Source organism: Tardiphaga sp. 37S4, from assembly GCF_021044645.1.
GTDB classification, from domain to species: Bacteria; Pseudomonadota; Alphaproteobacteria; order Rhizobiales; family Xanthobacteraceae; genus Tardiphaga; species Tardiphaga robiniae.
In genome coordinates this window covers 2844435-2959777 of the sequence record NZ_CP088008.1, presented here as the reverse complement: position 1 = coordinate 2959777, position 115343 = coordinate 2844435, and the positions used below count along the sequence as shown (strand labels likewise).

At 61.5% G+C, this 115343-nt stretch carries 105 protein-coding genes and 1 tRNA gene (2 of these 106 cut by a window edge); 64 read left to right on the top strand and 42 right to left on the bottom strand.

Going from position 1 to position 115343, the window contains the following annotated elements:
* The 4 genes from LPB73_RS14420 to LPB73_RS14405 form a co-directional block, all read left to right on the top strand.
* On the top strand, positions 1–704 hold the end of the coding sequence (locus tag LPB73_RS14420; RefSeq protein WP_231080962.1) for an ABC transporter permease. The gene continues 1195 nt to the left of window position 1, outside the view; 704 of the gene's 1899 nt are visible here — the last part of the coding sequence; its start codon lies beyond the left edge, outside the window; the stop codon is at positions 702–704.
* Positions 701–1468, top strand: a complete 768-nt coding sequence (locus LPB73_RS14415; RefSeq protein WP_231080961.1) for an ABC transporter ATP-binding protein — start codon at positions 701–703, stop codon at positions 1466–1468. The genes LPB73_RS14420 and LPB73_RS14415 overlap by 4 nt, the downstream gene beginning before the upstream one ends.
* Positions 1468–2196 (top strand): ABC transporter ATP-binding protein, encoded by a 729-nt coding sequence (locus LPB73_RS14410; protein ID WP_231080960.1) that lies wholly within the window; start codon positions 1468–1470, stop codon positions 2194–2196. The genes LPB73_RS14415 and LPB73_RS14410 overlap by 1 nt, the downstream gene beginning before the upstream one ends.
* 69 nt (positions 2197–2265) lie before the next feature.
* Entirely contained in the window at positions 2266–2727 is a 462-nt protein-coding gene (locus LPB73_RS14405) for a MarR family winged helix-turn-helix transcriptional regulator (protein WP_231080959.1), read from the top strand.
* Here LPB73_RS14405 and LPB73_RS14400 read toward each other — a convergent pair whose 3' ends face one another.
* The 5 genes from LPB73_RS14400 to LPB73_RS14380 form a co-directional block, all read right to left on the bottom strand.
* Positions 2728–5040 carry a xanthine dehydrogenase family protein molybdopterin-binding subunit gene (locus LPB73_RS14400; RefSeq protein ID WP_231080958.1) on the bottom strand — a complete coding sequence of 771 codons (2313 nt, stop codon included), beginning with the start codon at positions 5038–5040 and terminating at the stop codon, positions 2728–2730.
* Entirely contained in the window at positions 5037–5516 is a 480-nt protein-coding gene (locus tag LPB73_RS14395) for a (2Fe-2S)-binding protein (RefSeq protein WP_231080957.1), read from the bottom strand. The genes LPB73_RS14400 and LPB73_RS14395 overlap by 4 nt, the downstream gene beginning before the upstream one ends.
* On the bottom strand, positions 5513–7867 hold the full coding sequence (locus LPB73_RS14390) for a xanthine dehydrogenase family protein molybdopterin-binding subunit (protein ID WP_231080956.1): 2355 nt from the start codon (positions 7865–7867) through the stop codon (positions 5513–5515). Before LPB73_RS14390 ends, LPB73_RS14395 begins: the two co-directional genes overlap by 4 nt.
* Complete coding sequence (locus tag LPB73_RS14385; RefSeq protein ID WP_256461308.1) at positions 7864–8721, bottom strand: FAD binding domain-containing protein; 858 nt, start codon at positions 8719–8721, stop codon at positions 7864–7866. The genes LPB73_RS14390 and LPB73_RS14385 overlap by 4 nt, the downstream gene beginning before the upstream one ends.
* Positions 8722–8878: 157 nt before the next feature.
* Positions 8879–10075, bottom strand: coding sequence for an NAD(P)/FAD-dependent oxidoreductase (locus LPB73_RS14380; RefSeq protein WP_414716909.1), 1197 nt, complete (start codon positions 10073–10075; stop codon positions 8879–8881).
* Positions 10076–10454: 379 nt separating this feature from the next.
* On the opposite strand from LPB73_RS14380, the gene serA reads away from it, so the two are divergent.
* From serA to dusA, 3 genes are all read left to right on the top strand, one after another.
* A complete protein-coding gene (serA, locus tag LPB73_RS14375; protein WP_089267132.1) occupies positions 10455–11717 on the top strand; it encodes a phosphoglycerate dehydrogenase in 1263 nt (420 codons plus the stop codon).
* A 622-nt stretch (positions 11718–12339) separates the two neighbouring features.
* Entirely contained in the window at positions 12340–14694 is a 2355-nt protein-coding gene (locus LPB73_RS14370) for a TonB-dependent receptor (protein ID WP_231080953.1), read from the top strand.
* Between the two features lie 185 nt (positions 14695–14879).
* Entirely contained in the window at positions 14880–15869 is a 990-nt protein-coding gene (dusA, locus tag LPB73_RS14365; RefSeq protein ID WP_256461307.1) for a tRNA dihydrouridine(20/20a) synthase DusA, read from the top strand.
* On the opposite strand, the gene LPB73_RS14360 is transcribed toward dusA, so the two are convergent.
* The 4 genes from LPB73_RS14360 to LPB73_RS14345 all read right to left on the bottom strand — a co-directional run bounded on the left by LPB73_RS14360 (position 15870) and on the right by LPB73_RS14345 (position 19311).
* On the bottom strand, positions 15870–16382 hold the full coding sequence (locus tag LPB73_RS14360) for a TIGR02281 family clan AA aspartic protease (RefSeq protein ID WP_093758931.1): 513 nt from the start codon (positions 16380–16382) through the stop codon (positions 15870–15872). It abuts the gene before it with no gap.
* A 10-nt stretch (positions 16383–16392) separates the two neighbouring features.
* Positions 16393–16611: a DUF1289 domain-containing protein gene (locus LPB73_RS14355; RefSeq protein WP_068730727.1), complete on the bottom strand. Its 219-nt coding sequence runs from the start codon at positions 16609–16611 to the stop codon at positions 16393–16395.
* Positions 16612–16656: 45 nt separating this feature from the next.
* The gene (locus LPB73_RS14350) at positions 16657–18258 is read right to left on the bottom strand and encodes a sensor histidine kinase (protein WP_231080951.1); all 1602 of its coding nucleotides are present in this window, start codon (positions 18256–18258) and stop codon (positions 16657–16659) included.
* Positions 18259–18441: 183 nt separating this feature from the next.
* A complete protein-coding gene (locus LPB73_RS14345) occupies positions 18442–19311 on the bottom strand; it encodes an NAD(P)-dependent oxidoreductase (protein ID WP_231080950.1) in 870 nt (289 codons plus the stop codon).
* A gap of 313 nt (positions 19312–19624) precedes the next feature.
* Here LPB73_RS14345 and LPB73_RS14340 point away from each other — a divergent pair, with 313 nt between their 5' ends.
* The 4 genes from LPB73_RS14340 (at position 19625) to LPB73_RS14325 (ending at position 24237) form a co-directional block, all read left to right on the top strand.
* Positions 19625–20806, top strand: a complete 1182-nt coding sequence (locus LPB73_RS14340; protein WP_089267137.1) for an Mrp/NBP35 family ATP-binding protein — start codon at positions 19625–19627, stop codon at positions 20804–20806.
* Between the two features lie 204 nt (positions 20807–21010).
* Entirely contained in the window at positions 21011–22099 is a 1089-nt protein-coding gene (locus tag LPB73_RS14335) for a TRAP transporter substrate-binding protein (RefSeq protein ID WP_089267138.1), read from the top strand.
* A 165-nt stretch (positions 22100–22264) separates the two neighbouring features.
* Positions 22265–23353: a TRAP transporter substrate-binding protein gene (locus LPB73_RS14330; RefSeq protein WP_231081153.1), complete on the top strand. Its 1089-nt coding sequence runs from the start codon at positions 22265–22267 to the stop codon at positions 23351–23353.
* Positions 23354–23487: 134 nt separating this feature from the next.
* Positions 23488–24237, top strand: a complete 750-nt coding sequence (locus LPB73_RS14325) for a 2-keto-4-pentenoate hydratase (protein ID WP_231080949.1) — start codon at positions 23488–23490, stop codon at positions 24235–24237.
* Between the two features lie 5 nt (positions 24238–24242).
* Here LPB73_RS14325 and LPB73_RS14320 read toward each other — a convergent pair whose 3' ends face one another.
* The 6 genes from LPB73_RS14320 to LPB73_RS14295 all read right to left on the bottom strand — a co-directional run bounded on the left by LPB73_RS14320 (position 24243) and on the right by LPB73_RS14295 (position 29269).
* Positions 24243–24590: a GFA family protein gene (locus tag LPB73_RS14320; protein WP_175367386.1), complete on the bottom strand. Its 348-nt coding sequence runs from the start codon at positions 24588–24590 to the stop codon at positions 24243–24245.
* 42 nt (positions 24591–24632) lie between these two features.
* Positions 24633–26042 (bottom strand): TRAP transporter large permease, encoded by a 1410-nt coding sequence (locus LPB73_RS14315; protein WP_120290994.1) that lies wholly within the window; start codon positions 26040–26042, stop codon positions 24633–24635.
* 75 nt (positions 26043–26117) lie between these two features.
* Positions 26118–26654, bottom strand: coding sequence for a TRAP transporter small permease subunit (locus LPB73_RS14310; protein WP_089267141.1), 537 nt, complete (start codon positions 26652–26654; stop codon positions 26118–26120).
* A gap of 185 nt (positions 26655–26839) precedes the next feature.
* On the bottom strand, positions 26840–27871 hold the full coding sequence (gene moaA, locus LPB73_RS14305; protein WP_231080948.1) for a GTP 3',8-cyclase MoaA: 1032 nt from the start codon (positions 27869–27871) through the stop codon (positions 26840–26842).
* A 112-nt stretch (positions 27872–27983) separates the two neighbouring features.
* Positions 27984–28427 (bottom strand): hypothetical protein, encoded by a 444-nt coding sequence (locus LPB73_RS14300; protein ID WP_068730561.1) that lies wholly within the window; start codon positions 28425–28427, stop codon positions 27984–27986.
* Positions 28428–28576: 149 nt separating this feature from the next.
* Positions 28577–29269, bottom strand: a complete 693-nt coding sequence (locus LPB73_RS14295; protein WP_231080947.1) for an HAD family hydrolase — start codon at positions 29267–29269, stop codon at positions 28577–28579.
* A gap of 192 nt (positions 29270–29461) precedes the next feature.
* On the opposite strand from LPB73_RS14295, the gene rpiA reads away from it, so the two are divergent.
* The 3 genes from rpiA to gor are packed head-to-tail and all read left to right on the top strand — an operon-like array spanning position 29462 to position 32163.
* A complete protein-coding gene (gene rpiA / locus LPB73_RS14290; protein ID WP_231080946.1) occupies positions 29462–30160 on the top strand; it encodes a ribose-5-phosphate isomerase RpiA in 699 nt (232 codons plus the stop codon).
* A 23-nt stretch (positions 30161–30183) separates the two neighbouring features.
* On the top strand, positions 30184–30723 hold the full coding sequence (locus LPB73_RS14285) for a DUF2059 domain-containing protein (protein WP_231080945.1): 540 nt from the start codon (positions 30184–30186) through the stop codon (positions 30721–30723).
* Between the two features lie 54 nt (positions 30724–30777).
* Complete coding sequence (gene gor, locus LPB73_RS14280; RefSeq protein WP_231080944.1) at positions 30778–32163, top strand: glutathione-disulfide reductase; 1386 nt, start codon at positions 30778–30780, stop codon at positions 32161–32163.
* Between the two features lie 156 nt (positions 32164–32319).
* Here the strand turns inward: gor and LPB73_RS14275 are convergent, their stop codons facing one another.
* Positions 32320–33240 (bottom strand): alpha/beta fold hydrolase, encoded by a 921-nt coding sequence (locus LPB73_RS14275; RefSeq protein ID WP_231080943.1) that lies wholly within the window; start codon positions 33238–33240, stop codon positions 32320–32322.
* A gap of 159 nt (positions 33241–33399) precedes the next feature.
* Between LPB73_RS14275 and LPB73_RS14270 the strand changes: the two genes are divergently transcribed.
* The 3 genes from LPB73_RS14270 to LPB73_RS14260 are packed head-to-tail and all read left to right on the top strand — an operon-like array spanning position 33400 to position 36939.
* Entirely contained in the window at positions 33400–34788 is a 1389-nt protein-coding gene (locus LPB73_RS14270) for a class II 3-deoxy-7-phosphoheptulonate synthase (protein ID WP_120291004.1), read from the top strand.
* A 2-nt stretch (positions 34789–34790) separates the two neighbouring features.
* The gene (locus tag LPB73_RS14265) at positions 34791–35144 is read left to right on the top strand and encodes a diacylglycerol kinase (protein ID WP_120291006.1); all 354 of its coding nucleotides are present in this window, start codon (positions 34791–34793) and stop codon (positions 35142–35144) included.
* A 43-nt stretch (positions 35145–35187) separates the two neighbouring features.
* Positions 35188–36939, top strand: a complete 1752-nt coding sequence (locus tag LPB73_RS14260; protein WP_231080942.1) for an NAD+ synthase — start codon at positions 35188–35190, stop codon at positions 36937–36939.
* Positions 36940–36994: 55 nt separating this feature from the next.
* On the opposite strand, the gene LPB73_RS14255 is transcribed toward LPB73_RS14260, so the two are convergent.
* From LPB73_RS14255 to LPB73_RS14245, 3 genes are all read right to left on the bottom strand, one after another.
* Positions 36995–39052, bottom strand: coding sequence for a DUF1217 domain-containing protein (locus LPB73_RS14255; protein ID WP_231080941.1), 2058 nt, complete (start codon positions 39050–39052; stop codon positions 36995–36997).
* A 108-nt stretch (positions 39053–39160) separates the two neighbouring features.
* Positions 39161–40345 (bottom strand): DUF2865 domain-containing protein, encoded by a 1185-nt coding sequence (locus LPB73_RS14250; protein WP_231080940.1) that lies wholly within the window; start codon positions 40343–40345, stop codon positions 39161–39163.
* A 227-nt stretch (positions 40346–40572) separates the two neighbouring features.
* A complete protein-coding gene (locus tag LPB73_RS14245) occupies positions 40573–40878 on the bottom strand; it encodes a hypothetical protein (RefSeq protein WP_089267154.1) in 306 nt (101 codons plus the stop codon).
* 302 nt (positions 40879–41180) lie between these two features.
* Between LPB73_RS14245 and cysS the strand changes: the two genes are divergently transcribed.
* From cysS to LPB73_RS14230, 3 genes are all read left to right on the top strand, one after another.
* Positions 41181–42575, top strand: coding sequence for a cysteine--tRNA ligase (gene cysS, locus LPB73_RS14240; RefSeq protein ID WP_231080939.1), 1395 nt, complete (start codon positions 41181–41183; stop codon positions 42573–42575).
* Positions 42576–42690: 115 nt separating this feature from the next.
* Positions 42691–43185: a GNAT family N-acetyltransferase gene (locus tag LPB73_RS14235; protein WP_231081152.1), complete on the top strand. Its 495-nt coding sequence runs from the start codon at positions 42691–42693 to the stop codon at positions 43183–43185.
* A gap of 25 nt (positions 43186–43210) precedes the next feature.
* Positions 43211–43603: a VOC family protein gene (locus LPB73_RS14230; RefSeq protein WP_231080938.1), complete on the top strand. Its 393-nt coding sequence runs from the start codon at positions 43211–43213 to the stop codon at positions 43601–43603.
* 6 nt (positions 43604–43609) lie between these two features.
* Here the strand turns inward: LPB73_RS14230 and LPB73_RS14225 are convergent, their stop codons facing one another.
* On the bottom strand, positions 43610–44215 hold the full coding sequence (locus LPB73_RS14225) for a TIGR00730 family Rossman fold protein (protein ID WP_089267321.1): 606 nt from the start codon (positions 44213–44215) through the stop codon (positions 43610–43612).
* A 209-nt stretch (positions 44216–44424) separates the two neighbouring features.
* Between LPB73_RS14225 and LPB73_RS14220 the strand changes: the two genes are divergently transcribed.
* The 12 genes from LPB73_RS14220 to LPB73_RS14165 all read left to right on the top strand — a co-directional run bounded on the left by LPB73_RS14220 (position 44425) and on the right by LPB73_RS14165 (position 58647).
* Positions 44425–46380 (top strand): ABCB family ABC transporter ATP-binding protein/permease, encoded by a 1956-nt coding sequence (locus LPB73_RS14220; RefSeq protein WP_231080937.1) that lies wholly within the window; start codon positions 44425–44427, stop codon positions 46378–46380.
* A gap of 51 nt (positions 46381–46431) precedes the next feature.
* Complete coding sequence (locus LPB73_RS14215; protein WP_068730577.1) at positions 46432–47130, top strand: phosphatidylserine decarboxylase; 699 nt, start codon at positions 46432–46434, stop codon at positions 47128–47130.
* 122 nt (positions 47131–47252) lie between these two features.
* Positions 47253–48128: a CDP-diacylglycerol--serine O-phosphatidyltransferase gene (gene pssA, locus LPB73_RS14210; RefSeq protein WP_093758909.1), complete on the top strand. Its 876-nt coding sequence runs from the start codon at positions 47253–47255 to the stop codon at positions 48126–48128.
* Positions 48129–48301: 173 nt separating this feature from the next.
* On the top strand, positions 48302–49021 hold the full coding sequence (locus tag LPB73_RS14205; RefSeq protein ID WP_120291024.1) for an RraA family protein: 720 nt from the start codon (positions 48302–48304) through the stop codon (positions 49019–49021).
* Between the two features lie 132 nt (positions 49022–49153).
* Entirely contained in the window at positions 49154–49900 is a 747-nt protein-coding gene (locus tag LPB73_RS14200; RefSeq protein WP_231080936.1) for a class I SAM-dependent methyltransferase, read from the top strand.
* Between the two features lie 213 nt (positions 49901–50113).
* The gene (locus tag LPB73_RS14195) at positions 50114–50887 is read left to right on the top strand and encodes a motility protein A (RefSeq protein ID WP_068730581.1); all 774 of its coding nucleotides are present in this window, start codon (positions 50114–50116) and stop codon (positions 50885–50887) included.
* A gap of 30 nt (positions 50888–50917) precedes the next feature.
* Entirely contained in the window at positions 50918–51742 is an 825-nt protein-coding gene (locus LPB73_RS14190) for an OmpA/MotB family protein (protein ID WP_068730582.1), read from the top strand.
* Positions 51743–51913: 171 nt separating this feature from the next.
* On the top strand, positions 51914–53815 hold the full coding sequence (locus LPB73_RS14185) for a potassium transporter Kup (RefSeq protein ID WP_089267162.1): 1902 nt from the start codon (positions 51914–51916) through the stop codon (positions 53813–53815).
* Positions 53816–53939: 124 nt separating this feature from the next.
* Positions 53940–55862 carry a potassium transporter Kup gene (locus LPB73_RS14180; RefSeq protein WP_231080935.1) on the top strand — a complete coding sequence of 641 codons (1923 nt, stop codon included), beginning with the start codon at positions 53940–53942 and terminating at the stop codon, positions 55860–55862.
* 168 nt (positions 55863–56030) lie between these two features.
* Positions 56031–56363: a rhodanese-like domain-containing protein gene (locus LPB73_RS14175; protein ID WP_231080934.1), complete on the top strand. Its 333-nt coding sequence runs from the start codon at positions 56031–56033 to the stop codon at positions 56361–56363.
* 7 nt (positions 56364–56370) lie between these two features.
* Complete coding sequence (locus LPB73_RS14170; protein WP_231080933.1) at positions 56371–57525, top strand: aminotransferase; 1155 nt, start codon at positions 56371–56373, stop codon at positions 57523–57525.
* A gap of 9 nt (positions 57526–57534) precedes the next feature.
* Positions 57535–58647 carry a polyamine ABC transporter substrate-binding protein gene (locus LPB73_RS14165; RefSeq protein ID WP_231080932.1) on the top strand — a complete coding sequence of 371 codons (1113 nt, stop codon included), beginning with the start codon at positions 57535–57537 and terminating at the stop codon, positions 58645–58647.
* A 3-nt stretch (positions 58648–58650) separates the two neighbouring features.
* Here the strand turns inward: LPB73_RS14165 and LPB73_RS14160 are convergent, their stop codons facing one another.
* The 7 genes from LPB73_RS14160 to LPB73_RS14130 form a co-directional block, all read right to left on the bottom strand.
* On the bottom strand, positions 58651–59586 hold the full coding sequence (locus LPB73_RS14160) for a lipid A biosynthesis lauroyl acyltransferase (RefSeq protein WP_231080931.1): 936 nt from the start codon (positions 59584–59586) through the stop codon (positions 58651–58653).
* On the bottom strand, positions 59586–60608 hold the full coding sequence (locus LPB73_RS14155; RefSeq protein ID WP_089267166.1) for a zinc-binding dehydrogenase: 1023 nt from the start codon (positions 60606–60608) through the stop codon (positions 59586–59588). Before LPB73_RS14155 ends, LPB73_RS14160 begins: the two co-directional genes overlap by 1 nt.
* A gap of 104 nt (positions 60609–60712) precedes the next feature.
* On the bottom strand, positions 60713–61993 hold the full coding sequence (locus LPB73_RS14150; protein WP_089267167.1) for a beta-ketoacyl-ACP synthase: 1281 nt from the start codon (positions 61991–61993) through the stop codon (positions 60713–60715).
* Between the two features lie 116 nt (positions 61994–62109).
* Positions 62110–63312, bottom strand: coding sequence for a beta-ketoacyl-ACP synthase (locus tag LPB73_RS14145; protein ID WP_231080930.1), 1203 nt, complete (start codon positions 63310–63312; stop codon positions 62110–62112).
* Positions 63305–63778, bottom strand: a complete 474-nt coding sequence (locus LPB73_RS14140) for a 3-hydroxyacyl-ACP dehydratase FabZ family protein (RefSeq protein WP_093758902.1) — start codon at positions 63776–63778, stop codon at positions 63305–63307. The genes LPB73_RS14145 and LPB73_RS14140 overlap by 8 nt, the downstream gene beginning before the upstream one ends.
* A 9-nt stretch (positions 63779–63787) precedes the next feature.
* Complete coding sequence (locus tag LPB73_RS14135) at positions 63788–64069, bottom strand: acyl carrier protein (RefSeq protein WP_002711294.1); 282 nt, start codon at positions 64067–64069, stop codon at positions 63788–63790.
* Positions 64070–64258: 189 nt separating this feature from the next.
* Entirely contained in the window at positions 64259–64606 is a 348-nt protein-coding gene (locus LPB73_RS14130; RefSeq protein WP_175367367.1) for a hypothetical protein, read from the bottom strand.
* 175 nt (positions 64607–64781) lie between these two features.
* Here LPB73_RS14130 and LPB73_RS14125 point away from each other — a divergent pair, with 175 nt between their 5' ends.
* Positions 64782–65408, top strand: coding sequence for a ParB-like protein (locus LPB73_RS14125; protein WP_089267171.1), 627 nt, complete (start codon positions 64782–64784; stop codon positions 65406–65408).
* Here LPB73_RS14125 and LPB73_RS14120 read toward each other — a convergent pair.
* The 3 genes from LPB73_RS14120 to LPB73_RS14110 form a co-directional block, all read right to left on the bottom strand.
* Positions 65369–65878, bottom strand: coding sequence for an MgtC/SapB family protein (locus LPB73_RS14120; RefSeq protein WP_120291040.1), 510 nt, complete (start codon positions 65876–65878; stop codon positions 65369–65371). The two genes, LPB73_RS14125 and LPB73_RS14120, sit on opposite strands and share 40 nt — an antisense overlap.
* 26 nt (positions 65879–65904) lie before the next feature.
* On the bottom strand, positions 65905–66483 hold the full coding sequence (locus LPB73_RS14115; protein WP_116661008.1) for a peroxidase-related enzyme: 579 nt from the start codon (positions 66481–66483) through the stop codon (positions 65905–65907).
* A 90-nt stretch (positions 66484–66573) separates the two neighbouring features.
* On the bottom strand, positions 66574–68334 hold the full coding sequence (locus LPB73_RS14110) for an ATP-binding protein (protein ID WP_089267173.1): 1761 nt from the start codon (positions 68332–68334) through the stop codon (positions 66574–66576).
* A 304-nt stretch (positions 68335–68638) separates the two neighbouring features.
* Here LPB73_RS14110 and LPB73_RS14105 point away from each other — a divergent pair, with 304 nt between their 5' ends.
* From LPB73_RS14105 to LPB73_RS14065, 9 genes are all read left to right on the top strand, one after another.
* Positions 68639–69535 carry a LysR family transcriptional regulator gene (locus LPB73_RS14105; RefSeq protein WP_068730595.1) on the top strand — a complete coding sequence of 299 codons (897 nt, stop codon included), beginning with the start codon at positions 68639–68641 and terminating at the stop codon, positions 69533–69535.
* A 182-nt stretch (positions 69536–69717) separates the two neighbouring features.
* A complete protein-coding gene (locus LPB73_RS14100) occupies positions 69718–70722 on the top strand; it encodes a Bug family tripartite tricarboxylate transporter substrate binding protein (RefSeq protein WP_231080929.1) in 1005 nt (334 codons plus the stop codon).
* Entirely contained in the window at positions 70719–71588 is an 870-nt protein-coding gene (locus LPB73_RS14095) for an amidohydrolase family protein (protein ID WP_231080928.1), read from the top strand. The genes LPB73_RS14100 and LPB73_RS14095 overlap by 4 nt, the downstream gene beginning before the upstream one ends.
* Before the next feature lie 28 nt (positions 71589–71616).
* Positions 71617–72339: a PIG-L deacetylase family protein gene (locus tag LPB73_RS14090; protein ID WP_089267177.1), complete on the top strand. Its 723-nt coding sequence runs from the start codon at positions 71617–71619 to the stop codon at positions 72337–72339.
* The gene (locus LPB73_RS14085) at positions 72336–73028 is read left to right on the top strand and encodes a 4-carboxy-4-hydroxy-2-oxoadipate aldolase/oxaloacetate decarboxylase (RefSeq protein WP_231080927.1); all 693 of its coding nucleotides are present in this window, start codon (positions 72336–72338) and stop codon (positions 73026–73028) included. The genes LPB73_RS14090 and LPB73_RS14085 overlap by 4 nt, the downstream gene beginning before the upstream one ends.
* A 17-nt stretch (positions 73029–73045) precedes the next feature.
* Positions 73046–73894, top strand: a complete 849-nt coding sequence (locus tag LPB73_RS14080) for an ABC transporter substrate-binding protein (protein WP_231080926.1) — start codon at positions 73046–73048, stop codon at positions 73892–73894.
* 152 nt (positions 73895–74046) lie between these two features.
* The gene (locus tag LPB73_RS14075; protein ID WP_231080925.1) at positions 74047–75006 is read left to right on the top strand and encodes a catechol 2,3-dioxygenase; all 960 of its coding nucleotides are present in this window, start codon (positions 74047–74049) and stop codon (positions 75004–75006) included.
* Between the two features lie 72 nt (positions 75007–75078).
* Positions 75079–76500, top strand: a complete 1422-nt coding sequence (locus LPB73_RS14070) for a cytosine permease (protein ID WP_231080924.1) — start codon at positions 75079–75081, stop codon at positions 76498–76500.
* Between the two features lie 184 nt (positions 76501–76684).
* Positions 76685–76758: transfer RNA gene (locus tag LPB73_RS14065), tRNA-Gln, on the top strand.
* A 185-nt stretch (positions 76759–76943) separates the two neighbouring features.
* Here the strand turns inward: LPB73_RS14065 and LPB73_RS14060 are convergent.
* A complete protein-coding gene (locus tag LPB73_RS14060; protein WP_231080923.1) occupies positions 76944–77744 on the bottom strand; it encodes a YdcF family protein in 801 nt (266 codons plus the stop codon).
* 364 nt (positions 77745–78108) lie between these two features.
* Here LPB73_RS14060 and LPB73_RS14055 point away from each other — a divergent pair, with 364 nt between their 5' ends.
* Positions 78109–78804 carry a N5-glutamine methyltransferase family protein gene (locus LPB73_RS14055; RefSeq protein WP_089267325.1) on the top strand — a complete coding sequence of 232 codons (696 nt, stop codon included), beginning with the start codon at positions 78109–78111 and terminating at the stop codon, positions 78802–78804.
* Positions 78805–78852: 48 nt separating this feature from the next.
* Here LPB73_RS14055 and LPB73_RS14050 read toward each other — a convergent pair whose 3' ends face one another.
* The 5 genes from LPB73_RS14050 to LPB73_RS14030 are packed head-to-tail and all read right to left on the bottom strand — an operon-like array spanning position 78853 to position 84905.
* Positions 78853–79119, bottom strand: coding sequence for an acyl carrier protein (locus LPB73_RS14050; protein WP_231080922.1), 267 nt, complete (start codon positions 79117–79119; stop codon positions 78853–78855).
* 38 nt (positions 79120–79157) lie between these two features.
* On the bottom strand, positions 79158–80726 hold the full coding sequence (locus LPB73_RS14045; RefSeq protein ID WP_231080921.1) for a class I adenylate-forming enzyme family protein: 1569 nt from the start codon (positions 80724–80726) through the stop codon (positions 79158–79160).
* Positions 80726–82756 (bottom strand): asparagine synthase (glutamine-hydrolyzing), encoded by a 2031-nt coding sequence (gene asnB / locus LPB73_RS14040; RefSeq protein WP_231080920.1) that lies wholly within the window; start codon positions 82754–82756, stop codon positions 80726–80728. The genes LPB73_RS14045 and asnB overlap by 1 nt, the downstream gene beginning before the upstream one ends.
* A gap of 5 nt (positions 82757–82761) precedes the next feature.
* The gene (gene nadE, locus LPB73_RS14035; protein ID WP_231080919.1) at positions 82762–83769 is read right to left on the bottom strand and encodes an NAD(+) synthase; all 1008 of its coding nucleotides are present in this window, start codon (positions 83767–83769) and stop codon (positions 82762–82764) included.
* Positions 83766–84905 carry a thioesterase domain-containing protein gene (locus LPB73_RS14030; protein WP_231080918.1) on the bottom strand — a complete coding sequence of 380 codons (1140 nt, stop codon included), beginning with the start codon at positions 84903–84905 and terminating at the stop codon, positions 83766–83768. Before LPB73_RS14030 ends, nadE begins: the two co-directional genes overlap by 4 nt.
* A 1222-nt stretch (positions 84906–86127) precedes the next feature.
* Here LPB73_RS14030 and LPB73_RS14025 point away from each other — a divergent pair.
* From LPB73_RS14025 to LPB73_RS14015, 3 genes are all read left to right on the top strand, one after another.
* Positions 86128–87819, top strand: a complete 1692-nt coding sequence (locus LPB73_RS14025; RefSeq protein ID WP_231080917.1) for a methyl-accepting chemotaxis protein — start codon at positions 86128–86130, stop codon at positions 87817–87819.
* A gap of 304 nt (positions 87820–88123) precedes the next feature.
* On the top strand, positions 88124–89005 hold the full coding sequence (locus tag LPB73_RS14020; protein ID WP_231080916.1) for a CheR family methyltransferase: 882 nt from the start codon (positions 88124–88126) through the stop codon (positions 89003–89005).
* Between the two features lie 8 nt (positions 89006–89013).
* Positions 89014–89340: a pilus assembly protein PilZ gene (locus tag LPB73_RS14015; protein ID WP_068730616.1), complete on the top strand. Its 327-nt coding sequence runs from the start codon at positions 89014–89016 to the stop codon at positions 89338–89340.
* On the opposite strand, the gene LPB73_RS14010 is transcribed toward LPB73_RS14015, so the two are convergent.
* Positions 89316–89513, bottom strand: coding sequence for a response regulator (locus LPB73_RS14010; protein WP_231080915.1), 198 nt, complete (start codon positions 89511–89513; stop codon positions 89316–89318). The two genes, LPB73_RS14015 and LPB73_RS14010, sit on opposite strands and share 25 nt — an antisense overlap.
* Before the next feature lie 188 nt (positions 89514–89701).
* Here LPB73_RS14010 and LPB73_RS14005 point away from each other — a divergent pair, with 188 nt between their 5' ends.
* Positions 89702–90427 (top strand): spermidine synthase, encoded by a 726-nt coding sequence (locus LPB73_RS14005; RefSeq protein WP_231080914.1) that lies wholly within the window; start codon positions 89702–89704, stop codon positions 90425–90427.
* Between the two features lie 12 nt (positions 90428–90439).
* Here the strand turns inward: LPB73_RS14005 and LPB73_RS14000 are convergent, their stop codons facing one another.
* Entirely contained in the window at positions 90440–93583 is a 3144-nt protein-coding gene (locus LPB73_RS14000; RefSeq protein WP_231080913.1) for a multidrug efflux RND transporter permease subunit, read from the bottom strand.
* Between the two features lie 2 nt (positions 93584–93585).
* Complete coding sequence (locus LPB73_RS13995; RefSeq protein WP_231080912.1) at positions 93586–94752, bottom strand: efflux RND transporter periplasmic adaptor subunit; 1167 nt, start codon at positions 94750–94752, stop codon at positions 93586–93588.
* Between the two features lie 338 nt (positions 94753–95090).
* Between LPB73_RS13995 and LPB73_RS13990 the strand changes: the two genes are divergently transcribed.
* From LPB73_RS13990 to LPB73_RS13965, 6 genes are all read left to right on the top strand, one after another.
* Positions 95091–95330 (top strand): hypothetical protein, encoded by a 240-nt coding sequence (locus tag LPB73_RS13990; RefSeq protein WP_089267192.1) that lies wholly within the window; start codon positions 95091–95093, stop codon positions 95328–95330.
* Between the two features lie 176 nt (positions 95331–95506).
* A complete protein-coding gene (locus tag LPB73_RS13985; protein ID WP_231080911.1) occupies positions 95507–97951 on the top strand; it encodes a TonB-dependent receptor in 2445 nt (814 codons plus the stop codon).
* 3 nt (positions 97952–97954) lie between these two features.
* Entirely contained in the window at positions 97955–98644 is a 690-nt protein-coding gene (locus tag LPB73_RS13980) for a Fe2+-dependent dioxygenase (RefSeq protein WP_231080910.1), read from the top strand.
* 2 nt (positions 98645–98646) lie between these two features.
* Positions 98647–99576, top strand: a complete 930-nt coding sequence (exbB, locus tag LPB73_RS13975; RefSeq protein ID WP_231080909.1) for a tonB-system energizer ExbB — start codon at positions 98647–98649, stop codon at positions 99574–99576.
* Positions 99577–99578: 2 nt separating this feature from the next.
* The gene (gene exbD, locus LPB73_RS13970) at positions 99579–100061 is read left to right on the top strand and encodes a TonB system transport protein ExbD (protein WP_093758879.1); all 483 of its coding nucleotides are present in this window, start codon (positions 99579–99581) and stop codon (positions 100059–100061) included.
* A gap of 15 nt (positions 100062–100076) precedes the next feature.
* Positions 100077–100865, top strand: coding sequence for an energy transducer TonB family protein (locus tag LPB73_RS13965; RefSeq protein ID WP_231080908.1), 789 nt, complete (start codon positions 100077–100079; stop codon positions 100863–100865).
* A gap of 13 nt (positions 100866–100878) precedes the next feature.
* Here LPB73_RS13965 and LPB73_RS13960 read toward each other — a convergent pair whose 3' ends face one another.
* From LPB73_RS13960 to LPB73_RS13950, 3 genes are all read right to left on the bottom strand, one after another.
* On the bottom strand, positions 100879–101625 hold the full coding sequence (locus tag LPB73_RS13960; RefSeq protein ID WP_089267198.1) for an SDR family NAD(P)-dependent oxidoreductase: 747 nt from the start codon (positions 101623–101625) through the stop codon (positions 100879–100881).
* A 16-nt stretch (positions 101626–101641) separates the two neighbouring features.
* Positions 101642–102376 (bottom strand): SDR family oxidoreductase, encoded by a 735-nt coding sequence (locus LPB73_RS13955; RefSeq protein ID WP_068730627.1) that lies wholly within the window; start codon positions 102374–102376, stop codon positions 101642–101644.
* Positions 102377–102496: 120 nt separating this feature from the next.
* Positions 102497–104335 (bottom strand): IlvD/Edd family dehydratase, encoded by a 1839-nt coding sequence (locus LPB73_RS13950; protein WP_231080907.1) that lies wholly within the window; start codon positions 104333–104335, stop codon positions 102497–102499.
* A 234-nt stretch (positions 104336–104569) separates the two neighbouring features.
* On the opposite strand from LPB73_RS13950, the gene LPB73_RS13945 reads away from it, so the two are divergent.
* The 11 genes from LPB73_RS13945 to LPB73_RS13895 all read left to right on the top strand — a co-directional run.
* Complete coding sequence (locus LPB73_RS13945) at positions 104570–105637, top strand: ABC transporter ATP-binding protein (protein ID WP_089267200.1); 1068 nt, start codon at positions 104570–104572, stop codon at positions 105635–105637.
* Positions 105638–105710: 73 nt separating this feature from the next.
* Positions 105711–107036 carry an ABC transporter substrate-binding protein gene (locus tag LPB73_RS13940; protein WP_175367345.1) on the top strand — a complete coding sequence of 442 codons (1326 nt, stop codon included), beginning with the start codon at positions 105711–105713 and terminating at the stop codon, positions 107034–107036.
* Positions 107037–107134: 98 nt separating this feature from the next.
* On the top strand, positions 107135–107548 hold the full coding sequence (locus tag LPB73_RS13935) for a RidA family protein (RefSeq protein ID WP_231080906.1): 414 nt from the start codon (positions 107135–107137) through the stop codon (positions 107546–107548).
* Positions 107549–107618: 70 nt separating this feature from the next.
* Positions 107619–108578, top strand: coding sequence for a carbohydrate ABC transporter permease (locus tag LPB73_RS13930; RefSeq protein ID WP_231080905.1), 960 nt, complete (start codon positions 107619–107621; stop codon positions 108576–108578).
* The gene (locus LPB73_RS13925) at positions 108571–109488 is read left to right on the top strand and encodes a carbohydrate ABC transporter permease (RefSeq protein ID WP_089267203.1); all 918 of its coding nucleotides are present in this window, start codon (positions 108571–108573) and stop codon (positions 109486–109488) included. The genes LPB73_RS13930 and LPB73_RS13925 overlap by 8 nt, the downstream gene beginning before the upstream one ends.
* 164 nt (positions 109489–109652) lie before the next feature.
* On the top strand, positions 109653–110639 hold the full coding sequence (gene denD / locus LPB73_RS13920; protein WP_231080904.1) for a D-erythronate dehydrogenase: 987 nt from the start codon (positions 109653–109655) through the stop codon (positions 110637–110639).
* A 7-nt stretch (positions 110640–110646) separates the two neighbouring features.
* Positions 110647–111570: a sugar kinase gene (locus LPB73_RS13915; RefSeq protein WP_231080903.1), complete on the top strand. Its 924-nt coding sequence runs from the start codon at positions 110647–110649 to the stop codon at positions 111568–111570.
* A 13-nt stretch (positions 111571–111583) separates the two neighbouring features.
* Complete coding sequence (eda, locus tag LPB73_RS13910; protein WP_231080902.1) at positions 111584–112246, top strand: bifunctional 4-hydroxy-2-oxoglutarate aldolase/2-dehydro-3-deoxy-phosphogluconate aldolase; 663 nt, start codon at positions 111584–111586, stop codon at positions 112244–112246.
* Between the two features lie 49 nt (positions 112247–112295).
* Positions 112296–113465: an acetyl-CoA acetyltransferase gene (locus LPB73_RS13905; protein WP_231080901.1), complete on the top strand. Its 1170-nt coding sequence runs from the start codon at positions 112296–112298 to the stop codon at positions 113463–113465.
* Between the two features lie 21 nt (positions 113466–113486).
* Positions 113487–115040, top strand: coding sequence for a class I adenylate-forming enzyme family protein (locus tag LPB73_RS13900; RefSeq protein ID WP_231080900.1), 1554 nt, complete (start codon positions 113487–113489; stop codon positions 115038–115040).
* Between the two features lie 142 nt (positions 115041–115182).
* A protein-coding gene (locus LPB73_RS13895; protein ID WP_256461306.1) for a CaiB/BaiF CoA transferase family protein crosses the window boundary here: on the top strand, positions 115183–115343 show its 5' end (the start). It continues 1063 nt past the right edge of the window; the window shows 161 of its 1224 coding nt (coding positions 1–161); the start codon lies at positions 115183–115185; the stop codon falls past the right edge of the window.

Here is a 115343-nt window from a genome sequence, read left to right as displayed (position 1 = left end):
TGGGACTCGCACTGGCAGCCGCGCCAGTGCTGGCGCTGGTCGGCGCATTGCTGTTCGGCTGGTTCGCGGTGCGGCTGTCCGGTGTCTATTTGGCGATGCTCACGCTGGCTTTCGCCCAGATCGTATGGGCGGCCGTGTTCCAATGGGAAACACTCACAGGTGGCTCCAACGGCGTGCTCGGGGTGTGGCCGTCGGCGCCATTCGACAGCCGTGGAGCATTCTATTTCCTGGCACTCGCACTGGCTGCGCTCGGGGTGTTGCTGCTCCGCAAATTCCTGTTCGCGCCATTTGGTTACGCGATGCGGGCAGGGCGTGACTCTCCCTTGCGCGCCGAAGCGATCGGTCTCGACGTCAAGCGCGTGCACTGGCTGGCCTTCGCCATTGCTGGCGGCATCTGCGGCATCGCCGGTGGATTGTTCGCCTTCGCCAAGGGCTCGATCTCGCCGGAGACCATCGGCGTCAGTCGTTCGATCGACGGTCTGGTGATGGTGCTGCTGGGCGGCATCCAGACGCTGACCGGCCCAATCGTCGGTGCGTCGGTCTATGCGGTGCTGCAGGATTTCATGATGCGTTCGACGGAATACTGGCGGGCCTTGCTCGGCGGCATCATTCTGTTGCTGGTGCTTGCGTTCCCGAGTGGCATCGTCGGCGGCTTCGTCAAGCTGATCTCGCGACGAAAGACAATATCGAAGGCCGCATCATGAGCGACCTCGCCATTCGTTCGCTCTCGAAATCCTTCGGTGGTGTGCGTGCCGTCAACGAGGTTTCGTTTGACATCAAGCGCGGCGAGTTTCTTGCGCTGATCGGCCCGAATGGCGCCGGCAAGTCGACCTGCTTCAACATGATCAACGGCCAGCTGCCGCCGGATTCCGGCGAGATCTGGTTCGAGGGGGCGAAGCTCAACGGCAGGAAACCGCGCGATATCTGGCGCCTTGGTATTGGTCGTACCTTTCAGGTCGCCGCCACCTTCAACTCGATGACGGTCGTCGAGAATGTGCAGATGGCGCTGATCTCCCACGCCAATCAGGTCTACCGGCTGTGGAAGCCGGCATCGTCGCTCCACCGCGAGCGCGCGCTGGAGCTGCTGGCCCAGGTCGGCATGCAGGATGCCGCCGATCGGCCGAGCCGCGAGCTGGCTTATGGCGACGTTAAGCGCGTCGAACTGGCGATTGCGCTCGCCAACGATCCACGGCTGCTGCTCATGGACGAGCCGACTGCCGGCATGGCGCCCAAGGAGCGCAACGATCTGATCGCGCTGGTGAAGCGTCTGGTGATCGAGAAGGGCATCTCCGTGCTGTTCACCGAACATTCGATGGATGTGGTGTTTGCCTTCGCTGATCGCATCATCGTGTTGGCGCGGGGCCGGCTGATCGCCGACGGCGATGCCAAGTCGATCCGCGACAATCCGCAGGTGAGGGAAGTGTATTTCGGCACCGGCAAGACATTCCAGAAATCGGAGGCACATTGATGAGCGCCCCGATGCTCTCGGTCGAAAATCTCGGTGCGTCCTACGGAGCCGCGCAGATCCTTTACGACCTCAGCCTGCAGGTCGGGCGCGGCGAAGTCGTTGCACTGATGGGCCGCAATGGCGCTGGCAAGACCACGACCATGAAGGCCATCATGGGCCTGATGGCGCAGTCTACCGGCAAGATCCGGTTCGATGGCCACGATATCTCCGGCCGGCAGCCTTACGAGATCGCGCGGCTCGGCCTCGGTTTCACGCCGGAGGACCGCCGCATCTTCTCCGATCTGACGGTGCTGGAAAATCTCGATATCGGCCGCCAGCCGCCACGCAAGTTCAGCGACGGCGTGCCGGCGCCGGTCTGGACCGAAGAGAAGCTACTGGCGCTGTTTCCCAATCTCGGTGAAATGCCGAACCGTCCGGGCGGCCGGATGAGCGGTGGCGAGCAGCAGATGCTCACCGTGGCGCGGACGCTGATGGGCAATCCGCTGCTGATCCTGCTTGATGAACCGTCCGAAGGGGTCGCCCCGCTGATCGTCGAGTTGATGGCCAATACCATTCTCGAACTAAAAAAGGCTGGAGTGTCGATCCTGCTGTCGGAGCAGAACGTGCATTTCGCCGAACTGGTCTCGGACAGGGCCTACGTCCTCGAAAAGGGCCAGATCCAATGGAACGGCACGATGACCGAGCTGGCGGAGAATATTGACATTCAACGCGCTTATTTGACGGTGTAACGACCAAAACTTCAACTGTCGCGGCAACCGAAGATCGTTCATAACTAGCAGGAGATCATCGGGGACGACATGGCGCAGAAACCGACCAAGCTGAAGGCCCTTCCGGCCGCGGAGACGCCGCCGGACTATGTCCTCGACTCCCAGGTCGGCTTCCTGATGCGCGTGGCGATGCAGCGCCACACCTCCATCTTCATGTCCAACATGATCGAGGATCTGACCCAGACGCAATTCGCCGTGCTGGCGAAGCTGCATGAGGTCGGCCCGAGTTCACAGAACCATCTGGGGCGGCTGGTCTATCTCGATGCCGCGACCATCAAGGGGGTTGTGGATCGGCTGGGTCTGCGCGGCTTCATCACCACCGGTAGTGACCCTACGGATCGCCGTCGCCGTGCGGTGTCGCTGACCGAGAAGGGCGCCCGTGTGGTCGATGCGGCAATCCGCGTTGCAGCGGAGGTCAGCGCCAAGACGCTGCGACCGTTGACGGCCGAAGAGCAGCGCACGCTGACGCGGTTGCTGAAGAAGATTACCTGATCAGACTTTGGCGTTGAGCAGCGCCTTCACGCGCTGCGGCGAGACCGGCAGCTGCGTGATAGCCCCGGGCTGGCCGAGCGCGTCGTCGATGGCCGCTGCAATCGCCGCGCCGACGGCATTGGTGCCGCCTTCACCGGCGCCCTTGAGCCCCATCGGGTTGAGCGGGCTCGGCGCATCCTCGGAAATGATCACTTCGACATCAGGTACTTCGCGGGCCGTCGGCATCAAATAGTCGGCGAAGGTTACCGCCAGCGGTTCGCCGCGGTCGTCGTAGGTGAACTCTTCATAAAGCGCACCACCGATGCCTTGGGCCACGCCGCCAACGATTTGGCCATCGACCAGCATCGGGTTGATCGCTTTGCCGATGTCATAGGCGACAAGATACCGCTCGACGCTGATGCCGCCTGTATCGCGCGCCAGCGAGACGACGGCGACATGGACGCCGTAAGGGTAGGTCATATGCTTGGATTCGAACGACGCTTCGGCGAACAGGCCAGGTTCGCTATCACCGACCAGATTGCCTCCCGGTTCGAGCGCCTTTGCGATCTCGCCGAGCGTCATCGATGGGCCGGTACTGCCATCGAGGCGGACAATCTCGCCATCGACGATATCGAGTTGATCGGCCGTCAACTGCATCAATTCAGCTGCGGCCGCGAGAGCCTTGTCGCGCAGCTTCAGTGCGGCTTGCCGCGTCGCTTCGCCTGTCATCACGGAGACGCGCGAGGCGAAGGCGCCGAGGCCTCTGGCGATACGGTTGGTCTGGCCGTGGATCACGCTGACATTGTCATAGCTGGCGCCGAGTTTCTCTGCGCAAATCTGAGCGATGACAGTTTCGACGCCCTGGCCGACCGAAGCGGCGCCGGTGACGACTTCCACGAGCCCGTCGGTCCCGACATTGATCCGCACATCGTCGAATGGGCCAAGACCGCTTTTCTCGACGAACATGGCGACACCGGAGCCGACCAGTTCGCCCGCCTTGCGACGCGATGTAATCTGCGTCTGCAGGTCGTCCCAGCCGATGCCATTCAGCGCCTTGTCTAGCAACTTTGGATAGTCGCCTGAATCCAGCACGATGTCGGTGCCGAGCGTTTCCAATGCACGCGTGACCGGCATCTCGCTGGTCGCGATGAGGTTGCGGCGGCGGACCTCGACGCCGCTGATCCCCACTTTGGCCGCGACCGCATCCAGCAAGCGTTCGCGCACGAAAGTGCTCTCATAGCGGCCGGGCGCGCGATAGGTGCCGCCAGGCGTCTTGTTGGTCAGGCGGATATGGCCGAGCACGCGATAGGCGGGAATGCGATAGGGGCCGGGCAGCATCGCAGCGGCGAGGTCGGGCACGGTGGCGGCATGCGTGCGCATGTAGCCGCCCTGATCGTGGAAGAACTCGTTGTCGATCGCCAAAATATTGCCGTCGCGATCGATCGCCGCGCTGATGTGATGGGTCTGCTGCCGCGAGTGATTGGCCGCGATCAGATGCTCGCGGCGATCCTCGATCCATTTTACCGGGCGGCCGAGGCGCAGCGCGGCCAGACACACCAGTACGTCCTCGGGATACATCTCGCCGCGAATGCCGAAGCCGCCGCCGACATGGCCCTCGAACAGATTGGTGTTGGCAGCAGTGCGGCCAAACATTTTCGCAAGCTGGTCGCGATTCCAGTGCGGGACCTTTGCCGCGCCGTACATTTCCAGCATGTCGGTCTCGGCGATATAGCGGCCGATAGCGCCGCGCGTCTCCAGGGGAACGCCGGAATGACGGCCGATGGAGAGCGAAAGGCTGACTACGGCATGCGCATTGGCGAACGCTCCATCGACGTCGCCATAACCTTTCTCGATCAGCGCGGTCTCGGTCGGTAGTCCGTCGCGGAACTCGCCGATCTCGCCATCGGCCTGCAGGATCACCGGCAGTTCCTCGATCTCGACCTCGACATGCTCGGCGGCATCTTCGGCAAGATAGGGGTCTTCGGCGAACACGACGGCGACGGGATCGCCGACATAGCGCACCTTGTCCTTGGCCAGAATAGTCTGGCGATAGGCGGCGAGCTGTTCCAGCCGGGTCAGGCGAAAGTCGATTGGCGGGATCTCGGAGACATCGGCAAAGCTCCATGCGGCGACCACGCCGGGAATGGCGAGCGCCGGCGCGAGGTCAACCGAGACGATGTTGCCGTGGGCATAGGTCGAACGCACCACGCGCATGTAAAGCTGGTTCGGGAAATTGATGTCCGCAGCAAATTTACCCTGGCCACGCAGCAGCGGGCCGTCTTCCTTGCGGAGGACGGACTTGCCGACCAAGGTCGCTTTCGCGGCAGCACTCACGACTGACGCATCTCCACCGCGGCGGCGCGGACCGCCTTGATGATGTTCTGGTAGCCGGTACAGCGGCACAGATTCGACGACAGCACGTCGACCAGATCATGGTCAGAAATATCCGGTTCGCGCTCCAGCACGCCGACGGCAAGCATCAGGAAGCCGGGTGTGCAGAAGCCGCATTGCAGGCCGTGGTTCTCCATGAAGGCGCGCTGCATCGGATGCATTTCGTCGCCATCGGCGAGGCCTTCGACGGTGCGGATCTGCTTGCCGTCCGCCTGCTGCGCGAACATCAGGCAGGAGCGCACCGGTTCGCCATTCACCAGCACCGTGCAGGCGCCGCACACGCCGTGCTCACAGCCGATATGCGTACCCGTTTGACCGCAATCCTCGCGGATCGCGTCGGCGAGGGTCCGGCGCGACTCGACGCAGATGGCGTGGGCTTGGCCGTTGATGGTGAGGGTGATGTCGGTCTTGTCGCTCATGCAAGTTTTCCGTTGCTTGGCAATTTTCCGCTTGCGCGCAGCGCCGCACGAATGCGCTGCGGCGTTGCCGGCATTTCATCGATGGAGATTCCGAACGACGAAAGCGCATCATTGATCGCCGAGATCACGGCGGCCGGCGCGCCGATGGCGCCGCCTTCGCCGAGGCCCTTGGCCTTGGTGATGGAGTTACCGGTCAGGGTCTCGACGTGATGCAGCTCGATTTCGGGAATTTCGTGCGTTGTCGGCGGCAGGAAATCCGCCAGCGTGCTGGTCAGGATGTTGCCGGTCTCGTCATAGATGATCTCTTCAAGCAACGCGTTGCCGATGCCTTGCGCCACGCCGCCATGCACCTGACCGTCGGCGATCATCGGATTGATGATCAGCCCGGCATCCTCCGCGACCAGAAACTTCTCCATCTCGACACGGCCGGTCTCTATATCGACCTCGACAATCGCGACATGGCAGGCGTTGGAGAAGGTGCCCGACGGATCGTAGGTGCCGGTCTCGGTGAGGCCCGGTTCGATCTCGCCCTTGAAGATGTGGGTCTGGTGATAGGCCGCACGCGCCATCGATGCGATGGTGACGGAGCGATCGGTCCCGATGACATGCGCCGAGCCGGACTGCAGCGTGATGTCTTCGGGCGCGGCTTCAAGGAAATGGCTCGCCATCTTCAGCAGTTTGGCGCGGATCTTTTGCGCGGCCAAAAGGCTGGCGCCGCCCGACAGCACCAGCGAGCGGCTGGCAAACGTGCCCCAGCCATAGGGCGAGCGGTCTGTGTCGCCGTGAACGACCTTGATGAATTCCGGATCGATGCCGATTTCGTCGGCAATGATCTGCGCCAGCGATGTGCGCAGGCCCTGACCATGCGGCGATGAGCCGATCCGCGCTTCGACGAAGCCCGAGGGATCGATGGTCAGATACACGGTCTCGAAGCCCGGCGTGATCTCCATGCCGCGCGCCGCGAAAGCGGGGCTGCCATAGCCGGTGCGTTCGGAGAAGGTGGCAAAACCGATACCGAGATAGCGGCCGGCATCGCGCGCGATCTTCTGGCGCTTGCGGAATGCGTCGAGGTCGATGGCCTTGATGGCCATCTCCATGGTTTCCTTGTAGCTACCGTCGTCGAAGACGAGCCCGGTCGCTGACGTGTAAGGGAATTTGTCGATCAGATTTCGACGCCGCAGTTCGGTCGGCTCTATGCCGAAGGCGGCGGCAGCCTTGTCCATCAGTCTTTCGAGCACGAAGGTGATGACCGGCCGCGAGACGCCGCGATAGGGCGCCATCGGGCAGGTATTGGTCATCACGCCGCGCGAGCGACAATCATAGGCGCGGACGTCATAGGGGCCGGGGAGTTCGGCCAGCGCCATCAAGGGTTCGACCCCGCAGGTCGTGGGAAAGCAGGAATAGGCGCCGATATTGGCGACGATATCGCCGCGCAAAGCGAGCAGCTTGCCGTTCTTGTCGAATGCGCCTTCGAGCTGCACATGCTGGTCGCGGCTGTGAAAGCTCGCAATCAGGTTTTCGCGGCGATCCTCGGTCCAGGCCACGGAGCTGCGCAATTTGCGCGCCAGCCAGACCAGCAGCACATATTCCGGCGCCAGCGACATCTTTTGGCCGAAGCCGCCGCCGACGTCAGGCGCGATGACACGCAGATCCGATTCCGGAATGCCGAGGATGTCGCACACCGCCGTGCGCGTTAGATGCGGCATCTGCGTGGTGCAGGTCAGTGTCACGCGACCGGTCGATCCGTCATAGGAGGCATGACCTGCGCGGGCCTCCATAGGCGTCGCATTCTGACGGCGCGAGCGGGCATCGACGCGCATCACCTTGTGTGCGGTCTTCCAGACATCCTCGAAGCCGGGTGTCGCGATGCGACCCTCGACGATCACGTTGTGTTTGGTGTCGGCGTGAACCAGCGGAGCGCCTTCGGCAAGCGCATCTATCGCATCGATCAGCGGTGCGCCTTCGGATATCTCGACCTCGACCTGATCGGCAATGTCCTCCGCCTGATCCTTGCTCGGCGCGTAGACAGCCGCGATGGACTCACCTGTGAACCGCACGACTCCATCAGCAAGGATCGGCTGACCGACCGCGACATAATTGAACTTGCTCAGCATCGGCCGGATCGGCTTCAGCTTTGTGAGGTCCTTAGCCGTGACGATGCCTGCGCCTTCCGGCGCCGTTATGTTCTCGATCGTTCCGGCAGCCACGCTGCTGCGGACGAAGCGCACCCAGTGTGTGGCGGGCATATCCGCCGTGAAGCGGCCGCGGCCGGTGACGAGGGCGGGGTCCTCGAGCCTGCGGATCGAACGCCCGACCCAGGTCGTGCCGGTGCCCTTGGTGTGGACCGTCATTGTGCCGACCGCTCCAGTGCGCGCCGCGTCACGGCGCGGACCAGATCGCAGCGATATTCCGCAGTGGTCTGGATATCCTCCAGCGGCTCGATTGCATTGGCCGCGGCTTCACCGGCGGCGACGAACAGGTCCGGCGAGGGAACCTGACCGTTCAACACGTCTTCGGCCTCAGTGATCCGTCGCGCACGATCCTCGGCACCGCCAATGCCGACATGCGCATCGGCGATCACGCCATCAACAAGGCGATAGGTAACGAGTGCGGCAGACATCGCAAAATCGCCCGCACGGCGGCTGAATTCGTAGAAGCCGAATTTGGTATCGTCGGGTAGCAGCGGCAACCGCGCTTCGGCGAGGAACTCATCCTCGGCCAGTGATGTCGACATGATGCCTTCGAGGAAATCGGTGACGGGCACGATGCGTTCGCCGCGCACACTTTTCACCACTAGATTGGCGTCCAGCGTTGCCGCGACGAGGCACCATTCCGATGCAGGGTCGGCATGGGCGAGGCTGCCGCAAAACGTGCCGCGCATCCGGATCGGATAATGCGCGATGTGGCTGACCACGAAAGCGAGGAGCTTGCCGAGCGGACCGTCGATGACAGGCTTGTGGAATGCGCTGTGGCGCACCCGCGCGCCAATCGAGAGATAGTCGCCGTCGACAGCGAGGCGGTCGAGCCCTTCGACCTCATTGATATCGATCAAGTGTGCTGGCCGCGCCATGCGGAACGCCATGATCGGCACCAGGCTCTGGCCGCCCGCCAGAATGCGGCCATCGAGCGGCGCAAACTCGGCCAATGCACTCACAACTTCATCCACGGTGCGTGGGACGTGTCGCGTGAACGGCGCCGGCTTCATATGGAAAAACCCCGGGCAGGAGGGCCAAAATTCACTTGTATGCTAACAATCGTCTTTTGGAAGTCAATCAGTGTCGCTGACGCAAAACGGGGCGTTCGCCGCCTGCGTTTTGATCACACGGGGATAGCTGAATTCGCCGAGTCGAGCGCGCTAAGTTTCAGGCGATATCGCGCTGCAGCGCGAAGTCATCCAGCAATGGCGAGCGTTTGCCCGCGATCATCCCGCCGATCAGTTGCGCTGCGAGATAACTGAAGGTGATGCCGTTCCCGCCATAACCATAGGCGGCATAGAGATGCGGATGGCCGGGCACGGGTCCGATCAGCGGCAGCCCATCGCGCGTGGTGTCGAAAGTGCCGGCCCAGCGATAGTCGATGGCAAGTTCGGCGCGTGGCCAGAGCGATGCGAGCTTCTCCTTCAGCGCACGTGCCTTGGCAGGGATCAGGGCATCGCGTGCATCGGGATCGATGATCTCGTCGCTGTCTTCGCCGCCGATGATGATGCGGCCGGATGCGGTGGTTCGGGCGTAGAGATAATCCTTGCTGTCTTCCCAGATCAGTACGCCGTCGCGCCAGAGTCTGTCCGGCTGCGGCTTCGTCGCGATCGCCCAGCTCGAAGAGGGTTTCTGTACCGTTGTGTGCACGATATCGGGCATCACATAGCCGGTGGCCAGCACGACGTGGCGGGCCTCGACGGTACGGCCGTCAGTCAATTGAACGCCGACGGCATGGCCTGCGGAGTCGAACGCGGCCGTCTCCGCCTCGAATAATCGCGCGCCGCGCGCTGTCGCGACATTCAGCAGCCCCAGTGCCAGTTGCAACGGATCGGAATCTGCCGAGTCCGGCGAGATGATGGCACCCGCCCGGGCAATGTCGTATTCGGACAGGAGGGTCTTGTGATCGAGGAGTGTGCCGGGCAGGCCGGCGCGCGCGCGAAGCGCGTGTTCCTCGATCAGCCCTTTGGCACTCTCGCCTGCGGCAAGATAGAGCGAGTCCTTCGCGCGCATGTCACATCGCAGGTTGAGCGTCCGGACCAGCGCCTTCAATCCATGGACGGCGTCATAGCTGGCGCGATAGGCACGCGCGGCGCGCTCATAGCCATAGAGATGTGTCAGCTCCTGCAGCGAACGATCGATCTCCCACAGCAGCATCGACGTGCTCGCTACTGTACTGCCGCGCCCAGGCAATTCGCGATCGACGATCACCACATCCAGTCCCTGCCGCGTCAGTTGCTCGGCCATCAGGGCGCCGGTGATACCGCCGCCGACGATCAGGGCATCGCATGTGATGTCTTCGGTGAGGGGCTGACGGGGCGCATGCTGCAGGCCGGCAAACCACGGCGAACGTCCGCCGCGCAAATCAGCATGCTCGGTGGTATCGGGATCGAGATCGGAAATGGGGCACCATGAGGCTGGGGAAGGAAGGCGCTGTCCGCGCCTCGTACCGAAGTCACGTGACAATTTCCCGGGTCCTGTTCCGTTCCCTGGGGGAGCGCGCGGGCGCGCAGGCTGCTCCAGATTCTCGCGGTCTCAGGTGGGGTCGCGCGCCGGGTCCCCCATGATCTCGGATCAGAGATAAGTGATTTCAACGGGTTAGATACCCGTAGCAAGATCGCCGCGGTGACGTTAAACAGGCGCCAAACCAAACCAGACGATGTGAGCCGGACCAACCGGGGCTTTACCGCTCCAGCGTGGTTTCTATCTCATTCATTGCTCAAAGGACGCCGCGACCGTGACCATGAACAGCCTGCCTTTGCCGCAGCTTTCCCTCCCGAAAGACAAGATCAAAATCCTTCTGCTCGAAGGCGTGAACGACAGCGCGGTCGAGCTGATCGAGGCGGCGGGCTATTCGAGCGTGACGCGGCTCTCCAAGGCGCTCGGTGGCAATGAGCTGAAGGAAGCACTCAAGGGCGTACACATTCTCGGTATCCGGTCGCGCACGCAGATCACCCAGGACGTGCTCGATGCCGCGGACCGGCTGATCGCGATCGGTTGCTTCAGCGTCGGCACCAATCAGGTGGATATCGACGCGGCGCGCCGTAGTGGCATTCCCGTGTTCAACGCGCCGTTCTCGAATACGCGCTCGGTTGCCGAACTGGTGATCGGCGAGATCGTCATGCTGTTCCGCCGGATCATCTCGCGCTCCAATCTGGCGCATGAAGGCGGTTGGGAGAAATCGGCCAATAACAGCTATGAAGTGCGCGGTAAGACGCTCGGCATCGTCGGTTACGGCAGCATCGGCTCGCAGCTCTCGAACCTGGCGGAAGCGCTGGGCATGCGCGTGATCTTCTATGATCACACCGATCGATTGCGTCACGGCAACACCGAACCTGTCGGAAGCCTGCAGGAACTGCTGGCGCAGAGCGATGTGGTCAGCATGCATGTGCCGGAGACACCGGCCACGCAGGGGATGATCGGTCGCGACGAGTTCGCCGCCATGAAGGACGGCGCCTATTTCATCAACAACAGTCGCGGCACCGTGGTCGATCTCGATGCGTTGGCCGATGCACTGCGCCAGGGCAAATTGCGTGGTGCGGCCGTCGACGTATTCCCTGTCGAGCCCAGTTCCAATCAGGAGCGCTTCGTTACCCCGCTGCAGGGTCTGGAGAATGTCATCCTGACGCCGCATGTCGGCGGCTCCACCGAAGAGGCTCAGGAGCGCATCGGTGCGGAAGTCGCACGCAAACTGATCGACTACAGCGACAGCGGGTCGACTATGGGCACGGTGAACTTCCCGCAGGTACAACTGCCGGCACGCCCGTCAGGTACCCGGTTCATCCAGGTCCAGCGCAACGTTCCGGGCATGCTGGGACGGCTGAACGAGGTGCTGGCGCGCCATGCGGTCAACATTGCCGCGCAATATTACGAGACCAACAACGACATCGGCTATGTCGTCCTCGATGCCGATGCATCGGCGGCGGATAGCGAGCGGGTGCTGGCGGATATTCGGGCGCTGGAAGGTACGATCCGCGCGCGCTTGTTGTATGAATACAAGGACTGAGCTGTAGTTCGGCTCCACGAACGACATCGAAAGTCGATTTCTCTGCACGGGCCGCGGCGCCAGTCAGGCTGCTCGCCGCTATGAAAACAGGGCGACCATATTAGTAGACGACGGCGGCCCATCGAACCATCGCCAGAGCTCTTCACGTTCCCTTTGATTTGCGCATCTTGAGCTGCTGCAGATTGTCGTCGTAATGACAGCGACAGGAACGAAATGGTTGCGCGCAACAGTCGGCCGTGACGATGTCTGGAGCGTTCCAGAAAAGCGCAGCCTATTACGTTGCCGCGTCCAGGAAAAGCATGGCTCGCTGACGAGAGCGCTGCGTCTATCTTCCTGCCAAATTTCAACGGCACTGATTTTGAGTCTTTCAAAGCACCTTTGGAATCTTTCCAGACACGATTTCAACTGACTCGATTCGTCGATGATCGAGGCATTCTAAATCGCAGCGCGTGCATTAGCGTTGCGGTGACGATGGCGTCTCTCTAGTGAAGCGCTGCAGATCACGAGCAATCGGACGTTGCCGATGAGGCACAGGCGGCTAACGCGGAATGCGATTCTGCGGAGAAAATGATTCACGTTGAGTGTTGGCCCTGCTCGGACGCGGAGAGCGGATCTCGGAGCTATGGTCGTTGCAGGCCGAGTGCGGAACCATTTCGCGTCGGCCGACGTGCTGTTGATGAAGGACTTTCTGGGAATGCGACTTGCAGGTGGGGTTCGGACGGTGGCTCGCTTTGGCGTGACACTACTAGGTGGCGTGGCGTTTGTGGCGTGGTTTGAATCGCCTGCTCAATCCCAAACACCGCAAGGCGCCACCGCTCTTCCTCCTGTGACCGTCGATGCTCCGACGCAGCGGTTGGTCCGCCGCGCACCAACCAAACGAAATGTCGCCGGGGTCCGATCAACTTCGCGGCGCGCCACGGTGTCTGACGCCCCGCAAACGCAAATCGTCGCGGCGCAATCGCGGCCGTCGCAGCCGGGTGTCGTGCCCGCCTTTGCAGGCGGCCAGGTCGCTCAAGGCGGACGGCTGGGACTGCTCGGAAACACCGATACGATGAAGTCGCCGTTCAATATGACGAGTTACACGGACAAGTTCATCCGGGATCAGCAGGCGGCGACGGCTGCGGATGCCTTGATCTTGGATCCTTCCGTGCGCAGTTCCCACCCAACGGGCGGTGTGCTCGATTCCTTCAACATTCGCGGCTTCCCGGTCAACGAAGGCAACAGCGGTGAGTTCGCCTTCGAGGGCCTTTATGGGATCGCGCCGACATACCGCATCTTCACGGATTACGTCGAGCGCATCGAAGTGCTCAAGGGCCCCTCAGCCGCGCTCTCGGGCATTGCACCCAATGGCGGCGTCGGCGGCGTCATCAATGTCGTGCCCAAGCGCGCGGGAGAGGACTTGACCCGCTTCACCGCAAGTTACGGTTCTGCCGCACAGTTCGGTGGCCACTGGGATATTGCGAGGCGTTACGGTGACAGCAAGGAATGGGGCGTGCGCGTCAACGGCAGCCTGCGCGACGGCGATACGCCCATTGACCGCCAGTCCGAAACGACAGGTGTCGGATCGCTGGCCCTTGACTATCAGGGCGAACGGTTCAGGTCCTGGCTCTACCTCATCGCCCAGACCGATCGGTTCGACGCTCCGTCACGTCCCTTTCTCATGGCTCCCGGCCTGCAAGTATCAAAGGCGCCGGATGGTCGGTTGAACATGACGCAACCCTGGGAATGGTCGCACATCAACGATCAATCCGCCTTGCTACGGACCGAATACGATGTAAGCGATCAGGTTACGCTGTTCGCCGACGTCGGCGGATCTCGGACTAACGTCGAGCGATTCTTCGGTCTTCCGACGATCATCAATACGAGCGGTGACACGACCGCAACGCCTCAATTTTTCGGGCTTAGCATCCATCGAACCACATATGATGGCGGCGTCCGCGCCCGCTTCGATACCGGCGTCGTCCACCATGCGGTCGCCTTCCAAGCTTCGGTCTATCATGACGCGCTGTACCGGCGACTCACCAATGGCAGTCTGGTCACATCGAACATCTATAATCCGACGGTGGCGCCGACCCAGTTCGCGAACGAGATCAGCGAGCGCCCTCGGCTCTCGGACAGTGAACTCACGGGGCTCTCGATTGCTGACACCTTGTCCGTGCTCGATGAGCGTGTCTTGTTGACTTTGGGTGTCCGGCGCCAGGGCATCGAGGCGAACAACTATCTTTCCAATGTCGGAACGCTCACGTCGTCCTACGACAGGAGCGCGACTACCCCAGTGGTTGGTCTCGTCATCCGGCCCCGGGACAACGTCTCTCTGTACGCGAACTATATCGAAGGTCTAAGCCGAGGCGACGTCGCGCCCCAGACCGCTTCCAATTTCGGCGAAGTACTCTCGCCCTACATCGCCAAGCAGTACGAGGCCGGCATCAAGGTAGACTTCGGTCGGTTCGCCACCACCTTCAGCGCCTTCGAGATATCGAAGGCGAGCGGCGAGCTGTCCGGCGGACGCTTCGCGGCAACCGCCGAACAGCAAGTCCGTGGGCTCGAATTCAACGTCTATGGCGAACTCATGCCCGATATCCGTGTCCTCGGAGGCTTGTCGCTGCTGGATGGCACCCTGACGAAGACCGCCGTCGCGGCTAACGTGGGTAACACGCCAATCGGCGTTCCGAACGTACAGGCCAATATTGGCGCCGAGTGGGATCTCCCGTGGGTGAGGGGGCTCACTTTGAATGGGGCAGTCATCTACACGGGCAAGCAGTTCGTCGATACAGCGAACAAGCAACCGATTCCGGACTGGACGCGACTCGATCTCGGTACCCGTTACACGACGGCAATCAACGGCAGGAAGACGGTTTTCCGCGCGAACGTTCAGAATGTGACCGGTGCGAATTACTGGTCCAGCGTGGCCTCATTCGGAACGTTCTTCCTGGGAGCACCGCGCACGTATCTCCTGTCGATGACCCTGGACATGTAATCGCTGCTCTTGGGTCATCCGGTACCGCAATACTGTACCGGCGAGGGGAAATCTTCGCGAACAGGACTGAGATCTGATCAAGCAGTTGAAAAGAAAGGAAAATGCTTTAGCTCTGTGGCTCTGACCATATGTCAGCCCAAAAATCAGATACACAGACTAAAATCACAAAGTTAAATGAAAACAATATGTTAGAGTGCCGCTTTTCCATTGCCCCGATGATGGACTGGACTGACCGGCATTGCCGCGTCTTCCATCGTCTGCTGTCGCGACGGGCGCGGCTCTATACGGAGATGCTGACGACGGGCGCCGTGATCCATGGCGACCGCGCGCGGCTGCTTGGATTCGACGCGAGCGAACATCCGGTGGCGTTGCAGCTGGGCGGTTCGGAGCCGGCGCATCTTGCAGAAGCGGCGAAGATCGGCGCGGATTTCGGCTATGCCGAAATCAACATCAATGTTGGCTGCCCCTCGGATCGTGTGAAGGACGGGCGCTTCGGGGCGTGCCTGATGGCCGAGCCGGATCTGGTGGCGCGCGGTGTGGCCGCGATGAAGCAGGCGGTGGACGTGCCGGTCACCGTGAAGTGCCGCATCGGCATCGACGATCAGGATCCCGAAGTCGCACTCGATACGCTGGCACGCGCGGTGGTCGCCGCCGGCGCCGATGGCCTGATCGTGCATGCGCGCAAGGCGTGGCTCAACGGCCTGTCGCCGAAAGAGAACCGCAACATTCCGCCGCTGAACTACGACCGCGTCTATCGGCTCAAGGCGGCAATGCCCGACGTGCCGATCATCATCAATGGCGGCATCATCGGCATCACTGAAGCCGCCGAACATCTGGCGCATGTGGATGGCGCGATGCTCGGTCGCGCAGCCTATCAGGAGCCGTGGCGGCTACTGTCGGTGGATCCCGAATTGTTCGGTGAGCCTGCGCCGCATGGGACAATGAAAGACGCCTTCGCGGCGATGATGCCCTATATCGAGGATCAACTCGCGCAGGGCACGCGGCTGCATTCGATCACACGGCATTTTGTCGGCGCATTCCACGGCGTGCGCGGCGCACGCGCATTCCGGCGTTATCTGGCGGAGAATAGCGTCAAGCATGGTGCGAGCATCAATGTGCTCCGAGAAGCCATTGCGCAGGTCGAGGACGAGCCTGCGGAGTCGGTCGCGGCTTAGTTACGGATAGCCGCGCAGCATCAGTCTGTCGGCGCGTACTTCCCAGCTTTCCAGGCGATCGAGAAAGCTCATCCCGAGCAGGTTGGTTTTCATCTGGCCGCGCGGCACCACCAGTGCCGGGACGGATCGCTCGACCAGTTTGCCGACCGCCAGACGATCCAGCGTCAATCGCGCCGCCTTGGTGCGGCCGCCCGCAGTCTCGACGTCGACATTGTAGTCGAGCATTTCGAGCGGCAGACCCGCGGCCTTTGCGGTTTCATAAGTCAGCACCACCGAGGTTGCGCCGGTATCGATCACCATCGCCGTCTTGACGCCGTTGATCTTGGCCTGAAGCCCGAACTCACCAGTGTTGCCGCGCGGGACGTCGACCAGCCGCAGTGGCGGCGGGCTCTGCTTGCGCAAAATTTCTGTGACGAGATTGCCGGCCTTGGAGATTTGCTTGGGATCGCCATAGGCGAGGGCGGCGCCTGCCGTCGCGACAATGACGATGACGAGAAGAAAGACCCGGCTCATGGCGAGCCTCTCAGGTGGCCGCGGATGTCCTCTTCGCTGCGTATGTCGACGAAGGCTCCAGCCCCGCCTCGGCCATGCGGGCCGGCAGCAGTGCCATCGTATCCAGACGCTCCGCGCTGTCCATTTTTCCCCAGCGCGCGATCTCCGGCAGCGTGCGTCCGCAGCCGAGGCAGAGCTTGGTCTTGGGGTCGATGAAGCAGACTGCGATGCACGGCGTTTCTTTGCTCATCCAGTAATATTGAAGCGGATCGGCTTGCTTGCGCAAGCGTCGAAATCACAGCCCGGTTCCTGCATTCATGATGGGTTTGTTGCGGGCCCGCCGCTTTTCATCGGCGACGTTCATCTCGTAATCGGGCTGCAGCGGAGGCCCATCGGGCGCCATCGGAGCAAGCGCAGACATCACGCGCTCCGGCGGGAAAGTGATGATCACCTCGGTGCCGACCCGCAGCTTCGATTTCAGCGTGAAGGTGCCGCCATGCATGTCGATCAAGCTCTTGGCGATCGGCAGACCGAGACCGGCACCCTGTTCGGCCGATTTGATCGAGTTCGATCCCTGGCCGAAGGAGGCCAGCACGATCGGGATCTCGTCTTCGGCGATGCCCGAGCCGGTGTCCCTGCAGCTCAGATATTGGCCGCCGGAGGCGGTCCAGCCGACCTTAAGCCAGATCTCGCCACCCTGTGGCGTGAACTTGATCGAATTCGACAGCAGGTTCAGCACGATCTGGCGGCAGGCGCGCTCGTCGCCCCAAACCCGCGGCATGCCGTGTTCGAATACTTCGTGGATGGTGATGCCGCGGCTCGATGCGCGCAGCTTCAGGAGGTGATGGCAGTCCGCGACGACATGCACGAGCGAGACGGCTTCTTCGTTGAGTTCGTAGCGGCCGGCTTCGATGCGGGACAGATCGAGGATCTCGTTGATGAGATTCAGAAGGTGCACGCCGGAATTATGGATGTCGGCCGAGTAGTCCTTGTAGACCGGCACGGCATGGCCACCGAAGATCTCGCTCTTCATCACTTCGGAAAAGCCGAGGATGGCGTTCAGCGGCGTGCGCAGTTCATGGCTCATCTGCGCGAGGAAGCGCGACTTTGCGACATTGGCGGCTTCGGCGCGGTGGCGCGCTTCGTCGGAGATGGCCTTGGCCTGTTCGAGTTCGCCGATCAGGGCGTCCTTCTCGGCGCGGGCTTCCAGTGTCGCGAGCGTGGTCGAATGCAGCCGCTGCGCCAGCAGCGCGAAATAGCCTTCGGCTGCGACAGCCAGAACGGCCAGCACGTAGTTGTCGAACGTGCCGCGCAGGATGAAGCTCAGCGCCACGCCGAGGGTCACCGGCGCGGTGGCGGCAAAGGCGGCAATCGGCAGGCTCGCGGCGAGCATGCTGGAGACCGCGACCACCAGCAGCATCAGGAACATCATCAGCGAATTGGAGACGACGTCGACGCCGGTCGGATGCACGAGGATCACCGTCCACGACAGGCCGTAGAGCAGGTCCAGAAAGATAAAGCGCAGCCGCCATTTATGCGTGCTGCTGGGTGTCGGTGTTTCCGCCAGATAGCGATTGCAGGCGCGCAGGATCACCGCGTGAATGCACAGCATGCCGCATGACCATGCGGCAGCCGGCAGTGGCTGCATCCAGAACCCGAACAGGATGCCTGTGCCGACCACCAGCAGCGTGATGACGAGCGAGGCGGAGAGGCGGGTCTGGGCGTATTGGCGGAGCAGCTCGCGATCGAAAGCGGGGCGTGTTCCCGATGTCGAGGTCAGCCGGTCGCGCGCTTCGCGCACCCGCTGTTGTGCCGCCCGGCGATTGCGCGGCGGAACAGCGATGGGCGTTTCAGCCGGAAGCTGGACGACCTCGGGCCTGGCGGCGGGCTCACTCATCACTCGTACACAAATCCTGCACGCAAACGCGCGCGGTTTTTCACAGACCCTATCTGTGCCGCACAATCATTAAGAGGTGCCTTAAAGAACGAAGTAATCCGGTTAATATTCAATAAAAATGGTATCGACGGAGGGCGCCTGTAGGTGCCGCTCCGCCTTGATTTGTTCAGCAAACCTAGATGGTTAGCGGGGCAATCTTGCCAAGAGGCTTGAAGTGTCCCATCGCTTGCCGCCGAGCGCTTCGACCTCGCCGTAGAACTGATCGACAGTGGCCGTGACCGGCAGGCTGGCACCGTTGCGGCGGGCCTCGGCGAGACAGATCGAGAGGTCCTTGCGCATCCATTCGACGGCGAAGCCGAAGTCGAATTTTCCGTCATTCATGGTCTTGTGACGGTTCTCCATCTGCCACGACTGCGCGGCGCCCTTGGAGATCACCTCGACCACCGCATTGACGTCGAGACCGGCCTTCTTGGCAAAGTGAATGCCTTCGGACAGTGCCTCGACGAGGCCGGCGATGCAGATCTGGTTGACCATCTTGGTGAGCTGGCCGGAGCCTGCGGGACCGAGCAGCTTCTGCATCTTGGCATAGGCGGTGATCACCGGTTCGACCTTGGTATAGGCCGCTTGGGTGCCGCCGCACATTACGGTCAGGGCGCCGTTCTCTGCGCCAGCCTGGCCGCCCGACACTGGCGCGTCGATGAACTGGAAGCCGGCTTTGGTCGCCGCGGCATCGAGCTCGCGGGCCACTTCGGCGGAGGCGGTGGTGTGATCGACGAAGATCGCGCCCTTGGTCATGCCGCTGAATGCGCCGTCAGCGCCGATGGTGACCGAACGCAGGTCGTCGTCATTGCCGACGCAGCACATCACGAAGTCCTGGCCTTCGGCAGCCGCTTTTGGGGTCGGTGCGGACTTGCCGCCGAACTTCTCGACCCACGCTTTGGCCTTGGCTGCGTTGCGGTTGTAGACGGTGACCTCGTGGCCGCCCTTGGTGGCAAGGTGACCGGCCATGGGGAAACCCATGACGCCGAGACCGATAAATGCAACTTTGGCCATGTCCGTACCCTTTGGATGCTGTCGGCTTTGCTGCCGAACGTCGACTGTTGGGAAGTGAGGCGCCGCCCTGGTTCGTGGCGGCGAGATCGCTGGTGATGAGGAGCGCCAGCATAGTCGCTGCACAGGACGCGGCAAAGCCCCCGTTACCACTCATGGCTGCAGCCGCCTATGGTGCGCTGCAAAAGAAAATCTGGTGCCGGTCTTGTGCCAGAGCAATCTCGGAATTCTCAACATAGCCTAGAAACGGCATGGACTTAGGGCGGAAGTTCTCTATCTGTGCGGTCTAGTTTGTCCGTCGATCGGGAGACACGCATTGAGCGTTTCGCAGCAGCAGGTTCTGGATGGTCTGGCCAAGGTGACATCGCCGCGCGGCGTGCCGCTGATCCATGCGGATGTTTTGTCCGAGATCGTCGTGACCGACGGCAAGGTGCTGTTTTCGATCAATGTGGACGCCGCTGAAGCGCGGGCCTGGGAAAGCGTGCGCGCGCAGGCGGAAGCCGCAGTGCGGGCGATCCCTGGTGTCACCGGTGCAATGGTCGCGCTGACCGCCGAGCGCAAGCCGGGCAGCGCACCGCCTGCGCCGCAGCGCCACGACCACGCAGGACATTCCCATGGTCCCGGTGGGCATTCGCATGGTCCGCAGTCCGGCGGCGTACAGCCGGTCTCGGCGCATCGCCCGCACGCCAACCCGGCTAACTCGCCAATGTCAAAACAGGCTGAGATTCCCGGCGTTGCCGCGATCATCGCCGTGGCCTCGGGGAAGGGCGGTGTCGGCAAGTCCACGACGGCACTCAATCTGGCGCTGGGGCTGCGCGATCTCGGCCTGAAGGTCGGTTTGCTCGACGCCGATATCTATGGTCCTTCGGTGCCGCGGCTGACCGGCATCAATGAAAAGCCTGTTCTCGACGACAACAGGAAGATGATTCCGATCGAGCGCTTTGGCCTGTCGATCATGTCGATCGGCTTCCTGGTCGAGGAAGAGACCGCGATGATCTGGCGCGGGCCGATGGTGATGTCGGCGATCACCCAGATGTTGCGCGATGTCGCCTGGGGCACGCTCGACGTCCTCATCGTCGACATGCCCCCCGGCACCGGCGATGCACAACTCACGCTGGCACAGAACGTGCCCCTGAAGGGCGCCGTGATCGTCTCGACGCCGCAGGATCTGGCGCTGATCGATGCGAGGCGCGGCCTTGCGATGTTTACCAAGGTCAATGTGCCCGTGCTCGGCATCATCGAGAATATGAGTTATTTCCAGTGCCCGGAATGCGGCACGCGCTCCGACATTTTCGGCCATGGCGGCGCCCGTCATGAGGCCGAGCGGCTCAAGGTGCCGTTCCTCGGCGAGGTGCCGCTGCATATGTCCATCCGCGCCATGTCGGATGCCGGCACGCCGGTGGTCGTCAGCGAGCCCAACGGCCCGCACGCCGCGATCTATCGGGCCATCGGCACGCAGATCCGCGACCGGTTGCAGGGCGTTATTGCGGCAGCGTAAGCCGGCCGGTGGCCGGGGCCGAGATGTCGCATAGAACTTTCGTTCAATTGGGCTGGCAACGACGTTCGTCGTGTTTTCCGCGGCCGAATAACCGTGTTAGACAGCCTCTGCACGAGAGCGTCTTCGGTTGAATCGCGCAACGATTTGCCGCTGAATATGCTCAAAGGAATTCTAGGGAAAACGCCCGCAATAAGGAGAGCTTGAATGAAGCGTCGTGAGTTTTTGAAGGTTTCGACGGCCGGCGCCGCGGTGGCCGCCGTTGCCTCGCCGGCGATCGCGCAGTCCGCGCCCGAGGTCAAATGGCGCCTCGCGTCGAGCTTCCCGAAGTCGCTCGACACCATCTATGGCGGCGCCGAGATGATGGCGAAGCAGGTTGCCGAAATGACCGACAACAAATTCCAGATCCAGGTCTTCGCGGCCGGCGAACTGGTCCCCGGTCTGCAGGCGCTCGATGCGACCTCCAACGGCACCGTCGAAATGTGCCACACTGTGTCCTACTACTATGTCGGCAAGGATCCGACCTTCGCGATCTACGCGTCGGTCCCGTTTGGCCTGAACGCACGCCAGCAGAATTCCTGGTGGTACCAGGGCGGCGGCGAACAGCTCGGCAACGAGTTCTTCAAGAAATTTGGCGTCATCGGTCACCCTTGCGGCAATACGGGCACGCAGATGGGCGGTTGGTTCCGCAAGGAGATCAAGACCGTTGCCGATCTCTCCGGTCTCAAGATGCGCATCGGCGGCATTGCCGGTCAGGTGCTGCAGAAGGTTGGCGTCGTGCCGCAGCAGCTTGCGGGTGGCGACATCTATCCGTCGCTCGAAAAAGGCACCATCGACGCTGCCGAGTGGGTCGGTCCCTATGACGACCAGAAGCTCGGCTTCCAGAAGGTCGCAAAGTACTACTACTATCCAGGTTTCTGGGAAGGTGGCCCGACGGTCCACGCCTTCACCAACCTCGAGAAGTACAACGCGCTGCCGAAGAGCTATCAGGCGATCCTCACCAATGCCTGCGCCAATGCCAACAGCTGGATGGCCGCTCGTTACGACATGCAGAATCCGGCAGCACTGAAGCAGCTCGTCGCGGGTGGCACGCAGTTGCGTCCGTTCACCAATGAAGTTCTGGACGCCTGCCTCAAGGCCACCAACGAACTCTGGGCTGAAATCTCCGCGAAGAACGCCGACTTCAAGAAGTCGATCGACGCGATGCAGGCCTATCGTTCGGACGAATATCTGTGGTGGCAGGTCGCTGAATACACCTTCGACAGCTTCATGATCCGCTCGCGTACCCGCGGCTGATCTTAAGCCTCGATCAAACATGGAGCCCGGCCTTCGCGAGAAGGTCGGGCTTTTTGCATTGCGTCACTCAAATCACCGTGGCTTCTCGCTGGAATCTGGCCCATGCTGCTCCCCAACGCCCTCGCCAAGAAGGACGCTGACACATTCACATCCAGGGAGCACATCATGAAGCGTCGTGAGTTCATCAAGGCTGCCGGTCTGGGGGCTGCCGGTGCGGCCATTGCCGCGCCGGCCATCGCGCAATCTTCGCCGGAGATCAAATGGCGGTTAACGTCGAGCTTTCCGAAATCGCTCGATACGATCTATGGCGCCAGCGAGGTATTCGCCAAGGCCGTTGCCGAGGCCACCGACAACAAATTCCAGATCCAGGTGTTTGCCGCCGGTGAGATCGTCCCCGGTCTGCAGGCGCTGGATGCGGCCTCCAACGGCACCGTGGAGATGTGCCACACGGCGGCCTACTATTATGTAGGCAAGGATCCAACCTTCGCGTTCGGTACGGCGGTTCCGTTCGGACTCAACAGCCGGATGCAGACCTCATGGTTGCAGGTGGGCGGTGGCGCCGAACTCTTCAATGAATTTCTCAAAGCCTACAACGTCATCGGATTCGCGGCCGGCAACACCGGCTGCCAGATGGGCGGCTGGTTTCGCAAGGAGCTGAAGGAGCCATCCGACCTCAGTGGTCTCAAAATGCGCATCGGCGGCTTCGCCGGCCGTGTACTCACCAGGCTCGGGCTCGTTCCGCAACAGGTGGCCGCCGGCGATATTTACCCGTCGCTGGAAAAGGGCACCATCGACGCTGCCGAATGGGTCGGACCTTACGATGATGAAAAGCTCGGTTTCCAGAAGGTCGCCAAATATTACTACTATCCCGGCTTCTGGGAGGGCGGTCCGACACTGCACAATATGGTCAACCTCGCTAAGTGGGAGCAGCTTCCTGCCAGCTACAAGTCGATCATCAGGACCGCCTCGTCGCTCGCCAACGAAACCATGCAGGCACGCTACGACGCCTACAATCCGCCGGCGCTGAAGCGCCTGGTAGCCGGTGGCACGCAGCTGCGGCCGTTCCCCGCATCCATCATGGATGCGTCGCTGAAGGCTGCCAACGAGGTTTATGCCGAAACCTCGGCCAGCAATGCGGCGTTCAAGAAAGTCTATGACAGCATGGTGGCCTTCCGCGGCGATCAGTACACTTGGTGGCAGGTCGCCGAGTATAGCTTCGACAGTTTCATGATCCGCTCGCGCACCCGCAGCTGATCGAAGACTGTTTCGGAAAAAGGAGCCCGGCCTTCGTGAGAAGGCCAGGCTTCTTGTTGAAGCGGTCTCCCTTAGCCGGTGCGCGGATCGCGAATCCGCTAAGTGTTCTGTTCCTGGAGGGAGCCGAATTTGCCATGACCGAATCTGAAATCGAAACGGCCGCCGACATTCTTGCCGGGGCGCGCCGCAGCGGAACGCAGATCGAAGCGCTGCCCGTCACGCCATCTTCGGTTGCGGAGGCGCACGAGATTCAGGATCGGGTTGCTGCGCTGGTCGGAGAGCCCATCGGAGCCTTCAAGGCCGGTGCGCCGCCCGAGGGCGAACCGACACGCGGTCTGATCGAAGCCCGGATGATTCGTTCGAGCCCGGCGCATATGTCTGTGGTTGAAGTCCCGCATCTCGGCGTCGAGGGCGAGGTCGCCTTCCGCTTTACCCGCGATCTGCCGGCGCGCGCCGCGCCTTATACGCGCGAAGAGATTGCGCAATCCGTGGCCGTGCTGCCGGCCATCGAGGTGGTCTCCAGCCGGTTTCGGGAGCCGACGAGCCGGCCGCGGTTGGAGCAGCTCGCCGATTGCGGGATCAATGGCGGGCTGGTGCTCGGGCCTGAGATGGCCGACTGGTCACATCTCGATTTGCCGAACCTGCACATCACGTTTGTTGTGAACGGCGAGACGGTGCTGGAGCGCAAAGGCGGCCATCCGACCGACGATCCGCTTGCCGCTGCAATCGCGCTGGCCAATATGTGGCGGGATGCCGGAGGCTTGAAAGCAGGGCATATCGTCACGACAGGCAGCTGGACCGGCATGCCGTTCCTGAAGCCCGGTGATCGCTGTGTGGTGCGATTTGAAAAGCTTGGTGAAGCCGAGATAGTGTTTGTCGGCTGAGCGCGTTAGCGATCCTTGCCGTCGAATTGCTGGATATTCAGAGCGCTCAGATCGACCGCAGGCAGACAGCGCACATTGACCGATGCCATCATCATTCCGTTCGGGGCTTTTCCTTCGCCGAACGGGGCAATACCGCAGGTGCTGCAGAAGTGATGCTGAATGGCGTGGTGATTGAACGTATAGGTCGACAGGCTTTCTTTCGCGGTCTTCAGCACCAGTTTGTCGCGTGGAACGAAAGCGAGCAGGCCGCCGCGCCGCCGGCACATCGAACAGTTGCAGTCGATGGCCGAATTGAAGTCGCCCTCGACTTCAAAGGCGATGTTGCCGCAATGGCAACTTCCTTCATGCAGCATCGGTTATCCCCTGATCGTAAAGCGCAATAGTAACGTTATCCGCTATTTTGCTGGTCCGAAATCGGGCATTGCCGGCATCTCGATCTGCGGAATCTCGATCTTCACGTTGGACGTATCCACAGCCGTGTTGTCGATCCAGTAAGTCACGAGACCGGGCCAGTAGATCACGATGATCACCAGGATGATCTGCATCCCGACCCATGGCAGGGCGCCGAGATAGATATCGCGGCTCTTCACTTCGGGCGGTGCAATGCCGCGCAGATAGAACAGCGCGAAGCCGAACGGCGGATGCATGAATGACGTCTGCATGTTCACGCAGAGCAGCACGCCGAACCAGACGAGATCGATGCCGAGCTTGGCCGCGACCGGAGCCAGCAACGGGATGATGATGAAGGCGATCTCGAAGAAGTCGAGAAAGAACGCCAGGAAGAACACGAAGATGTTCACGAAGATCAGGAAGCCGATCGCGCCGCCGGGCAGGCCGGTGAGCAGATGCTCGATCCAGCGCGCACCATCCATGCCCTGGAAGACGAGGCTGAAGCAGGTCGAGCCGATCAGGATGAACACCACCATCGAGGTCAGGCGCATGGTCGATGTCATCGCCTGGTCGATCAGCGGCCAGGTCAGGCGGCGATGCAGCGCGGCGAGCACCATCGCGCCGACCGCGCCCATGGCGCCGGCTTCGGTGGGCGTCGCGAGGCCGAGGCCGATGGTGCCGAGCACAAGGAAGATCAGCACGATCGAGGGGATCATGCCCCACAGCACACGGCTGATGAGCTTCCAGTTCATGGGCTCGCGCGCATGTTCCGGGATCGGCGGCATCGCGCTCGGCTTCAGGATCGACAATACGACGATGTAGAGAATGAAGATCACGACCTGGATGATCGAGGGGCCGATGGCGCCGAGATACATGTCGCCGACCGAACGGCCGAGCTGGTCGGCGAGTACGATCAGCACCAGCGACGGGGGGATGAGCTGCGTGATGGTGCCCGATGCGGCGATGACGCCGGTGGCGAGCTTCATGTCGTAGCCGTAGCGCATCATGATCGGCAGCGAGATCACGCCCATGGCGATGACCGAAGCAGCAACGGTGCCGGTGATGGCGCCGAGCACGGCGCCGACGAGGATCACCGCATAAGCGAGACCGCCGGGGATCTTGCCGAACAACTGGCCGGTGCCTTCGAGCAGATCTTCAGCAAGGCCGCAGCGCTCGAGGATCGCGCCCATGAAAGTGAAGAACGGGATCGACAGCAGCAGGTCGTTCGAGATCGTGCCGTAGAAGCGGAACGGCAGCGCCTGCAGGAAGGACGGATCGAAGTGACCGGTGAAGATGCCGAGAATGCCGAAGAACAGGCCGACCGCGGCCAGCGAGAAGGCGACCGGGAAGCCGAACACCATGAAGCAGATCATGGTGCCGAACATCAGCGGGGGGAACACGCCGTAGGAAAACATCGGTGGTCCTGACTATCGAACTGGTTCTATCGAACGGATTGGTCGAAATGCGAGAGGCTGAAAAAGCGAACGCCGCTATTGCAGCGGCGCTTCGTAATGGGTGTCGATCTTGACGACGCCGGCGAGCGCGGCGATGCGCTTGGCGAGTTCGGCCACACCCTGCAGTAGCAGCAGACCAAAGCCGAGCGGCAGCACCAGCTTCACCGGCCACAGGATCAGGCCGCCGGCATTGCTGGAGACCTCCTGCGAATTCCAGGAATTCAGGAAAAACGGGAACGTCATGTAAGTGAGGTATGTCATCGCCGGCAGCAGGAAGATGCAGAGGCCGATGATATCGATCCACAGCCGCGCGCGATCGGAGACCGCCGAATAGAGCAGATCGACGCGCACATGCTCATTGAGGCGCAGTGTCTGCGCCGCGCCGAAAAACACGATGCCCGCGAACATGTACCACTGGATTTCGAGCCAGCCGTTCGACGAGTAGTTGAAGAGATAACGGATCGTGGCATTGCCGGCGCTGACGAGGCAGGCAAGCAGCACGAGCCACTTGGCGATGAAGCCGAACACATCGCTCAGTGCATCGATCGCACGTGTGAATTTGAGTACGTCCACAGTTCCCCCCGAAAGTCGCCCCGCTGTCCGCTCATCACGTCTTTCTCACTGAGAAAGCGCAGCTTTTTCCGCTGGGCGAAAGAATTCGGCGGCACCATTTCAGCGCGTCATGCAATCGTCAATCGGAAATTGACGGTTTGTCGCAGGCCATTGGTCGAGGGGAAGGACGGAGCACCGCCGGTGGGTTACCCCCCGGTCACGCTCATATGCCGGCTGACGCTCGGCCGGTTGTGGCGGCGATCGATGATGAAATCGTGCCCCTTTGGCTTCAGGCCGATGGCGCGGTCGATCGTGGCGTTCAGGAGGTCGTTGTCGGCGGAAGCGCGCAGTGGCTTGCGCAGATCGGACGCATCCTCGTGGCCCAGGCAGGTATGGATCGTGCCGGTGCAGGTAATGCGGACGCGGTTGCAGGATTCGCAGAAATTGTGGGTCATCGGCGTGATGAAGCCGATCTTGCCGCCGGTCTCGGCGACGCGAACATAGCGGGCGGGACCGCCGGTGTCGTCCGGGAGATCCGTCATCGTGAACTGACCCGCGAGGCGCGTGCGCAGCAGCGACAGCGGTACATACTGGTCGATGCGGCCTTCGCCGATATCGCCCATCGGCATCACTTCGATCAGCGTCAGCGCCATATCTCGGCCGTGGGCCCATTCGATCAATGAGGGGATCTCGTCTTCATTCATGTTCTTCAAGGCAACGGTATTGATCTTCACGGCCAAGCCCGCTGCCTGCGCGGCGTCGATGCCGGCCAGCACCTTGGAGAGATCGCCCCAGCGTGTGATGGTGCGGAATTTTACGGGATCGAGCGTGTCCATCGAGACGTTGATGCGCTTCACGCCGCAATCGGCCAGTTCAGCGGCATATTTGGACAGCAGCGAGCCGTTGGTGGTCAGCGTCAGCTCTTTCAGCGCGCCGGTCTTGAGGTGGCGCGACAGTGAACGCACGAGGCCCATGACGTTGCGCCGGACCAGCGGTTCGCCGCCAGTGAGCCGCAGCTTGGTCACGCCCTTGGCGATGAATGCGGAGCAGAGCCGATCGAGTTCTTCCAGTGTCAGCAGGTCGGCCTTGGGCAGGAACGTCATGTCTTCCGACATGCAGTAGAAGCAGCGCAGATCGCAGCGGTCGGTCACCGAGACACGCAAATAGTTGATCCGCCGGCCGAACGGGTCGGTCATGGCAGAGGAGGCCAGGGCGGGGCTCAACTCGGAGACGGTCATTCAGATGCCTGACTGCAAAACATGAATTGCTCGCGCGGCGAAAAACGCCGCACGTTCAATCTAGTCACGGGTTGCAGCTGGCACAATCACGCCAACGTATATGTTTGGTGGATCAGCGGGGGGCGGGGAACGGCGAGCCCGCCGCAGATGCGGCGGCCGCCGGGGCCGCGGCAGGCGCTGCTGCGCGCTTGGCAGCCTTGCGGGCGCGGCGTGGCGGTGTCGCAGGCTGCAACTCGGCGACGACCGGGCTCGGATCGACCGTGGTCCGTGCCGGCGAGGTGAAGTCCCCGGGAACGCGGGTAATGGTCACCGGAACTGTCATCGGCTGAAATTTTGCGAGGGTAAAGGTTGCGCTGAACCCGGTTTCCGTTGCCAGAGGCAGCGAACACGGGGTCTTGCAGCTCGGGCCAATCGACGTGACCACCTCTGCGCCGGGCGGAACCGAGTCGAACTGCACGGTAACCGGTTCCGGTGCCGACTTGAATGCGTCCATGGAGAACGACGTGCAACCGGCCAGGCTCAAGCCTGCCGCTGCCAAAACTATTACTCTACGCATGGGTATATCCGTCACGTTTTGCGGCTAGCCGCCATCCCCCGGCAACCATAGGAGCGTCGTACATATGACGCAACACGCAGACCGCTTATAGTTAATTGATGGTTAACGAAGTCGCCCAACAACCTGAGAAACTCAATGATGTGAACAGGCTAGGCGAGGCGGCGGGGCAACAGGCGGTCGACAGTCGTCGGTAGATCGCGGAAATGGTCGATCACGATGTCGGGCTTGAGTTCGATAATCGGGACATCAGTATAGCCGAATGTAACGCCGATCACCGGGACATTGGCCCGCCGCGCCACACCGACATCGGGGCCGGCATCGCCGACCATGACAACGGACGACATCACGCCACCGGCACGCGCTACCGTCTGCTGCAGGATGACAGGATCGGGCTTCGCGACGCCGAAGGTGTCGGCGCCGCAGATCGCCGCAAATCGGTTGGTCAGCTCCAGCTTGTCGAGCAGCAGCTTCGACAGCCATTCCAGCTTGTTGGTGCAAACCGCGAAGCGGTAGCCACGCCCCGCCATTTCGTCGAGCGCCGCAATCAGGCCCTCGAAGGGGCGCGACTCGTCGGCGATATGCTCCGCGTAATAAGCGATGAAATCCTCGGTCAGGCGTGTGACCTCGTCCGGGGTCATTTCCCGCCCCTCAAGCTCGAGCCCGCGTTCGATCAGGCGCCGGGCGCCCTGGCCGATCATTTTCCGCGCGGATTCCAGCGGGACGGGGGCCAGCCCTTCCTGGTGGAGCACGTGGTTCAGCGCGCTGATGAGATCGGGGGCGGTATCGACGAGGGTGCCGTCGAGGTCGAAAACGACGAGGGGAGCAGGGGAAGCATCTGTCATGCAGGGATCGCTACCGGTCCGCGGCCGATCCCGCAAGGGGGGCGGACGTAGCCCAGCATCCCCCTGGGAATGCAGGCCTGCATTCCCCGGGAAAGCACGCCCTTCGCCCTGTTCCTTCCCCCCAAACGTCGCTAGATATGCGGCGCATCCCGTCCGCGGGACCGATTGTGAACCGCAAGGACCGCTGCGCCGATGAATATGGACGAGCTGAAACGACAGGCTGCCGCCAAGGCGCTCGAATATGTGCGTGATGGCATGAAGCTCGGACTCGGCACGGGATCGACAGCGAAGCACTTCGTCGAACTGCTCGGTGAACGCGTGGCGGGCGGTCTCAAGGTTATTGGCGTTCCGACGTCTGAGGCCACGCGGGCCGATGCGCAGCGTTGCGGCGTGCCGCTGACCACACTCGACGAGGTCGATCGGCTCGATCTCACGGTCGACGGTGCCGACGAAGTCGATCCGGCGCTGAATCTCATCAAGGGCGGCGGCGGCGCATTGCTGCGCGAGAAGATCGTGGCGGCGGCGTCCGACCGCATGATTGTCATCGCCGACGATTCCAAATGGGTGCCGACCCTCGGCCGCTTCCCGCTGCCTGTGGAAGTGATCCCGTTCGGCCTGTCGGCCACGCGCCGCGCGATTGCCGATGTGTTCGCCAAGTGCGGGTTGCACGGCGAAATGGCCATTCGCAGCGGCAAGGACGGCCATGCTTTCGTCACCGATGGCGGCCACTGGATCATCGACGCCCGGCTCGGGACCATCACCGATGCGCCCCGCCTGGCCGGGCTGCTCGGCGCCATTCCGGGCGTGGTCGAGCACGGTTTGTTTATCGGCCTGGCAAGCACCGCCATGCTGGCAGGATCGCAGGGAATTCGCGTTTTCGAGCGTCCGTAACGGCGCAATCAAGGAGAATTGGAATGAAGAAGCTTTCGCACATGCTGCTGTCCGCCGGTCTTGCGCTCAGCGTTGCAGTGATCGCGCTGCCGGTCTCCGCGCAGCAGGGATCTCCGGAAGGACAGGCTCGTCCGATCAAGCCGGCATCGCCAGCTGCGATCGCTTACGCCAAGGAAATTCTGGCGATGAAGAACGCCAGCGCGATGTATGCCAATGCCGTGCCGAACATGGTTCAGCGCGTCAAGGATTCGCTGCTGCAGAGCAATCTGAACTATCAGAAGGATCTCAATGAGGTCGCCATCACCATCGCGCAGACGATGGCCGGGCGCGACAAGGAGATCACCGAGCAGATGGCGAAGATCTATGCCAGCGACTTCACCGAGGCGGAGTTGAAGGACCTTGCGACCTTCTACAAGTCGCCGCTCGGCCAGAAACTTCTTGTGCAGGAGCCCCAGTCGATTTCTGCCAGCATGACCTATATGCAGCAGTGGGCGCAGCAGTTTTCGGAGCAGGTCAACGGCCTATTCCGCGCTGAAATGCGCAAGCGCGGCAAGGAAATCTAAGGGCGTAAGCTGAGGCCCGTCATCCCGGGCCTCAGTCCGCAGTTCGGAGCGATCATGGCTGACGTCGACGTCGATCTGTTTGTCATTGGTGGCGGTTCTGGCGGCGTGCGCGCCGCCCGTATCGCGGCCGGCTACGGCGCGAAGGTCATGGTGGCCGAGGAATATCGCTTCGGCGGCACCTGCGTGATCCGCGGCTGCGTGCCGAAGAAGCTGATGGTCTATGCCTCGCATGTCCAGCGCGAAATCGACGATGCCGCCGGTTTCGGATGGACCATTCCGACGGCAACATTCGACTGGTCGACCTTCATCGCCAACAAGGACAAGGAGATCGCCCGACTCGAGGGCATCTATCAGTCCAATGTGGAGAAGACCGGCGCGACGACCGTCAAGACCCGCGCAGTGTTCGAGGATCCGCACACGCTGCGCCTCGGCACGGGCGAGACGGTGAACGCCAAGCATATCCTCATCGCCACGGGCGGTGCGCCCAATCATGGACCTGTGATTCCCGGCATCGAGCATGTGATCTCCTCCAACGAGGTGTTTCATCTGCCCGAACTGCCGAAGCGCATCGTGATCCAGGGCGGCGGCTATATCGCGCTCGAATTTGCCTGCATTTTTGCAGGATTGGGCTCCGACGTGACGGTGGTCTATCGCGGCGACAACATCCTGCGTGGCTTCGATGAAGACGTGCGCGCCCATGTCCGCAGCGAGATGGAAAAGGATGGCATCACCATCCTGACCGGCTGCACGGTGACCAAGGTCGATAAGCACCGGCACGAATTCACGACGCATCTGTCCAGCGGCGCAAGCATCGCATCCGATCAGGTGTTGTTCGCGATCGGCCGCAATCCGAACACCGCCAATCTCGGTCTCGAGAAGGCTGGCGTTGCACTCAAGCCCGCCCATGGCGGCATCATCGTCAACGAGTTCTCGCAGACCAATGTGCCGCATATCTACGCGGTCGGTGACGTCACCAACCGCATCAACCTGACGCCGGTGGCGATTCGCGAAGGCCACGCCTTTGCCGATACGGTATTCGGCAAGAAGACCGTGAAGGTCGATCACAGCAATATCCCGACCGCCGTGTTCACCCAGCCGGAGGTCGGCACCGTCGGCATGAGCGAAGAAGAGGCGCGCGCCACCTTCAGCCACGTCGATATCTACAAGACCAATTTCCGGTCGATCAAGTCGACCATCTCCGGCAGCGAAAGCCGGGTGCTGATGAAGCTGGTGGTCGACGGCGCGACGGATATCGTGGTCGGCGCCCATATCGTCGGACCGGAAGCGGCCGAACTCATCCAGGTGCTGGGCATCTGCGTGAAGCTGAAGGCCACCAAGGCTGACTTCGACGCCACGGTGGCCGTGCATCCGAGTGCGGCCGAGGAACTCGTGACGATGCGCACGCCGACCGCGCGCTACGTGCGCGAAGCCGCGGAGTAACACCAGCCCTCATGGTGAGGAGCGCGCCCTTGCGCGCGTCTCGAACCATGAGATGCAACGTATCGGTGTTTGTGGCCATCCTTCGAGACGCGGTCGAAGACGACCGCTCCTCAGGATGAGGGCGGATCGATGATCTGCGGCTTCAATGATGTGCCCCTAATCTTCCATCTGGATCCATTCGGCGGCGCCGCGCCACAGCGTGTCACGGTGCTCCGGCCGGAAGAATCCAAAATGGCCGACCTTTTTCGAGCCGGCCTCGATAGGGCGGATACTGTCGATCTCCGGCTTGATTGACGTGAAGCCCGCGCAGAGCATTTCCACGGCGGCGCGTGTGGCCCATGGATCGTCTGAAAAGCTCAGGGCCCGCATCTCGCCGCGGTAGCGCGGAAAGTTCACCAGCGCTCGCAGTTTGCTGTCGTCGAAGAAGTAGCGATCGCTGGTGACCCAGCCCGCCCATTCCAGAAACACGTCGCGTGGCAGATCGTAGCCGAGCCCGATCCTGCCGGGCGCATAGCCGATGACGCGCGCCAGCGGCGCGCCGACGAATTTCATGAGCACATAGATGCGGTAGCCCTCAGGCGGCGTCATCAGTCGCCAGGTGCCGGCTTGTGCCGCGATGAGCAAGGCGCGTGACACTTCGGAATTGTTGGGGATCAGGCCGAGCGCCTGACCGCCGAAGGAGTGACCGACAAAGGCAAGTGGCATTGCCTTGTAGCGCTCGCGCATCCAGGTCACCGCGGCGGTAACATCGAGCGCAGCCCAGTCGGTCATGGACGCCTTGAAGCCGACCAACGCGTTCGACCGGCCGGACAGGGGATCGGCCTTGGGCCGCGAATCCCCGGTGCCGCGGTAGTCATAGGTCAGCACGGCACAGCCGCGGCTCGCGAGGTAGCTGGCGAAGCCTCTGTAGATTTTGCGGGGAACGGCGGTTGCGGAATTGATCAGAACCGCGTGGGTGCGGGCGCCGCGGGGCAGGTACAGCGTCGCGCCCAACGAATAGCCGTCGGTCGCCTGGAAGGTGATGTCATCGGCAAAAGCGTCGTCCAGTGCAGCCTCCGACACCGCAGTTTCTCCCATGGTGTCCCATATGTTCCTTACCCGGGCCTAGCAAATGCGAATTCGGCTTTGGCTGCAAGGGCTTGGGGCGCAATGTGGATTTCGAACTGGCGATCCCCATCTACGCTGTGTATAACGCGGCCTCCGCAGCCATAAAGCGCGGTTTTCAGGAGAGAAGTGATGTCCGAGCGGTGGACGCCCGATAGCTGGCGCGGCAAGCCCGTGCTGCAAATGCCGGAATACCCGGATCTCAAGGCCCTTGGCGATGTCGAGGCGCAGCTTGCCACGTTTCCGCCGCTGGTTTTTGCAGGCGAGGCCCGCAATCTGAAGAAGTCGCTGGCGCGTGTGGCTGCCGGCGAGGCCTTCCTGCTGCAGGGCGGCGATTGCGCCGAGAGCTTTGCTGAGCATGGCGCCAACAATATCCGCGATTTCTTCCGCGCCTTCCTGCAGATGTCGGTGGTGCTGACCTATGCCGGCGCGCTGCCCGTGGTGAAGATCGGCCGTATCGCCGGTCAGTTCGCCAAGCCGCGGTCGTCGCCGATGGAGAAGCTCAACGGCGTCGAGCTGCCGAGCTATCGCGGCGACATCATCAATGACATCGCCTTCACGCCAGAATCCCGCGTGCCCGATCCGCAGCGCCAGCTGATGGCCTATCGCCAGTCGGCGGCGACGCTGAATCTGCTGCGCGCTTTCGCGACCGGCGGCTTCGCCAATCTCGGCAGCGTGCACCAGTGGATGCTCGGCTTCCTGAAGGATTCGCAGCAGTCGCGCCGTTACAAGGAACTGGCCGACCGCATCTCGGACGCGCTGAACTTCATGCGCGCCTGCGGCCTCAATCTGGAAAGCCACCCGGAACTGCGGTCGACGGATTTCTACACCAGCCACGAAGCGCTGTTGCTCGGCTATGAGCAGGCCTTCACGCGCGTCGATTCCACGACCGGCGACTGGTACGCGACCTCGGGCCATATGATCTGGATCGGCGACCGTACGCGGCAGCTCGATCATGCCCATGTCGAATACTTCCGCGGCATCAAGAATCCGATCGGCCTGAAGTGCGGCCCGTCGCTGAAGCCGGATGAACTGCTGAAGCTGATCGACGTCCTCAATCCGGACAATGAGCCCGGCCGCTTGACGCTGATCAACCGCTTTGGCCACGAGAAGGTTGGGGAGCATCTGCCGGGCTTCATCCGCGCGGTGCAGAAGGAAGGGCGCTCGGTGGTATGGTCGTGCGATCCGATGCACGGCAACACCATCACGTCGAATTCGGGCTACAAGACCCGTCCATTCGATCGCATCCTGTCGGAAGTGAAGTCGTTCTTCCAGATCCATGCCGCCGAAGGCACTCATCCGGGCGGCGTGCATCTGGAGATGACCGGCCAGAACGTGACGGAATGCACCGGTGGCGCGCGCGCTATTTCGGATGAGGACCTCAATGACCGCTACCACACGGTCTGCGATCCCCGTCTGAATGCCGAGCAGTCCATCGACATGGCGTTCCTAATCGCCGAACTGCTGAAGACGTCCCGCGTCGACAGGGCGGAGCCGCTGCCGGTGGCATCGGGTCTCTAAACTTGTCGCGCCTCTGGCGGGCCTGCATCAACACCTGGAATGGCCTGACCTTCGCGACGCGATCGGAGCAGGCCATTCGCGAGGAGCTGTTTGCACTGCTCCTCGCGGTGCCTTTGTCGTTTCTCATCGGCACCACCGCAGCGCGTCGGCTCGAGTTGGTGGCGGTGGTTTTGCTGCTGCTCACCGTCGAACTGCTCAACACTGCCATCGAGAAACTGGCCGACCGGCTCACCACCGAACACGATCCGCAGATCGGGCGTGTGAAGGACATGGGATCGGCGGCCGTCGGCGTCGCGCTGGTGATCGCCGGCATGACCTGGCTGTATGCGCTCGGTGAGCGCATAGGCATCTTCTAATCCTGCAGTTGCGAAGGATGAGCCGGTAGGCTTGGATGTTTCCATGACAGAATTGACGCGCTTCACGGTCACACTCGCCCAGCTCAATCCCATCGTCGGTGACATCACCGGCAATGCCGCCAAGGCGCGCGCTGCGCGGGCGCAGGCCAAAGCCGACGGCGCGACGCTGATCGTGTTTCCTGAATTGTTCATCGCCGGCTACCCACCGGAAGATCTGGTGCTGAAACCGGCATTTCAGGCGGCCTGCCGTGCGGCCATCGAGGAGCTGGCGCGCGAGACCGCGGACGGGGGGCCGGCTGTGTTGATCGGCTCGCCCTGGGTCGATGGCGGCAAGCTCTACAATGCCTGCGCGCTGCTCGACGACGGCCGCATCAATGCGATCCGTTTCAAGGTCAATCTGCCGAATTACGGCGTGTTCGACGAGAAGCGCGTCTTCGCGCGCGGCTCGGTCTCGGGACCCGTCACCATCCGCGGCCTGCGCGTCGGCGTGCCGATCTGCGAAGATACCTGGATGGAAGAGTCCGCCGACTACGAAGACGTGGTCGAGACGCTGACCGAGACCGGCGCCGAAATCCTGATCGTGCCGAACGGTTCGCCATATGCCCGCGGCAAGACGGATCTGCGCTTGTCGGTGCAGGTCGCCCGCGTTACCGAGAGCCATCTGCCGATGGTCTACCTTAATCAGGTCGGCGGTCAGGACGAACTAGTGTTCGACGGCGCGAGCTTTGTGCTCAATGCCGACCGCTCGCTGGGTGCGCAATTGCCGTCCTTCACCGAGAGCGTCACAACGCTGACATTCGAGAAGATCGACGGCCACTGGCGCTGCGACGGACCGATCGCACCGGTACCAGAAGGCGACGAGGGCGACTATGCCGCCTGCGTGCTCGGCCTGCGCGATTACGTCAACAAGAACGGCTTCCCCGGCGTGCTGATGGGCATCTCCGGCGGTATCGACTCTGCGCTTTGCGCCGCGATCGCCGTGGATGCGCTCGGCGCGGACCGCGTGCGCGGCATCATGCTGCCATTCCGCTACACCGCGCAGGTGTCGCTCGACGATGCCGACAAGCTCGCGAAGGCGCTGGGTTTCCGTTACGAGATCCTGCCCATCGCCGATGCGGTCAACGGCTTCGAGAAGATCCTTGCCGATACCTTCAAGGGTCTCGCGCGCGACATCACCGAAGAGAACCTGCAGGCGCGCACCCGTGGTACGCTGTTGATGGCCGTCTCCAACAAGACCGGCGCGATGGTCGTGACGACCGGCAACAAGTCGGAAATGTCGGTCGGCTATGCCACGCTCTATGGCGACATGAATGGCGGCTTCAATCCGATCAAGGATCTCTACAAGACCCAGGTGTTCCGTATCTCGACCTTGCGCAATTCATGGAAGCCCGAAGGCGCGCTCGGTCCCGATGGCGAAGTGATCCCCAACAACATCATTATCCGTCCGCCCACGGCCGAACTGCGCGAAAACCAGACCGACCAAGACTCGCTACCCCCCTACGATATTCTCGATGGCATTCTCGAACGCCTCGTCGAACGCGAAGAGCCGCTGTCGGAGATCGTCGCGGCCGGTTACGAGAAAGACGTTGTGACGCGCATCGATCGGCTGCTCAACATCGCCGAATACAAGCGCCGGCAGGCGGCACCGGGCGTGAAAGTGACGCGGAAGAACTTTGGCAGGGATCGCCGCTATCCGATCACCAACAAGTTTCGCGATCTGGCCAATCCATTGCCGAAGCCCGATGAGGACCTGGTGACTCGGCCAGGCAAGGGCACCAGCGCAGCGTTTGAATGAAGCTGTAGGGCGAATGACGCCCTACAAACCCGTCGTGTATCAGCGCGTGATCCCGTCACCGCGCAGTTTTGGCCACCGCCGCAAAGGTTGAATCGCTCAGGACGCCACCGCCCTGAAACAGGGTGACGACGGGTGAGGATGCGGCGCTAGTGCTGTTCTTGATGTCATACAGCGCCGAGAAACGGTTCAGCAGTTTAGCCAGCTTGGCGGGATCGGCGAGGTCCTTCAGATTGAGGTGTTTCTCCACCACCTTGGCCTGCTGATCGATATCCATCGCGCCCACCTCGTCCGGCAGGCTGAAGATGGTGCGGAACACTTCCGCCAGCGCCTTGTCCGCAAGCAGGTCATAGGCCGAGGTGATGCTCGGCGCCTTGCGCTCGAAGTAGAGCGCGAGCCGCACGCCGGGATTGCTTTCGCCCTGCTGCGTCTCCAGCGTCTGCTGCAGATATTTGTGCTGGATTTCCATGAACTGGTCGCGGGTCTGCGGCCCGAATTTCGGTAGTCGCGTGATCTCGCCGTCGTCGTCGAAATTGAACGAGGCCACCAGCTCCGCGAAACGCGGATCCTTCTGTGTGTTGACGAAGCTCTTGGGGTCGTTCAGGTCGGAATCGAACATCTTGCGCAGATCGGCGGTGGTCACCTTGGCGGGGTCGAGGTCCTTGGCGACGAGCGCGATGTCGATGAGCTTCCTGTCGGCAAGCAGATCCTTCACGCTCTCGATATTGGCGATGTTCTTCTGATAATAGACCGCGTCCTTGTCGGCCGCCTTGCGCAGCTCGGCCTGTTCCTTGTCCTTCGTGAAGCGTGTCTTGGCGATGATGTAGTCCTTCATCACCTGGGTGACTTCCGCCGCGTCCTGCGCCACCACGGGCGTCGTGATATTTCCGCTGCTGTCGAAATTGAATGCCCGAGCGAGCTGAACGTATCGGTCGTCGTGCAGCTTGTTCACGTAGCTCTTGGGATCGTCCGGATCGCTTTTGAGTACGTTTTTGATGATCGTCGGCGAAACCTCTTCGGGATCGAGACCAAATGATTTCAGAGCAAAATTATAGACGTTTGGCGTCTTGAGAAAGGCATCGACTGTGGTCACCTTGGCGAGACCGGAGCGATACTGCTTGATGAGCGATGCCGCGTACTTTTCGTCCGCTGCGAGATAGGTCGCGCCCTGGCTGTTGACATATTTGGCATGGGTGTTGCTCAGCTGCGCGGCTGTCTGGGCAGACGTTCCGGTGGGCAACGTGCCGTCGGGCGAGAACTCGAAAGCGCCCGCAAGCGCCACATAGCTGTCGATCGTCTCGAGTGCATCCTTATAGCTGAGGATGCTGACCTCATTCATCGATCCGCGCGCGCGCTCCAGCTCGATCTTCTGGCGCAGGTCGGCCATATCGGCGCCCGGCTGTTTCAATGCCGCCATATATGTGTCGATCTTGCTGGCGGCATCGAGCATCGCTGCCTGGGCCTTGGTGATATTCGCATTGATGTCGGCTTTCTGCGACACCCAAACGGAATTGACATAGCTGTTCGGATCGGACGGATCGCTGCTCAGCACCTTGCTGATCGTGTCGTGGGACCAGCGATTCTTGTCGATTCCGAAGGCCGAGAAAACATAATCGCGCAGCTTGTCGTCGGCGAGCAGGCCATTGACGTTGGTGATCTTTCCGATCGTGAGATTGTAGTAGTTCTTGTTCGCGTCGATGGCATCGACCCCGCGCTGCGCTACGGCCGTGTACAGACCGATCATGTCGTCGGCCTGGTTCTCGGACTGGGCAGTGTTGCTGCTGCTGCTGGTGGTCCCGAAGGGGAAGGCCGCTGCGAAATCCCGGTAGCGCTTGTCGCTCAGCTTGTTGGCAAAACTGTTGGCGTCGGAGAGATCGCTTTCCAGCACCTTGCGCAGGAAGGCCTTGGCATAGGCCATGTCCTCCAGACCATAGGCCGTCGTTGCATAGGTATAGAGCCGATAGTCGTTCAGGAGATCATCGACGGTTTTCACCTTGCCGATGTTCTCCTTGTAATAGGCCGTATCCCGCGAGACGGTGGCCTGTTGCGAGATCCGCGTCAGCGATTGGGTGAGATTGCGGGAGACGATATTATAGTTGAGATAAGTGGAGACCATCCGAACACCCTCGCGGTTTGGCGTGAGCCTACCGTTCGGAGGTTGTCCGAAGCTGGACGCAAGGGCCGTGCCGTCGTCGCCCCGCCTGGCCCGGCGAGGACCCGAGGCTTAACGCGGCGCGTTGTTCGGCAGGAATTGCGGGCCGACGGTCCGGATCTGGCCAGGAGTGGACGGTGTCGCCGGCTGCGCGGGAGCCGCTGCTGCAGGCGCCTCCGGTGCTGCGCCCTTCTTCAAGGCGGCAGGCGTGCCCTTTTGCGGCTGCGACATCCGCTTGGCACGTTCCTCGGTGACGATGATGTCGCCATTCTCCGCTGCCGATTTGTCGTCGACATTCTTCAACGCTTCGGACCAGGTCTGGCCTTGCGCCTTGCAGGAACACGACGGATTGAATTCGGTGCGATACTTGAAAGCGTTCGGCGACGACGAATAGGGCTGCCCCGAAACCGAGACGGCCGAGTTCATGTCCTCGCCGGGATTGCGATAGGTGAACAGGTTGGCGTCGGAGGCCGGGCAGAGATTCTTGCAGGTCCGCTCGTCATCGCCGAAACGCGCCGGGATCGTCGCGAACGAGATCGGGAAATAGAAGCCATCGCAGGTGCGCACGCAGACGGTCCGATAGGTGCCGGACGGAACGGGCGACATATTGCCGTCCAGCGGCGGTGCGCCGGGGCTTGGCTCGTTGTTGCCGAACAGATTGCTCAGGAAGCCGCCGGGGCCTGAGTTCTGTGGCGCCGCGCGCTGCGCAGCGGCGGCGTATTGCGGGCCGCAATTGTTCTGCGCGAGGGCCAGCAGCACCGAGCGGCGCTGGGTATCACGGTCCGAACTGCCGGGCGTGCCGACGCGCAGGCGTTCGAGATTGCTGGTGATCTGATCCAGATTGCCGCGCATCTGCTGGATCTGGTTGTTGACCGGGCCGCACTGCTGCGACTGGCCATTGAACAGCGAGAAGAAGCCGGAACTGTCGCAGCCCATCCGCTTGGCCTGCGCTGAGACGCGGTCGAGCTCGCTCTGCTGCTTGGACGCGGCGTCCTCATAGCGGCGAAGCTGTTCGGCGCGTGCGGGATCGAGGCCGTTGCCGCGATCGATGGTCGCGAGCTGCGCCTCGAGGCGCCCGCACATCGGATTGGCAGAACCCTGCTGCTGCGCCTGGCTTGGCGGATAGACCTGCTGCGCAGGATAGGCCGGTGGCGGTCCGTTCTGCGCCGATGCAGGAGTGCCCAGCGACAGCGCACCAACCAGTGCGGCACCAACAAAAACCCAGCGAGAAAGGGAAGCAGTCACAGTGTCAGACATATCCGGCCAATGCGCGAGTCAGAAGCGAGCGAGACAGAAACAAGCGGAGTGGTGCGGCATCGCGCGTCGATACCGCCGCCAACCTCTCGCCGACGTTGCCAGACGCGCGCGATGAAAATGCGGCGAACGCGGCTTTCCATAGCTGCTTCTCGCGGCAGGGTCACGTCGTTTCCGGGGCCTCACTGTGGCCGCAAGCGTGACGCAAGAAAATCGCAAGCCGCGGGATGTCAGCGCTGGCAGGTAATCGCAACGAATTCGTCGCATTTGCCGTGATGGCAGGCGCTGCCTGACGTCGGGACCGAGCCGGTCACTTCATCGGGATCGACGCGGCGATAGGCGACGGCCTGGTCGAAGGCGCGCGATTTGCAATAGGACAGGGCGGCATGCGCGCCGCACTTCTCGCCGCGGGCGAGGCACTGGTCGATACCGTAACCGTCAGACTGGTTGGCGATGATGAAGACGCGGGAATCGGCAAAGGCCGAGGAAGCGGCCAGAACAAATGCCGCCGTCAGAACGACTGAAATGGATTTCATAACTCACCGAATGAATGAGGAAATTCGCCCTCATTCGATACGCCCCAAAGATTAATAATCATTAACCATGGGCGGCGTAGCGATGGATTGAGGCCGAAATCAGCCCTTTACGGCATAGTTCCACACCCTTGACGGGCCACCTGGGGTTGCCCCATGGTGCCCCGATGAACGGTTCTCTCGCCATTTGTGGCATTTGCCGCGAGATTAAGAGCTAGCGATTCGCTGGCTGAGGCCGTCTTTTCTCACACGAGATCAATCTCAAGAGGGATGAGAGGACGCCCGGCCGCTAGGGACGGACATCCATGGAACTGCGCCTTTACGACACCCTGACCCGCGAGAAGCGCGTCTTCACGCCGATCGATGCCGACAACGTCCGGATGTATGTCTGCGGGCCGACGGTCTACGACTTCGCCCATATCGGCAATGCGCGCCCGGTCATCGTGTTCGACGTGCTGTACCGGCTGCTGCGATACGTCTACGGAGACGACAAAGTAACCTATGTCCGCAACATCACCGACGTCGACGACAAGATCAACGATCGCGCGTTGCGCGACTTTCCGGGCCTGCCGCTGAACGAGGCGATCCGCCGGGTCACCGAGACCACGGCCAATCAGTTTCAGGCCGACGTCGCAGCGCTGGGCTGCCTGTCGCCGACAGTGCAGCCGCGGGCGACGGACTTCGTGCTACCGCGCCCCGACGGCAAGACCGACATGGTGACGCTGATCAAGGAATTGATCGCGCGCGGCCACGCCTACGAGGCTGCGGGCGAAGTGTTGTTCGACACCCAGTCGATGGCCGACTATGGCGCACTCTCCGGCCGCAAACTGGAAGACCAGCAGGCCGGTGCGCGCGTCGCCGTCGATGCGCACAAGAAGCATCCGACCGACTTCGTGTTGTGGAAGCAGTCATCCGCGGAAGAGCCCGGCTGGGACAGCCCGTGGGGCAGGGGCCGTCCGGGCTGGCACATCGAGTGCTCGGCAATGGCGGAGGCCTATCTCGGCAAGATCTTCGACATTCATGGGGGCGGTCTCGACCTGATCTTCCCGCATCATGAAAACGAAATCGCCCAGTCGCGCTGCGCCCATGGCACGCATGCGATGGCGAATTACTGGATGCACAACGGCTTCCTGCAGGTTGAAGGCGAGAAGATGTCGAAGAGCCTCGGCAATTTCTTCACTATCCGGGAATTGCTGAATGACTGGCCAGGCGAAGTGTTGCGCCTGAACATGCTGAAGACTCATTATCGCTCGCCGATCGACTGGACCGTGAAGGGTTTGGAAGAGAGCGCCAAGACGCTCGATGACTGGTATTGGGTCGCGGCGGATGCAACAGGTGGCGACGTCTCCGACAAGGTGATGGAGCCGATGTTCGACGATCTGAACACGTCGCTGGCTGTTGCAGCGCTGCACGGTCTTCGCAACAGTGCGGCCGCAGGCAATGACGGCGATCGCAGCCAGTTTGCAGCGTCGTTGCGTGCGCTCGGTTTCCTGTCGGAAACGGCTGCTGCATGGAATGGACGCAAACAACAGGCCAGCGGGATCGATGCAGCAAAGGTCGATGGTTTGATTGCGGATCGCACAGCCGCGCGGGCCCGCAAGGACTTCAAGGAGTCGGATCGTATTCGCGACGAACTTGCCGCCATGGGCGTCGTCATCAAGGACTCGAAGGAAGGCACCACCTGGGAGATCGCGCGATGAGCCGACCCGACACACCGTTTCCAAAGCACTGGAAATATTACATCGCGCTGAAATGGGCGCTGATCGTCGGCGCGATCGCGCTGGCACTGAAGCTGGTGGATTTCTGGTGAGCGCGATGGGCGAGGCGAAACCGGCACTGCGGCCGTTCCTGCCGGATGACACCGCGATTGCGGCTGCGATCTATGTGGCCAGCATCGAGGAATTGACGGGGGAAGACTACAGCGAAGCGCAGCAGGAAGCCTGGGCCGCCACAGTCGACGACGAGGTGGCCTTCGGGAAGCGGCTGGCGTCGCAACTCACGCTGATTGCGACATTGGACGGCGTGCCGGTCGGCTTTGCATCGCTGAAAGGCGCCAACCACATCGACCTGCTTTACGTGCATCCGAATGCCGCCTTGCGCGGTGTTGCATCACTGCTGATCGATGCGATCGAGAGGCTCGCTGGTGCGCGCGGCGCCAAGCTGCTGACCGTGGATGCCAGCGACACCGCCGAGCCCTTCTTCAAGAAACGCGGCTACATCCCGACACAGCGCAACAGCGTGCCGCTGAATGATGAGTGGCTTGCCAACACCACGATGCAGAAGACGCTGGGCGAATCCGGGGCCGCCTAAATCGAAGAAGGCTGGGGGAAGACCGATGATCGATCACATCTCTATCGCGGTCAGCAATCTCGAACGTGCCGTGCCCTTCTACGAGCGTAGTTTCGCGCCGCTTGGCATGATCCGGCTGGTAACACGGCCGGCAATGGTTGGGTTCGGCAAGACCTATCCGGAAGTCTGGATTAATCTGCGTGCAGGCATGGCACCGCTACCGCTTGATAGCGGTGTGCATCTTTGCCTTCGCGCGAAGACGACGGATGAGGTTGATGCGTTTTATGCGGCAGCCATCGCCGCAGGCGGCGTCTCGGAAAGCGCGCCCTCGCTCCGGCCGCATGATCGCGTTCGCTACTATGCGACTTTCATCGCCGATGCCGATGGCAATCGTATCGAGGTGGTGACGTTCCCGAAAGACGACGCCACCACGTCGTAGAAGGCCTTAGAGCCGCGTCGCGACGTCCGGAGCCAGCTTCTTGGCTTCGTCGGAAGCCAGCGCCGCAGCGGTGCGGAGCCGGGGCAGGATGTCTTCGGCACGGTCGGCCGTCAGCACGTCCAGCGGCAGTGTCGGCCGGATGAAGGCGGTCGAGCGCATGTGTTTGAGCAGCTCGAGCAGCGGCTCCCAGAAGTTATCGATATTGGCCATCAGGATCGGCTTGCTGTGGCGGCCGAGCTGCTGCCAGGTGAGCTGTTCGACCAGCTCTTCCAACGTGCCGATGCCGCCGGGCAGGGCGACGAAGGCGTCCGATCGCTCGAACATCAGCCGTTTGCGCTCATGCATGTCGTGGGTAACGATCAGTTCCTGGGCGGCGGTCAGCGCGTTTTCGCGCTTGGTCAGGAATTCCGGGATGATGCCGGTGACCCGGCCGCCATTGTCCAGCACGGACTTGGCGACCGCGCCCATCAGGCCGATGGAGCCGCCGCCATAGACCAGGCCGATGCCTTGCTCGGCCATGATCTTGCCGAGCGCGACCGCTGATTCGACGAAGCTGGGATTGGTACCGGGGCCGGAGCCGCAATAGACGCAGATCGTTTTAATTGTGCTCATAGATTCCATGTGGCACTGCGGGATAACAGCGTCAAGACACGGAATGAACGCGATACGGGAAATTCCTGCCCGGGACACCTCTCCGCAGGGAAAAGAATGCTCCGCGAGGGTGCGACGTTCCGGCAAAGCGCCTATATGCATTCTAATGAAATCGACCTCCATTTTGAGCCGGCCCCGGGCCGCAGCTCCGTTCGTTCCAGGCGCCGTGCATGTCTGATTCCGATCCCGCGCTGAACGACGAGACAGTTCCTAACCCGGCCCATATCGAACGCGGCACGCTGTTCGGAACGCTCGCCCATTTGTGGCCCTATATCTGGCCGGGCGACCGCGACGACCTGAAGATGCGCGTCGTCTGGTCGATGCTGCTGCTACTGGTCGCCAAGGCGGCCACACTGACAGTGCCGTTCACCTTCAAATGGGCGATCGATGCGCTGACCGGTGCCGATACGGCTCCGGTCCAGTCCTCGAACTGGACGCTGTGGCTGATCGCATCGCCGGTCGCCATGACCGTCAGCTACGGCGCAATCCGCGTGCTGATGGCGATCTTCACGCAATGGCGCGACGGCATCTTCGCCAAAGTGGCGATGCATGCAGTGCGCAAGCTGGCCTATCTCACCTTCGTCCACATGCACGAACTTTCGCTGCGCTTTCATCTGGAGCGCAAGACCGGTGGCCTGACGCGTGTGCTCGAACGCGGCCGCGCAGGCATCGAAGTCATCGTGCGCATGGTCATCCTGCAACTGGTGCCGACCATCGTCGAGTTGTTGCTGGTGATGGGTGTACTGCTGTGGCAGTTCGACTGGCGCTATGTGCTGGTCGTGGCGATCACCGTGGTCGTCTACATGTACTATACGTATCTTGCGACCGAGTGGCGCATCGCCATCCGCCGCAACATGAACGAGTCCGATACCGAGGCGAATACCAAGGCGATCGACTCGCTGCTCAACTATGAGACGGTCAAATATTTCAGCGCCGAAACGCGCGAGGCCGAACGCTATGACAAGACCGTCGAGCGTTTCGAGCGCGCCAGTGTCAAGACCTATACGTCGCTGGCGGTGCTCAATACCGGGCAGGCGATCATTTTCACGCTCGGTCTGACATCGACGATGTTGATGTGTGCGGTCGGCGTGCGCAACGGCACCCACACGGTGGGCGATTTCGTCATGATCAACGCCATGATGATCCAGCTCTACCAGCCGCTGAATTTCATGGGCATGGTGTATCGCGAGATCAAGCAGGCGATCATCGACATCGAGAAGATGTTCGGTGTCCTGAACCGCAATCCGGAAGTGAAGGATATTCCAGGAGCAAAGCCGCTGCTGGTGACGTCAGGTGCCGTGCGCTTCGACGATGTACGTTTCGCCTATGACCCTGAGCGGCCGATCCTGAAGGGGCTCTCCTTCGAGGTGCCGGCCGGCAAGACCGTCGCCATCGTCGGCCCATCGGGCGCCGGCAAGTCGACGATCTCGCGGCTGCTGTTCCGGCTGTATGACGTGTCCGGTGGCACGATCTCCATCGACGGCCAGAACATTCGCAATGTCACGCAGGCCTCGCTGCGCCAGTCGATCGGCATGGTCCCTCAGGACACCGTGCTGTTCAACGACACCATCCGCTACAACATTCGCTATGGCCGCTGGGACGCGACGGACGAAGAGGTCGAGGAGGCCGCCAGGATGGCGCAGATCGACCCGTTCATCCGGATGTCGCCGAAGGGCTATGAGACCGAAGTGGGCGAGCGCGGCCTGAAACTCTCCGGCGGCGAGAAACAGCGCGTGGCCATTGCACGGACCGTACTGAAGGCGCCGCCGATCCTGTTGCTCGACGAAGCGACGTCGGCGCTCGATAGCCATACCGAGCAGGAAATCCAGGACGCGCTGGAGAAGGTCTCGCAGGGCCGCACCTCGCTGGTGATTGCGCATCGGCTGTCCACCATTGTCGGCGCCGACGAGATCATCGTGCTCGACCAGGGCCGGATCGCCGAGCGCGGCACTCATGGCCAGTTGCTGGCCGCCGGCGGTCTCTATGCCAGCATGTGGAACCGGCAGCGCGAGGCCCAGGAGGCCCGTGAGCGGCTCGCCCAGATCGGCGACGATGCCATCGCCCCCAATCGCACCCCACCGCCGGTCGATGACGACCGGCTGATGACGCCTGACGCGGCGGAATAATCTCTGCTAAAGCAGGGCCAGATTCTGCCCGAACCCAGGTTTTAAGCACCCATGTCCATCGCAAATTCCATCCGTGGCCAGATCCCGCCGATCCACAAGGAAGGCTATCCGTTCATTGGCGCCTTTGCGCTGGCGAGCCTGGTGCTGTTCTGGATTTGGACGCCGCTGGGCTGGATCGGCACGGTCCTGACCGTCTGGTGCGCGCTGTTCTTTCGCGATCCGGTGCGCGTGACCCCGACTCGCGAGGGTGTCGTGGTGTCGCCCGCCGACGGGAAAGTATCGATGGTGCAGCCGGTGCTGCCACCGGCTGAACTCGGCCTCGGCGATCAGCCGCTGCTGCGCATCTCGGTGTTTATGAGCGTCTTCAACGTCCACGTGAACCGCAGCCCGGTGGCTGGCCGGATCGAGCGCATTGCCTATCGGCCGGGCAAGTTCATCAATGCCGAGCTGGACAAGGCCAGCGAAGACAATGAGCGCAATTCGCTGGTGATTTCGACGCCCGGCGGCCGCATCGGCGTCGTGCAGATCGCCGGGCTTGTGGCGCGCCGGATCGTGTCCTTCGTGCGCGAGGGCCAGACCCTGAGCGCTGGCGAGCGCTTTGGCCTCATTCGCTTCGGCTCCCGGCTGGATATCTACCTGCCGGAAGGCAGCAAGGCGCTGGTGGCTGTGGGGCAGACCGCGATTGCCGGCGAGACCGTGCTGGCCGATTTCCGGATCGGTGACGGCGGCCGCACCTACCGCGTCGATTAACCCGGGTGATAACCCAGGGGTGATAGCCGCGGGGGTGATTAACCCCGATTTCCTGCCGATTTGGGCGGCAGGACGCCACAATGGCGGAGCAGGGTGGGATTTGCTAGGATCACGCCATGCAAATGCCTCCTGACCAGTCTCCCGAGACGCGCCGCCGCCGGTTCCGGACCATTCCGATCCGGATGCTGGTGCCGAACATGATCACGCTGCTGGCGATCTGCGCCGGCCTGACGGCGATCCGCCTGTCCACCGAGGGGCGGATGGAACTTGCCGTGGCGGCTATCGTGTTCGCCGCCGTGCTCGATGGCGTCGACGGCCGTGTCGCCCGCATGATCAAGGGCCAGTCCAAATTCGGTGCCGAACTCGACAGCCTGGCTGACTTCGTCAATTTCGGCGTGGCGCCTGGTCTGATCCTGTATTTCTGGCAGCTCCACGATCTCAGCAATGCTGGCTGGATCGCCGCGATGGTGTTTGCCATCGCCGGCAGTCTGCGGCTGGCGCGTTTCAACGCCACCATGGACGATCCGGACAAGCCGGCCTTTGCCGCGAACTTTTTCACGGGCATGCCGGCGCCGCTGGGCGCGCTCACCGTGATGCTGCCGATCTATCTGGGCTTCCTGGGCATGCCGATGCCGCCGGCCATCCTGACGACCCTCTACACGCTGCTGGTTGGCTTCCTGATGGTGTCGCGGCTGCCGGTGTTCTCCGGCAAGGCCGTGAACATGCGGGTGCCGCGTGAGCTGGTGCTGCCGGTGTTCGTCGGCGTGGTGCTCTTCATCGCGCTGCTGATCGGTTACCCTTGGCACATCCTGTCGGCGCTCTCGATCATGTATCTGCTGAGCCTTCCGCTGGGCTGGAAATCGTATCGTGATCAGGAACGCGCGCTGGCCGCGCAGTCGGTGGTCCCTGTCGATCCGGCAGCGCCCCATGCATCGACGCCCTATACGCCGGGTGCACCTGAGATCGCACCGGATGATCGGCCCGCACGCCTGAACTGATTGTCCATCTCGCGAAAAATTCCTGCAGCCGCTTTCCCCTGCGATAGCAGCCAGGACGAAAGCGGCTGCATTTCGTTTTGGGCATGCAGTGAAGTCGGCTATATCCGGAGTCACTCAGCGACGACGACGTCCCGCGAAGACGGGATGCGATAATCACCCACAGGAGAAACGCCGTGACGAATTCCGCGACCGGTCCGCTGCCCGCATCCGTTCTGGAAGCACTGGGCCGCTACGACACGCCGACCATCTGCAATGCGATGGAGATCGTCGCCCCCGATCGCCGGCTGATCGGCTACACCACGCGTCCGCTGGTTTGTCCGTTTCCCAATCTGCCGCCCATCGTCGGCTATGCGCGCACCGCGACCATTCGCGCGACCATGGCGTCCGGCCTGCCTGCCGCGGAGCAGAAGGCGCGGCGGCTCGCTTACTACGAGTATGTCGGTACGGGCATCGGTCCGCGCATCAGCGTGATCCAGGATATCGACGGGCCCGACGCGGGCTATGGCGCGTTCTGGGGCGAGGTGAACAGCGCCGTCCACAGGGCGCTCGGTTGCCTCGGTGTGGTCACCGATGGCTCGATCCGCGATATCCCGCAATGGGCACCGGACTTTCAGGCGCTCGCCGGCACGATCGGTCCGTCGCATGCACATGTGCATGTGAGCGAGTTCGGCAATGAAATACGCGTTGCTGGCATGAGTGTCCGTTCGGACGATCTGATCCATGCCGATCAGCACGGCGCGGTTGTGATCCCGCTCGATGTCGCCGCGAAACTGCCGGAAGCGGCGGAGCTGTGCGGGCGGCGCGAGACACCCATTCTCGATATCGCGCGCAGTCCGTCATTCACGCTCGAGAAGCTGAAAGAGGCGATGGCGCGCTCGTCGGAAATACACTGAAATCCGGGTCTATTAAGACTAACGATAAAGGTTAGATGCCGATCAACCCGAACCAGCTCCGGTTGCTTGCGCGGCCGGAGGGCTTCGGGCTAACTGCCCGTTCTACCGTGGAGACGGGTATTGGAGACGGTATTGCCTCAGACCAAGGATATGAAGAAAGCCTGGAATGAGCGCGCAAATCGTGACCCGTTCTTTTACGTCGAGACCGAGTTGTGGGATCACGATCCCGAAAAATTCTTCGCACTCGGTCGCGAACGCGCGACGCTGCTGATCGATCCTGTTCTCGCAAAATATGCAGTTGATCCCGCCGGCAAGACGGCGGTCGATATCGGCTGCGGTGTCGGACGTTTCACGCAGGCACTTGGCCGGCGTTTCACCAGGGCTGTTGGCATCGATGTGTCCGACGTCATGGTGGAAAAGGCCAAGGCGGCGGCAGCGGCGTTCAGCAATCTCGACTTCGTCGCCGGCAATGGCGTCGTGTTTCCCTTGGCGTCCGAGACTGCGGATTTCGTGTGGTCATATGAGGTCTTTCAGCACATGCCGTCGCATGATGTCGTGAAGGCCAATCTGGTCGAGGTTGCCCGCATCCTGCGTCCATCCGCGCTTGGACTCATTCACTTCCGAACGGCGCACGAATATCCGACGATCCTCTGGCATATCGCCAAGTTCGTCCCGACACCTGTCATCCAGAGGATCAAGGCGCTGCTCGGCAAGGATCCGCTGACGGCGGATACGTCGTGGCGCGGTGCAAAGCCGTTGCCGAAGAATACGATCGCCGACTTCTGCGTGGCCGCCGGCCTCAAGCCGATCGAGTTTCTCGATGACCCGACCCACGCGCCGGGGTCACGTACCTTCGCGGTCGTCCAGCGCGCTGTTTGACGCCGCACAATCATCCTCAATCTGTCTGCTGAACGAACTTTCCGTATCGTTCCACGCGTGCTCGCACGTCATTAATCTGTCGTTAATGAACCGTGAAGCGGTAACGCGTCCTTAATCGCAGTATCGCTAAGGTACCTTCGCGCGGCCTGATCTCGAGGCGTGCCGCCGTCCAGGACGGGCGTCGTTCGATACGTGTATAGCGTCGGAGTTGACATGGATATCACAACACTCGTCGGTTTTGTCGCTGGCATCATTGTGCTGTGTACCCTGGTCCTCATGGGCGGCAGCTTCGGGATGTTCTATGACATCCACGCCGTCATCATCATTTTCGGCGGTTCGTTTGCTGCGACTCTGATCCGCTTTCCGCTCTCGTCCATCCTTCACGGCATTCCGCTTGGCGCCAAATTTGCGTTCACGCTGAGCCGTCTGAACGCTCGTGATCTCGTTGACGAACTCGCCCGCATCGCGGAAATCGCGAGGAAGCAGGGACCGGTTGGACTCGAAAAAGTCGAAACTGATGACGCATTCCTCGCCAAGGGAATCCGCTTCGTTGCCGACGGTTACGACCTCGAATTCATCCGCGACAATCTTGAGCGCGACCGCGACAATTTCCTCATGCATCTCGACGAAGGCTCGAAGATCTACCGCGCCATCGGCGATTGCGCGCCGGCCTTCGGCATGATCGGCACGCTGCTCGGCATGGTGCAGATGTTCTCGAACATGTCCGATCCGTCCAAGCTCGGCCCCTTCATGGCTGTCGCGCTGCTCGCGACGCTGTATGGCGCGATCGTCGGCAACCTGATCTGTCTGCCGATCGCCGACAAACTGCACGTCAAGGTGCTCGACGAGGAGACCAACCGCACACTCATCATCGACGGCATCCTGATGATCCGCGACTCGAAGAGCCCGGCGCTGGTCCGCGAAATGCTGCTGGCCTATCTGCCCGAGAAGCACCGCCATGACGAAAGTGAGCCGGTCCCAGCGTAACACACTGGAGGCAGGCTCGGAGCACGTCCGATGGCGAAGAAAAAACGCGGAGAAGCACACGGCGGCCATGGCTGGTTCGTGACCTTCGCCGACCTGATGGCGCTGCTGCTCAGCTACTTCGTCATGCTCGTGGCATTCTCCAGCCCTGATGGCGCCAAGCTCAAGATCGTTGCCGGCTCGGTCCGTGAAGCCTTCGGCGTGCAGTCCGATGCGCGTTATTCGGGTGTGATCGAATCCGATGGTCTGCCGACGCGCGGCCAGACGAAGAACAAGGATCACGTGTCGCCGGACGATGCGTCGAACATCACCAGTCCAAGCGAAAAGGGCGGCCGTCCCGCGGGCGCCAAGCTGAAGATGGACCGCGAATTCGCGCTCGCCTCGGCGTCACTGCGGCAGGCGCTACAGGACATGCCGGAGATCAACGAGATCTCCAAGAACATCATGTTCGAGGAAACCAAGCAGGGCCTCAATCTGGAAATCATCGACCAGAACGGCCGCTCGATGTTTGCTGACGGATCCAAGGTTCCCTATGAGCGCACACGCCTGTTGCTGCAGAAACTTGCCGGACCGCTGAAGGCGACGCCGCTGCGTGTGGCCATCGTCGGTCACACCGCCGCGGGCTTCGTGCCGGCGCGCAGCGAATATGATGCATTCGATCTGTCGGCCGATCGCGCCAATGTCGTTCGGCAGATTCTGGAACGGGAAGGCCTGCCGTCGTCCCATATCTTTTCGGTATCAGGCAAGGCAGACAGCCAGCCGCTGTTTCCCGATGATCCGACCATGGCTGCCAACCGGCGGGTGACCATTACGCTGATGCGGGAAGACCCCCCGCTGCCGCCAAACCTCAAGCCGTAAAACAGTCAATTCCTTTTTTACTGCTCCAGCCTCTTTTTTTGCTGGGCAATGCCGATTTTTGCTGCGCTCCCGATAAGCGATCTGCGGCAGTATAGGCTAGTGTCCCGGTTGACTGGCATTGCCCGGCGCGCCATAGCCGGGTCCGGATTGTCCAGAGGCGTTACGAGCAGAATGGCCGTTACGGAAACAACAGGCGAGGGACCGATCGAAGTTCCGGTTCATACCGGGTTCTGGTCGCTCACGGTCGGCAGTATCGGCGTCGTGTTCGGCGACATCGGAACGTCGCCACTTTACGCGTTCCGCGAGGCGGTACACGGCGCAACGCATGGCGCGCCGGTGACGCCCGTCATCGTGCTCGGCGTGCTCTCGCTGATCCTGTGGGCGCTGTTCATCGTCGTGACAGCGAAATACGTGCTGTTCCTGCTGCGCGCCGACAACAATGGCGAGGGTGGAACACTGTCGCTGATGGCGCTCGGCCAGCGTGCCCTGGGTCGGCGGAGCTTGCCGCTGATGGTACTGGGCGTGATCGGCGCCTCGATGTTCATCGGCGATTCCATGATCACTCCGGCGATCTCGGTGCTCTCGGCGGTGGAAGGCCTCAAGCTCAAGGCACCTGCGCTCGAACCTTATGTCGTGCCGGTCACGGTCGCGATTCTCGTCGTGCTGTTCTCGGTACAGCGGATTGGCACCGCCAAGGTGGCCTCCGCCTTCGGGCCGGTGATGATCATCTGGTTCACGGCGCTCGCGCTGATGGGCGCCTCGCACATCTTCGATGATCCGACGGTGCTGAAGGCGATCAATCCGTACTATGCCGTGCAGTTCATGCTGACCCACGGGACCATCGGTCTGGTGACCCTGGGCGCAGTCTTCCTCGCCGTGACGGGCGGCGAGGCGCTCTATGCCGATCTTGGCCATTTCGGTCGCAGACCAATTCAATACGGCTGGTTCTTCTTCGTGCTGCCGGCGTTGATGATCAATTATTTCGGGCAGGGCGCGCTCGTGCTGTCGAATCCGGCGGCGATCGAAAATCCGTTCTATCGGATGGCACCGGAATCGATGCTGTTGCCGCTGATCGCGCTGGCGACGGCTGCCACCGTGATCGCAAGCCAGGCGGTGATCACCGGTGCCTATTCACTGGTGCGTCAGGCGGTGCAGCTTGGCTTGCTGCCGCGCTTCGAAGTGCGCTTCACCTCCGAGACCCATGCCGGCCAGATCTATTTGCCTCGGGTCAATCGTTTGCTGCTGATCGGCGTGCTGCTGCTGGTGCTGCTGTTTAAATCGTCGAGCGGTCTGGCCTCGGCCTATGGCATCGCCGTCTCCACCACCATGGTCGCCGATGGCATCATGGGCTTCGTGGTGATCTGGAAGCTATGGAACTGGAAGGCCGCGACTGCCGCTGCGATCATCGCGCCGCTGGTGTTCGTCGATCTGGCCTTCCTCAGTGCCAATCTCCTGAAACTGCTGGAAGGCGCCTGGGTGCCGTTGCTGTTCGGCGTGCTGATGGCCGGCATGATCTGGACCTGGCGCCGCGGCGCGGCGATCCTGATCACCAAGACGCGCCGTATCGAAGTGCCGTTGCGTGATCTCATCAAGAGTCTGGAAAAGCGCCCCCCGCATATCGTGAAGGGCACCGCGGTGTTTCTCACCAGCGATCCCGAATTCGTGCCGACGGCGCTGTTGCATAATCTGAAGCACAACAAGGTTCTGCACGAACACAATGTGATCCTGACCATCGAGACCGCGCAGACGCCGAAGGTCGATCTGGCCGAACGCGTTCGCATGGAGAATATCAGCGACAAGTTCTCGATGGTGAAGCTGCGCTTCGGCTTCATGGAATCGCCGAACGTCCCCAAGGCGCTCGTCGTCGCGCGTAAACTCGGCTGGCAGTTCGACATCATGGCGACGTCGTTCTTCGTGTCGCGGCGCTCGCTGAAGCCGTCGGCGCAATCCGGCATGCCGTTGTGGCAGGACCATCTGTTCATCGCGCTCAGCCGCTCGGCGAACGACGCCACCGACTATTTCCAGATCCCCACCGGACGCGTGGTGGAGGTCGGTACTCAGGTGACGATCTAAGCATCTTTTGTCATGTCCGGTTCCCCGATTTGCGCTATAAGGAGTGTGATCATCGGGGCCGGGAACGGCCTCGCTGCCCCGCTGTTCAGAGACCTGCGATTCAGAAGTCTTCGAGGCCGTTTCCATGACCATCGATAGCGCATCTCCCGCCGCGGCATCCCCGGCGGACCCTACCCATGGGCACTCGACGGCCAGCTTCGGCTCGCTCGTCATGGGCAGTATCGGTGTCGTCTATGGCGACATCGGCACCAGCCCGCTTTACGCGCTCCGTGAGGCGCTGGTCGCGGCCGGGGGCCACAAGGCGCCCGGCATCGACAATGAAGCAATCCTGGGCGTCCTCTCGCTGATCCTGTGGGCCCTGATCATCGTCGTGACGCTCAAATATGTCGTGCTGCTGCTGCGCGCCGACAATAACGGCGAGGGTGGCCCGCTGGCCCTGATGGCGCTGGCTCAGCGCGCGATCGGATCGAGCGGGCCGGTGGTGGTGATGCTCGGCATCATCGCTGCGGCGCTGTTCTATGGGGACGCGGTGATTACGCCGGCGCTGTCCGTGCTCTCGGCCATCGAGGGCGTCAAGCTCGTCACCACCGCCTTCGATCCCTATGTTGTACCGCTCACCATCGTGATCCTTGTGGCGCTTTTCGCCGTGCAATCGCGTGGCACTGCGAAGGTCGCGACGTTCTTCGGACCGATCATGTGCCTATGGTTCATCGTGATCGCGGTAGCGGCCATTCCGCAGATCGTGAAGCATCCTGAAGTGCTAGCGGCACTCAATCCCGTGCATGCGATCTACTTCATGTTCCATCACGGCATCATCGCCTTCGTGACCTTGGGCGCAGTGTTTCTCGCTGTGACCGGCGCCGAAGCGCTCTATGCCGATCTCGGCCATTTCGGCAAAAAGCCGATCCAGCTGGCCTGGCTGTTTCTCGTGCTGCCGTCGCTGGCCATCAACTATTTCGGACAGGCTGCGCTGGTGATGCATGATCCCACCGCGCTGGAAAATCCGTTCTATCTGATGTTTCCCGACTGGGCGCTGATCCCCATGGTGATCCTCGCGGCGACTGCCACTGTGATTGCAAGTCAGGCCGTGATCACCGGTGCCTATTCGCTGACGCAGCAGGCGATCCAGCTTGGCCTGCTGCCGCGTTTCGAAATCCGGCACACATCGGAGTCGCATTCCGGCCAGATCTACATTCCGCGCGTCAATATGCTGCTGTTCATCGCAGTGATCGTGCTTGTCGTGCTGTTCAAGTCATCGAGCTCGCTGGCCTCGGCCTATGGCATCTCGGTCACCGGCACCATGGTCGTCACTGCGATGATGGGTTTTGTGGTGATCTGGCGCGGCTGGAAGTGGTCGCCGATCGCGGCTGCGGCGCTGATCGTGCCGTTTCTGGTGATCGACGTCACGTTCCTCACCGCGAACCTCTTGAAGGTGTTCGACGGCGGCTGGGTGCCGCTGGTGATGGGCGGCGTGATCATTCTCATGATGTATACGTGGCGGCGCGGCAGCCGCCTGCTGTTCGAGAAGTCGCGCAAGCTGGAGTTTCCGCTGGCCGATCTCGTGGCCATGCTGGAGAAACGTCCGCCACAGCGCGTGGCCGGCACGGCGGTATTTCTCACCAGCGATCCGCAGAGTGCGCCGACGGCGCTCATGCATAGTCTGAAACACTACAAAGTGCTTCACGAGAAGAACGTTATTCTCACCATCGAAACCGCACCAACGCCGCGCATCGATCCCAGTGAGCGGGTGCGCATGGAAGAGATCAGCGCGACCTTCTCGAAAGTGACGCTGCGCTTCGGCTTCATGGAATCGCCGAATGTGCCGAAATCCCTGGCGATTGCGCGCAAGACCGGCTGGCAGTTCGACATCATGTCGACCTCGTTCTTTCTCTCGCGCAGGGCGCTGAAGCCTGCGGTGCATTCCGGCATGCCGCGCTGGCAGGACCATCTGTTCATCGCGCTCAGCCGCACTGCCAATGACGCGACCGACTATTTCCAGATCCCCACGGGGAGGGTGGTCGAGGTGGGCACGCAGGTGACTATCTAGGCCTGATCCCGAAAAGCGGGCTTGCGGCTTTCGGGCAGGATCAGGCCCGACAATAAGCTCTTCCAACGCTTGATTTTCGCCGCGCGAGAGGCGACGTTGGCGCCCGAAAACAGGGGCGTTTCCGCCCCTTCGCATTCGCTCCGGACACCGGGGCGGCAGGAGGTTGTGGTGGCAGGCGAAGCTCATACCGTTCACGATTTGACGCCCGAGGAAGTGTCCAAGGGGATCACTGAAGGCAAGTATTTGCTGGTTGACGTGCGCGAACCCAACGAGGTCGCGGTCGAGGCCTATCCGGATGCCGTCGTGGTGCCGCTGTCGGGCTTCGATAGCGCCGATCTGCCCGATCCTGCGAGCAAGCAGATCGTCTTCGCATGTCGCTCCGGCAAGCGCTCGGTGACGGCCTCGCTGGCCGCCCAGGCCGATGGCCTTGCCTATGACAAGCACCTCGCCGGTGGAATCCTTGGATGGAAGGCCGCAGGCCTGCCGACAAAGGTTGGCTGATCGCTCGATGAACAAGATCTTCTCTGAGCTGCCCGTCACGGTGTTCGAGGCGATGTCGCAGCTTGCGCGCGACCATAACGCCATCAATCTCGGGCAGGGCTTTCCCGATCATCCCGGTCCCGACGATATCCGTCAGGCGGCCGCCGATGCGGTGCTGAACGGCTATAACCAGTATCCGTCGATGATGGGCATCCCGGAGCTGCGTCAGGCGATCGCCACGCATTACCAGCATTGGCACAAGCTCTCGCTCGATCCGGTGACGGAGGTCATGGTGACCTCCGGCGGTACCGAGGCATTGACCTCGTCGATCCTTGCGGTGGTCGAGCCCGGCGACGAAGTCGTGTGCTTTCAGCCGGTCTATGATTCCTATCTGCCGATCATTCGTCAGGCCGGCGGTATTCCCCGTCTGGTCAGCCTCAAGCCGCCGCACTGGCGCCTGACGGAAGAAGATTTGCGCGCAGTCTTCAATCACAAGACCAAGGCCGTGCTGTTCAACAGCCCGCTCAACCCGGCGGCCGTGGTGTCGCCGCGCGAGGATCTCGAACTGCTGGCGAAGTTCTGCCAGGAATTCGATACGATCGCGATCTGCGACGAGGTCTGGGAACATGTGACCTTTGATGGTCACGAGCATATCCCGTTGATCACCATTCCCGGCATGCGCGACCGCACCATCAAGGTCGGCTCGGCCGGCAAGATTTTTTCGCTGACCGGCTGGAAGATCGGCTTCGTCTGCGCCGCGCCGCATCTCCTGCGCGTCTGCGCCAAGGTGCATCAATTTCTCACCTTCACGACGGCGCCAAATCTGCAGGTTGCGGTGGCCTATGGTCTCGGCAAGTCCGACGATTACTTCAAGACGATGCGCGCCGATCTCGCGCGTAGCCGCGATCGTCTGGCCGCAGGTCTGGAAAGTATCGGCTTTCCCGTCATCAAGTCGCAGGGCACGTACTTCCTCACCGTCGATCTGTCGCCGCTGGGACTGAACGAGACCGACGAGGAATTCTGCCGGCGTCTCGTCTACGACTACAAGGTCGCGGCCATTCCGGTGTCGGCCTTTTATGAGCAGGACAAGGTGACCTCGGTGGTGCGTTTCTGTTTCGCCAAGAACGACGCAACGCTCGATACCGCGCTGGAACGCCTGTCCAACGCCGTTCATCGCCGCTAGGGGAAGTTGATGCGCATGGGCAAGCACGGGATCGCGTGGGTCGTCGGAGCGGCGCTGCTGTGGTCCTTGCCGGTGCAGGCGCAAGACCAGAAGGCAGAGCGTGTCGTCAACTTCTACAACTGGTCGAACTACATGGCGCCCGGTGTGCTGGAGGCCTTCACCAGGGAGACCGGCATCAAGGTCGTCTATGACACCTTCGATGCCAACGAGACGCTGGAGACGCGGCTGCTGGCCGGCAAGTCCGGCTACGACGTTGTGGTGCCAACCGCGTATTTCCTGCAGCGCCAGATCACCGCAAAGGTGTTCCAGAAGCTCGACAAGGCGAAGCTGCCGAACCTCGCCAATGCCTGGCCGGAGGTGACCAAGCGTCTCGCGATCTACGATCCCGGCAATCAGTTTGCCGCGAACTACATGTGGGGCACCACGGGCATCGGCTACAACGTCAAGCAGGTCGCGAAAATCCTCGGGCCCGACGCAAAAATCGATAGCTGGGACGTCATCTTCAAGCCGGAGAATCTTGCGAAATTCAAGGATTGCGGCGTCCATATGCTGGATTCCGCGGATGACATTCTGCCGGCGGCGCTGAATGCGCTGGGCCTCGATCCGAACTCGACCAAACAGCCAGACCTCGAAAAGGCGGCCGATCTCGTCGGCAAGATCAGAGGCAATGTTCGCAAGTTTCACTCCTCGGAATATCTGAGCGCGCTGGCGACTGGCGAGATCTGTCTGGTGGTCGGCTGGTCCGGGGACATCATTCAGGCGCGTGCGCGGGCGGATGAAGCGAAGAACGGCGTCGAGATCGGTTATGCGGTGCCGAAGGAGGGCGCGCAGATGTTCTTCGACAATCTGGCGATCCCGACCGATGCAAAGAACGTCAATGAAGCCTATGAGCTGATCAACTACCTCTACCGGCCCGATGTTGCAGCGAAGAATTCGGATTTCCTCGGTTATGCCAATGGCAACCTCGCCAGCCAGAAGCTGATCGATCCGAAGATCCTGAACGACAAGACGATATACCCGGATGAGGCGATGCTGCAGAAGCTGTTCGTCATTACGGCTCGCGATCCGGCCACACAGCGCGTGATCAACCGCTTATGGACGAAGGTGAAGACAGGACGCTGAGCGTTATCGCCAGCGCCGATGCAGCCACAGCCACTGCTCGGGATATTCCCGGATCCAGCCTTCCAGCACTGACGTTACCGCCTGCATCGTGCCCTGAACGTCGACCTTGCCATTGGCATCGCGCACCGGTTTTACCTCTTCGGAGACTTCGATGCGGAAGCGATGATCGGGGAGGCGGATGATACGAACACCGTGGATCGGGCAATCAACCTGACGCAACAGCCGCGCCAGCATCGGATTGGCATTGGTCTTGCGGCCGAAGAAATCCACCGGGACGCCGTTGGTGAACCATTGATCCACCAGCATGGCGACGTGCTTGCCCTCGTTCAGCGCGTGCGCGAGCTTGAGCGGCGCGTCGTGGCTGGCCGGAATGAGGTTGCCCATGTTGATCGCGCGCGTCTGGTGAATGGCGCGGTCAGCGGCGGCGCTGTTCGGTCGCCGATAGAGCACGGCTGCGTCCAAGCCGTGGGCCACGGCGGCGAGCGCAGGAATTTCCCAATTGCCGAGATGGCTGGCGAAAATCAGCGCCGGCTTGCCGTCGTCGCGCAGTTGATCGAAAATCTCGCCGGTGCGCGCGGAGAATTCGACATTGCTCGGCTTGGTCGGATTGGCCGGGTCATAGTCCCAGATCTTGTCGAGATGCGCGAATTCCGCGCCAATGCGTCCCATGTTGTCCCAGACACCTGCGAGAATCTTCTCGATCTCGTCCGGTGATTTCTCGGGGAAGGCGGCGGTGAGATTGGCGCGGCCGATCTTGTCTTCGCGAAACAGCGGGCCGATGCGCTGGGTGATCTTGCCAAACCGATTGGCGGTCTTGACCGGATCGAAATAGCGCGTGGTGCGCAGGATGCCGATCGTCAGTGCGCCGACAGCAGCGTCGCCTGCAGGCTTCAGGGCATCGCGAATGCGGGCCTTGGTGCGAAGCAGCAGGCGGAGCATCAGAAGTGAACGATGATCTTGCCGAACACCTGGCGGGTTTCCATCCGCTTCAGCGCGGTCTCGACGTCGCTGATCGGCACTTCGGTATCGATCACCGGCAGCATGCCGTCAGCCATCTTGTCGAGGCTCTCGGCAATGTTCTTCATGGTGGCGCCGAACGATCCGAAGATGCGGTATTGCTGTTGGAACAGCTGCATCAGGTTGATCGTCGTGGTCGGGCCCGAGGTCGAACCGCAGGTGACCAGACGTCCGCCGCGCTTCATCACCAGCAGCGAACCATTGAAGGTGTCAGCGCCGACGTGTTCGAACACGACATCGACGCCCTTCTTCTTGGTGATCTTGCGGGTCTCGCCCTCGAAGCGATCCTTGCGATAGTTGATGACGTGGTCGGCGCCGAGGGCCTTCACACCCTCGATCTTGGAATCGTCGCCCACGGTGGTAATGACGGTGCAGCCGATCTTCTTGGCCATCATGATGGCCACGGTGCCGATGCCGGAACCGCCGGCATGGACCAGAATGGTTTCGCCGGGCTGCAGCTTGGCATTGTCGAACAGCATGTGCTGCACGGTAGAGAAGGCGATCGGGGCGCAGGCGGCGTCGCGGAAGCTGATGCCGTCAGGGACAGGGATCACCAGACGCGCCGGCATGTTCATCAGTTCGCGCGAGAAGCCGTCGATGTGGAAGCCATAGAGACCGCCGACATTCTCGCAGAAATTGTCGCGGCCTTCCTGACAGGCCTTGCAGTGCCCGCAGGTCAGCGCACCATACATCACGACCTTCTGGCCGGGCTTCACATGGGTGACGCCTTCACCGACCGCAGCGACTTCGCCCGAGGCTTCGGCGCCGATCGACAGCGGCAGCTTGCGCTTGGCGAAGGCCATGCCGCGGAAGCCCCAGACGTCGATATGGTTCAGGCCGACAGCCTTGACGCGGATCTGCACTTCGCCGGCACCAGGCGGCGGGGGCGGTGGCACGTCGACGACGACGAGCTCACGATCGGCAACAAGATTGAGCGCACGCATGAACCGCGTCTCCGGCAAGAAAGGTTGATTTCGGATGGCCTGCGTATCGCCGGTTCACGTCATGACGTCAACCGGCGAGGGGCGGCCAACGGGGCCGGGGAGCCTTAAACGGGCTCGCCGGTGAGGATCAGCGAGGCATTCTGGCCACCAAAGCCGAAGGAATTCGACATCACGGCCGTCACGCGTGCATCGCGGGCGGTATTGGGAACCACGTCGAACGGAATGGCCGGATCGGGAACATCGTAATTGATCGTCGGCGGGATCCGCTGGTGTTCCAGGGTGAGCAGCGAGAACACCGCCTCGACAGCGCCGGCGGCGGAGAGCGTGTGGCCGACCATGGACTTGTTCGACGAGACCGGAATTTCCTTGGCGCGCTCACCGAATACGCTGGAAATGCCGAGATACTCCATCTTGTCGTTTTCCGGCGTGCCGGTGCCGTGGGCGTTGATGTAGTCGATCTGGTCCGACGTCAGACCGGCATCCACCAGTGCGTTGTTCACGCAGCCGATGATCGGCTTGCCGTCCGGGCTGGAACGGGTGCGGTGGAACGAGTCCGCGAGTTCGCCGCAACCGGCGACAATGCCGAGGATCTTGGCGCCGCGCGCGGTGGCGGCTTCCAGGCTTTCCAGGACCAGCGCACCGGCGCCTTCGGCCATCACGAAACCATCGCGGTTCTTGGCGAAGGGACGGACAGCTTTCTGTGGCGGGTCGTTGTGGGTCGAGAGTGCCGATAGCAGCGAGAAACGGATCAGCGCTTCCGGGTTCACCGAGCCGTCGGTGGCCACGCACAGCGCCGCATCGGCTTCGCCGCGGCGGATCGCTTCGACGCCGAGCTGGATCGCAGTCGCGCCGGAGGCACACGCGGTCGACAGCGAGATCGGCGAGCCCTTGGTGCCGAACGTGTCCGCGAGATGGTCGGCAACCGAGCCGAACAGGAAGCGGCGGTGATACTGGACGAACTTGCCGCCGCCAGCGACGCGCAGCAGTGTGTCGTAATTGATATCGCTATTGGCGCCGGCGGCCTTGGCCAACACCTGGCGCTGCGGCCACTCGACTTCGACAGGCGCAACCGCGAGGAACAGCGGGCCCGGGAAGTCGCCCTTGCTGCCGATATTGGCCTGCGCGATGGCTTCCTCGGTGACGAGCTCGCCGAGCTTCTCGGAGAGGTCGGTGGAGGAAAACGGCTCGACCGGCACGAAATCGATCGTGCCTGCCATCGTCGTCTTCATGCCGTCCGTGGGAAAACGCGTGATGGTGCGAATGCCGGACTCGCCAGCGGTGAGCTTGGCCCAGTTGTCCTCTTTGCCGGCGCCGAGCGATGTCGCAACACCCATGCCCGTGACGACAACGATCGGTCGGCCGAATTTATCGCGCGTTGCAGTCATGCTCTCTCCGTCGGCCGCGTCGACCGCTTAACTTGAGCATGATCCCGAAAAGTGGATGCCAGTTTTCGGATAAGATCTTGCTCAAACATAAGAAAAATCTAGAGCCCAGATGGGTTCTAGATGGCTTCAACCAGCGCCATGCCTTCGCCGCGCCAGTGGCCGGCGCCGATCACCACAATCTGGGTGGGCTTGCCGGACTTTTCAATCTCGAGGCCGGTTGAATCGTTCGGCGGAAACATTGCGCCGCGCGAGATCGCCAACGCCGCAAGGCCGAGGCCAAGCGGGAATTGGGTTTCGAGCGTATGACCGAAGAGAGTGCCGGTGCCGCGGATGGCGACATCCGCATGATCCTTCAGGAAGGCGCGCTCTTCCGATGTCACGGGTTCCGCGCCGGTCGCGCCGGTGATGATCGCAGCGTCGCTCTTCGCGCCGAGCTTCGACCACAACCCCTGCAGCGAAGCGGTGACTTCGCCGGGAGTCTTGCGACGGGCATGATCGGCGACCACGCTCTTGAGACGTGCGAGAGGCTTGGCACCGCGCGCTTCTGCATGCGCCCTGGATTCGATGACGAGGAATGCGCCGGCAGAGCCGAGCGCAAAGCCGGAATTCTTCTCGCGCGCCCAGACGGTTTCGAACTTGTTCTTCAGGTTGAAGTCGTCGAATTCGTACAGCAGCAGCAGGTCCTTGCGCTCACCATTATGTGCGGCGCCGATCAGCGCGATGTCGCTCTGGCCGTCAGCGATGCGGGCCAGTGCGATGCGCGCGGCGTCTACGCCAGCCGCTTCCTCGCCCATGAAGGTGCGGGACGAACCGGTGACGCCGTGCACGATGGCGATATTGCCGGCGAGCAGGTTGGAGAGCTGCGCCAGAAACAGAGTCGGCCTGAGGTCGTTGAGCAGTTTTTCGTTGAGCAGGCCCGGTGTCGCAGCGCCATAGCCCTCCGAATTCAGGATACCGGAATCGACAGCCAGGTCGCGCTCACCGCCACCGGCGGCAACGATCATGTCCATCCTCGACAGGATGTCCTTGTTGCCTTTGACGCCAGCTGAATCCAGCGCGAGGCCGGCGGCATAGGTGCCGATCCGCTGCCAGGCTTCCATCTGACGCTGATCGCCCTTCTTGGGTATCTGCGCGTCGTATGAGACCGGCGCGAGGGGGTGGACGATGTTCGGAGCGAAGCCGGTTTCATCGACATTGATGCGCTTGTTGTTCAACGCATCCCAATGCGCGTCAGGGCCTTCGCCCAATGACGTTGCGAGACCAATGCCGGTGATCCACGCTTCCACCGGCTCGGATGTCATCGGTCGGGTTTCAGCCATTGGTGATTGCCTGTAGGGGAAATCCGATGCGCTCGGCCACGATGTCCATGTGCCCGCGCAGATCCGGATGGGGGAACGGGACGGTCTTGAAGGTGAGCTGCGCGTTGCAGGTCAGCTTGCCGTCGACCTTGATCTTGACAGTGGTCATGTAGAAGCCGTCGCCTTCGTGCAGCACGCTGGCGTTGATGTCCAGCTTCGTGCCGGGCGTGATGAAGGTACGCATCTTTGCTTCCTTCACCGCAGCGAGGAAGGGCATACGCTCGAACTTCATCAGCGCGATCAGCAGCCAGCCCGAAGTCTGCGCCATCGACTCGATCAGCAGCACGCCGGGCATCAGTGGGTAGCCCGGGAAGTGTCCCTCGAAGATGGTGCTGGTCTCGGGAACGTTGGCTTCGACCGTGATCGTCCGTTCGCCGACATTGAGGTCGGTGATGCGGTCGATCAGGTGAAAATATTCGAGGTTCATGGCGGGGCGTTACGCGCCCTTGGCCGCGACCAATTCGTCGATGCGCGCGCTGAGGTTCTTCAGGACGAAATACTGCTCGGTGGTCGCCTTGCCGTCATTGACCTCCTGGGTCCATTTTTCGAGCGGCAGCTTGATCCCGAACGCCTTGTCGATCGCGAAAGCGATATCCAGGAAGTCGAGGCTGTCGATCCCCAGATCGTCGATGGCGTGGCTTTCCGGTGTGATCGTGTCGCGGGGAATGTCGCAAGTCTCGGCGATGATTGTAGCGACCTGATCGAATGTGGAGGACATTACTAAGCCTTTGATATATTGAAGATAATGTTCGATCGGCGCGCGCAAAGACAGGGCTTCGCCCCGGGGCAGTCCCGGTCCGCCGTATAGAGTCGATTGCCCGTATATCGGAGCGGGGGCGGCAGTTCAATGCAGTTGAGCGCCCGCTCACCAGCCGCTGTGGGCTGTGGAAAGAGGGTTTGGCGCGCCTCAGCCGTGCGGCGCAACAATATGGGCGCAGTCCCGGCGGCCCATCAACACGCAATCCTGGGTTTTGCGAAGATCCGCGATGCTGACCGCGAGCCAGATCCCGACACCTACGAGGATCACCGTAAAGCCGAAGGCTGCGCTATTGGCCAGCATCCGGTGGCGGAAGTCGTCGGGGTCGTCCTGTGCCTGTTGATAGCGGGACAGGTCGCTGGCGCCGGTGGTTTGGCGGCGGCGCGGTTGGTCGGCAGGAGCGGTGGGATGGTGTGGCAGCGTGTCGGAGGTGCGCGGCACGAAGCGAAGCACGCGGTGCTCGTCATCCTCTCTGATAATCGGCTGCTGGGTCTTCATCGTCGTGGGTCTGCGCATGCAATGTCGCAGTGTACCACGAGGCGGCCGCTTCGCGCAGATAAAGTCCGCATGGCACGGATGCGGCAATCGTCAGAGATGACGTGGAACTGATCCGCATAGGCGCAGCGGCCATGCCATAGTTCGTTCCGGACAGGCATCAGATATGGGAGGCCATATGCCGAACACACGCGAACCGTTGCTGCATCCGGTCCCGATCCTGTCGCTGCGGCCAACGCAGATGACGGTGGGCATGCGCGAGGTGAAGGAGAAGCGCAAACGCTGGCGCGCGCATAAGTCCAAGCGCAAACAGGCCGAACTGCTCGGCCAGCACATGATCCCCGTGGTGCTGGGGCCGGATCAGCGCCATTACGTGGTCGATCACCATCATCTCGCACGTGCGCTGCATGATGAAGGCGTGAAGGATGTGCTCGTCACCGTGATCGCGGATCTCACGATGGTCGATATGAAAGCCTTCTGGGGTGTGCTCGATCACCGCCGCTGGGCCTATCCCTATGACGCCAAGGGCGAGCGACGGCAATTCAAGGACATTCCGAAATCGGTCACGGGCCTGAAGGACGATCCGTTCCGCAGCCTGGCCGGCGAAATTCGCCGCGCCGGCGGCTATGCCAAGGACACCACGCCGTTCAGCGAATTCCTGTGGGCGGACCTGTTTCGCAGCCGGCTCTCCACCAAGGAGATCGACGCCGATTTCGCCAAGGCATTGGAGAAAGCGCTGGCGATCGCCAAAAGCAAGGATGCGATCTATTTGCCGGGCTGGTGCGGACCGGCGTCCGACGACTGAGGCGCATCCATCGGAACCGACGCGGGATCGCCTTTGCCGCCGAGCACGCGATGCAGGGCACGTTCGATCCTTCCGCCAAGCAGTAGCACGAGGAAGGCGATCACCACCGAGACGGTGACGATGCGCCAATGGCCGGCGCCGCACATGATGCCGACACAGGCGGTCAGCCAGACGCAGGCGGCGCTGGTCAGGCCGCGGACACGGAAATGCCGCTCGGCATGAAAGATCACGCCGGCACCGAGAAAGCCAACGCCTGTGAGTATGCCCTGAATGACCCGGCTCCCGGCATCCGTGAAGCCGCCTTTGCCGAGCGGATCGGCGAGCACCACGATCATGGCAGTGGCCAGGCTGACGAGCCCCAGCGTGCGTACGCCGACGGGCTTACCGTGCAGATCGCGGTTGAGGCCGATGGCTCCGCCAACCAGGGCGGCGATGCCGAGACGTAGGATGATGTCCGACCAGTCGAGCAATGCGAGATCCTTCTAAACCCGTGCCGTTACTTTGGCAGCCGGCCCATCATATAGAATTCGTCATTCGGCTTCATGTTGGTGACATTGGCCATCCGGTTCGACAGCGCGAAGAAGGCCGAGATCGCGGTGATGTCCCAGATATCGTCGTCGCTGAAACCGTGGCCGGAGACCTCGGCAAAATCCTGCTCGCCGATGGTCTCGGCGGACCGGCTCACTTTCATAGCGAAATCCAGCATCGCACGCTGCTTCGGCGTGATGTCGGCCTTGCGGTAGTTGACGGCGATCTGGTCGGCGATGGTCGGGTTCTTGGCGCGAATGCGCAGGATCGCACCATGCGCGATGACGCAATAATGGCACTGGTTGGCGGCTGACGTCGCGACCACGATCATCTCGCGCTCGGCCTTGGTCAACCCGCTGTCCTTTTCCATCAGCGCGTCGTGATAGGCGAAGAACGCGCGGAATTCGTCGGGGCGATAGGCCAGCGATAGGAACACGTTCGGCACGAAGCCGGACTTTTCCTGCACGCCCATAATGCGCGTGCGGATGTCCTCGGGCAGCTTGTCGAGGGCGGGTGTCGGAAAGCGTTTCGCAATCGGCTGGGTCATCTGGCATTCCCGTGAACGTTTCTGTTTCACGAGACCATAGGCGATCACGCCGTCACCGCAAAGCGCTTGCGGCAATGCATGCCGATGCGATTAACGTAGCGGCTTCTTGAGCAGCGAGAAGCGATCCGGATCGAGGCCGAGCGAGGGTTGCAGCATCGGGGCTTCGACGCTGCGGCTCGGCGTTGCCAGCGGCCGCTCGATGAAGCCGGGATCGTTCGGTACCTCGCGATGCGAGGTGGCGCCGCGCCAGCGTTCCAGCACCGCGCTGACGAACTGCATGTCGTGACCGGCGGCGACCGAGGGCACTGTCGCGATGGTGGCTTCGGAGCGCGGCAGCTGGTGCGGCGGCACTTCCTTGAAACGCAGGCGGGTCGGCAATGCGACGCCTTCACCGAAGGCGAGCACTTCGCGCGTGCCGAGTGACGGCACAAAGGACAGCAGGTTGGCAGCGGCATCCGACACCGCGGAGCGCAGCAGCGCCTGGTCGCGCTCATTGGCGAGACGCATGGCGAACAGTGTGTTGCACTGGGAAATGATCGTGGCGTCGAGTTCTGCCGGACGCTGCGTCACGAGGCCGAGATAGACGCCGTACTTGCGGCCTTCCTTGGCGATGCGCGACACTGCCTTGCGGGTCGGGCCGAAGCCGATATTGCGGTCGGCAGAGGCGTAGCGATGCGCTTCCTCGCAGACGAACAGCAGTGGCGAGGCGCCGTCGCTCCACAGGCCGAAATCGAATGCCATCCGGCACAGCACCGATACTACGGAGTCGACCACTTCCGCGGGGAAGCCGGCGAGCTGCATGATGGTCATCGGCTTGCCATTGGCGGGCAGGCGGAACAGATGGCTGATCACTTCCGCCATGGTGTCGCCGCCGACATTGGCGTTGTCGAACATGAAGGCGTAGCGCGGATCGTTCTTCACCGCTTCGATGCGCGAGATCAGCTTGTGATACTGGATGCGCGACGAGCGGTTCTCGAGCTTGCCCATGCGCTCGTCGATCAGCGAGATCAAATCGACCAGGCGATAAGGCACCGGCGTATCGACGGTGTAGCCGATGGTCTTGGGATCGATGCGCTTGAGGCCAATGCGGTCGGCGTTCTGGTATTGCGTGTAGACGCCCTTGGCGATCGGGATGACTTCCGAGAGGATTTCGAGCTCTTCGGGCACGCCGGGGCGACCGGCGAACAGCACGTCGACGATCTCCTCGAAATTGAACAGCCAGAACGGCAGTTTCAGATTGCGCGGGTTCAGCACCAGCGACTTATCGCCGAAGCAGCGGCCATATTCGTTATGCACGTCGAGCAGGAAAATGCGCAGATGTGGGCGTGACTTCAGGATTTCATTGAGCAGCAGCGACACGCCGGTGGATTTACCGACACCGGTGGAGCCGAGCACCGCGAAATGCTTGCTCAGCATTTCCTCGACATCGACATAAGCGGCGACCGACTTGTCCTGCTGCAGCGTGCCCACGTTGATCTGCTCGGAGCCGGACGGCGCATAGACCGTGCGCAGATCGTGATTGCTGATCAGATCGACGATGTCGTCGATGGTGGGATAGTTGGTGACGCCGCGCTGGAATTTGGCCTTGTCTCCGTGCCCCATGATCTCGCCGAGCAGATCGACCGAGGCACTGGCGATATACATGTCCGATGCATGCATGTTCTCAGCGGACACTTCCGTGATCATGGCAATGATGGTCGAGGAGGCGCAACGGATGCTGACGAAGCGGCCGACGGTGCCGCGCATCTCCGAGGGTGTCATCGGGTTCACGGCGAGCAAGCCGACCCGGGCCAGCGAGCCGCGAACTGAGATAATGCGCCCGAACGACGCCGCTGCGTTTAAACTGGTCATTGATGAATTCGCGTCTCACGCCCCGGTTGGGCCGACTATGCAGGTCAGGGACTGGACAAATTGTTAAGGCGCGTCCGCGGGCTATCGGTGGGCTCTGCTCGTCAAACTTGCATTGCGGAATTAGCTCCGCACTGGAACGCGGAAACTCCGGCACTGGATACCTTGTCGCTTGTGGCTGGCGATCTGGCTTTACGCGGTTTTAACCAGCCCGCGCGGTCGGCATAGGCTGGCGTCCTGACCTTGCATGGGTCGTCGTCGCCGCGTTATCTCAGCGCGGTCGCCTTCGGCCGTGCACGGACCTCTCATGCGCATCGATTTTCCCGGCCTGCAGGCGTTTCTGAGCATCGCGGAGCGGGGCAGCTTCTCTCGCGCGGCCGCGCACCTCAATCTGTCGCAGACGGCGCTGAGCCACCGGATCAAGAAACTGGAAGAGGATCTCGGCTTTCAGCTGCTGGCCCGCACCACGCGGCAGGTGGCACTGACCCCGGCCGGGCTGGAACTGCTGCCGACTGCGCGGCGGATGATCGGGGAGTTGTCCGATTCCATCGATCTGCTGCGGGCACGGGGCCGCAAGCGGCAGGAGCACATCGCGCTCGGCTGCCTGCCGACCATCGCCGCCTATCATCTGCCGCGGGTGCTGAAGCAGTTCAATGCGGTGCACCCGGGGATTTCGATCAAAATCCACGATAACTCAGCCAGTGAGATCGCCACACTGGTGCAGTCCGGCCAGGCCGAGTTCGGCATCACGATCACGGCGACCAATATATGGGATCTGGCTGTCACCCCGCTGATCAAGGAGCGCTTCGTCCTGTTGTGCACGAAGGATCATGCCTTTGCGCAACGTAAGTTCGTGGCTTGGTCGCATCTCGAGGATATGCCGCTGATCCGTATCAGCCCGCAGGCCGGCAATAGGGCCCTGATCGACGACGCGCTTGGCCATCGCCGTGATAAGCTGAACTGGCGCTATGAGGTGCAGCATCTGCAGACGGCGGTAGGTATGGTGTTCGAGAAGCTCGGCATCGCCGTGGTGCCCAGTATCGCAGTGGCGACGCAGGGAACTGCCGGACTTGTCGCTGTGCCGCTGCGTAATCCCAGTGTCAGCCGGACGGTCGGGATTATCGTCAAGCGCGGACAGCCGGTGAGCAAGCCGGCGCAGGCGCTGATCGATCTGACCCGGAAATACTTCCAGGCTGCGGGATAATCCGCTCGGCAGGATATATGCAGGAAACTGCACGATTATCCCAGATTTCTCATTTGTTTCATATATCGGAATTGGTTACTGCGGGAGCAGAACGGTCCATAGCCCTGTCGCGATGACGTGACGGCCACGGGTACCGACATAAAAACGGCAAGGGTGGACGCATCAGGCGTCTTCAATCCATCATGACGCTCCGCTTCCCGATCAGGCTCAAACATCTACTGAGCGCCGCGCATTTGGCGCTCGGTGCGATATTCCTCACGAGCGCGGTACCTGTGGCGCAAGCCCAGTCCGGCTATCCGACGAAGCCCATTCGCGTGATCGTGCCGTTCGCGGCCGGCGGTGTCGCTGACATCACCATCCGCATCGTGGCCGAAAAACTTGGCGATAATCTCGGCCAGCGTCTCGTGATCGAGAACATGCCGGGCGCGGGCGGCGTCGTTGCGGCGCGCGCAGTGCTATCGTCGCAACCAGATGGCTATACGCTGGCGTTGCTCAGCAACGGCACCGCCGTCAGCGTACCGCTGTTCAAGAGCCTGCCATTCGATCCCGTGAAGAACTTTGCGCCGATCTCCAGCATCGGCTTCTTCGATTTCATCGTCGGTACCAATGCGAATTCGCAACACAAGACGCTGGCCGACGTCATCAAGTTCGCGCGCGACAATCCGGGCAAATTGAATGTCGGCACCATCAGCGTGGGCAGCACCCAGAACCTGTCGGCCGAATTGCTCAAATCCACCGCCGGGATCAACTTCCAGATCGTGCCCTATCGCGGAACGCCAGAAGTCATTGTCGGGCTGCTGCGCGAAGACATTGATGTGATGATCGACAATTATGTCGGGATGAAATCGGCGCTACAGGATGGCAAGATGCGTCCCGTCGGGACCACGGGCGAATCCCGTTCGGTGATCCTGAAGGACGTGCCGACGATGATCGAGGGCGGCGTGAAGGGTTATGACGTCGTGTCATGGAATGCGCTATTCGCACCGTCAGGTACGCCGCCCGAAGCGATTGCGCGGTTGAATGCGGGCCTGCGCGAAGTATTGGCGATGCCCGATGTGAAGCAAAAGTTGCTCGATCTCGGCATCGAGGCGAAAGCCAGCTCGCCGGAGGAATTGAAGGCTCGGCTGGTCGACGACATCGCGAAATGGACCGCCGTCATCGATAAGGCAGGAATTCCGAAACAATGACGAAGCCAACCGTTCCCGGTCCCGATCCGCATACTAAAACGCCGAAGTTCAAGCTGCCGCCGCTGGCCTGCGACGCGCATACGCATATCTTCGGCCCCGGCGCTAAGTACCCATATGTCGGCTCCTACATTCCGCCGGACGCGCCGCTGGAGGACTTCCAGGCGCTGCACAAGAAGCTCGGCATCGGCCGCGCCGTCATCGTCAATGCCAGCGTGCATGGCACGGACAACCGCGTGGCGCTCGATGCCATTGCGGTGAGCGGCGGGCGTTACCGCGCGGTGGCCAATATCGATGGCACGATCACGGAGAAGGGGCTGCGCGAACTGCATGAAGGTGGCTTCCGTGGTTGCCGCTTCAACTTCGTGCGGCATCTTGGCGGCACGCCGGACATGAAGGTGTTTCACCGCATCATCGACATGATCGCGCCGATGAATTGGCACGTCGATCTGCATTTCGATGCGGTCGATCTGCCTGATTATGCCGACCTGCTGGCGAAGCTGCCGGTGATCTACACCATCGATCATATGGGCCGCGTCAAGGCTGCTGATGGCCTGGAGCAGCAGCCGTTCCGCACCCTGATCGACCTGATGAAGCGCGACGAGAAATGCTGGGTGAAGGTCTCTGGCTGCGAGCGCGTGACCTCCATAGGTCCGCCTTTCACCGATGCCGTGCCGTTTGCCAAGAAGATCTGCGAGACCGCGCCGGATCGTGTGATCTGGGGCACCGACTGGCCGCATCCCAACGTCAAGGCGATGCCCAATGATGGCGATCTGGTCGATCTGATCCCGCTCTTCGCGCCGGATCCGGTGATCCAGCAGAAGATCCTCGTCGACAATCCCGCGCGATTGTTTGAATTCCACACCTAAGCGACGCGAAAATCCGAAGGAACATCCGATGTCCAAAGCCAAGACCGGCCTCGTGGTCTCAGCCCATCCCGGCGATTTCGTCTGGCGCGCCGGCGGCGCCATCGCGCTGCATGCCAAGAAGGGCTATCGCGTCAAGATCGTCTGTCTCGCATATGGCGAACGCGGCGAGTCGCAATTTGCCTGGAAGCAGGCGGGTATGACGCTCGACAAGGTCAAGGCTGGCCGCAAGGACGAAGCCGAGCGCGCGGCGGCGTCGCTCGGCGCCGAGATCGAATTTTTCGATGCCGGCGACTATCCGTTGCATCTGACCGAAGCGCACAAGGAGCGGCTGATCGATATCTATCGGGAGCTCAATCCAAGCTTCGTGCTGACGCATTCGCTCGAAGATCCCTACAATGTCGATCATCCCGCGGCGACCGCCGCCGCACAGGAGGCCCGCATCATCGCGCAGGCGATGGGGCACAAGCCTGAAGCGGAATACAGCTATTCTGCGCCGCCGGTGTTCCTGTTCGAGCCGCATCAGCCGGAGATGTGCAATTTCAAGCCGCAGGTGATCCTCAACATCGATGAGGTCTGGGACATCAAGCGCAAGACCTTCGAAATTCTCGCTGCGCAGAAGCACCTCTGGGCCTATTACGAGCGCGTCGCTTTGCAGCGCGGCATGCAGGGTGGCCGCAACACCGGCGCGGCGATGACCTATGGCGAGGCCTATCAGCGCCTGTTCCCGATGACCGTGGAGACACTGGCATGAAACCCGTCGTTGTCAGGAATATTCAACGCGCGGATGCCGACGTCGTGCAGCGGCTCGGCGCGCTCGGCGTCTCCACGGTGCACGAGGCCTATGGTCGCTTCGGCCTGATGAAGACCTATATGAGGCCGGTGTGGTCCGGCGCAGAGGCGGCCGGTACCGCCGTGACGGTGCTGGCGCAGCCCGGCGACAACTGGATGCTGCATGTGGCCATCGAGCAGTGCAAACCCGGCGACATGCTGGTGGTGGCCTGCACGACGGACAACACCGACGGCATGTTTGGCGATCTGCTCGCGACGTCGCTGAAGGCGCGCGGCGGTGTCGGTCTGATCATCGATGCCGGCTGTCGCGATATCAAGACGCTGCGCGAGATGGGCTTTCCGGTGTGGTCGCGCGCGATCTCCGCCAAGGGGACGGTCAAGGCGACGCTCGGTGCGGTAAACGTGCCGGTGGTCTGCGCCGGCGCGCAGGTGATGCCGGGCGACGTCATCGTCGCCGACGAAGACGGCGTTGTGGTGATCCCGCGCAAAGATGCTGCTGAGGTTGCGGTGAAAGGCGAGAAGCGTTTCGCGGAAGAAGACGCCAAGCGCCAGAAGCTGGCTTCCGGTATTCTCGGCCTCGACATGTACAATATGCGCGAGCCGCTCGCCAAAGCGGGCCTGGTTTACGTCGACGATCCTGATCAGGCGTGAGCGGGGAGGAGGCTGGCATGCGGCTCCGTATTCTGCTCGGCGATCATCCGCATACGGCTGCGTTGAAATCCGGCGCGATCACGTCTGATCTCGTCGAACTGAACTTTGCCGTGTACACGCCGACCAACAAGGGCTTCAAGCCCATGGTACGCGACGGCGCGTTCGACGTCGCCGAAATGGCCATCGTCACCTATCTGATGGCCAGGAGCTACGACAAGCCGATGGTGCTGCTGCCTGATGTGATGATGGCGCGGCATCAGTTTGGCTTCGCGGTCACGAACCCCGGGGCTGGTATTGCCGGACCTAAGGATCTTGAAGGCAAGCGCGTCGGCATTCGCTCTTTCACAACCACGACCGGCGCGTGGCTGCGTGGCATGCTCGCCAATGACTACGGCGTCAATCTCGATGCGATCGAATGGATCACGTTCGAGGAGCCGCATGTCGCTGAATATGTCGACAGCACCACCAAGGCACCTGCCGGCAAGGCGATCATGCAGATGCTGTTTGATGGCGAGTTGGACGCGGTGCTCGGCGAGAAGAGCGACGATCCACGGGTGGCGCAGTTGTTCCCAGACGTGGCCGCTGCAGAGAAAGTCTGGCTGGCCAGGCATGGCGTGGCGCCGATCAACCACATGGTGGTGGTCAGCAAGAAATTGTCCGATACGCGGCCCGACGTGGTGCGCGAAGTCCACCGTATGCTGGAGGCGAGCAGGGCGGTTGCAACGGGCAAGAGCCTGTCTTTCGATGCGGATGCCATGAATCGTTCGCTGGCTCTCATTACAGACTATTCTGCGCAGCAGGGGCTGATCCCGCGCAGATTCAGCGTTGATGAGCTGTTCGACGACGTGACGCGCGCGTTGCGATAGCACGCCGTCGCGCTCATCCTGAGGAGCGGTCGTCTTCGACCGCGTCTCGAAGGATGAGCGCCCAATTCCTCATGGTTCGAGACGCGCAAAGACGCGCTCCTCACCATGAGGGGATCGAGTAAGCTCGACTAGAGTACTGGAGGAAACGACCAATGACTCCCGAACCCATCTTCGATCTCGCCCATCTCGGCCATCTCGAACTGCTAACGCCGAAGCCGGACGAGAGCCTGAAATTTTTCGTCGACGTGATGGGCATGACCGTGTCGGGCCGGCAGGGCGAGTCGGTCTATCTGCGCGGCTGGGACGACTATGAGCGCTATTCGCTGAAGCTGACGGCGTCGAACACGTCAGGTATGGAACACATGGCGCTGCGGGCGCGCAGCCCGCAGGCACTGGAGCGCCGCGTCGCAGCGCTGAAGGGCTCCGGCTACGATATCGGCTGGACCGACGGTGACCTCGGCCACGGGCCGGCATTTCGCTGCCGCGACCCGGACGGACATATCGTCGAACTCTATTACGAGACCGAATGGTACGAGGCGCCGCCAGAACTCAAACCGGCGCTTAAAAATCAGGCGCAGCGCTATCCGGCGCGGGGCATCAATGTGCGACGGCTCGATCACCTCAATTGCCTCGCGGTCGACATCAAGGCCAACCGCGAGTTTTTCGAGCAGTATATGGGGCTCCGGCTGACCGAGCAGATCGTGCTCAATGACGGCACAGAAGCGGCGATGTGGATGACCATGTCGAACAAGAGCTACGACTTCGCCTATTCGCGCGATCACTCCGGCACCAAGGGGCGCTTTCACCACGTCACCTACGCGCTCGACAGCCGCGAAGACATTCTGCGCGCGGCCGATATATTCCTGGAAAATGGCGTCTTCATCGAGACCGGACCGCACAAACATGCGATCCAGCAGACCTTCTTCCTCTATGTCTACGAGCCCGGCGGCAACCGCGTCGAAGTCGCCAATGCCGGCGCACGGCTGATCCTGGCGCCGGACTGGAAGCCGATCGTCTGGACCGAGGAGGAGCGCAAGAAGGGGCAGGCCTGGGGCCTCAAGACCATCGAGTCGTTCCACACCCACGGCACGCCGCCCGTGCCCCACAAGTAGCAAGCCGCATTGCCGGGATTGGTACGCGTCTTGCTTTGTTGACCTCAGGTTGTTTCTGACGTGGGGGCGAGCATGACTAACTCTGAGTTGCGGGCAGACATCCACAGTATCGAACCGATCCCCGATGCCGACCGGGATTCCACCGGGCCGCAGCAGATGTGGATCTGGGCGGGCGCCAATATCGCGCCGGTGAACTGGGCGCTCGGCGCGCTTGGTATCATTCTCAAGCTCGGTCTGTGGGAAACCATTGCGGTCATCGTCATCGGCAATGCCGCAGGCTCCGCGATCTTCGCCGCCTTCACGGTCATGGGCCACAAGACCGGCGTCAACCAGATGGTCCTCGCGCGCTCGGCCTTCGGACGCCGCGGCGCCTATTTGCCGAGCCTGTTGATGTTCCTGATGACGCTCGGCTGGATCGGCGTGAACACCTATTTCCCGGTCAAGATCTCGATGGCCATTCTCGGCCAGTTCGGCATCGCGGATAGCTGGTTCGCCAATCTCGTTGTGATCACCATCGTGATGGTCACGCAGGTGGTGATCGGCACCTATGGTTTCTATGCGATCCGCACCTTCGAGAAATACACCGTGCCGGTCACGGTGGTGATAATGGTGCTGATGAGCGTGCTGGCCTGGAGCCAGCCCGGTGTCGTCAACTGGAATCACACCACGTCGCTGCCGCCGGGGCCGCATCTGGCGATGCTGTCGCTGCTGATGACCGCCGTCGGCGTCGGCTGGGGCATTTCCTGGGTGACCTGGGCGTCGGACTATTCGCGCTTCGTGCCGCGCTCGACCTCGTCGAAAGCCGTGTTCTGGTACAGCTATGTCGGCATGTTCGTGCCGTCGGTGTGGCTGGCCATTCTCGGCGCCACCATTGCGTCGGTGACGCTCGACACCGATCCAGCGAAGATGGTCTCGGCCGTGTTCGGCGGCGTTGCCAGCATTCTCGTGCTGCTGCTGGTGCTGCACGGGCCGATCGCCACCAACATCCTCAACGTCTACTCGTCGGCACTGGCGGCGCTCAGCATGGGCGTCCGCTTCTCGCGCACGGCGCTGGCGCTGATCGTTGGCATCGCGGGCTATGCGGTGACGGTGTATTTCATCTTCGCGCCGTCCTTTGCCAAGGCGTTCGATAACTGGCTGATCAGCCTGCTGATGTGGATGAGCCCCTATGCCGGGGTGGTGTTGGCCGACTTCTTCGTCAGGCGGAAGAGCCAGATCGACATCGCCGAACTCTACAAGTCGCCGGAGACCAGCATCTATGGCGATATCAACTGGAGCGGCATGATCGCGTTCTTCGCCGGCCTGATCGCCACCTGGCTGTTCCAGGATGGCCTGGTGCCTGCGTTGCAGGGGCCGATCTCGATCAACCTTCTCGGCGGCGCGGATCTGAGCTGGCTGGCGGGCATCGTTGTAGGCGGCGGCGTCTATCTGGCGCTCAGCAGGCGCCTGGCGCCGGAGCCTATGGCCATCCCGGTCGGTGGGCCGGGCGAATAGGGCGAGGCGACCGGGCAGGCCGCGTCTGTGGCCTGTCCATTGCCAGTGGTGTCAATGAGCCGTCATTTCCGTCCAGAGCCCTTGCGCTTTGTCCGGCGGACGGGCTAGAACGCGCCCGAACGAGATGAGCATCTCTGTTCCGACCGATTCCAGACTGGATTTTTCCGTAAGTCTCTGAATCGTTTGGGGAATGGTGTAACGGTAGCACAACAGACTCTGACTCTGTTTGTCTAGGTTCGAATCCTAGTTCCCCAGCCACACTAGAATTTCCCTTCGCAGATCAAAGACTTCTAACCCGTAGCCTTTCGAGAAAGCGGGTGGTCCACAACAATGGTCCACACGAGGCTCGAATGGCGACCGGTCGGTGCCTGCGGCGGCGTGGCCATATAGGGCTTCCGACGGCCTGCGGTGCTTGCCGCTTGCCATGTCTCGGGCCCAGAGAATCAATGTTCGTCCGTGCCGGGCAGCAAGTTGTCGATCCGCCCCGTGGCTCGATAGGCAATGAGCCCAAACCATTCGCGCACCGCAATGTCGGTCCGCGATAGCCCGTCAAGGGCGAGGGTGGTGAAGGAAAGTGCGTCGCGCCGACCGCCGACCCGCCAGTCGACCGGATAAGCCTCGACAGGAAATCCGGCTTTGCGAAATAAGCCAATCGATCGCGGCATATGGAACGCTGATGTCACCAGAACCCAGCGCTCGCCCGGCTTCGGCGCCACGAGCGCTTTGGTGAATTCGGCGTTCTCATGCGTGTTGCGCGATTGTCGCTCCATGATCAAACGCGACCTGTCGACTCCAAGGCTTGCGAAGAGCGCGGCGGCGTAATCGGCCTCCCTGGCATCCGACACCAGCCTCGGACTGCCGCCGGTGAACACCACGCGTGCGTGCGGATACTGTCGCGCCAGCGCTGCGGCTGCGATGATGCGGTCGGGCGAGCGACGGACGACCGGCGTGTCGCGGGCAAGTGAAACATCGGCGTCGATCGAGCCGCCGAGCACGATGATGCCGTCAGGCGCACGCTGTCCCGCATCCCAGGGCGGGAAGCGCGATTCAAGCGGATAGAGCAGCAATCTTCCAGCCGGCGAAAACGCGGCCACCGCAAGCAGCACGGCGGCCGTGATCAAAAGCCCGCGGCCAAGCGAAGAAAGTCGTGTTGCCGAAAGGACCGCGCCGAGCACACCGAGGCCGATCAGGAAATTGACCGGCGCGAGCGCGTTGCCAAGAGTCTTGGACAATACGAAAAACAACTTAAGGCCTCAGCCCCGTTGATACCAAGAGCGCCATAGCAGCAAACGGCCAACGAAGCCATCGCTACGAATCGTTAGCTCGCCGGACAGGGTGCCGGATCGCCGCGGCCCCGTTCATGAGAAGTCGAAAAGCGGAACAGGTAAATACCACTCAATCTCGAAGTAGCCGAAGTTAGAGCGAGGTCTGCGTCGTCGGATGACGATGCAGCCGGTGCGCTGCCGAAAACAACTGCATTGCCGCTATCGGCCCATCTACCTCATTGTGACTACCGCCATTGCCACATGGACAGGGCATGGTTCTGTCCGGTGCATGATCACGCCGCATGCAACAGTTATCGCGCAACGTCCAGGCAGGGTGACCGCAATGAGCGAAGTGATCAACGTCGCCAAAGCTTACGATGAGGGACGCACTCTATTTATGGGAATAGAGCTGCTGGTTGCACCCGGTGCGCTCGTCCCCCGGCCGGAAACCGAATTGCTTTGCGCGAGCGCTGTCGATGCTCTGCGTCAGTTAAACGTGGCGGAGCCGCGGGTGATCGACATGTGCTGTGGCGCAGGCAATCTGGCATGCGCCATCGCGCTCCAGACCCCCGACGCAAGCGTCTGGGCGAGCGATCTAACCGATGGATGTGTCACTGTCGCACGTCGCAATGTCGCCTATCACGGACTCACGCAACGCATGTCGGTGTTTCAGGGCGATCTGTTCGACGCTTTTTCAGGTCTGTCGCTGGATGGGACCATCGACCTGATCGTCTGCAACCCACCCTATATTTCGGAAACGCGGCTCAGAGGCGACCGGGCCCCCTTGCTCGAACTCGAACCACGTGAGGCATTCGCAGCCGGTCCTTACGGACTTAGCATCCATATGCGGGTTACGAAGGACGCAGTCCGATATTTGCGGCCGGGCGGCATCCTCCTGTTCGAGGTCGGCGCCGGTCAGGAGCGGCAGGTGACAACCCTTCTTGAGCGCAACAAGAGCTACGAGAGCATCAGCGTGGTGACGAATGAAACGGGCGAAGGCCGCGTCGTTATGGGATACCGCAAAGGCGCAACAACCTGAACCGCTACGGTGGCGTTCGAGGCACGGTCTGGACGCTGCAGACAAGCATCAGCTCTTCTTGCTCATGACGAAGCGTGCAATTCCTTCGATGGAATCGAGGTTCTCAGGCAAGAGCTCGCTATCTTCGACCGTGATGCCGAAGGTCTCCTCGATGAACCCGATGACCTCGAGCACTCCGGTCGAGTCGATGATGCCCTGGTCGAGCAGCGATGTGTCGACCTCAAGCGAGTTGGCTTCAGCAATGTAGAAGTTCGACAGCAAGAAATCGCGAACTTGCCTTCGATAGGTCTCGAGTGGTTCCCTGACTAGCAACATGTTTCAACTCCAATGCGTAAAGAAAAGTCACGATCGGATCATTCGGAAATCGACGCCTGCAGTGCTCTCTTGTTGAGTTTTGCTGTATTCGTTCGCGGCAGGCTGGGCACGATCACAATACACTTCGGCACCATGAAGCTTTCGAGGCGTCGCTGGCACTCTTTCTGAATCTGCTTCTCGCTCAGTGTTGTTCCCTGTTCGATAACGACAAACGCCTTAACCGCCTGCCCAAGGAGCTCGTCGGGAACGCCAATGACCGCGGCTTCCCTCACGCCCGGAATATCCATCAGCACGTTCTCCACTTCCTTGGGGGCGATCTTCTCGCCTCGCGACTTGATGATCTCGTCGCTGCGGCCAACGAAGTAGAGGTAGCCTTCCGCGTCCATCCGGCAGTAGTCACCGGTGTACAGAACCTGCTCACCTGGCAGCGGACCGGCCTTGAGTTTCCTGGCCGTGGCCTCTGGCTTGCCCCAATAGCCTCGCATCACCGTCGCGCCGCGAATGACAAGCTGCCCGACCACGTCGGGGCCCACGCGTCTGTCGCGCTCGTCGACAATCCACATCTCGGTATTCGGGATGGCGATCCCGACGCTCAGCGGCTTTCGATCGATATCCTCCGGGGGCAGAAAGGTGCAGCGCTTGCATTCAGTGAGGCCGTACATGGAATAAATGCGGGCATCCGGGAATAGATCCTGCAGCAGACGAATATGCTTCATCGGCAGCGCAGCTCCGGTGTTCGTGACATAGCGGATACTCGAGAGATCGTGCTCCTTGATCGACTTGAGCCCCGACAGCGTCGAGAAGATCGTCGGCACGCCGGGCAGGCCGGTCACCCGTTCGTCGGCGATGAGCCCGAGAACCTGCGCCGGAAAAGCGAACGACCGTTCGAGGACCAGCCGCGCCCCCATGCGAAACGCCATGATCATCTGATACAGGCCGTAATCGAAGGCGAGCGGCAGGACGTTCAAAATGACCTCGTCTTCGCATAGCGCGAGATATGATGCGATCGACGTGCACGCGGTCAACATGTTCCGGTGCGTCAGCATCACGCCCTTGGGATCGCCCGTCGATCCGGAGGTGTACACGATGGCTGCGAGATCGATATCGATGCAGTGGCGCGCGGGAGCTACGTCGTGGCTGGCGGCGCCTGCCTCGCTCCAGCGTACCGCATGGGGCAGCCCCGTCAGTTCGACATCGTCGACGGGCCCGGAAACGATCACTCGGCGCAATGACGGGCATGCCTGCGCGGGCTCCTTGAATATCGTGAGAAGATGTTTGTCGGTGATAAGCGCCGTCGGCTGGCAATCATTAAGCAGGTAGCCAAGCTTGTCGCGCTTGGTGAGCGGATTGACGATGCACACCACGGCATTCGCTTTCAGCACGGCCCAGAAACTGACGACGGTCTCGACAGTGTTGTCGGCGAAGATAATCACCCGATCGCCACGTTCGACTCCGCTCGCGACCAGATAATTCGCGATTGCGTTGGAGCGTGCCTCGATCTCACCATAGCTGACGCGATGCTTGCCGCACACCAGCGCCACCTTTCCACCGAGATGACGGGCGGAGTGGATGAGGTAATCGTGCAGGAGCGGTACAGGACCATGCATCAGGAAAGGGCTCCCTCAACCCGGTGCTCGCGATCGATATCGACGGTCAGCTCCAGAGCGTGGCGCCCACCAGGACGGCTTGCGATGAATTGTTGGTGCAGGAGCTGGGTCGATAGCACGCCGACCATCGCCATGTTGTCGGAGTTGGAGAGATCGCCGTTGCCGGTTGCGGCCTGTGTCCGGCACTTGCTCCGCAGGCGCGCGACCGCGTCAGGATCGAAGACGTTTGCTTCGCGAATAGCCGTTTCCGAAAGCGCGTCGTCGATATAGGCGGGCGTATCGCGGCCAACGAAACAGAGAGCGTCGGGCGCGCGGAATGGCTGCTTCTTGCGGGCGATGATCTCCGACGGCACGATCGGCTCTGCAACGCGCTTCAGAACGTGCTTCTCGTCAAGGACGCGGAGCTTGTAGGCGGGCGGCAGCGAATTCGCCAGCGCGACCACGTCCTCGTCAAGGAAAGGAAAGCGGCCTTCAACTGAATGAGCCATGAGCATTCGGTCGCCCTGAGAGGACAGGAGATATCCCGACAGCAGTGTCTGGATTTCGAGATATTCATCCTGCGCAAGGGAGCTCCATTGCGTGAATTCCGGAGGTAGACTGGCGATCAAATTGGAGACCGCATCGTGCTTTGCCGACTCCGCGCACATGTCGCTGGAGAACAGTCGTTTGATGCCACTGGTCGTTCGCCAGCGGGTGTCATGCGCGAAGCCCGGCGCGGCGTGCTCCGACAGATTGCGCCCAAAAAACTGCCGGGCCATTGCTTGCTGCCGTACCGGCGAGCGTGTGAGATAAGGGTAGAGACGCTCAAGCAGTCGCGCGCGGCGTGTCGACGCGGGTTGCCGGCCCCAGAACCGGCGGACCTTGCCTTCGCGAAAGAGATCGTAGCCGGCAAACATTTCGTCGGCGCCTTCGCCGGACAGCACAACCTTGACGCCGCAGGCGCGCACCAGGCGCGACAGCAGGAACAACGGCGCTGGCGCGGTTCTCAAGATCGGGCGCTCGGTATGGTAGATGACCTGCGGAAAAATCTCGGCGATGTCGCTGCGCGAGACCACCACTTCATGGTGCTCACTACCGGTGACACGGGCAACCAGTCGCTGGAAGTCGGTCTCATCATATTCAGCGTCAGCAAAACGCAGTGAGAAAGTTTGGAAGCGTTCGCCGGCAAAGTGGCATCCCATCGCCGCAATAAGCGAACTGTCGAGCCCGCCGGACAAATAGCTGCCGACGTTTACGTCGGAGCGCACCATTCGAAGCGACGTCGCGGCTTCCAAAGCGCTGCGCACTTGCTCCACGGCATCGTCGAGTGAACCGGCAAACTGGCCGTCGCGCGAACTGGACAATTGGGGATATCGTGGCTTCCAGAACGCTTTATCGCGAACGTCGCCGTTTTCATAAATGCGGAAATGTCCCGGGACTAGCTCCTTGATCCCTTGAAACACGCTCTGCGGCGGCACAACGGTCCAGAGAGTGAATGTCTGATCGATGCCGACTGGATCGAAGGTGCGGGGAATCGCTGCATCCGCCGCGAAGATGGCCTTCACTTCGCTGGCGAAATACAGTCGACCTTCGCGCTCGCAGAAATGCAAAGGGCAAATGCCGGTGCGATCGCGCGCCAACACCAGACGACGGGCTACCGAGTCCCAGATCGCGAGCGCCCACTGACCGGTCATCCGCTCGAAGGCGTCCTCGCCCCAGGCCCGATAGGCGTTGACGATGACCTCAGTGTCGCTGCGGGTCCGGAACCTGTAACCAAGCCTGATCAGCTTCTCACGCAACTCAACGTAGTTGAAGATCTCGCCGTTGAACACGATCCACGTCGTGCCGCTCGCGTCCGCGAGAGGCTGCTGGCCGCTCGAAATGTCGATGATGGACAAGCGGGCATGTGCCAATCCCGCGCGTTCGTCCCGGTATAGGCCGCGCTCGTCCGGGCCGCGATGGGCGAGCGCGCCGAGCATGCGCATCAAGGCTTCGCGGGAGGGGGCCCCTGCGGCGGCGGTTATTGACACTATGCCCGCGACACCGCACATGCAGGTTAGTCCTCGAACACTTGAGTGACGAGCAGGGGTCGTGCGTGGAGGTAGCGCGTGACACGACGCTTGGCGTCAATATCCCTGAATACCAAATCGACCTGGGCTGCTGTCAGTCCGATAGTCTCTGCGACTTCGTCTGACGGAATCCCGTGATTCACCGCGTAAAGGCACAGATCCATCTGGTGATAAGGCAGCGCAAAATAGAACTCCTCCTGGCTCTGCGGCATCGAGAACGTATCCGTGGTCGGTGGCCTGCGCCGGATCTCCTCCTCGACCTCCAGGTATTCCGCGAGCTGATAGACCTGTGTCTTGTAGAGATGAGCGATCGGCATCACGTCCGCAATTCCGTCGCCCTGCTTGACGAAAAAGCCCAGGTCGTGCTCGAGACGGTTCGGTGTGCCGGCGACCGCGTATCGGAGGCGGTCGGCGTGGTAGTACTCCGTCATCTTGCGGACACGCTGCTTGAAATTGGTCGCGGCGACGATCTGGAGATAGGCGTTTGACGAAAGACGAACGGTGCGGGTGCTGCCGTCGCGGCTCTGAACCGTGAGACGGGTGATATTCAATCCGTTGCTCGCGAAAACCGACGGTAGCACCAGCTTGCATTTCCAGCCGTCGTCATATTCGGGAACGACGGTCCGGATGGCCTCGATCTGCCGGCGATAGGCGCCGAGCCCCTCGAGGGCGGGCGATATGTCTTCCAACACGGTGTCGATGCCAAGCTGTGACGCCCAGCAGCGGCCGAGCCTCAGCGAGTCGTCCGAAGAATGGTGCTCGGGCATGAAGATGCCCAAGACTTTGTCGTTGCCGAATGCACGCACGCATAACGCCGCGACGACGGAGCTGTCGATGCCGCCGGAAAGACCAACGACAGCGCCGCGGCGCCCCAACACGCTCAAGACCTGTTGGCGTAGCGTCTCGACAATCCTCTCGACTTCGGCAGCGGGATCGAGCGCCAATACGTTATTGCCAAACTCCCGCGCAGTCGGAATGTGCGCAGCAAGGGTCATGACAGCGCTTTCCGCTTGCAAAATTCGGCCGGCGTGTAGGTTTGCACGACCGCACTCTCGACCAAGGGGAGGTTGGTGGCGAGGTAGGGCTCGACGACGAGCTCGACATGCGTGCCTGCGACGGGGATCACGTCCAGGCTTGCGAGTGAGCAATCCCAGCCGAGCGATTGCGGCGCTCCATCTCGGTTGCAGCGAAACAGTGTAGCTCCGATCGGCAAAGACGGCCTGGGCGACGCCAGCCATTGGTAGAAAGCTCGCGACCGCAACACCTCTTGCAGCTCAAGCCTAATTCGGAAGCAGGTGGCGTTGAACTTCCCTCGCGCATAGCTATGAAGCATCCAGGTAAGGGGGGCCTCGCCACCGATTGCTGCCGTAACCTTTGCGAGTGCTCGGCAGGCTATCCGCGAAATGTTCACACGATTGGCGCGGAGCCGCCGCAACGTTCGGGCGAGCGTCTCCCGGTAATCGCGGCCCTCGTTGATAATCGCTGTATCGAGAATCCCCAGGAACTTGATGGACCGCCGTGCTTCCAGCAGCCGCGCCGCAACTTCGAATGCCACCACACCACCAAGGGAATGGCCGAGAAGGCGAACATGTCCGACGGGTTGGCTCCGGCGGATTTGCTCCACCGCCGAATCTGCCATGGAGGCGACCGTGTTATTTCCGGCGAGGATGCTCCCCAGGTCGGGGTATTTGATCGGGACGACCCGGGCGATCTTGCCGAGCCCTGCTGCAAAAGCGGCCATGCTCGGACCGTAACCGAGGGACCCCGGCAACAGGAACAGGATGGGACGCAGATCGGCTTGCACGCCCACGGCTTTGGCGGTTGCCTTCCCGGACACAATCGCCTTGACCATCTCCGCGGCTGTCATATCGAGCGCAAAGTGTGCGACCGAGAGCTCCAGCCCGGTGGCGCTCTCTATTTCCTGAATGCACCGCTGCAGCCTTGATAAATCGTCGGCTTCCTCCGAGGTTCCAGGCATGTTGGGGGTGTTGAAACTCGTGGACTGGGCATCCCGCACGATTTGATAGATCGTCGGCTCGCGTCCCTGCGCCCATGAAGGCCGCAGCCTCTGGTTGACGAACGGGTCGGCCGGTCGTTCCACCACTTCTGGTTGGAGATAAGTCCGAGCCATAGGTCACCTGCCGAGCCTAAAGCTTGTTATCGCCGGGCATGGAAATTTCGACATCCTGCGTTTGAAGGACGTCGCCGACAGATGGGACAACGGTGTGCCATTATGTCGCGGTGGCGCTGCCGCTGAGCTTCATTGATTTCCGCGATCATCTCGGGTTGGCACGGCGGGATTGCTGCTCATTCTCACGAGCACGCGATGATCGAGGCGGCTTGGTTCCGTGTTGCTGGAAAGTAGCGAGCCAGGCGCTGCGCTGAACACCAGCTCGATATGAATGCCCAGCGCTGTGATGACGACTGGTGCAGTATGTCGTCCGGAACATGTTCAGAAAGGTGCTTGAGGGCCGCACCTTCACCAATGACTGGGCCCGCTCCAAGCTGAGGCGAAGGAACTCTTTGAAAGCTGCCGGGCGATCATCAGGAGCGCTGCAACGGAGTACCGCATAGTAAAAGTTGTGGAACTGATTAAGACAACCTGACTTGAGTCGATGACTTCACTCCGCGGAGGTATCGATGTGAGAGCAACGAAACTACCAGCAGTCGATCTGTTGCTGTGCCGCCGTTGCGGGGGGGCACGCACTCTTATCAAGATTGTGGCACAGCCTAGAGCCAGTCTGCCCGGCGATCGGAGGACGTTCCGGTGTCCCAGCTGCATGTCGTCCCAGACCTACCAAATCAACCGGCACGGGGCGCAGCTACTATCTTCGGATTGAGATGCAATTGGGCGGCTATAATCTGACTGGAAAATATCCGGACCAGATTGCTCCTGATTCTCCAGCCGGCACGCTCAGTCGTGTTCGCACGCCGCGTCGTCCCCACGTCGAGCGACGGATAAACTTCAGGTCGGTATGTCGGCGGCTGGAACCAAAAGTTGCGATTTTGATTCGCTACTTTGCCCAAGGGCACTACGTGGTCGCTAGCTTACGCCGGCACGCGTCCACAAGTAGTGGAGTTGTGGCTGTCAACCTCAGATACTCGTTGCTAACTGGCTGATATTGCAGGCCATCGAAAAAGAGAGCTTCAGTTCACTTTTGTTCAGTCAGAATGTCGCACCTTTACCAACGGTTTACATAATACCTACAAATTGCAGGAACGGGACTTGATAACAAGAAAGTCATCAAACCCCGTGTTCGTCGCTCTGCCAATTGCACCTCTGCTGACTGCTTCATTTCCACGACACCCCGCACATTGCGGACCAACGGTCGAAAACCGAGGGACCCTTCGTCATGCTCGCCAGCCTGTCTATTCGCGCCAAGATCACCATTGTTCTTTCATTTTTGCTGCTTGCGATGACGGGTCTGGGCCTGGTCGCGGTTCGCAAGATGCAGGCGATCAACGCCAATGCGGTGGATATCCAGACCAGCTGGCTGCCAAGCGTGCGTTTCCTCGGCGATCTGCGCTCCGGCGTCATCACCTATCGCAACGTGATCCGTCAGCACATGCTGTCCGAGACGTTGGAGGAGAAGCTGGCCAATGAGAAAACGCTCGAGACGGTGGTGGCGAGCAACACCGCTATCCGCGCGAAGTATGAGAAGCTGATCACCTCGCCGGAAGAGCGCGCGCTCTACGAGGAATGGAGCAAGCTCTGGGACAGCTACAAGAAGGGCACGCTCGATGTGATGGATCTGTCGCGCAAGAGCGCCGGCAAGATGCCACAGGAAGCCAATGCGTTGAACACGAAGACCGTGAATCCGATCGGCCTGAAAGCTGACGAAGTCCTGAACAAGGACATCGAGCTCAATCTCAGGGGATCCGATACTGCCGGTGCAGACGCCCTCGCCAATTACGATGCTGCCTTCATGATGGTTGTCGCAATCCTCGTCGTCTCGGCGTTGCTCGGCATCGGCATCGGCATCTACCTCGTGCGGGACGTCTCCAGCGGCATCGCATCGATCGTCAAGCCGATGCAGGCATTGGGCCAGGGCGATCTGTCCGCCGTCGTGCCGCATCAGGGCATGAAGACCGAGATCGGCACGATGGGAGACGCGCTGCAGATCTTCAAGCAGGCGCTGATCGACAAGCGTGCGGCGGACGAAGCAGCAGCAGCCGATGCAGAAGCCAAGATCGAGCGCGGTCGCCGCGTCGATAGCATCACCCGCGAATTCGAAACGATGATCGGCGAGATCGTCGAGACGGTGTCGTCGGCTTCGACCGAACTGGAAGCCTCTGCCAGCACGCTGACTGCGACCGCCGAACGTTCGCAGGAGCTGACAACGACCGTGGCAGCCGCTTCGGAGGAAGCCTCGACCAATGTGCAGTCGGTTGCTTCGGCGACCGAGGAGATGGCCTCGTCAGTGAACGAAATCAGCCGTCAGGTGCAGGAATCGGCCAGCATCGCCAATCAGGCCGTCGATCAGGCCCGCCTGACCAACGATCGCGTCAGCGCGCTTGCCAGTGCGGCCGCTCGCATCGGTGACGTCGTCGAGCTGATCAACAACATCGCCGGCCAGACCAATCTTCTGGCGCTCAACGCAACTATCGAAGCAGCGCGTGCCGGCGAGGCCGGTCGTGGCTTCGCGGTGGTGGCATCGGAAGTGAAGGCGCTGGCCGAGCAGACGGCGAAAGCCACCGGCGAGATCTCGACGCAGATCTCCGGCATCCAGGCGGCGACGCAGGAATCGGTTGGTGCGATCAAGGAGATCGGGGACACCATCGGCCGGATGTCCGAGATCGCTTCGACGATCGCCTCGGCGGTGGAAGAGCAGGGCGCTGCGACCCAGGAAATCTCCCGCAACGTCCAGCAGGCAGCGCAGGGTACCATGCAAGTCTCGTCGAACATCACCGACGTTCAGCGTGGCGCCAGCGAGACCGGCTCGGCATCCTCGCAGGTGCTCTCTGCAGCGCAGTCGCTGTCCTCGGACAGCACGCGTCTGAAGGTCGAGGTCAGCAAGTTCCTGAACGCCGTACGCGCAGCCTGACGCTACGAGATATCGAGACATTGAAGCCGGCGCGAAAGCGCCGGCTTTTTTCATTGTCAATTGATGCCGCTTCCACCCATTCGCTTGGTGCGCTGTTCTGTTTGCGCAGGTTATGGGCTACCGCGTGCAACGGTTATGTGGTCGCGCTTCTCAACTTTGTGCCCGGCGTTGCGCAACGTCCTGCGGCGTCTTGGCGATCTCTTAGTCATTTGCTGCAATCGTGTACTACGCGCTTTTTGCACGCAGTGGCATACCGTCGTCGCTGCAAGTTATTTGGACCGGCGTTGCGTCTTAGAAAGAGACCATGACCCCTATCGATTATGAGTATTTGCAGAAGATTCTGAAAGATCGTTCCGGATTGGTGCTATCGGCCGACAAGAAGTACCTGCTCGAAAGCAGATTGATGCCGCTGGCGCGTAAGGTCGGTGTCGCCGGGATCAGCGAACTCGTTCAGAAGATGAAAGCCGGTTCGGAGCCGATGATCTCGGATGTGGTCGAAGCCATGACCACCAACGAGACCTTCTTCTTTCGCGACAAGACACCGTTCGAGCATTTTCAGAACACGGTCATTCCCGACCTGATCAAGGCGCGCGCTGGCAAGCGTAGCCTGCGGATCTGGTGCGCCGCCGGCTCGACCGGGCAGGAGCCATATTCGCTCGCCATGATCATGAAGGAACTCGGCGCCGCGCTGACGGGGTGGCGCGTCGAGATCGTGGCCACGGATCTCTCGCCCGAAGTGCTCGAAAAATCGCGTACTGGCGTCTACACCCAGTTCGAGGTGCAGCGCGGCCTGCCGATCCAGTTGCTGGTGAAACACTTCAAGCAGACCGGCACGACGTGGCAGCTCAATGCCGACATCCGCGCGATGGTTCAGTTCAAGCAGTTCAACCTGCTGCAGGACTACGCGCATCTTGGCAAGTTCGACGTCATCTTCTGCCGCAACGTGCTGATCTATTTCGATCAGGCGACCAAGACCGAGATCTTCGGCAGGCTTGCAAAATCCAGCGAACCTGACGGCTATCTGTTCCTGGGCGCAGCCGAGACCGTCGTCGGTCTGACTGACCGCTATCGGGTTTGCTCCAATCGTCGCGGTGTCTATCTGCCGGTGAGTGCGCAAGCGTCGCCATCGATCGTGCCCGACATGGGTGCCGGACTGAAGACATCTCCCGCCAGTATGCGGGCGTAGGAGCGGTCATGGCAGAAGAAGTTGCAACCAACGGGCGCGTCATTTTCGGGCGCGGCTACAATGTCTGGATCATGGCCATCGACGGCACATGGCGGCGCAGTTGTGTGTTGAAGGCTGTATCGAGTCACGACGCCGAGTTGATACTCGAGACATCCATCGAGGGCCTCAATCTGAAAGAGTTCTTCCTGCTGCTGTCATCGACCGGACTTGCCTATCGCCGCTGCGAACTGGTCAAGGTGAACGGTGCGCAGATCGATATTCGCTTCCTGAACACCAAAGGTAGCAAGAAGAAATCGCCGGCGAAGAGCGATCACGGCGATATGGCTGACGCCTGATCATGCGGCATCAAGATATCGATGATCATCACATCGAAGCTTGTATCTTCCAACACGAATAGACCGATCTCGCCACCATCGGCCGAGACAGTTTCGAAGCCCTCGCGTTCCATTGTCAGCCTAATGGACATGGACACGAGTGGGTCGTCGTCGACGACCAGAATGCGTTTCATGGCGGCGCCCCCGCGCGCTGGAGTGAGCCTGCAGTCACTCTCCACGCAACACGCAACCATGACGCGACGAATCGCCGACGACGCCAAGTGTTTAGTCATTTTGCCGGAGGTGTCTGTCCAGATTTGCACACTTGGGGCATTTCGTTGTTGCCGCATCGCACGTGCCATGTACATGGTCGGATATGAGCATGATGTTCGAAGAACTGGATTATCGCCCGACGCCGATGGGTGTCCTGACCCTGCGACGTCGGCGGAAGCCGGGCACGGACATCGATATCTTTGAGATCAAGCTCGGCGACGAATTTCTGATGTCGAGCGCATTCACGGCTGCCGAGATCGCGCTGGCGGATATTGGCTTGGCATCACTAATCGGCAGCGGGCTGGATGTCGTCGTTGGGGGTCTCGGTCTGGGCTACACTGCGCAGGCAGTTCTCGCGCATGAGAAGGTCGGTTCGCTGGTCGTCATTGATGCACTGCCCGAAGTGATCGAATGGCATCAGGCCGGCCTGATCCCGATCGGCCGCGAATTGTCGGCGGACGGGCGCTGCCGTCTCGTCCATGGCGATTTCTTCAAGATGGCGACCTCGACGGGTGGTCATCTCGATCCCGACGAACCCGGTCGTCGCTTCGATGCGATACTGGTCGATATCGACCATGCGCCGGACAACCTGCTGCATCCGAGCCATGCCGTGCTCTATACGGCGGCCGGGCTGCAGCGTCTGTCGGAGCATCTCAAGCCCGGCGGCGTGTTTGCGCTGTGGTCGAACGACCCACCAGAAGCTGCATTCACGGCCGTGATGGAGAGTGTCTTTGGCGCCGTCACCGCGCATGTCGTGGCCTTCGACAATCTGAACGCAGACGAGGAAGTGTCCAACACCGTCTATGTTGGCACCAGGATCGAAGAGGCCGTATAGCGCGCCGTTGCGCTATTCGGCGGCCTGTTTCGCCAGCATCTGCTTGTCCGACCGGTTATCGTCGTCGCGCTTCGATCGTCCCCAGCTCGACATGATATTGGAAAGCTTGTCGAGATAGACATAGACCACCGGCGTGGTGAACAGCGTCAGCGCCTGGCTGACGATCAGGCCGCCGACCATCGCGTAGCCGAGTGGCTGGCGGATTTCCGAACCGGTGCCGGTGCCGAGCATCAACGGCACGCCGCCAAGCAGCGCCGCCATGGTCGTCATCATGATCGGGCGGAAACGCAGGATAGCGGCCTTGCGGATGGCTTCTTCCGGTTCAAGATGTTCGTCGCGCTCGGCAGCAATTGCGAAGTCCACCAGCATGATGCCGTTCTTCTTGACGATGCCGATCAACAGCACGATGCCGATCAGCGCGATCAGACTGAAATCGAAACCGAACGCCATCAGAATCGCCAGCGCACCGACGCCCGCCGAGGGCAGGGTGGACAGGATTGTCAGGGGGTGGATGTAGCTCTCATAGAGAATGCCGAGGATCAGATAGACCACAACCAGTGCTGCGAGGATCAGCAGTGGCACCGTCGATAGCGATTGCTGGAACGCCTGCGCCGTGCCCTGGAAGGTGCCGCGCAAGGTCGAAGGCGCGCCGATATCCTGCATGGCAGCCTGTACGGCATCGGTCGCCTGTCCGAGGGCAACGCCCTGCGCCAGATTGAAGCTGATGGTGATCGCCGGGAATTGGCCCTGATGGCTGATCGAAAGCGGCCGCACCGGCACCGTCGTCCATTTCGCAAAGGCCGACAGTGGCACCATGTCGCTTGTCGTCGGCGACTTGATATAGATCTTGTCGAGTGAATCGAGCTTGCCCTGCATCTCGGGCAATATCTCGAGAATGACGTGATAGCTGTTCAACTGCGTGAAATACTGCGCGACCTGACGCTGGCCGAACGCATCATACAGCGTGTCGTCGATCAGTTGCGGTTGGATGCCGTAGCGCGAGGCGTTGTCGCGATCGATGGTCAGCGTCAGCGTCGTGCCCTTGGTCTGCTGGTCGGTGGCGACGTCGCGTAGACCTGGCAGCGTCTGCATCTTGGCCAGAATCTTCGGCGCCCACTCGTTCAGTTCGGCCAGATTGGCGTCCTGCAGTGTGTATTCGAACTGGGTGCGCGTGGCGCGGCCGCCGAGTCGGATATCCTGCGCCGCCTGCATGAACAAGCGTGCGCCCTGGACCTTCTCCAGCTTCGGTCGCAGCCGCGTGATGATCTGTTGCGCGTTGGCCGAACGTTCGTCGCGTGGTTTCAGTGTGATGAACATGCGCCCGGTATTGAGCGCGCCGCCGCTGCCGCCGATCGACATGGCGACGCTGGCGACGTCGGGATCAGCCTGCACGATCTTGCCGAGTTCTTCCTGGTGGATCTTCATGTCGGCGAAGGAAATATCCTGCGACGCTTCGGAGGAAGCGGTGATCAGGCCGGTGTCCTGCTGCGGGAAAAAGCCCTTCGGGATAATCATGAACAGATAGACCGACAGGACGAGCGTGGCGAAGAACACCATCAGCGTCGTCAGGCGCCAGCGCAGCACGAGGTCGAGGCCGCGCTCATAGGCGCGCAGCAGAGCATCGAAGGCATTCTCGCTGAGCTGATAGAGCCGGCCATGCTTGGCGTGTTTCTCTTCGCGCAGGAAGCGCGAGGCCATCATCGGGGTCAGCGTCAGCGACACCACCAGCGAGACGAAAATCGTCATGGTCAGTGTCACGGCGAATTCGCGGAACAGGCGGCCGATAATGCCGCCCATCAGCAGCAGCGGGATCAGCACCGCGACCAGCGAGACTGATATCGAGACGATGGTGAAGCCGATTTCACCGGCGCCTTTCAGCGCGGCAGCCATCGGTGTTTCGCCTTCCTCGATATATCTAGTGATATTTTCAAGCATCACGATGGCGTCGTCGACCACGAAGCCGACCGAGATGGTCAGCGCCATCAGCGACAGATTGTCGAGCGTATAGCCGAACACCCACATCAGCGCGCAAGCGCCGAGCAATGCGAGCGGTACGGTCACGCTGGGAATGACGGTGGCCCAGACGCTGCGCAGGAAGACGAAGATCACCATCACGACGAGGGCGATGGTCAGCAGCAGTGTGAACTGGACATCCTGCACGGCGGCGCGGATGGTCTGCGTGCGATCGCTGAGGACCTCGATCTTCACGGTCGGCGGGATCGCGGCCACCAGACGCGGCAGCTCGGCCTTGATCTTGTCGACGGTGTCGATGACGTTGGCGCCGGGCTGCTTGAAGATCACCAGAAACACGCCGCGCTTGCCATTGGCCCAGGCCGCCTGCTTGGCGTCTTCCGGGCCGGTCACGGCCGTGCCGATGTCTCTGACCCGCAGCGGACCACCATTGCGATAGGCGATGATGACGTCGTTCCAGTCTTTCGACTCCGGCAACTGGTCGTTGGCGTAGATCGTGTAACTGCGGGTCGCGCCGTCGATATTGCCTTTCGGGCTGTCGACAGTGGTGATCGCGATCTGGCTGCGGATGTCTTCGAGCTGCAGCCCCTTGGCCACCAGCTTGGCAGGATCAATCTGGATGCGGATCGCCGGCTTTTGCTGGCCGCCGATCGTAACCTGGGCGACACCGGAGATCTGGCTGATCTGCTGCGCCAGTTGCGCATCGACACTGTCGCTGACCGTCGTAATGGGCAGCGTGTCCGATGTCGCCGACAGCAGCATGATCGGCGAGTCGGCCGGGTTGACCTTGCGATAGGTGGGCGGGCTCGGAAGCGTCTTCGGCAATTGTCCGCCGGCGGCATTGATCGCGGCCTGCACGTCATTGGCGGCGCCGTCGATCGAGCGGTTGAGATCGAACTGGATCGTGACTGCAGATGTGCCGAGCGAACTCGTGGAGGTCATCTGCGCCACGCCGGGGATCTGCGCGAGCTGTCGCTCCAGCGGCTGCGCCACCGAGGATGCCATGGTCTCGGGACTGGCGCCGGGCAGGGTGGCGGCGACCTGGATGGTCGGGAAGTCGACCTGCGGCAAAGGCGCGACGGGAAGCTGGGGATAGGAGACCAGGCCGACGAACAGGATGCCGGCCATCAGCAATGATGTTGCGATCGGATAGCGAATGAACGGTGCTGAAATTCCTCCGTTCATGGCTATTCGCCTTTCGCCGGAATGGCTGCAGATGTTGCGACTGACGTCGCCACCAGCGCGCCCGGCTGCACTTTATATTGCCCGGCGACGATAACGCGCTCGCCGGCGCTCAGCCCGTCCTCGACCACCGTGCGGCCATCGATGGAACGGCTGACCTTGATTTTCTTCAGCTCGGCTTTGTTGTCAGCCCCGACCGCAAAGGCATAGAGCCCGTCGGCCCCATGCTGAACGGCATCGTCGGGAATGACAGTCGCATCCTTCAACGTGGTCACCAGCAACCGTGTCGAGACGGAAAGACCGGGCCACAGCACGTGGTCCTTGTTGTCGAATACCGCCTTGAGCCGGATCGTGCCGCTGGTCGTATCCACCTGATTGTTGATGACCGCGAGCGTGCCTTCCGAGAGCGTCCGCTTTCCGTCGGTGGTCAGCGCGATCACCTTGAGCGGATGTTCCGCGAGCGACTGGCTGATGTCGATGAGGTTCTGTTCAGGCGCGGTGAAGATTACGGCGATCGGCTCGATCTGCGCGATAGTGACGATGCCGGTCTGGGTCGCAGCATTGACAATGTTGCCTTGGTCGACCTGACGAAAGCCGACGCGGCCGGAGATCGGCGCCTTGATCGTGGTGTAAGCGAGCTGGGTCTGCGCATTCGAGATCGCGGCATCGTCGGCAGCGATCTGCGCGCTCAGCTGCTGCACGGTGGAGCGTTGTGTGTCTGTCTGTTGCCGTGTCGCGAATTCGCCGAGTTTGGTGAAGCGCTGCAAATCCAGATTAGCATTGGCGAGATTGGCTTCGTCCTGCGCCTTCTTGGCCTTGGCCTGATCGAGCGCTGCCTGGAACGGGCGCGGATCGATCTGTGCGAGCAGGTCACCCTCCTTGACGATCTGCCCTTCGGCGAAAGCGATCGTGTCGATCTGACCATCGACACGGGTCCGCACGACCACGGTGTTAAAACCCTGCACGGTGCCCAGACCGCCGAGATAAACGGGGAAATCAGCTTTTTCGACAGATGCAATTTTCACCGGGACGGGGGCAGGGCCGCGCGGTTTGTCGGCATTCGCCTGCTGTGCTCCGGTAGCTCCGTAATGCTGCCATGCGATAGTTCCGCCGGCCGCAAGCAGCGCCAGAACAATCAGCCCAGTCCATCGAAAACGGGTAAGCGTTGTCATGGTGATCTCATCAATCTCTTGGCAGCCACTGACGCAGACATGCGCGTCCAATGCGCGCCCGCTTGGGCGGCTCCTGATCAGCTAGGTGGCGACTCAAATGCTGTAAACACACGACCGCTTGAACGCGTGCTTCATTGCCAAATCTTCATGTTCACTATGATTTACGCGTGATTTCTCGCATCGTTCCAACAGGACACTGCGCCTCGTTTTATGCGGCGTCTTGGACAATCCATCGGCGCAGTGAGAAGCGCCTAGTGTTGTAACTGCGCGTCGTATCCGCCATAGCCTCGTCGAAGCCGACATTGCGGCATGTAAATGTAATCGATCCGGAGCGGGACATGGACGAGTTGAATGGGCGGATGATCGCCTGTCAGATTTTGATTACCGGATTGATCGCGCGGGTCGCCAATGACTCGCCGGATCCGCTGCGCTTCCTGACCGACTATCGGGACGAGATCAAAGCCGTCGTGCGTGGCATCAACATCGCCGGCATGGAGAATACGGATCGGGTAAGGCAATCGGCGCTGCAGACCGTCGACGAGATGTTCTCGCTGATGAAGCCGCCCAGCAGTGAATAGGGTGACCGTTTCATATTACCTCTAGGTAGCTGCCGCGACCAATCTAGACATATTCAAACATAAGAACCCTGCATTCTCGCCCAATTGCGTTGACCACCCGTTCTCCTGCCGACTACGTCCATGGGACAAATTATCGCACTTGATGCGTCCTGGTGTCGCAGTTTTGGGGGAATTCGATGGGTACGGCGAAAATGCCGCGGTCTTTGCGTGCTGTTTCTGAGGTTCGTGTCGGCGAGGGCGCCGATCCCCATTCTGGCCGAAAAGTAACGGCGGTTGCGGGTCTTATCGCGGTTGCGTCGTTCAGCGGTGCCGAAGCGCAGCAATCCACCCTTCCGCCGGTCACAGTGGATGCACCGGTTGCCCGGCCCCGGCCGGCGGCATCGAAGCCAAGTCCGGACCAGATTCGCGCGCGCACCGCGCTCCGCCGCGCCGCCCGCCGGGCTCAACCGGTGCCGGTCGCGCCGGTGCCGTTTCCGAATGCCGGCGGACTAGCCGCTGATCCTTATGCTGATCCCTCCGCGCCCTATAAAGGTGATCGGCTTGCGGGCGGAAAATTCACCGAGAAGCTGCTCGATACGCCGCGCACCGTCACGGTGCTCACCAGGGAAGTTCTCGAGGACAAGAACGCGACGTCGCTGCGCGATGCCGTCCGTTCGACAGCCGGCGTGACGCTTGGAACCGGTGAGGGCGGCAACGCTTTCGGCGATCGCTTCTTCATTCGCGGCTTCGATGCCCGCAATGACGTGTTCGTCGACGGTATCCGCGATCCGGCCGTCAGCATTCGCGAGAACTTCTTCACCGAACAGGTCGAGATCCTGCGCGGTCCGGCATCGTCCTTCGCCGGACGCGGCACTGCCGGCGGTGCGATCAACATCGTCACCAAACAGGCAGGCGACAAGAATTTCACCAATATCGATACCTCCTTCGGTACCGATGCCACCAAGCGCGTCACCATCGACGCCAATCAGGTGCTGAGCCCGACAGTCTCGGTGCGCGCCGGCGGCCTGTTCCAGGACGCCAATGTTGCTGGCCGCAACACCACGACTGACGATCGCTGGGGAGGCTTCGCGGCCATCAAGTGGACGCCGGTCGATGCCGTGAAGGTCACGGCCAACTACATCCACACCGACCTCAATTCCATCCCGGATTTCGGTATTCCATGGGACCGCGCGGCCAACAAGCCATCAACGGAAACCGGCATCGCCAACCGCAACAACTACTATGGTTTCGCCAATCGCGACTTCCAGCATGCCCGTCAGGATATCGGCTCGCTGAACACCGAAGTCGCACTGACGCCGGATGTCACCTTCAGCAACAAGATGCGGCTGGAACGTTCGACCCTGGCCTATGTCGGCACTTTGCCTGAAGCGCCCCGCGCCGGCATTCCCGGCTATCTCGCTGATCCCGCCGGTTACGGACTGGTTCAGCTCAATGCCGTCAGCCGCTATCAGACCACGGACACGATCGCTAACCAGTCAGACTTGAAGTTCAAGTTCGACACCGGTCCGATCAGGCACACGACCATCGTCGGTGCGGAGATCTCGCGCGAAAAGGTCGATATCGACACCTTTACGGGCCTGACAACGGAGTCGCTGCCGGGTGGGAGCACGAGCCTCGGCTCCGTGATCGTTCCGATCAATAATCCGTATCTGACCTATTCGGCTTTTGCGCAGCCCACGCGTGCCAACAATCCAACGGTGATCAAGGTCGACACCAATGCGGGCTACGCCATCAATACGGCGAACTACAATGACCTCGTCTATCTGAACACCGGCATCCGCTATGACGATTACAGTGTCAGCGCGGGCAAGCCGTTTGCGACCACCACCACGTTCCCGCAAAAGGCAGATAGCGGAAATGTAAACTGGAATGTCGGCCTGACGTTGAAGCCGCTACCCTATGGCAGCGTCTATGCGGCCTATGCGACGTCGACCAATCCGGTCGGTGCCGAATTGGACGGGACCGACGCACGCTATGGCGGTTTCAATCTCACGGGCGCCTATAATCAGGTATTCGCGCCAGAGAAGAACAAGTCGGCGGAAGTCGGTACCAAGTGGGAACTGTTCGATCGCCATCTGTTGCTGACCGGCGCTCTGTTCGAGACAACCAAGAGCAATGCGCGTGAGCAGCTGACCGTTGCCGGTGCCACGCAGGTCGTGGCTGGCGCGTCATACAGAATCCGCGGCATCGATCTCGGCGTTGCCGGCAAGATTACCGATCGCTGGAGCGTGTTCGGCGGTCTGGTTCTGATGGAATCCAAGGTGCTGAACTCGGCAACGCCTGCTTTCATCGGGCGTGATCTCGCCAACATCGCGCATCAATCGTTCAACCTGATGACCAAGTACAAGTTCGACTATGGCTGGGAGCTGGGCGGGCAGGCGACCTATCAGTCGCAGCGTACCGGTGGCATCCTTTACACGACGACCACGACGGTCCTGCCGGAATTCTGGCGCTTCGACATGTTCGTCGAGAAGAAGATCGACCAGAACATCACCCTCAAGCTGTTCGTCAACAACCTGACCAACAAGCTCTACTATGACGGCTTCTACAACAGTGCTGCACCATTCGTGCTCGTGGCGCCAGGGCGGTCGGGAACACTTGTTCTCAGTGGGAAGTTCTAGGGGATGCTGATCTGCATCCCTGACGTCTTGAGCAAAAGTGATGTGGCGGAGTTCCGCCGCATCATGGATGCGGCCGGTTGGGAGGACGGTCGCTCGACTGCCGGTGCGCAATCGGCTCTGGTCAAACGAAATCAGCAACTGCCGCCGGACAGCGATGTGGCCCGCGCGCTCGGCAATCGCATCATCTCGGCGCTGACGTCGAACCCGCGGTTTCTGTCTGCGGCGATCCCGCTGCAGATATTCCCGCCGTTGTTCAATCGTTACGTCTCGTCGGACGGACATCACTTCGGCGTGCACGTCGACAATGCAGTGCGCGGCGATCATCTCACGGGCATGCGTATCCGCACCGACCTGTCAGTGACGCTGTTCCTCTCCGAGCCCGAAGAATATGAGGGCGGTGAGCTTGTTATTGAAGACAATTACGGCTCACACGATGTGAAGCTGCCGGCCGGCCACCTCGTACTTTATCCTGCTTCCAGTTTGCACCTTGTAACGCCTCTAAGGGCAGGTATGCGCGTAGCGTCTTTTTTCTGGCTACAGAGCATGATACGTGATGCTCATGCGCGCAGCATGATCTTCGATCTCGACAGCGCGATTCAGAGCCTAGTTGAACGTCTCGGAAGAGACGACCCAGAAACGGTCAAATTGACGGGCATCTATCATAATCTCATCCGCTACTGGGCCGAGGTATAAGCTTGTTTAGAACTGTTCTTAAGTCGCTGGCTGTGCTGGCAGTGGTCGCGTTTGCTTCGCCAATCATTGCGCAGCAGGCTGCAAAGCCCGTGGCGCCGGTGGTTACTCAGGCAGCTCCCGCTGCGGCGCCGGCCCCGGTAACTGCTCAGCCGAGCAGCCCAGTGGCGAGCCCGGCCGCTTCGACAGCTCTTGTTAGCCCGGTCGCGGAGGCCGCGCCCAGGCCGATGGTCGCTACCGGTGAGCACGATCTGTCGCCCTGGAAAATGTTCATGGGTGCCGACATCATCGTCAAGGCGGTGATGGTGGGTCTGGCTTTCGCATCGGTCGTCACCTGGACGGTCGGCATTTTCAAGATGATGGAACTGACCTGGGCAATGCGTCGCTTGAAGGCCGCGCTCCGCAAGATAGGTGAATCGCGTTCGCTGTCCGAAGCGCAGATGGCGCTCGGCGAGCGCGGTACGATCCTGTCGCGCCTGTTGGCGGCGGCGATGCGGGAAGGGCGGATGTCCGCCGGCATTTCGAGCGATGAAGGCATCAAGGAGCGTGCGGCGTCGAGCTTTGGCGAAATCGTTCGTGCTGAAGGCCGCAAGGTGCGCACCGGTATGGGTATCCTCGCGACCATTGGCGCAACGTCGCCGTTCGTCGGACTGTTCGGCACCGTCTGGGGCATCATGAACAGCTTCATCGGCATCTCGAAGTCGCAGACCACGAATCTCGCCGTCGTCGCGCCCGGTATCGCCGAAGCGCTGCTGGCGACCGCCATCGGCCTCGTCGCGGCGATCCCGGCGGTCATCATCTACAATCACTTCTCGCGCGTGACGAAGGCCTACATGGAAATCGTCGGCCGTGCGCAGGGCGCCGCCGGTCGTCTGCTGTCACGCGATCTTGATCGCACGCATTCGAGTTCACACGCACGCGCAGCGGCTGAATAATCATGGGTATGTCGCTTTCCGAAGGTGCAGACGACGATGATGATTTCGGGGAAAATCACGAAATCAACGTCACACCCTTCATCGATGTCATTCTGGTGCTGCTGATCATCTTCATGGTGGCCGCGCCGCTGTCGACGGTGGACCTGCCGATCAATCTGCCGAGCTCGACGGTGACGCCGCAGAAGAAGCCGGACAAGCCGACCTATGTGAGCATCAAGCCGGATCTCGCTGTCGCGATCGGCGAGAACATGGTCAAGCGCGTCGATCTGGTGCGTCAGCTCGATGCGATGGGCGACGGCAACAAGGATCGTCCGATCTTCCTGCGCGTCGATCGCGCGGTGCCCTATGGCGAATTCTTCGATGTGATGGAACGGCTGCGTGCCGGTGGCTATCAGAAGACCAAGCTTGTTGCACTGGAAGGTGTTCCGGATGCCGCTGCGGCATCGCCGGCACCGATCGCTGCACCTGACGCGCCGAAGCCCTGACGTTACGGAAGCGCTATGTCCGAGCTCGATGGAAAGTCGTCCTGGCGACTGTGGCTGATCGCGGCGCTTGTCGCCGTGCTGCTGCATGTCGGCGGCATCGCTGCGGCCGTGTTCGAGATGCAGCAGGAAGAGGACGACGACGGCCTCGGCGCTAATGCCATCGAAGTCGGGATGGAAATGGTGTCGCCCGACGTCGAGCCAACCGATCTTCCGCAGGGTCCGGATTCGGAGGCTTCGACCGCATCTCCGGCGGTTCAGGAGCAGAAGGCTGTCGAGAAGCAGAGCGATCTCCCCAAGGAGACGCCGCACGAGAGCGAAGAACCCGATCAGGTCGTGACCGAGAGCAAGGCGACCAAGCCGGAAGAAGAGACACCCGAAAAGGCGCAAAAACAGCAGCAGGCGTCGCAGGAATCCGTCGCGTCGGAGGCCGCCGCACAGCAGAAGCTCGATGATTCCAAGGCTGGCGAGAAAGCACAAGCGCAGCAGGGCGGCATCGGCACCGACAAGAAGCGCCTGTCCACAATCTGGTCCAAGCAGCTCAGCGCCTATCTCGAAAAGAACAAGCGCTATCCGCAGGAGCGCCAGCAGAAGACGGCCGAAGTAACGGTAAATTTCGAGATCGACCGCGTCGGCAAGGTCCTGGCCGTGCGAGTGGTGAAGGGCTCCGGCGACGCCGCGTTCGACGAGGCCGCGGTTGCCATGGTCCGCCGCTCAGACCCGCTGCCGGCGCCGCCGCCGTTGATCGCCGACGACGGCCTGAGCTTCACCGTGCCCGTGATCTTCCGCGTCAAGGGTAAGGGCTGACGAGAAGGGCGACTTAGTAGGTCGCCCGTCCGCCCGAAATGTCGAAAACCGCACCGGTCGAAAAGGCGCAGTCTTCCGAGGCCAGCCAGGCAGCCATAGCCGCCAGTTCCTGCACCAGCACGAAACGTCCTTTCGGAATCTTCGACAGCATGAAGTTGATATGCTGTTCGGTCATCTGGTCGAAGATCGCTGTCTTCGCGGCAGCAGGCGTGATGGCGTTGACGTTGATCTCGTGGCCGGCCAGTTCCTTGCCGAGCGACTTGGTCAGCGCGATCAGGCCGGCCTTCGATGCCGAATAGTGCGAGGCATTCGGATTGCCTTCCTTGCCGGCGATCGAGGCGATGTTGACGATGCGGCCGTAATTCTGTTTCAGCATCACTGGCACGACGGCCTTGCAACACAGGAACGGGCCGTCGAGATTGATGCGCATCACCTTGCGCCAATCGTCGTAATCGATCTCCCACACCGGCTTGTTGAATCCAGTGATGCCGGCATTGTTGACCAGGATATCGATCTTGCCGAACTCTTGAAGCGTTGCAGCGCGAGCTTCATCAATTGAAGCCACGTCGGTGACGTCGACTTTGAGGGCAATCACGTCGTCGCCGATTTCGCTCGCCGTTTTTACGGCCAGGTCAATATCCTGATCCCAGATCGCCACTTTGGCGCCGGAAGCGACGAAACGTTCGGTGATCGCGCGGCCAAAGCCCTGGGCGCCGCCCGTGACCACGGCGCAGCGGCCGTTCAGATCGATCTTGTTCATGATGCGATGTCCTCGGTTACAGCGTCCAGCCGCCGTCGATGATGTGCGCGACGCCGGTGGTGAAGGCGCTCTCGTCGCTGGCGAGATAGACGGCGAGAGATGCGATTTCTTCTGCGGTCCCGAGGCGGCCCATCGGCTGCCGGCTCACGAACAGCTCGCGGCCATTCGGGCCTGCGGCTGCGGCGCGGTCGAGCATCGAGGGCGTTTCGATCGTGCCGGGGCAGATCGCATTGCAGCGAATGCCTTTGGTGATGTAGTCGACGGCCACAGCACGGGTGAGGGCGGCGACGGCAGCTTTGGTTGCGCCATAGACATAGCGGTTCGGCGCTGCCTTGAAGACACCGGCGGCGGAGGAAATGTTGACGATCGCACCATTGCCGCGCGCGAGCATGCCGGGCAGGAACGCACGGATGGTCCGGTGCATCGATTTGACGTTCAGATCGAACGAGAAGTCCCAGTCGGAATCGGAGCATTCCAGTGCTGCGCCGTGATGCACGAAGCCGGCGGCGTTGAGCAGGATGTCGATATCGCCGACCTTCTTCGCCATCGCTTCGACGGCAGCCGTGTCGCGCACGTCGAGCCGTGCAGTCTCGGCGATACCATCCTTGGTCAGCAGCGCCACGCCCTTGTCGTCAATATCGGTGGCGAACACCGTTGCGCCTTCGCGCGCAAAGGCCAGTGCACAGGCGCGGCCGATACCGACGGCGCCCGCGGTGACGAAGGCGCGTTTGCCTTTCAAGCGGTCAGACATGTGAGATCTCCCTGAGACGTTTTTGTTTTGGGCGTCATACGCGGGCTTGACCCGCGTATCCATCTTGCTGCGAAGGAAGTTGGATTGCCGGGTCAAGCCCGGCAATGACACCGTTGGCTGCTAGTGATTATGCCGCGCAGTCCCGACCGTGCCGGCGATATCGCGATAGCGCGTCGCCAGTTCGAGACAGGCGCCGGTAGCCTGCTGGCCGACGGTGTTGCGATAGAGCTCCTGCCACGGCGTCTGGTTGGCCGGATATTTGAATCCGCCATTGGCCATCAGTTCAGCGCGACGTCGCTTCAGCTCCTCGTCGGAGATCAGGATGTTCGCCGAGCCCTTGTTGAGATCGATGCGCACCTTGTCGCCCGTCTGCAGGATCGCGAGCCCGCCATTGGCTGCCGCTTCAGGCGTCGCGTTGAGGATCGACGGCGAGCCGGATGTGCCCGACTGCCGGCCATCGCCGATACAGGGCAGCGATAGAATGCCGCGTTTGATCAGCGCTGCCGGCGGCTGCATGTTCACGACTTCCGCGCCGCCGGGATAGCCGATCGGCCCGGTGCCGCGCACGAACAGGATGCAATGCTCATCGATATTGAGCGAGGCATCGTCGATGCGATCATGGTAATCCTCCGGCCCCTCGAACACGATGGCGCGACCTTCAAATGCGTTCGGATCCTTCGGATTGATCAGATAGCGATCGCGGAATTCCTTGGAGATTACCGAGGTCTTCATGATCGCGGAATCAAACAGATTGCCGCGCAGGACGAGGAAGCCAGCATCAGCCACCAGCGGCTTGTCATAGGACCAGATGACGTCGTTGTCCGGCTTGGGCGAGGCGGCGCAATTTTCCCCCATGGTCTTGCCGTTCACCGTGATCACATCCTCATGGATGCGCTTGTGCTTCATCAGCTCGCGCACCACTGAGGGGACACCGCCGGCGCGGTGATATTCCTCGCCGAGATAGAAGCCGGCCGGCTGCATGTTGACCAGCAGCGGTACGTCATGGCCGAATTTCTGCCAGTCGTCGATATCGAGTTCGACGCCGATATGGCGCGCCAGCGCGTTGATATGGATGGGGGCGTTGGTCGAGCCACCAATGGCGGAGTTGACCACGATGCAGTTCTCGAACGCCTTGCGCGTCAGGATGTCGGACGGCTTGAGGTCCTCCCACACCATGTCGACGATACGGCTGCCCGTCTCATAGGCAATCTGGCCGCGCTCGCGATAGGGAGCGGGGATGGCAGCGCAGCCGGGCAGTGACATGCCCAAAGCTTCGGCAAGCGAGTTCATCGTCGACGCGGTGCCCATGGTGTTGCAATGGCCGACTGACGGTGCGGACGATGCCACCAGCGTCATGAATTCTTCGTAGCCGATCTCGCCGGCGGCCAGCCGCTCACGCGATTTCCACACCACGGTGCCGGAGCCGGTGCGTTGGCCTTCGTGCCAGCCGTTCAACATCGGACCGCCGGACAACACGATTGCGGGGAGATTGACTGTCGCTGCTGCCATCAAACAGGCCGGCGTGGTTTTGTCGCAGCCGGTTGTTAGCACGACGCCATCGAGCGGATAGCCGAACAGGATTTCCACAAGGCCGAGATAAGCAAGGTTGCGATCAAGCGCCGCAGTCGGCCGCTTACCGGTCTCCTGAATCGGATGCACCGGGAATTCCATCACCAGACCACCGGCAGCGGTAATGCCTTCGCGCACGCGCTTGGCGAGTTCGAGATGATGGCGATTGCAGGGCGACAGGTCGTTGCCGGTCTGCGCAATGCCGATGATCGGCTTGCCGGACTGCAATTCGTGACGCGTCAGACCGTAGTTCAGATAGCGCTCAAGATAGAGTGCGGTCATTCCGGGATTGTGGGGATCGTTGAACCATTCGCTCGAACGAAGTTTGCGCTTGGTTGCCTTTACAGGCGAGGTCCCCGCAGTCGGCGTGGACGAAGTCGACTTGGTCATCATTTCTCCCGCAGCGCACACTTTATATCTTGGTGCGTCGTCTCTTTTGATTGGTCACGAATGTTTGCACGCCACTGGCTGCTTCGCAACGTTTGCATCTGCGAAGTTTTTCTACGACTATGATCCAACGACACGCCGCCAGAAAATCTGGTAGGATGTCAGACAAGTAAGAACAGGCGGCTCCGGCAATCGGAGGACGCAGTCTCTAAAATGGGACATTTGGGAGGGAAATGTATGGCGTCCGTGCAGATTCACGACGTTCGTAAGTCTTTTGGCGGTTTTGAGGTTCTCCACGGCGTGTCGGTCCCCATCGAGGATGGCCAATTCGTGGTTCTGGTTGGGCCATCCGGCTGCGGAAAATCCACATTGCTGCGCATGTTGGCGGGCCTGGAGAAGATCACCTCCGGCACGATTTCGATCGGCGACCGCGTGGTCAATGATGTCCAGCCGAAAGAGCGCGACATCGCCATGGTGTTCCAGAATTACGCGCTGTATCCGCATATGACCGTTGCCCAGAATATGGGCTTCTCGCTCAAGCTGCGCGGCGCGGACAAAAGCGAGATCGATCAGAAGGTCAATCGCGCCGCCGATATTCTCGATTTGAGGCGATTGCTCGAGCGTTTTCCCCGGCAGTTGTCGGGCGGTCAGCGTCAGCGCGTCGCCATGGGCCGCGCCATTGTGCGTGACCCGCAGGTGTTTTTGTTCGACGAGCCGCTGTCGAATCTCGATGCCAAGCTGCGCGTCGCCATGCGCGCCGAGATCAAGGAACTGCATCAGCGCCTGAAGACGACGACGGTCTATGTGACGCATGACCAGATTGAGGCCATGACCATGGCCGACAAGATCGTGGTGATGCAGGACGGCATCGTCGAACAGATGGGCGCACCATTGGAGCTCTATGATCGTCCCGAGAACAAGTTCGTTGCGGGCTTCATCGGATCGCCGGCGATGAATTTCCTCGAAGGCACGCTGAAGGTGAACGGCGGCCAGCCTTGGGTGGAAACTGCCAATGGCGCGAAGCTGCCGATTACGGCAGCGCCTGCGGCAGGGAACGACAAGGCTGTCACTTACGGCATTCGTCCCGAGCATCTCGAATTCGCCGATGACGGCATCGAGGCCGAGGTCGTGGTGGTCGAGCCGATGGGGTCGGAGACTCAGGTCGTCGCACGTATCGGCACCCAGGACATCATCGCGATCTTCCGTGATCGACGTCCGGTCGCGCCGGGCGACAAGATTCATCTCAGGCCGCGCGCGAATTCGGCGCATCTGTTCGACAAGGAGACCGGCAAGCGCGTCAACTGACGCGCTGTTGCACCAAATCAATTTCAAAACATTGGTCGATCAACGAACCAATATTACAGGGAGAAGATGAAAGATGACTGGATTTACACCGGATCGCCGATCTCTGCTCAAGGGCGGCGCGATCACGCTTGCTGCTGCGGCGACCATGTCCGCGGATCAATTGCTGGGCTACGCAAAAGCCTGGGCGCAGGCCTCACAGTGGAAGCCGGAAGCTGGCGCCAAGATTAACCTGCTGCGCTGGAAGCGCTTCGTCGAAGCCGAAGACGTGGCCTTCATGAAGATCGTCGACGCCTTCCAGAAGGCGACCGGCGTCACCATCACCGTCTCCAACGAATCCTATGACGACATTCAGCCAAAGGCTTCGGTCGCGGCGAATACCGGGCAGGGCCTCGACATGGTCTGGGGCCTGTACTCCCTGCCGTTCCTGTTCCCGACCAAGTGCATGGACGTTTCCGACGTCGCCGACTATCTCGGCAAGAAGAACGGCGGCTGGGCCGAGTCCGGCAAGCAGTACGGCATGCATAACGGCAAGTGGATCGGCGTTCCGGTCGCTGCGACCGGCGGTCTGGTGAATTATCGCGTCGCCGCCGCTGAAAAGGCCGGCCACAAGACGTTCCCGAACGATCTCGGCGGTTTCCAGGATCTGTTCAAGGGCATGAACAAGAACGGCACCCCAGGCGGCATGGCGCTGGGCCACGCTTCGGGCGATGCCAATGGCTGGGTGCACTGGGCGCTGTGGGCCCATGGCGGCAAGCTGATCGACAAAGACAACAAGGTCACGATCAATTCTCCGGAGACCGCGAAGTCACTGGAATACGTCAAGTCGCTCTACGATAACTTCATTCCCGGCACCGCATCCTGGAACGACTCGTCGAACAACAAGGCATTCCTGGCCGGCCAGCTGCATCTGACCACCAATGGCATCTCGGTCTATGTGACCGCGAAGAAGGAAGCCCCGGCGATTGCCGAAGACATGAACCACGCGCATTTGCCCGTCGGTCTGGACGGCAAGCGGCGTGAGCTCCATCTCGGTTTCCCGATCCTGATCTTCTCCTTCACCAAGTTCCCGCAGGCTTGCAAGGCGTTCACCGCCTTCATGATGGAGCCCGAGCAGTTCAATCCGTGGGTCGAGTCAGCCCAGGGCTATCTGTCGCCGTTCCAGCTTGCTTTCGAGAAGAACCCGATCTGGACCGCCGATCCGAAGAACACGCCATATCGCGACGTGGCTTCGACGGCAACGACCCCGGCGGGCGAAGCGCAGATGAGCGAGAATGCGGCGGCGGCGATCGCCGACTTCGTGGTCGTCGACATGTACGCCAATTACTGCACGGGCCGCGAGGACGTGAAGACCGCGATGTCGTCTGCCGAGCGCGCGGCGAAGCGCATCTTCCGCGCCTGAGGACGACCTTGCCGGCGCGGAGCGACCCGCGCCGGCAACTCTCCGGAGCAGCCGTGAATCTCGTTTCACAAAAGGCTGCCTGAACGATGGGAATGGGAATGCCAGAGACCGACTACAAGACAGTTCTCCCGGAAGGCTGGACGCGGCCGCGCGGTTTTGCGCATGCGGTGGTGGCCGGCGGTACGCGGAGCGTCCGGATCTCCGGTCAGCTCGGCAAGCAGAACGGGCAGGGCGAAGTCGCCGCGGGATCCGACTTCGGGACGCAGTGGCGCTACGCGATGGAGAATCTCGTCACCGTGCTGAAGGCCGCGGGCGGCGAACCAAAGCAAATCGTGATGTTGCGCGCCTATGTGACCGACATCAACGCATTCAAGACGTCCGGCCCCGCCATTGGCGAGGCCTGGGGCGCGACGCTCGGCAAGCATTTTCCAGCAATGACACTGGTTCAGGTTTCCGCCCTGATCGATCCACACGCACGTGTCGAGATCGAGGGCGAAGCGATCCTGCCGTAACCGGATCATGACGCATGACTGACTGCACGACATCAGACCGAAGCCGACATCCGACTGGAGCTATCTTGCAATGACCACGATCCAGACATCGATGCCGGGGGCAGGGAAAGTGATCCCCAGATCCTCGGCCTGGGAGCGGCTGCGGATCAACCGCAACTGGCTCGCACTGTGGTTCATGCTGCCGGCCGCGGCATTCCTGCTGCTGTTTCTCGCTTACCCGCTGTTCCTCGGCGTCTGGATGAGCTTCACCGATGATCGCATCGGCCGCGGCGGCGTGTTTGTCGGCCTCGAGAATTATGAATGGCTGAAGGACGACAGCATCTTCTGGCTCTCGGTGTTCAACACGCTGCTCTATACGATCGTCGCCTCGGCCATCAAATTCGCCGTCGGCCTCTATCTGGCCCTGCTCTTGAACCGGCATATGCCGTTCAAGGCGCTGATCCGCGCCGCGGTGCTGATCCCGTTCATCGTACCGACGGTGCTCTCGGCCATCGCCTTCTGGTGGATCTACGACTCGCAGTTTTCGATCATCTCGTGGTCGCTGATCAAAATGGGCCTGATCGACCACAACATCAATTTTCTCGGTGATAGCAACTGGGCACGAGGGAGCGTGATCTTCGCCAATATCTGGCGCGGCGTGCCGTTCGTGGCGATTACGTTGCTGGCGGGCCTGCAGACCGTGTCGCCGTCGCTCTATGAAGCAGCGACGCTGGATGGTGCCACCTCGTGGCAGCGCTTCCGCTTTATCACCTATCCGCTGCTGACGCCGATCATCGCGGTCGTCATGACCTTCTCGGTGCTGTTTACGTTTACCGACTTCCAGCTGATCTGGGCGCTGACTCGCGGCGGTCCGGTGAATGCAACGCATCTGATGGCGACGCTGAGCTATCAGCGCGGCATTCTTTCGGGTCGGCTCGGCGAGGGCGCAGCCATCGCCACCGCCATGATCCCGTTCCTTCTGGCAGCCATCGCCATTTCCTGGTTCGGCATGCAACGCCGCAAGTGGCAGCAAGGCACTGACAATGACTGATCACGCCGTCGATCACCGCACAGCCGTCGCGCCGACCGTCGAGAAAGACGATCACAGCGAGGGCATGGCCTATCTGGAGTCGCTGCCGAGGCGCATCGTCACGCTCTACATCCCGCTGTTCATCATCGTGGTGATCTTGCTGTTCCCGTTCTACTGGATGGCGCTGACCTCGATCAAACCCGACGAGCAATTGATCGACATGGAGCGGTTCAATCCGTTCTGGGTGATCAAGCCGACCTTCAAGCACATTCAAAAGCTGCTGTTCGAAACCAACTATCCGCAGTGGCTCTGGAACACGATGTATGTGGCAGCGGCTTCGACATTTCTGTCGATCGTCGCCAGTGTGCTCGCCGCCTATGCCATCGTGCGGCTCCGCTTTCGCGGTGCCGAGACGGTCGGCGCGTTGATCTTCATGGCCTATCTCGTGCCGCCGTCGATCCTGTTCATCCCGCTGGCGTCGGTCATCCAGGCCTACGGCCTGTTCGACTCGCCGCTGTCGCTGATCCTGGTCTATCCGACACTGCTCATCCCGTTCTCGACTTGGCTCCTGATGGGCTATTTCAAGACCATCCCGTTCGAGCTCGAAGAGTGCGCGCTGATCGACGGCGCCTCGCGCTGGCAGATCCTGGTGAAGATCATCATCCCGCTGGCGGTGCCCGGCCTGATCTCGGCCTTCATCTTCTCGTTCACGCTGTGCTGGAACGAGTTCATCTATGCGCTGACCTTCCTGCAATCGACCCAGAACAAGACTGTGCCCGTGGCCATCGTCAATGAATTCGTTGACGGCGACATCTACAAATGGGGCTCGCTGATGGCCGGCGCGCTGGTTGGCTCGCTGCCGCTGGTGATCCTGTATGCGTTCTTCGTCGAGCATTACGTGTCGGCGATGACAGGCGCGGTGAAGGAGTAGGCGGCTTACCCAATGTACCGCCCTCATCCTGAGGAGCGGTCGTCTTCGACCGCGTCTCGAAGGATGGCCGTAGTCTCATTCATGGTTCGAGACGGCGCCAAAGAGGCGCCTCCTCACCATGAGGGCCAGAGTTGAACCCAAGAACAACAAGAAGGAGTTTTCCCTTGCACATCCTCATCCTCGGCGCCGCCGGCATGGTTGGCCGCAAGCTCACAGAGAAACTGGTTCGCGACGGCCGTCTTGGCAATCGCGACATCACCCGCATGACCCTGCAGGATGTGGTGGCGCCGGCAAAGCCCGCGGGCGCGTCGATCCCGATCGAATTGGTGACATCGGACTTCGCCGATCCAAAGACGGCTGCGCCGCTGGTCGCCCACAAACCGGAGGTGATCTTCCACCTCGCCGCCATCGTGTCGGGGGAGGCGGAGGCCGATTTCGACAAGGGCTATCGCATCAATCTCGACGGCACCCGCTACCTGATTGACGCTATCCGCGCCATCGGCGGCGGCTACAAGCCGCGGCTGGTCTTCACCTCGTCCATCGCCGTGTTCGGCGCGCCGTTCCCCGACAAGATCGGTGACGAGTTCATTCACACGCCGCTGACCTCCTATGGGACGCAGAAGTCGATCTGCGAAATGCTGATCGCCGACTATACCCGCAAGGGTTTCCTGGACGGCATTGGCATCCGCCTGCCGACCATCTGCGTCCGTCCGGGCGCGCCGAACAAGGCCGCCTCCGGTTTCTTCTCCAACATCATCCGCGAACCGCTGGCCGGCAAGGAAGCCATCCTGCCGGTGTCCGAGGATGTCCGCCACTGGCACGCGTCGCCGCGCTCTGCCGTGGGCTTCCTCGCCCACGCCGGCACCATGGATCTTCAGGCCATGGGCCCGCGGCGTAATCTCAGCATGCCCGGCATGTCGGTGACCGTCGGCGAGCAGATCGCCGCACTGGATCGCGTTGCCGGCAAGAACGTCGTCGCCCGCATCAAGCGTGAGACCGATCCGGTCATCACCGGCATCGTGTCGGGCTGGCCGCGCGACTTCGACACCGCGCGCGCGCTGAAGCTCGGCTTCACCACCGCCGAGAAAACCTTCGACGACATCATCCGCATCCATATCGAGGATGAACTCGGCGGCAAGTTCGTCGATTGAGGCCACCATGCGGATCGCCAGCATCGGCGAATGCATGATCGAGCTGCGTCAGATGCCGGACGGGCACCTGACGCGATCCTTCGGCGGCGACACGCTGAACACTGCAGTCTATCTCGCCCGGCTTGGCGCGGAGGTCGATTATGTCACCGCGCTCGGTGACGATCCGCTCAGCGACGAGATGATTGCCGGCTGGCAGGCCGAGGGCATCGGCACTGAGCGGGTGATGCGCCTCAAGGGCAAGCTGCCCGGTTTGTATATGATCGAGACCAATGAGGCCGGCGAGCGCCGCTTCTATCACTGGCGCGATGCGTCGGCTGTCCGCAGCTTGTTAAGTTTGCCTGAGACCGACGCGTTGCTGGCAGCACTTGCGGACTATGATCTGATCTATCTCTCGGCCATCACGCTGTCGCTGTTCGACGTGGCGGGGCGCGACCGCTTGCTTGCCGCACTCCAGCGCAGCCGCACGGCCGGCGTCCGTATCGCCTTCGACACGAATTTCCGCGCCCGCGGCTGGCCCGATCTCGATCTGGCGCGCGCCGCGTTTCAGGATGCTTTTGCGGTCTCCGATATCGTGCTCGCCTCGGTCGAGGACTTGTTGCCGCTCTATCCCGGCGAGGCCGAGGACAAGCTGCTGTCGCGTATTGAAGCAGATGAAGTGGTGCTCAAGCTCGATAGCCCCGCGAGCATCATACGGCATCACGGCCAGTCGCGGCGTGTCGAGGCCAGCCCTGTCAGTGGTGCGGTGATCGATACCACCGCGGCCGGCGACAGTTTCGCTGCTGCCTATCTGCACGCACGTCTGAGCGGCGCTCAGCCCGTCGCCGCCGCACAGGCAGGCCACTATCTCGCCGGTACGGTCGTCTGCCATCCCGGCGCGATCATCCCGCGCGAGGCGATGCCCGATATGATCGCGTTCGATACATCCTTATGAGAGGACCATCCGCATGAACAAGCCTCTCGATATCGGTCAGCGTCAGGATCATCTGCGAAAGCTGCTGAAGGCAGCATTCGTCGTTCCCGTGCTCACGATCGAACGTGTTGCCGACGCCGTACCGCTGGCGCGCGCATTGGTCGCCGGCGGCGTTCGCACGCTGGAGATCACCTTGCGCACCGATGCCGCGGTGGAGGCGGCGAAGGCCGTCGTCGCCGAAGTGCCGGAGGCCATTGTTGGCATCGGCACGGTGCTCACGCCGGCGGATTTCCAGAAGGCCTATGCCATCGGGGCGCGCTTCACGGTCAGTCCCGGCGCGACGCGCGAATTGCTGGACATCGCAGCTTCCAGCGATCTGCCATTCCTGCCGGGCGTCGCCACGGCCTCGGAACTGATGCAGGCGCGCGAGCGCGGCTTTGACACTCTGAAATTCTTCCCCGCAGAACAGGCGGGTGGCATCGCGATGCTGCGCGCTTGGGCGGGACCGTTTCCGGATGTCAGGTTCTGCCCCACGGGTGGCATTGGCGAGGCAAATGCGGCGAACTGGCTCAGCGAGCCGATGGTTCTGGCGGTCGGCGGGTCCTGGATCTGTCCGTCGTCAATGGTACATTCCGGCGACTGGGCAGGCATAACGGCCATGTGCGCGCGGACCATGAAATCCCTGCAAGCGCCATGAAGCCGGGCTATAACGGGCCCAATATTTGAAATCGATCAGGGAGACGACCATGACTGCCAGCATCGTTGGTTGGGCGCATATGCCTTTCGGAAAATTCGACGCCGAGACCGTCGAGAGCATGGTGGTCCGCGTTGCGACCGAAGCCATGGCCGATGCGGGCATCTCCGCCGCCGATGTCGATGAGATTGTGCTCGGTCATTTCAACGCCGGCTTCTCGCCGCAGGACTTTACCGCGTCGCTGGTGTTGCAGGCCGACCCCGCACTGCGCTTCAAGCCCGCCACCCGCGTCGAGAATGCCTGCGCCACCGGTTCGGCCGCTGTACATCAGGGCATCAAGTCGATCGCCGCCGGTGCTGCTAAAATTGTTCTCGTGGTCGGTGTCGAACAGATGACCCGCACGCCGGGTCCCGAAATCGGCAAGAATCTGCTCCGCGCGTCCTATCTGCCTGAGGACGGCGAGACGCCTGCGGGCTTCGCCGGCGTGTTCGGCGCCATCGCGCAGAAGTATTTCCAGAAGTACGGCGACCAGTCCGATGCGCTGGCCATGATCGCCGCCAAAAACCACGCCAATGGCGTCCACAATCCCTATGCGCAGATGCGCAAGGATGTCGGCTTCGAATTCTGTCGCTCTGAGAGCGACAAGAACCCGTTCGTCGCCGGTCCCTTGAAGCGTACCGACTGCTCGCTGGTATCCGACGGCGCCGCGGCATTGGTGCTGACGGATTCCGAGACCGCCAAGACCATGGGCAAGGCGGTCAACATCAAGGCTACCGGCCATGCGCAGGATTTCCTGCCGATGTCGAAGCGCGACATCCTTCAATTCGAGGGCTGCACCGTGGCCTGGCAAAAGGCGCTGAAGACCGCCGGCGTCGAGATCGGCGATCTCTCTTTCGTCGAAACCCATGACTGTTTCACGGTCGCCGAACTGATCGAATACGAAGCGATGGGCCTGACGCCGCGCGGGCAGGGCGCACGCGCCATCAAGGAAGGCTGGACCCAGAAGGACGGCAAGCTGCCGATCAATCCGTCCGGAGGCCTCAAGGCCAAGGGTCACCCGATCGGCGCCACCGGTGTGTCAATGCATGTGCTGAGCGCGATGCAATTGTTGGGTCAGGCGCCCGAGGGCATGCAGATCAAGAATGCAAAGCTCGCCGGCATCTTCAATATGGGCGGCGCCGCAGTAGCGAACTACGTTTCGATCCTCGAGCCCGCGAAGTAACGCGCAAGCGAGGGCGACACCATGAATGTCGCACAATGGCTGGCATCGTCGGCACGCTTGCATCCGCAGGCACCGGCGCTGCTGACCGGCACCACGGTCCAGGCTGACTACGCCACATTCGCGCGCCGCGCCGCCGCCATCGGCGCTGGATTGATGCGCGATTACGGCATTCAGCCTGGCGACCGCGTCGCACTGTTCGCGTCAAACTGCACCGAATATCTCGAATGCATGTATGCGGTGTGGTGGATCGGCGCTGTGGTGATCCCGATCAATGCCAAGCTGCATGGCCGCGAAGCGGCATGGATCTGCGACAATGCTGGCGCGAGGCTGGCCTTTGTCGACGACGACAGCCGTGGCGCGCTCGTTCAGGTCGAGGAAGACCTGCCGACCGGCATGCAGATGCTGTCCATCGACAGCGAGACGTTTCATGAATTGCAGTATGGCGAGCCGGTGTCCGCGGTGCCGCTGTCTCGCGACGACAACGACCTCGCCTGGCTGTTCTACACCTCCGGCACCACCGGCCGGCCGAAGGGCGTGATGCTCAGCCATGGCAATCTGGTGGCCATGTCCATGTGCTATCTCGCCGATGTCGATCAGGTCCACCAGAAGGACACTATCCTCTATGCTGCGCCGATCTCGCATGGCGCCGGCCTCTACAATTTCATCCACGTCCGCATGGCCGCGCGCCACGTCGTGCCGGAGAGTCAGGGCTTCGAGCCGGACGAAGTGCTCGATCTCGGCAAGCAACTCGGCGATGTCGCGATGTTCGCGGCGCCCACCATGGTGCGCCGTCTGGTTGATGCGGCGAAGAAGCGCGGCGAGAGCGGCGAGGGGCTGCGCACCATCGTCTATGGCGGCGGCCCGATGTATCTGGCCGACATTCGCGATGCCATTGCCACCATGGGGCAACGCTTCGTGCAGATCTACGGCCAGGGTGAATCGCCGATGACGATCACTTCGCTGCCGCGCGCCTTCCACGCCGATACCGACCACCCGCGCTATCTCGAACGCCTCGCTTCGGTCGGCCCGGCGCAGAGCGTGATGGAAGTGCGGATCACCGATGCCGACGGCAAGCCTTTGCCGGTTGGCGAGACCGGCGAGGTCGAGGCCAAGGGGCCGGCTGTGATGCTCGGCTACTGGAACAACGACAAGGCCAATGCCGAGACATTGAAGGATGGATGGCTCCGCACCGGCGATGTCGGCCGGCTCGACGACGACGGCTTTCTCACGCTGTCCGATCGCTCCAAGGACGTCATCATTTCCGGCGGTACCAATATCTATCCGCGCGAGGTCGAGGAGGCGCTGCTGACGCATCCCGCCGTGCGGGAAGTGTCGGCGATTGGCGTGCCCGAGCCGGACTGGGGCGAGGTCGTGGTCGCCTTTGTGGTGCTGGAGCCTGGCGCGTCGGCTGACGACGCTGCGCTCGACGCGCATTGCCTCGCCAATATCGCCCGTTTCAAGCGCCCCAAGCGCTACGTCTATCTGGATGCGCTGCCGAAGAACAATTACGGCAAGGTGCTCAAGACCGAGCTGCGGGAGATGATGCGCGCTTCGGCGTCAGCGGGGGCCGGCTAGTCGTTACCACTTTGACGCGTACCGGCATCCCACGCATACGGCCCCGCGTCTGGCGCCCTTGCGCCCGCCGAACGCCTCCCGCTAAGACGAAGGCAACAGGGCGCACTGGCGCCTGATCACACGCTTTCGGGAGCAAACGACTTTGACGGGACCACTCCACGGGATCAGGATCATCGACATGACCTCGGTGATGATGGGGCCTTACTGCACCCAGACGCTGGGTGACTACGGCGCCGATGTGATCAAGGTGGAGTCTCCCGATGGAGACGTGGTTCGGTCAATCGGGCCGATGCGCAATCCCGG

What these genes read in the sequence shown, in the direction of transcription:
- LPB73_RS14415 (WP_231080961.1), top strand. Translation starts at nt 701, where the DNA reads ATGAGCGACCTCGCCATTCGTTCGCTCTCGAAATCCTTCGGTGGTGTG.
- LPB73_RS14410 (WP_231080960.1), top strand. Translation starts at nt 1,468, where the DNA reads ATGAGCGCCCCGATGCTCTCGGTCGAAAATCTCGGTGCGTCCTACGGA.
- LPB73_RS14405 (WP_231080959.1), top strand. Translation starts at nt 2,266, where the DNA reads ATGGCGCAGAAACCGACCAAGCTGAAGGCCCTTCCGGCCGCGGAGACG.
- LPB73_RS14395 (WP_231080957.1), bottom strand. Translation starts at nt 5,516, where the DNA reads ATGAGCGACAAGACCGACATCACCCTCACCATCAACGGCCAAGCCCAC.
- LPB73_RS14390 (WP_231080956.1), bottom strand. Translation starts at nt 7,867, where the DNA reads ATGACGGTCCACACCAAGGGCACCGGCACGACCTGGGTCGGGCGTTCG.
- LPB73_RS14385 (WP_256461308.1), bottom strand. Translation starts at nt 8,721, where the DNA reads ATGAAGCCGGCGCCGTTCACGCGACACGTCCCACGCACCGTGGATGAA.
- serA (WP_089267132.1), top strand. Translation starts at nt 10,455, where the DNA reads ATGAACAGCCTGCCTTTGCCGCAGCTTTCCCTCCCGAAAGACAAGATC.
- LPB73_RS14370 (WP_231080953.1), top strand. Translation starts at nt 12,340, where the DNA reads ATGGTCGTTGCAGGCCGAGTGCGGAACCATTTCGCGTCGGCCGACGTG.
- dusA (WP_256461307.1), top strand. Translation starts at nt 14,880, where the DNA reads ATGTTAGAGTGCCGCTTTTCCATTGCCCCGATGATGGACTGGACTGAC.
- LPB73_RS14360 (WP_093758931.1), bottom strand. Translation starts at nt 16,382, where the DNA reads ATGAGCCGGGTCTTTCTTCTCGTCATCGTCATTGTCGCGACGGCAGGC.
- LPB73_RS14355 (WP_068730727.1), bottom strand. Translation starts at nt 16,611, where the DNA reads ATGAGCAAAGAAACGCCGTGCATCGCAGTCTGCTTCATCGACCCCAAG.
- LPB73_RS14350 (WP_231080951.1), bottom strand. Translation starts at nt 18,258, where the DNA reads ATGAGTGAGCCCGCCGCCAGGCCCGAGGTCGTCCAGCTTCCGGCTGAA.
- LPB73_RS14345 (WP_231080950.1), bottom strand. Translation starts at nt 19,311, where the DNA reads ATGGCCAAAGTTGCATTTATCGGTCTCGGCGTCATGGGTTTCCCCATG.
- LPB73_RS14335 (WP_089267138.1), top strand. Translation starts at nt 21,011, where the DNA reads ATGAAGCGTCGTGAGTTTTTGAAGGTTTCGACGGCCGGCGCCGCGGTG.
- LPB73_RS14330 (WP_231081153.1), top strand. Translation starts at nt 22,265, where the DNA reads ATGAAGCGTCGTGAGTTCATCAAGGCTGCCGGTCTGGGGGCTGCCGGT.
- LPB73_RS14325 (WP_231080949.1), top strand. Translation starts at nt 23,488, where the DNA reads ATGACCGAATCTGAAATCGAAACGGCCGCCGACATTCTTGCCGGGGCG.
- LPB73_RS14320 (WP_175367386.1), bottom strand. Translation starts at nt 24,590, where the DNA reads ATGCTGCATGAAGGAAGTTGCCATTGCGGCAACATCGCCTTTGAAGTC.
- LPB73_RS14315 (WP_120290994.1), bottom strand. Translation starts at nt 26,042, where the DNA reads ATGTTTTCCTACGGCGTGTTCCCCCCGCTGATGTTCGGCACCATGATC.
- moaA (WP_231080948.1), bottom strand. Translation starts at nt 27,871, where the DNA reads ATGACCGTCTCCGAGTTGAGCCCCGCCCTGGCCTCCTCTGCCATGACC.
- LPB73_RS14300 (WP_068730561.1), bottom strand. Translation starts at nt 28,427, where the DNA reads ATGCGTAGAGTAATAGTTTTGGCAGCGGCAGGCTTGAGCCTGGCCGGT.
- LPB73_RS14295 (WP_231080947.1), bottom strand. Translation starts at nt 29,269, where the DNA reads ATGACAGATGCTTCCCCTGCTCCCCTCGTCGTTTTCGACCTCGACGGC.
- rpiA (WP_231080946.1), top strand. Translation starts at nt 29,462, where the DNA reads ATGAATATGGACGAGCTGAAACGACAGGCTGCCGCCAAGGCGCTCGAA.
- LPB73_RS14285 (WP_231080945.1), top strand. Translation starts at nt 30,184, where the DNA reads ATGAAGAAGCTTTCGCACATGCTGCTGTCCGCCGGTCTTGCGCTCAGC.
- gor (WP_231080944.1), top strand. Translation starts at nt 30,778, where the DNA reads ATGGCTGACGTCGACGTCGATCTGTTTGTCATTGGTGGCGGTTCTGGC.
- LPB73_RS14275 (WP_231080943.1), bottom strand. Translation starts at nt 33,240, where the DNA reads ATGGGAGAAACTGCGGTGTCGGAGGCTGCACTGGACGACGCTTTTGCC.
- LPB73_RS14270 (WP_120291004.1), top strand. Translation starts at nt 33,400, where the DNA reads ATGTCCGAGCGGTGGACGCCCGATAGCTGGCGCGGCAAGCCCGTGCTG.
- LPB73_RS14260 (WP_231080942.1), top strand. Translation starts at nt 35,188, where the DNA reads ATGACAGAATTGACGCGCTTCACGGTCACACTCGCCCAGCTCAATCCC.
- LPB73_RS14255 (WP_231080941.1), bottom strand. Translation starts at nt 39,052, where the DNA reads ATGGTCTCCACTTATCTCAACTATAATATCGTCTCCCGCAATCTCACC.
- LPB73_RS14250 (WP_231080940.1), bottom strand. Translation starts at nt 40,345, where the DNA reads ATGTCTGACACTGTGACTGCTTCCCTTTCTCGCTGGGTTTTTGTTGGT.
- LPB73_RS14245 (WP_089267154.1), bottom strand. Translation starts at nt 40,878, where the DNA reads ATGAAATCCATTTCAGTCGTTCTGACGGCGGCATTTGTTCTGGCCGCT.
- cysS (WP_231080939.1), top strand. Translation starts at nt 41,181, where the DNA reads ATGGAACTGCGCCTTTACGACACCCTGACCCGCGAGAAGCGCGTCTTC.
- LPB73_RS14235 (WP_231081152.1), top strand. Translation starts at nt 42,691, where the DNA reads ATGGGCGAGGCGAAACCGGCACTGCGGCCGTTCCTGCCGGATGACACC.
- LPB73_RS14230 (WP_231080938.1), top strand. Translation starts at nt 43,211, where the DNA reads ATGATCGATCACATCTCTATCGCGGTCAGCAATCTCGAACGTGCCGTG.
- LPB73_RS14225 (WP_089267321.1), bottom strand. Translation starts at nt 44,215, where the DNA reads ATGAGCACAATTAAAACGATCTGCGTCTATTGCGGCTCCGGCCCCGGT.
- LPB73_RS14220 (WP_231080937.1), top strand. Translation starts at nt 44,425, where the DNA reads ATGTCTGATTCCGATCCCGCGCTGAACGACGAGACAGTTCCTAACCCG.
- LPB73_RS14215 (WP_068730577.1), top strand. Translation starts at nt 46,432, where the DNA reads ATGTCCATCGCAAATTCCATCCGTGGCCAGATCCCGCCGATCCACAAG.
- pssA (WP_093758909.1), top strand. Translation starts at nt 47,253, where the DNA reads ATGCCTCCTGACCAGTCTCCCGAGACGCGCCGCCGCCGGTTCCGGACC.
- LPB73_RS14195 (WP_068730581.1), top strand. Translation starts at nt 50,114, where the DNA reads ATGGATATCACAACACTCGTCGGTTTTGTCGCTGGCATCATTGTGCTG.
- LPB73_RS14190 (WP_068730582.1), top strand. Translation starts at nt 50,918, where the DNA reads ATGGCGAAGAAAAAACGCGGAGAAGCACACGGCGGCCATGGCTGGTTC.
- LPB73_RS14185 (WP_089267162.1), top strand. Translation starts at nt 51,914, where the DNA reads ATGGCCGTTACGGAAACAACAGGCGAGGGACCGATCGAAGTTCCGGTT.
- LPB73_RS14180 (WP_231080935.1), top strand. Translation starts at nt 53,940, where the DNA reads ATGACCATCGATAGCGCATCTCCCGCCGCGGCATCCCCGGCGGACCCT.
- LPB73_RS14170 (WP_231080933.1), top strand. Translation starts at nt 56,371, where the DNA reads ATGAACAAGATCTTCTCTGAGCTGCCCGTCACGGTGTTCGAGGCGATG.
- LPB73_RS14165 (WP_231080932.1), top strand. Translation starts at nt 57,535, where the DNA reads ATGCGCATGGGCAAGCACGGGATCGCGTGGGTCGTCGGAGCGGCGCTG.
- LPB73_RS14160 (WP_231080931.1), bottom strand. Translation starts at nt 59,586, where the DNA reads ATGCTCCGCCTGCTGCTTCGCACCAAGGCCCGCATTCGCGATGCCCTG.
- LPB73_RS14155 (WP_089267166.1), bottom strand. Translation starts at nt 60,608, where the DNA reads ATGCGTGCGCTCAATCTTGTTGCCGATCGTGAGCTCGTCGTCGTCGAC.
- LPB73_RS14150 (WP_089267167.1), bottom strand. Translation starts at nt 61,993, where the DNA reads ATGACTGCAACGCGCGATAAATTCGGCCGACCGATCGTTGTCGTCACG.
- LPB73_RS14145 (WP_231080930.1), bottom strand. Translation starts at nt 63,312, where the DNA reads ATGGCTGAAACCCGACCGATGACATCCGAGCCGGTGGAAGCGTGGATC.
- LPB73_RS14140 (WP_093758902.1), bottom strand. Translation starts at nt 63,778, where the DNA reads ATGAACCTCGAATATTTTCACCTGATCGACCGCATCACCGACCTCAAT.
- LPB73_RS14135 (WP_002711294.1), bottom strand. Translation starts at nt 64,069, where the DNA reads ATGTCCTCCACATTCGATCAGGTCGCTACAATCATCGCCGAGACTTGC.
- LPB73_RS14130 (WP_175367367.1), bottom strand. Translation starts at nt 64,606, where the DNA reads ATGAAGACCCAGCAGCCGATTATCAGAGAGGATGACGAGCACCGCGTG.
- LPB73_RS14125 (WP_089267171.1), top strand. Translation starts at nt 64,782, where the DNA reads ATGCCGAACACACGCGAACCGTTGCTGCATCCGGTCCCGATCCTGTCG.
- LPB73_RS14115 (WP_116661008.1), bottom strand. Translation starts at nt 66,483, where the DNA reads ATGACCCAGCCGATTGCGAAACGCTTTCCGACACCCGCCCTCGACAAG.
- LPB73_RS14110 (WP_089267173.1), bottom strand. Translation starts at nt 68,334, where the DNA reads ATGACCAGTTTAAACGCAGCGGCGTCGTTCGGGCGCATTATCTCAGTT.
- LPB73_RS14105 (WP_068730595.1), top strand. Translation starts at nt 68,639, where the DNA reads ATGCGCATCGATTTTCCCGGCCTGCAGGCGTTTCTGAGCATCGCGGAG.
- LPB73_RS14100 (WP_231080929.1), top strand. Translation starts at nt 69,718, where the DNA reads ATGACGCTCCGCTTCCCGATCAGGCTCAAACATCTACTGAGCGCCGCG.
- LPB73_RS14095 (WP_231080928.1), top strand. Translation starts at nt 70,719, where the DNA reads ATGACGAAGCCAACCGTTCCCGGTCCCGATCCGCATACTAAAACGCCG.
- LPB73_RS14090 (WP_089267177.1), top strand. Translation starts at nt 71,617, where the DNA reads ATGTCCAAAGCCAAGACCGGCCTCGTGGTCTCAGCCCATCCCGGCGAT.
- LPB73_RS14085 (WP_231080927.1), top strand. Translation starts at nt 72,336, where the DNA reads ATGAAACCCGTCGTTGTCAGGAATATTCAACGCGCGGATGCCGACGTC.
- LPB73_RS14080 (WP_231080926.1), top strand. Translation starts at nt 73,046, where the DNA reads ATGCGGCTCCGTATTCTGCTCGGCGATCATCCGCATACGGCTGCGTTG.
- LPB73_RS14075 (WP_231080925.1), top strand. Translation starts at nt 74,047, where the DNA reads ATGACTCCCGAACCCATCTTCGATCTCGCCCATCTCGGCCATCTCGAA.
- LPB73_RS14070 (WP_231080924.1), top strand. Translation starts at nt 75,079, where the DNA reads ATGACTAACTCTGAGTTGCGGGCAGACATCCACAGTATCGAACCGATC.
- LPB73_RS14055 (WP_089267325.1), top strand. Translation starts at nt 78,109, where the DNA reads ATGAGCGAAGTGATCAACGTCGCCAAAGCTTACGATGAGGGACGCACT.
- LPB73_RS14050 (WP_231080922.1), bottom strand. Translation starts at nt 79,119, where the DNA reads ATGTTGCTAGTCAGGGAACCACTCGAGACCTATCGAAGGCAAGTTCGC.
- LPB73_RS14045 (WP_231080921.1), bottom strand. Translation starts at nt 80,726, where the DNA reads ATGCATGGTCCTGTACCGCTCCTGCACGATTACCTCATCCACTCCGCC.
- asnB (WP_231080920.1), bottom strand. Translation starts at nt 82,756, where the DNA reads ATGTGCGGTGTCGCGGGCATAGTGTCAATAACCGCCGCCGCAGGGGCC.
- nadE (WP_231080919.1), bottom strand. Translation starts at nt 83,769, where the DNA reads ATGACCCTTGCTGCGCACATTCCGACTGCGCGGGAGTTTGGCAATAAC.
- LPB73_RS14030 (WP_231080918.1), bottom strand. Translation starts at nt 84,905, where the DNA reads ATGGCTCGGACTTATCTCCAACCAGAAGTGGTGGAACGACCGGCCGAC.
- LPB73_RS14025 (WP_231080917.1), top strand. Translation starts at nt 86,128, where the DNA reads ATGCTCGCCAGCCTGTCTATTCGCGCCAAGATCACCATTGTTCTTTCA.
- LPB73_RS14020 (WP_231080916.1), top strand. Translation starts at nt 88,124, where the DNA reads ATGACCCCTATCGATTATGAGTATTTGCAGAAGATTCTGAAAGATCGT.
- LPB73_RS14015 (WP_068730616.1), top strand. Translation starts at nt 89,014, where the DNA reads ATGGCAGAAGAAGTTGCAACCAACGGGCGCGTCATTTTCGGGCGCGGC.
- LPB73_RS14010 (WP_231080915.1), bottom strand. Translation starts at nt 89,513, where the DNA reads ATGAAACGCATTCTGGTCGTCGACGACGACCCACTCGTGTCCATGTCC.
- LPB73_RS14005 (WP_231080914.1), top strand. Translation starts at nt 89,702, where the DNA reads ATGATGTTCGAAGAACTGGATTATCGCCCGACGCCGATGGGTGTCCTG.
- LPB73_RS14000 (WP_231080913.1), bottom strand. Translation starts at nt 93,583, where the DNA reads ATGAACGGAGGAATTTCAGCACCGTTCATTCGCTATCCGATCGCAACA.
- LPB73_RS13995 (WP_231080912.1), bottom strand. Translation starts at nt 94,752, where the DNA reads ATGACAACGCTTACCCGTTTTCGATGGACTGGGCTGATTGTTCTGGCG.
- LPB73_RS13990 (WP_089267192.1), top strand. Translation starts at nt 95,091, where the DNA reads ATGGACGAGTTGAATGGGCGGATGATCGCCTGTCAGATTTTGATTACC.
- LPB73_RS13985 (WP_231080911.1), top strand. Translation starts at nt 95,507, where the DNA reads ATGGGTACGGCGAAAATGCCGCGGTCTTTGCGTGCTGTTTCTGAGGTT.
- LPB73_RS13980 (WP_231080910.1), top strand. Translation starts at nt 97,955, where the DNA reads ATGCTGATCTGCATCCCTGACGTCTTGAGCAAAAGTGATGTGGCGGAG.
- exbD (WP_093758879.1), top strand. Translation starts at nt 99,579, where the DNA reads ATGGGTATGTCGCTTTCCGAAGGTGCAGACGACGATGATGATTTCGGG.
- LPB73_RS13965 (WP_231080908.1), top strand. Translation starts at nt 100,077, where the DNA reads ATGTCCGAGCTCGATGGAAAGTCGTCCTGGCGACTGTGGCTGATCGCG.
- LPB73_RS13960 (WP_089267198.1), bottom strand. Translation starts at nt 101,625, where the DNA reads ATGAACAAGATCGATCTGAACGGCCGCTGCGCCGTGGTCACGGGCGGC.
- LPB73_RS13955 (WP_068730627.1), bottom strand. Translation starts at nt 102,376, where the DNA reads ATGTCTGACCGCTTGAAAGGCAAACGCGCCTTCGTCACCGCGGGCGCC.
- LPB73_RS13950 (WP_231080907.1), bottom strand. Translation starts at nt 104,335, where the DNA reads ATGACCAAGTCGACTTCGTCCACGCCGACTGCGGGGACCTCGCCTGTA.
- LPB73_RS13945 (WP_089267200.1), top strand. Translation starts at nt 104,570, where the DNA reads ATGGCGTCCGTGCAGATTCACGACGTTCGTAAGTCTTTTGGCGGTTTT.
- LPB73_RS13940 (WP_175367345.1), top strand. Translation starts at nt 105,711, where the DNA reads ATGACTGGATTTACACCGGATCGCCGATCTCTGCTCAAGGGCGGCGCG.
- LPB73_RS13935 (WP_231080906.1), top strand. Translation starts at nt 107,135, where the DNA reads ATGCCAGAGACCGACTACAAGACAGTTCTCCCGGAAGGCTGGACGCGG.
- LPB73_RS13930 (WP_231080905.1), top strand. Translation starts at nt 107,619, where the DNA reads ATGACCACGATCCAGACATCGATGCCGGGGGCAGGGAAAGTGATCCCC.
- LPB73_RS13925 (WP_089267203.1), top strand. Translation starts at nt 108,571, where the DNA reads ATGACTGATCACGCCGTCGATCACCGCACAGCCGTCGCGCCGACCGTC.
- LPB73_RS13915 (WP_231080903.1), top strand. Translation starts at nt 110,647, where the DNA reads ATGCGGATCGCCAGCATCGGCGAATGCATGATCGAGCTGCGTCAGATG.
- eda (WP_231080902.1), top strand. Translation starts at nt 111,584, where the DNA reads ATGAACAAGCCTCTCGATATCGGTCAGCGTCAGGATCATCTGCGAAAG.
- LPB73_RS13905 (WP_231080901.1), top strand. Translation starts at nt 112,296, where the DNA reads ATGACTGCCAGCATCGTTGGTTGGGCGCATATGCCTTTCGGAAAATTC.
- LPB73_RS13900 (WP_231080900.1), top strand. Translation starts at nt 113,487, where the DNA reads ATGAATGTCGCACAATGGCTGGCATCGTCGGCACGCTTGCATCCGCAG.